The organism is Nocardioides nitrophenolicus (assembly GCF_016907515.1).
Lineage (GTDB): Bacteria > Actinomycetota > Actinomycetes > Propionibacteriales > Nocardioidaceae > Nocardioides > Nocardioides nitrophenolicus.
This window is the reverse complement of sequence record NZ_JAFBBY010000001.1, coordinates 3088187-3200239: the sequence shown is the minus strand read 5'-3', so window position 1 is coordinate 3200239 and position 112053 is coordinate 3088187. Positions and strand designations below refer to the sequence as shown.

Here is a 112053-nt window from a genome sequence, read left to right as displayed (position 1 = left end):
CGGTGGCCGCCCTGCAGCAGCCAGAGCTTGACCCGGGCCTCGGCGTTCAGTCGCGCCCAGACCTGCTCGTCGGCGGCGTCGAGCAGCATCGCGACGTGGTCGCGCAGGGTCTGCCACTGCTGCTCGTCGGCCCGCTCGACGTCGGCGATCAGCGGCTGCACCGCCGTGTCGAGCACGCCCCACAGGAACCAGTCGCGCACCTCGGGCAGCCCGAGCGACTCGACGCGGTGCCAGGTGTGGTCGTTGCGCTCGATCCAGTCGGGCAGGCCGCTGAGCACGTCGGGGACGGTGCCGACCTGGACGCCGTCGCGGCGGTCGGTGGGGATGTAGGTGAAGTCGGCCAGCAGGTCGAAGGCCGGCGCCCGCTCCAGCATCCCGAGCGCGACGTCGGCGCCGTCGGGGAACTCGTCGGTGAAGCGCAGCCCGAGCTCGCGCCAGGTCTCCTTCGTGAAGAGCCGGTTGCCGAGGCCGAGGTCGGTGACCGCGACCGGGGTGGCGGCGAGCGTCGTCGCGCGGACGGGAGTGTGGTGGGCGGCGTCGTAGGCCGAGTCGGGGATCCAGCCGGCGATGTCGGGCTCGCGCATCGCGCCGACCACGACCGGCGAGCCGGACCGGGTCTGGGCCTCGACCAGCCGCTCGAGGCCGGTGTGGACGAAGTCGTCGCCCGCGTGGGTCACCACGACCACCAGCTCGCCGGAGGCGGCGGCGACTCCCGCGTTGCGGGCCGCCGCGAGCGACCGCTCGACCTTGATCCGGGTCTTGATCCGCCAGTCCTGGGCGGCGTGCTCGCGCACCGTCGCGGTGACCCGGTCGTGGCGCCCGAAGCGCACCACGAGCACCTCGAGGTTGCGGTGGGTCTGGACCTTCAGCGAGTCGAGGCAGGTGCCGATCCGGGTGGTGTCGTCGTCGCTGACCGGGAGCACCACGGTGACCAGCGGCCCGGAGAACTCACCCCGGAACCGGCGGGTGGCGCGGCCGAGGGGTCCTCGCAGCCGGCCGGGTCCGGCCTTGGCGAGCCGGATCAGGCCTTGCTGGGCGCGGGCGCGGTCGAAGGCCACGGCGGCAGCGTCCTCTCGGGTCGACGACGGATGGGTCGCCCGATGCTACCGAGGGGGTACGACGGATCAGGCGGGGCGGCGGGCCTGGGTGCGGGCCTGGGCCTCGAGGGCGTGGATCTGGGCGGTGAGCACGTCGAGCTCGGCCTCGAGCTCGGCGACTCGGACGACGGCCTGGCCGGCGCGCTCCTCGGCGTCGGCGAGACTCTTCGCGAGCCGGTCGGCGGTGCGCTGGGCCTCCTCCGCACGCTCGCCGGCCTCGACCAGCTCGCGGCGGGCGTCGGCCAGCTCGGCGGCGGCGTCGCCGAGGCGCTTCTCGAGGCGGGCGATGGTGGCGTCGCGCTTGGCGACCTTGCCGGTCATGTCGGCGGCGAACTCGACGTTCTCCGCGGTGCGGGCCTCGGTGAGGTCGGCGTACGCCCGCGCCTGGACGGCCCGGTCGCGCGCCGCCTCCTGGCGGGAGTCCAGGAGCTCGGTGTGGGTGATCTTGGTGGCGGCCGCGCCGAGCACGAGGGCGGCGACGGCGGCGATGGTGACCAGGATCCAGGAGCCGGTCACGGCGGTGCCGGCGACGGCGAGCGTCGCGAGCACGAGGAGGAGGACAGCGACCAGGACCCGAGTGGAGCGCTGTCGACGGCGGTTGCCGGACATGACAGGGGAAGTCATGTCTTGCACGGTAAGCCTCCGGACCCCGGAGACGCGGCAGACACGCTTGTCACACTCGTCCCAACCGTCACAGTGCGTCAGCCGCGCATCTGACGAATGGGTCGCCCATCGGTCCCGGACGCGACCCGTTCGTCAGATGCGCGGGGGAGGATCGGGGTCGTCGCGGACCCGACACGCCCGCTCGAGGAGCAGCCCCGCCACCACGGCACCCAGGGCGCACCCGGCCGCGAGGAACGAGCGCACCATCCGGTCGTCGGCCAGCTCGGCGGAGTCGCCGATCCACGAGAGCGCATAGCCGACGTACCCACCGGTGACCAGCGCCGCGACCAGGGCGCTCGCGCGGGCCAGGACCAGCCGATTGACGGCCTGGTGGGCCTCCAGCCGCTCGCGGCGCACGTGGACGGCGCGGTGGGTCACCCAGGCGACGTACCCGAGGATCGCGGCGAGCAGCAGCAGCGCGAGCGGCTGCGCGGCGGACACCAGCGGGGGTACGACGCCGAGCCGGTCGCACACCGGATGCACCGCCCAGCCGACGACGGTGCCGGCCACCGCCCAGCCCAGCACGGTGGGCAGGCCGGTGGGCCGCAGCCCGTCGGGAGACGGACCCGCGGGCTCCTGCTCGGGCTCGGGCTCCTGGACCGGGTCTCGCGTCACACCGTCTCGAGCACCAGGTCGTCACGCAGCTTGAGGCCGCTGGCGTCGACCCTGTCGAGCAGGTCGGCGATCGGCCCGTGGTCGAGCAGCACGGCGTCGGCCTCGAGGTCGTGCCACGGCTTCAGCACGAAGGCGCGCTCGTGGGCGCGCGGGTGGGGCAGGCGCAGCTCGTCGGTGTCGCTGCGGCGGTCGCCGACGACGATGAGGTCGACGTCCAGGGTCCGCGGGGCGTTCTTGACGTCGCTGCGCTCGCGCTCGAAGGCGTCCTCGATGGCGAGGGCGCGGTCGATCAGGCGGTGGGCCGGCAGGGTGGTGTCGGCGAGCACGACGGCGTTGAGGAAGTCCTTGGCCTCCGGTGGGCAGTCGACGGGGGCGCTCTCGTAGACCGGGGACACGCCGGTGATCCAGACCTCCGGGGTGTCGGCGAGGGCGCCGAGGGCGCCCTGCAGGGTCGCGAACCGCTCGCCGAGGTTGGATCCGAGTGCGATCACCACCCGACGGATCGGTCGCATCTCGCCGGTCAGCGTGTCCGCGTCGACGATGTTCGGATTGGGGGTCTCGGTCATGCTGGGCCCTCTGCCTTCCCGGTTCGGTCTCCCGTCCCCGCGACCTCACGGCGGCGGGTGATGGTGAGCTGTACGTCGGCGAACGTCGCCTCGATCGGCGCATCCGGCTTGTGGACGGTCACACGCACCCATTCAACACGAGGGTCCAACAGGCACGTGTCGGCGATCCGCTGCGCGAGGGTCTCGATCAGGTCGACCGGGTCCCTCGTCACGGCGGCCACGACCTGGTCCACGAGGCTTCCGTAGTCCACGGTGTCGCGCAAGTCGTCCGACGCCGCCGCGGGGGCGGTGTCGACGGCGAGGGTCAGGTCGATCCGGAAGACCTGACCGTCGCGTCGCTCGTGGTCGAAGACGCCGTGATGGGCGAAGCACTCGATGCCGAGGATGCTCAGCTCGTCAGTCATCTCGATCCCTCTTCCGGCGCCCCGGCCCGATCCGCGGCTGGGGTCCACTGTGCCGCAACCGCCAGCGCGTCGCGATGGGCACGCACATCGTGGACCCGCAGGCACCACACCGGAGCACCCCCCAGCCCCGCCGCCAGCAGCGCGCTCAGGGCGACCCCGGCCGCCTCCCGCTCCCCCACCGGGCGCGGCTCGCCCGCGGGATCCTCGAGCAGACGCCCGAGGAAGGTCTTGCGGCTGCCGCCGACCAGCAGCGGGAAGCCCAGCTCCGCCAGCGCGTCCAGGTTGCGGACCAGCTCCCAGTTGTGCTCCGCCAGCTTGGCGAAGCCGAGGCCGGGATCGAGCACGATCCGGTCGTCGGGTACGCCGGCCGCCCGGATCGCCGCGACCCGCTCCCCCAGCTCGGCGCGGACGGCGGCGACCACCCCGCCGTCGTACCTGGCGAACTGCTGCATCCGGTCGCTGTGGGCGCGCCAGTGCATGGCGACGTAGGTGGCGCCGGTGCGGGCGACCACGTCGAGGATGGCGGGGTCGGCGAGCCCGCCGGACACGTCGTTGACGATCCGGGCGCCGGCCGCGACCGCCCGCTCGGCCACCTCCGCACGCATCGTGTCGACCGAGACCGTCGCGCCGGCGGCCGCGAGCGCCTCGATGACGGGGACGACGCGGTCCAGCTCCTCGGCGAGCAGCGGCCGGGTCGCGCCAGGCCGGGTGGACTCCCCACCCACGTCGAGGATGTCGGCGCCCTGCGCGAGCAGCTCGCGGCCGTGGGCGATCGCCCGCGCGGGGTCGGCGTACCGCCCGCCGTCGGAGAACGAGTCGGGCGTGACGTTGACGACACCCATCACCAGGGGCGTCGACGGTCCGGTCATGCCGGAAACCCTAGATGCTGACGGTGGCTGGGGCGATGTGCGTACGATGTACAGACGACAAGGGGAGGAGGAGACTTGGCCGAGCCGCCGCGCCCCGACCACCGGTGGACCGACGCCCCGCGAACCGAGCGGCTCAACATCCGCGTGAGCGCGGACTTCAAGAGCCTGCTCGAGCAGGCGGCGCGGGAGGACGGCGTCAGCGGCACCGATCTGATCATCGGCGCCACCGGAGCCCGGATCGACGAGATCCTGATGAGGCGGACGGTCGTCAGCGACCGGTTCTTCGACGACCTGCTGGCCGCGCTCGACGAGCCGCCCGCCCCCGACCCCGCCCTCGCGAAGGCGTTCCGACGCCTCGAGGAGCTGCGCGCCGATGCTGCTCACCCGGCTGACGCCTGACCACGACGTCACCTCGTTCCGCTGCGGCAACGCCGGCCTCGACGGCTGGCTCGGGTCGGCGGCGCGGACCGCGGAGGCGAAGGGAACGGCTCGGGTGTACGTGTGGCCGAGCCCCGGCGGGGCGGTCCAGGCGTACGTCGCGGTCACGCCCCACTCCGTCGACGCCGCCTCGCTGACCTCACGCCTCAGGCGCGGCGAGCCGGCGCAGATCCCCAGCTACCTGATCGCGAAGCTCGCCCTCGACGTCGGCTTGCACGGTCACGGGCTCGGTGCCGCGCTGCTCGCCGACGCCCTCGACGTGATCGTCCAGGCCAGCGACCGGGGCGGCGGGCGCTCTGTCGTCGTGGACGCCGTCGACGACCCGGCGGCCGGCTTCTACCGGCATCACGGCTTCATCGACACGACCCTGCCGCGCCGGCTCGTCCTGACGGTGAGCGCCGCTCGTCGGGAGCGCGATCAGGCGACCCGCACGACCGACTCCTAGACTCCCCCACATGGCCGAGGCTCCCGCGGTGTCCGTCGTGATCCCGACCTACCGCTCCGGTCCGGGGCTGGACCGGGCGATCGCGTCCCTCGACGCGCAGACCCTCCCCCAGGCCGAGCTCGAGGTGCTGCTGCTCGACGACGGCTCCCCCGACGACACCGCCGCCCGGATCGAGCGGATCGCGGCCGGCCGGGCCAACTACCGCTCGTTCGCCCTGGAGCCGTCCGGGTGGCCGAGCCGGCCGCGCAACATCGGCGTCCGCGAGGCGCGGGGGCGCTATGTGCTCTTCCTCGACCATGACGACGAGCTGTACCCCGACGCGCTGCGGGCCGGGGTCGCGCTCGGTGACGTCGCGGGCGCCGACGTGGTCAACGGCAAGGAGGTGCGCACCCAGATCGCGCGTTGGGGGCTGACCCAGTACACCCACGACACACCCGACGCCAGCGCCGAGCCACTGCGCGGACTGCTGCCGATGACGCCCCACAAGCTGTACCGGCGCGCTTTCCTGGTCGACCACGACGTCCGGTTCCCCGAGGCTCCGCGACACCTGTGGGAGGACCTGTTCTTCCACGTCGACGTGATCCGGCACCTGCCACGGGTCGCGCTGCTCAGCTCGACGCCCTTCTACCACTGGCGCAAGACCGCGGAGAACAACTCGACGTCGACCGACGGGACCCGGCTCGACTACAGCGGCGACCCGGAGTACTGGCCCTATCTCGACCGCCTGTTCCGGCTGATCTCGGGTGTCGAGCACCCCGCGATCCGCGACGAGCTGCTCGCCCAGAACGTCCACGTGCGGCTGGTCTCCCAGCTCGGGCAGCGCGCGAGCGACGACGACGCCGACCGGGTCGCCGAGGCGCGGGCCGAGGTCGCCCGGATGCTCGCGGCGTACGTCCCGCCCGAGCTCGACGCGCTGCTCCCCGAGCGCAGCCGGGTCGCGATCACCCTGTTCCGCGCCGGCCACGCCGATGCCGCCGCCGACTTCCTGCGCGACGGCATCGACCGTCGTCCCGAGTTCGTCATGACCGCCGTCGAGGAGGCGCCCGAGGGTGGGGTCACGGTCGCCGGCACCGTCACCTGGAGCCCGGTGCCGGGACAGCCCTTCGCCCGGCGTACGACGGACGGCGCCGTGGTCCGCGCCCTCCCCGAACCGCTCGCCGGCCTGCTCGCCGAGCACGGCCTGACCCCGTCGGCGGACGTGTCGGACGCGTTCGTCGACGTGGCGGTCCGGCACGCCCCGACCCGGGTCAACTGGCTGCTGCCGTCGACCTCCCGGATCGAGCTGGTCGAGCAGGACGACGGCACCCTCGAGCCGGCCGGCACCTTCACCGCCCGGTTCGACCCCGCCACCGCCGCCATGGGCGGCGCGCTGCCGCCGGGCGCGCACCTGGTGCTCGGCATGTGCGAGCTGGACGGGCGCACCGGGATCAAGCGCGCGTTCAGCGAGCTGCCGGCCGGCACCCAGGTCGGCTCGGTCGTGCTCGACTACTCGGCCCAGGACGGGCTGCTGCTCCGGCTCGCCGCCGAGGAGCCACCCGCCCGGAAGGGGCTGCTCAGGCGGCTGCGACGAGGCTGAGCGCCCCGGTCACAGCAGATGGTTCGGACCCGCGTCCGCGGCCTCGGCGAGCAGGTCGAGGAGGTAGCGCCCGTACCCGCTCTTGAGCAGCGGCCGGGCCAGCTCCTCGAGGCGGGCGTCGTCGATGATCCCGAGCCGCCAGGCGATCTCCTCGGGCGCGCCGACCTTGGTGCCCTGCCGGACCTCGAGCGCGCGGACGAAGTTGCTGGCGTCGTTGAGGTCGTCGAAGGTGCCGGTGTCGAGCCACGCCGAGCCCCGCGGGAGCACCTCGACCTGCAGCCGGCCCTCGTCGAGGTAAATCCGGTTGAGGTCGGTGATCTCCAGCTCGCCGCGCGCCGACGGCCGGAGCGTCCTGGCCTTCTCGACGACGTCCGCGCCGTAGAAGTAGAGGCCGGGCACGGCGTAGCGGCTGCGCGGCTTCTCGGGCTTCTCCTCGAGCGACAGCGCGCGCCCCTCGGCGTCGAACTCCACGACGCCGTACGCCGTCGGGTCGGCCACGCGGTAGCCGAAGACCGCGGCGCCGTCGAGGCCCTCGAAGCGGCGCAGCCGGGTGCCGAGGCCGGCGCCGTAGAAGATGTTGTCGCCGAGCACCAGGCCCGCCCCACCTCCGGCGAGGTGCTCCTCGCCGATGAGGAAGGCCTGCGCGAGGCCGTCGGGAGAGGGCTGGACGGCGTAGCTGATCTCGATGCCGAACTGGCTGCCGTCGCCGAGGAGCCGGCGGAACTGCTCGGCCTCGTGGGGCGTGGTGATGACCAGCACCTCGCGGATGCCGGACAGCATCAGCGTGGAGAGCGGGTAATAGATCATCGGCTTGTCGTAGATCGGCATCAGCTGCTTGCTGACCGCATGGGTCACCGGGTGCAGACGACTGCCCGTACCTCCGGCAAGAATGATCCCGCGCATGTTCCTAGACTGGCATGCGTGCAGCGCGTTCTCGTCACCGGCGGAGCCGGGTTCATCGGCTCGAACTTCGTCCACCACCTCGTCCGCCACACCGACGCGAGCGTCACCGTCCTCGACAAGCTGACCTACGCCGCCAGCCGGGAGTCGCTGGCGGGCCTGCCCGAGGAGCGGGTCCAGCTGGTGGTCGGCGACATCGTGGACGCCGCCCTGGTCGAGCGGCTGGTCAACCAGCACGACGCGGTCGTCCACTACGCCGCGGAGTCCCACAACGACAACTCGCTCAACGACCCGTCGCCGTTCATCCAGACCAACCTGATCGGCACGTTCACGCTGCTCGAGGCGGTCCGCAAGGCCGGCGTCCGGTTCCACCACGTCTCCACCGACGAGGTCTACGGCGACCTGGAGCTGGACGACCCGAAGCGGTTCACCGAGGACACGCCCTACACCCCGTCCTCGCCGTACTCGGCTTCCAAGGCCGGGTCCGACCACCTCGTGCGCGCCTGGGTGCGCAGCTTCGGGGTGCAGGCGACCATCTCCAACTGCTCCAACAACTACGGCCCGTGGCAGCACATCGAGAAGTTCATCCCCCGCCAGATCACCGAGGTGGTCGACGGTCGCCGGCCCAAGCTCTACGGCTCCGGCGAGAACGTGCGCGACTGGATCCACACCGAGGACCACTCCTCGGCCGTGCTCCGGATCCTCGAGCGGGGCCGGATCGGCGAGACCTACCTGATCGGCGCCGACGGCGAGAAGTCGAACCTCGAGGTGGTCCGGCTGATCCTGACCCTGATGGGCCGCGACGCCGACGACTTCGAGCACGTCACCGACCGCGCCGGGCACGACCTGCGCTACGCGATCGACTCCGGCAAGCTGCGCACCGAGCTCGACTGGACGCCGCAGTACGCCGACTTCGAGGCCGGTCTGGCCCAGACCGTCGAGTGGTACCAGCGGAACGAGGCCTGGTGGCGCCCGAAGAAGGACGCGACCGAGGCGGCGTACGCCGCGAAGGGCCAGTGACCATGGGCGAGCTGCGCGTCGAGACGACGCCGATCCCGGGGCTGCTCGTCGTCCACCTGCCCGTCCACGGAGACGAGCGCGGCTGGTTCAAGGAGAACTGGCAGCGCGAGAAGATGGTGGCGCTCGGCCTGCCCGACTTCGGCCCGGTGCAGAACAACATGAGCTACAACGCCACGCGAGGCGCCACCCGCGGCATCCACACCGAGCCGTGGGACAAGTTCGTGTCCGTCGCCACCGGCAAGGTGTTCGCCGCGTGGGTCGACATGCGCGCGGGCGAGACCTTCGGGGCGACGTACTGGTGCGAGGTCGACGAGAGCGTCGCGGTGTTCGTGCCGCGCGGCGTCGGCAACGCCTACCAGGCGCTCGAGGACGGCACCGTCTACGCCTACCTGGTCAACGACCACTGGCGCCCCGGTACGACCTACCCCGCCCTGCACCTCGCCGACCCCGACGTCGCCATCCCGTGGCCGATCCCGCTCGACTCAGCCGACGTCGAGATCTCCGCCAAGGACCACGCCAATCCCCGGCTCGGCGAGGTCGAGCCGGTGGCCCCGAAGAAGACGCTCGTCACCGGCTGCCGCGGACAGCTCGGCCAGGCCCTGGCGCCGCTGTTCCCCGACGCGACCCTGGTCGACCTCGACGATCTCGACCTCACCGACGAGGCGGCGTTGGCCGCCTGGCCGTGGGAGGACTACGAGCTGATCCTCAACGCGGCCGCCTACACCGCTGTCGACAAGGCCGAGACCCCCGAGGGCCGGCCGGTCGCCTGGGCCGCCAACGCCGCCGCCCCCGCCGCCCTGGCCCGAGTCGCGGCCGCGCGCGGCATCACCCTGGTGCACTATTCGACCGACTACGTCTTCGACGGCTCCCCGGTCTCCGGTGGCCACACCGAGGACGAGCGCTTCGCCCCGCTCGGCGTGTACGGCCAGACCAAGGCCGCCGGCGACCTCGCCGTCGCCGGCGCCCCCCGCCACTACGTCCTGCGCACCTCGTGGGTGATCGGCGAGGGCCACAACTTCGTGCGCACCATGGCCCGCCTCGCGGCCGACGGCGTCGACCCGGCCGTCGTCTCCGACCAGGTCGGCCGGCTGACCTTCACCTCCGAGCTGGCGCGGGCCACGGCCCACCTGGTCGCCACCCGGGCGCCGTACGGCACCTACAACGTCACCAACGGCGGCACCGAGCGGTCGTGGGCCGACTACGCCCGCAAGGTCTTCGAGCTGACCGGCCACGACCCGGCCCGGGTCAGCACGGTGACCACCGAGGAGTACGCCGCCGGTAAGGTCGTCTCGCCTCGGCCGCTGTACAGCACGCTCGCGCTCGACAAGCTCGCGGCCACCGGGTTCGTCAGCGTCGATGCGGACGAGGCGCTGGCGGCGTACCTGGGGTGAGGCCGGTGCAGGAATACCCGGTTCAGCGGGTATCCCTGCGCCTCCTGACTGTTGCACACGTCAGGAAGTGCCAGTTTCCGTCAGGAAGCCCGCAGGATTACCCACTTCAGCGGGTATTCCTGCAGATATTCAGCCCCGCGGGCTGTGGATGAGCGCCATCGCCTCGGCCCGCGTGGTCGCATTCGACAACATCGTCCCCCGCACCGCGGAGGTGATGGTCCGGGCGCCGGCCTTGCGGACCCCGCGCATGGTCATGCACAGGTGCTCGGCCTCGATCACCACGATCACGCCGCGGGCGCCGAGGATCTCCATCAAGGAGTCGGCGACCTGGGTGGTGAGCCGCTCCTGGACCTGGGGCCGCTTGGCGTAGACGTCGACCAGGCGGGCCAGCTTGGAGAGGCCGGTGATCTTGCCGGACTCGGCCGGGATGTAGCCGACGTGGGCGACGCCGGTGAAGGGCACCAGGTGGTGCTCGCACATCGACCACAGCTCGATGTCGCGGACCAGCACCATCTCGTCGTGGCCGAGGTCGAAGGTGGTGGTCAGCACCTCCTCCGGCGACATCCGCAGCCCGGCGGTGAGCTCGGCGTACGCCCGGGCCACGCGGGCCGGGGTGTCGCGGAGCCCCTCGCGGTCGGGGTCCTCGCCGATGGCGGCCAGCAGCTCGCGGACGGCGGCCTCGGCGCGCTCGTGGTCGAACGCGCCGATCGCGCCCGGCGCGCCCAGGGGCTCGCTCATGCGGAGGGCGCCGGCGGCTGCGGGTCGGTCGGGGGCGCGGTGGGCGTGCCGCCGTAGACGTCGCCGCCGGGTCCGGGCGGGGTCAGGATCTGGCCGCTGTCGCCGGGCTCGGGGGCGGAGCCGTTCTGCTCGGCGCGGCGCCGGATCTCCTCGGGGATCTCCACCGGCGGGATGGTGGAGGGCACCCGGGTGGGCGAGCCGGTCCAGGCGGGCCGCTCGGGACGCAGGCGCAGCGCGGTGAAGATCTCCGCGACCTGCTCCTTGTCGAGCGTCTCCTTGTCGAGCAGCGCGAGCACGAGCGCGTCGAGCACGTCGCGGTTCTCGACCAGGATGTCGAACGCCTCCTGGTGGGCGGCGGCGAGGAAGTTCTTGGTCTCCTCGTCGACGATCGCGGCGACGTCCTCGGAGTAGTTGCGCGAGTGGCCGAGGTCGCGGCCCAGGAACGGCTCGGAGTTGGACTCGCCGAGCTTGATCGCGCCGAGACGCTCGGTCATGCCGTACTGGGTGACCATCGCGCGGGCCAGCGAGGTGGCCTTCTCGATGTCGTTGCCGGCACCCGTGGTCGGGTCGTGGAAGATCAGCTCCTCCGCGGCCCGGCCGCCCAGCATGTAGGCGAGCTTGTCGAGCATCTCCGAGCGGGTCTGGGAGTACTTGTCCTCGTCGGGCAGCACCATGGTGTAGCCCAGCGCCCGGCCGCGCGGCAGGATCGTGATCTTGTGGACCGGGTCGGTGCCGGGCAGCGCCGCCGCGACGAGGGCGTGGCCGCCCTCGTGGTAGGCGGTGATCAGCTTCTCCTTCTCGGTCATCAGCCGGGTACGACGCTGCGGGCCCGCGATCACGCGGTCGATCGCCTCGTCGAGGAGCGGGGCGGTGATCACCTTCTGGTTGCTGCGCGCGGTGAGCAGCGCGGCCTCGTTGAGCACGTTGGCCAGGTCGGCGCCGGAGAAGCCGGGCGTACGACGCGCGACCGACATCAGGTCGACGTCGGGACCCAGCGGCTTGCCCCGCGAGTGGACCTCGAGGATCCGCTTGCGGCCGGCCAGGTCGGGCGCGTCGACCTGGATCTGGCGGTCGAAGCGGCCCGGGCGCAGCAGCGCCGGGTCGAGGACGTCGGGCCGGTTGGTCGCGGCGATGAGGATGACGCCGCCGCGCACGTCGAAGCCGTCCATCTCGACGAGCAGCTGGTTGAGGGTCTGCTCGCGCTCGTCGTGACCGCCGCCCATGCCGGCACCGCGGTGGCGGCCGACGGCGTCGATCTCGTCGATGAAGACGATCGCGGGCGCGTTCTCCTTGGCCTGCTCGAACAGGTCGCGGACGCGGGAGGCGCCGACGCCGACGAACATCTCGACGAAGTCGGAGCCGGAGATGGAGTAGAACGGGACGCCCGCCTCGCCGGCGACGGCGCGCGCGAGCAGGGTCTTGCCGGTTCCGGGCGGGCCGTAGAGCAGCACGCCCTTGGGGATCTTGGCGCCGACGGCCTGGAACTTCGCCGGCTCCTGGAGGAACTCCTTGATCTCGCCGAGCTCCTCGATCGCCTCGTCGCACCCGGCGACGTCGGCGAAGGTGGTCTTCGGCATGTCCTTGCTGATCATCTTGGCCTTGGACTTGCCGAACTGCATGACGCCCCGGCCACCGCCCTGGACGTTGTTCATCAAGAAGATGAACAGCAGGATGATCAGCGCGAACGGCAGCAGCGTCGCGAGGATCGAGCCCAGCAGGCTGGGCTGCGGGTTCTTGGAGTTGGCCTTGTCGATGGTGCCCTTGGCGACCTGTTCGTCGACCAGCGCGAGCAGGGTCTCCTGCTGGCCCTGGATGTACGACGACATCACCTTGTCACCCTGCTTGCGGGTGCCCTTGTCGAGGGTGGCCTCGATCGTCTGGTCCCCGTCGATGAACGTGATGTCCTCGACCTGGCCCTTCTCGATGTACTTCGACATCTGCGAGGTGGGGACCTCGTCGTACCCGCCTCCGGGCGCGAGGAACTCGAGAGCGAGGACGACGGCGAGGACCGCCACCACGATCCAGAGCCAGGGCCCCCTGAAAACGCGCTTCACAGACTTACTCGCTCCCCAACTCCGTCGACAAGGATCAGACGACGGTACACGCCGCCGACGGGTCCCATTCTGTCTGGTCCCTGGTTGGGCGGGGTAGCGAAGCCGGGATCAGGAGTAGACCGAGGGCGCGAGAGTGCCGATGTCGCGCAGGTTGCGGTACCGCTCGCGGTAGTCGAGGCCGTAGCCGACGACGAACTCGTTGGGGATGTCCCAGCCGACGTACTTGGGCTTCACCGGCATCTGCAGCGCCTCCGGCTTGCGCAGCAGGGTGGCGATCTCGACGCTCGCGGGGCCCCGCGAGCCCAGGTTCGACGTCAGCCAGGACAGGGTCAGGCCGGTGTCGATGATCTCGTCGACGATGAGCACGTGGCGCCCGGCGATGTCGGCGTCGAGGTCCTTGAGGATCCGCACCACGCCGGACGACTTCGTGCCGGAGCCGTACGACGACACCGCCATCCAGTCCATCTCGACGTGCTTGCCGAGCGCCCGGGCGAGGTCGGCCATGATCATCACCGCGCCGCGCAGCACGCCGACCAGGACCAGGTCCTTGCCGTCGTAGTCGCGGTCGATCTCGGCGGCCAGCTCGACCACCCGGGCCTGGATCTGCTCCTCGGTGAAGAGCACCTCGACCAGGTCGTCCGCGACGTCGCTCGCATGCATGGCGTCAGCCTGCCACAGGCCCGCCCGTCGGCCGGAACCGGAGGTGGCCGCCGTCGCGGAAGCCCGTCACGAGCCCGGGGAGCTGCACCTCCCCGCCGCTCTCCCCCTGGGCCAGCCGGTGCAGCGCGGTGACGTGGACGTGGAACAGCTCGGCGTCCAGCGCGCCGGCGTCGAGCGCGGCCAGCCGGAGCACCCGGGTCGCGAGCGCGGGGAGCAGCTCGCCGAGGCCCGCGAGGGGGAGGCCGTCGGGTCCACCCAGCCCGGCGTACGCCGAGGCGGCGAGGGCGTCGAGCGCCTCGACGTCGGCACGGACCTGGTCGGCGGTCCGGGCCAGGGTCGCGGCGATGCCGGGACCGAGCTCGTCCTCGAGGACGGGCAGCACCCGTTGGCGGACCCGGACCCGCGCGAAGCCGGGGTCGCTGTTGTGGGGGTCCTCCCAGAACTCGATCCCGTCGGCCAGGCAGGCGGCCACGGTGTCGGCGCGGGCCACGTCGAGGAGCGGACGGCGGTAGTGGTCGAACCCGCGCCGCATCCCGGCGAGGCTGCGTCCCCCGGAGCCGCGGGCCAGCCCGAGCAGCACCGTCTCCGCCTGGTCGTCGCGGGTGTGACCGAGCAGCACCAGCTCGGCGTGGAGGTGGGCGCGGAGCTGGTCGAGGACGGCGTACCGCGCCCGGCGGGCCGCGGCCTCGACCCCGAGGCCGGCCGGGTCGACCTGGACCCGTGCGGTCGCGGTTTCGTCGGCGCCGAGGCCGGTCATCTGGGCGACGACCCGGGCGGCGTGCTCGGCCGAGCCGGGCTGCAGGCCGTGGTCGACGGTCGCGCCGACGACGCGGAGGCCCGCCTTGCGGCCCTCGAACACGCTCGCGGCGAGCAGGGCGAGCGAGTCGGCGCCGCCCGAGCACGCGACCACCACGGTGGCGCCGGGCTCGCGGTCGGCGAGCGCGCGTCGTACGCCGTGGCGCACGGCGGCGATCGCGGGATGGAGGCCCATGTCAGCGAGCCGTCAGGCGAGGACCCGCTTGACCCAGCTCTCGGGGTCGCTCAGCTCGGCCTTGCCAGGAAGGTTCTCGGGGCCCGCCCAGACGGCGTTGAACTCCTCCATGCCGACCTTGTCGACGACGGCGCGCACGAACTGGGCGCCGTCGCGGTACTGCGCCATCTTGGCCTCCAGCCCGAGCAGCCGCCGCAGCACCCGGTCGAGCGCGCCGACGCCCTGCCGGCGCCGGGTGAACTTCTTGCGGATCTTGGCGACGCTGGGGATGACCGTCGGGCCGACGTCGTCCATCACGACGTCGGCGTGCCCCTCGAGCAGCGACATCATGCCGGTCACCCGGTCGATCACCTGCTGCTGCTCGGGGGAGCTGAACATCTCGACGATGCTGCCGCCGTTGCGGCCGGCCTTGATCGCCTCGGTGATCCGCTCCAGGCCGCCGTCGAGGAAGCCGCTCGGCTCGACGGTGTCGCTGATCGCCCGGATCTCCGAGAACAGGTGCTCTCGCATCCACGGGACGGCGGTGAACTGCACCCGGTGGGTCTCCTCGTGGAGGCAGACCCAGAGCCGGAAGTCATGGGGGTCGACGTCGAGCTCGCGCTCGACGTGGACGATGTTGGGGGCGACCAGCAGCAGCCGGCCGTGGGGCTCGTGGAAGGGATCGAACTGCCCCAGCACCTTGCCGGCCAGGAAGCCGAGCAGCCCGCCGACCTCGGCGCCGGTCACCTTCGCGCCGACCTTGAGCCCGATCCCGCTCGGCGGCTTGCTGGCGGCCAGCTTCTCGATCATCGGCCGGGTCGCGATCTCGAAGCCCTCGGCGTTGGCCTGCACCCAGCCCGGCCGGTCCACGACCAGGATCGGCGCCGTGCCCTCCGGCGCGTCCAGGCCGGTGAAGTCGCGGACCAGCCCGGTCGAGCGGTGCGCGCCCGCCCGGAGCTCGGCGACCGCGTCGTCGGCCTCGGCCCGGCTCACCACCGGCCCGTCCCCCGCCAGCCGGGAGCCGAGCGCCACGGCGAGGCCCCAGTCGATCATCGGGGGCAGCGGGACGGCGGGTGCGGTCATGACGGAAGCCTAGGCCGTGTCTCCGAATCGGAGGGTGGTCAGCACAGGCAGGCGCCGAGGCCGGCCGCGGCGGAGTCCATCGTGGTCCGGGCGAGCAGCGACTTGTCCTTCTTTACCTTGTCGGCCATCAGCGCGAACGCCAGCAGGTGGCCCTGGGCGTCGATGGCGATCCCGGCGAGCGAGGTGACGCCGGTGAGGGTGCCGGTCTTGGCGCGGACCCGGCCGCGGCCGGCGGCGGGACCGAGGTCCATCCGGTCGGTCAGCGAGCCGGTGTAGCCGGCGACGGGCAGGGCGGCGAGCAGCGGGCGGAGCTGGGGGTGGTCGGCGGAGGCGGCCAGGCGGAGCACGTCGACGAGGACGCCGGGCGCCAGCCGGTTGGCGCGGGACAGCCCGCTGCCGTCGTACAGGACCGAGCCGCGCAGGTCGATGCCGTTGGCGGTGAGCACCCGCTCGACGGCCCGCTGGCCGCCGGCGAACGAGCCCTCGCCGGAGTCGGCGACCCCGGCCTGGCGCAGCAGCACCTCGGCGGCGGCGTTGTCGCTGACCTCGACCAGCCGCTGCACGATCTGCGCGACGGTCGGGCTGGTCACCCGCGCGACCTCGGTGGCGGTCGCGGGAGCGGTGGTGCGGGCGGGACCGCCGGTGACGGCGATCCCACGGCGGGCGAGCGCCTGCGCGAAGGTGGTGGCCGCCTCCAGGGCGGGATCGGCGACCGGACCCCGGCCCGGGAGCGCCCGGCCCTCGTCGACCCACAGCGCGCTGATCGGGTTGACCTCCTCGGGGATGTAGTCCGGCTTCCACCGCGGGTGCACCGCCGGACCGGTGAACAGCGAGTCGTCGAAGCCGAGCTCGACGCTCGTCACCCCCGACGCCTTCAGCGCGCGGGCGGTCCGCTTGGCGAGGGTGCGGACGTCGGCCCGCTTCGGGTCGTACGTCGCGCCCGTCGGCGCCGGGTTGGGCTCGCGCGCCAGCAGCGGGTCGCCGCCGCCGACGAGGACCAGGCGGGGCGTCGTACCGCTGGTGTCGAGCACGGTCGTGGTCGCGAAGGTGTGCTCGGGCCCGAGCAGGAAGAGCGCCGCCGTCGAGGTGACCAGCTTGGTCGTCGACGCCGGGATGGCGACGCCGGCACCCTCCGCCGCCTCGTAGGCGTAGCCGGTGCCCTCGAGCGGTCCGACCGCCGCGATCACGTGCCGACCCAGGGCGGCCGAGTCCAGCGGGGCGAGCGCCTGCTGCACCGCGGCGGCGTCGAGCGGGGCGGTGCCGTCGGCGGTCGGCGCCCACGCGTCGGGGACGACGACCGGCGGCACGTCGACCTCCGGCGGGGGCGCGACCGCCGCCGGGTCGGCCGGCGTACCCGCGTCGGCGCGCAGCTCGTCCCACCACCGCTCGGCCCACCCGGTCCGCCAGGCGACACCGGCTCCGGCGAGCAGGGCCACCACCAGCACCCCGGACACCACCCGCCGGGCGCGCCCGGCCCCGGGCTCGCGGTCCTTCTTGGCCACCGTTCTCCTCCCGAGGGTGCTCCCCGACTGCGCGTTCGGGGACATTGTGCGGGACAATGCTGCGAACATCGGCCCCGGGCGCGCTCGAGCGTGGTCACGAGCCGATCCGGGTCGAGAGTGTGTGGAGGAAGCCAGTGCTGGAGTTCGACGTCCTCGTGGAGATCCCCAAGGGGAGCCGCAACAAGTACGAGGTCGACCACGAGACCGGGCGGATGCGCCTCGACCGGTTCCTCTTCACCTCGACGATGTACCCCGCCGACTACGGCTACATCGAGGACACCCTCGGCCAGGACGGCGACCCGCTCGACGCGCTGGTCCTGCTCCAGGAGCCGACCTTCCCGGGCTGCCTCATCAAGTGCCGCGCGATCGGCATGTTCCGGATGACCGACGAGGCCGGCGGCGACGACAAGGTCCTCTGCGTCCCCGCGGGCGACCCGCGCATGGAGCACCTGCGCGACATCAACCACGTCCCGAACTTCGACCGCCTCGAGATCCAGCACTTCTTCGAGGTCTACAAGGACCTCGAGCCCGGCAAGTCCGTCGAGGGCGCCGACTGGGTCGGCCGCACCGAGGCAGAGGCCGAGATCGCCGCGTCCTTCGAGCGCTTCAAGACTCATTGATCCTGGCGCTCGCTGCGCTCGCGCATGTCGAGCGCGCTTTCGCGCGTCGCCTTCCTCCGCTCCGCTCGTTCCTCGCTCCGCTACGTCCAGGCAACGCGGCGCGCTCGACGAGACTAGGGCTCAACGCCCTGGCGGCCAGCGGCTCCAGGCGTCAACAGCACCGACAGCCCTGCGGCGATCGCCGCGGGGCTGTCGTCGTACTCCGGCGGCATGGTGACGTAGCTGAGCGCGATCCGGGCCAGCGTCCGCGCGAGCACCCGTACGACGTCCGGGTCGGCTCCCGGCCAGGCGGCCAGCGCGCCGGCCTCGAGTCGCTCGGCGACCCGGACGAGCAGCGGACCGGCGTCGGTGGTGACGATCCGGACCAGGTCGTGGTGGGCGTCGCCGGCACGCACCCGCCCGATCAGCGGGTCGTCGGCGGCGGTCTCGAGGAACAGCCGCAGCCCGTGCTCCAGGCCGTCCCGCGGCGAGGCGTGCTCGGCGAGGGTCGCGGCGATGAGCGCGCACAGCGCGTCGGCGAGGTCGACCGTGTAGGCCTGGGCGAGCCCGTGGCGCGACCCGAAGGAGTTGTAGAGCGTCTGGCGGCTCACGCCGGCGTCCCGGGCGACCGCCTCCAGCGTGACATCGCCCCAGGGCCGCTCGAGGAGCAGGGCGCGCAGCGCCGCGAAGACAGCGGTACGACGCTCCGCGGCCGCGCTCACCCGCGCTTGACCCCGCGGAAGTAGGCGATCGCGCCGCTGCGCTCGACCACCAGGTCGGCGACGCCCTCCCGGGCGAGCCAGTCCTCCAGCTCGGCGCTCGTGCAGCCGGGCCCGAGGAGGCCGGCGACCCGGCCGACCTGGCGCAGCGGCTCGAAGCGGAGGCCGGTGTCGTTGAGCAGCGCGCTCCCAGTGAGCACGCCGCCGGGCCGCAGCACCCGCGCCATCTCGACCACCGCCCGCTCGGGCTCGGGGAAGCAGTGCAGACCGGTGAAGGTGACCACGAGGTCGAAGGACGCGTCGTCGAACGGCAGGTCGCCGACGTCGGCGATGCGCGGCGTCACCTGGTCGACGACGCCGCGCCGCTCGGCGACCCGCAGGGTGCGGTCCAGCATGGTCTGCGCGATGTCGCCGGCGACGTACTCCACGCCCTGTCCGGGCCGCAGGCCGCGCAGCGCGACCCCACCGCCGCAGGGGATGTCGAGGATCCGGCTGCCGGCGGGCTGGCGGCCGATCTCGTCGGCCGCGCGGTAGAGCCGGCGCAGGTCGCTGTTGATGCCGAGACGCCAGAGCGCGCCGCCGGCGGTCGGGTGCTCGACCGTCCAGTCGTAGAAGGACGCCCACAGCGGGTCGTCGGACCAGCCGCCCAGTCCGGGGACGTGGGACAGGGTGGCCCGGATCATGACCCTCCTCCGAGGAGCGCGTCGGCGCGGAGCAGGCTCTCGGGTACGGCGAACGCGTCGACCAGCTCGCGCGCGATCGGCCGCAGCCGGCGGCACAGCTCGGCCACCTCGCGGGTGATCGCCTTCGAGCGCTGGGTGGTGAGCCGGCCGTGCTCGATGAACCAGGCGCGGTCGGCCTCGATGCCGGACAGTGCGTGCAGGTCGCAGAGCAGGTTGAGGGTGAGCTTGAGGTCGCCGTCCTCGAGCCCGGCGACCTTGTCCGTGAACGCCTCCAGCACCAGCCGCTCGACGTGGGCGCGCGCGGCGGCGATGACGTGGTCCTGGACCCGCGAGAACACCTCCCCCGGGTTCATCCCCGAGTCGACGCCCCGCTTGAGGCGCCGGGCGACGCCGCCGATCAGGTGCTCCTCCCGGAACCGGTACATCGCCAGGTGGTAGTTGGGGTCGCGCAGCCCGCTGTCGGTGTGCCAGTCGTCGGAGCCGCCCGGCAGGGCATCGCGGAGCTGCTCGAAGAGGCGGTGCACCCGGGTCCGCTCCAGCACGGTCTCGACGGCCAGCCCCGCCACGAACCGGACCATCCCGAGCTGGTCGAGGTCGGAGAAGTCGCTCGCGTAGTCGGTGAGCAGGCCCTTGCCGACCAGCTGCAGCAGGACGTGGTTGTCGCCCTCGAAGGTGGTGAAGACGTCGGTGTCGGCCTTGAGCGCGGCGAACCGGTTGACCGCGAGATAGCCGGCGCCACCGCACGCCTCGCGGCACTCCTGGATCGTGTCGGTGGCGTGCCAGGTCGCCAGCGCCTTCGTCCCGGCCGCCCGCGACTCCAGCAGCCGGCGGGTCTCCTCGTCGTCGCGGATGCCGGAGAAGACGTCGTGCAGCTCGCCGGCCAGCACCTCCTGGGCGAAGTGCAGCGCATAGGTGCGCGCCAGCCGTGGGAACAGCCGCCGCTGGTGCAGGCCGTAGTCGAGCAGCAGCTGCTCGGTGCCCTCGTCCTCGGTGCCGGTCTCGAACTGCCGGCGCAGCAGGCCGTAGCGCACGGCGATGGTCAGCGCCGCCTTCGACGCGCTCAGCCCGGCCCCGCCCACGGACACCCGGCCCTGGACCAGGGTGCCGAGCATGGTGAAGAAGCGGCGGCCCGGGCTCTCGATCTCGCTGACGTAGCGGCCGTCGTCGGTGACGTCGGCGAACCGGTTGAGCAAGTTCTCTCGTGGCACCCGCACGGTGCCATCGGGGTCGAACCAGATCCGGCCGTTGTCGACGCCGTTGAGGCCCATCTTGTGGCCGTCGTCCTCGATCCGGACGCCCGGCAGCGTCGCACCGGCCTCGTCGCGCAGCGGTACGACGAGCGCGTGCACGCCGTGCCCCTCGCCGGCCACCTCGAGCTGGGCGAACACCACCGCGACCCGGGCGTGCTTCGCGGCGTTGCCGATGTAGTCCTTGCCGGCCTGCTCACTCGTGGTGGTGACGACGAACTCGGACGTCGCCGGGTCGTAGCTCGCGACCGTGCCGAGCGCCTGGACGTTGCTGCCGTGTCCGGTCTCGGTCATCGCGAAGCAGCCGAGCAGCCGGCCGCTCACCACGTCGGCGAGGTAGGCGTCGTGATGACGCTGGGTGCCGAGCTGCAGGATCGCGCCGCCGAACAGGCCGAACTGCACGCCCACCTTGACCAGGACCGACAGGTCGCCGTACGCCAGGGACTCGAAGGCCGCGATCGAGGCGCCGATGTCGCCTCCGCCGCCGTACTCCTTCGGGAAGCCCATCCCCGCGGCGCCGGTGCCGGCGATCTCGAGCACCACGTCCTTGACCCGCTCGCGGAACTCCTCGCGCGGCATGGTCTCGGCGTCCTCGAGCACCGAGGCGTACGCCGGCAGCAGCTCACGCACGGTGCGGCGGACGTCGGCGTACCTCCCGTCGAGCAGGGCGGTCAGCGCAGCGACGTCGACCGTCAGCTCCGGGGGCGTGGTGGACTCCTCGGCCATGGGGCGAACCTAGCGGCCCTACGGGCGCGCGTAGAAGTCAGGCGTGCGCCAGTAGTCGATCGACTCCTGGCTGACCGGCCGGCCGGTGCGCGGGGCGTGGATGATCTGCCCGTCGCCGGCGTACAGCGCGACATGGAAGATCGCGCTCGGACCACCGTCGGACCAGAACACCAGGTCGCCGGGCCGGAGCTGGTCGCGGGTGATCGGCGTGGACTGGGCGTACTGCGCCACGGAGTAGTGCGGCAGCGACTTGCCGCCCGCGGCCCAGGCCTTCGCGACCAGCCCGGAGCAGTCCCAGGCCGACGGACCGGCCGCGCCCCAGCGGTAGGGCTCGCCGAGCTGCGCCCGGGCGAACGCGATCGCCGCCTGGGCGCCGTCGCCGGGAGCGGGCGTGGACGTGGGCGTGGCCGAGGGCGCCGGATCGGCGTCGGGCTGGCCCTTCGTGGCCTTGGTCGCGTCGGCCGCCTTGGCATCCTCGGCCGCCTTCGCCGCCGCCGCGGCGTTCGCCGCCGCCTCCGCGTCGACCGCGGCCTGGTGGGCGCGGGCGACCGCGACACTGACCCCCTGGAGCCGGGCGAGCCGCTTCACCAGTCGGGTACGCCGGCCCTCGATCCGCGCGGTGACCGCCTCCGCGTCCTGGGCGGCCGCCCGGGCCGCGTCGCGCGCGGCGCGGGCGTCGGCGAGGGCACGGTCCGCCTCCGCCGAGGCCGCGGTGGCCGCGTCGGCGGCCTCGGTCGCGGCCGCGGACGCGGCGACGTACTCGTCGCGGCGCTGGTCGAAGAGCGCCTGCAGGTGCTCGCTCGCCGAGGTCTGCTCGAGCAGCGCGTCGATGCCCTTGGCGTCGACGATCGCCTCGACGACGGTCAGCTCCAGGCCCAGGCCCTGGACGGTGATCACGGCGTCGCGGAAGGAGGCCTCGTGCTCGGCCAGCACCTGGTCGGCACTCGCCGCGTCGGCGATCGCCTGCACCTCAGCCGCCCGGGCCGTGCGGGCCGCCCACCGGGCACCGTTCCAGGTCTCGGTGGCGCGCGCCGCCTGGATCGTCGCCCTGTCGAGCTCCGCGGCCGCGCCCGCCAGCCGCTGCTGGATCGCCGCCACCTCGCCCTCGGCCGCGCCGGCCCGCTCCCGCGCGGCCTGGACGTCCGCGGCACTGGGCCCGGCCGGCGTACTCGGCACCGCCGGATCGGCGGGCGGGTCCGCCTGCGCGCCGGGGACGCAGACCACCGCCGTCAGGACGAGGGCGGCCAGACCGGTACCGAAGCTGGGAGAACGCACTCGCGTCACCGTAGTGCTCTTTTGTCACATGCGAAACAAAAATCTCAGAAATCTCACGAGATGTCGGCGTGTCGGGTTGACGAACTACATCGTTGTAATTCTTGCGGCGCGTCGGAGGCGGGGCTCCGGGCCGCCCCAGCGGCTGTAACACGCTGTTCGCCGCCCTTCACGACCCGCACCGCCTCTACCGGACCCGCACGACCTCGTTCCCGCGACGCCGCAAGTCCGGAAGAGCCGCGGACAGCGTGTTACAGCGATCGGGTACGCGGCCCCACAGGCACGCGAGGAGCCCACGGCTGCAACACGAAGTTCGCCGCCCTCCACGACCCCCGCCAGCTGTACCGGACCCCCACGGCCCCGTTCCCGCGACGCCGCAAGTCCGGAAGAGCCGCGGACAACGTGTTACAGCGCCCAGGTACGCCGCCCCACAGGCACGCGAGGAACGAGCGACCCGCTCGCGCCATCGACTCAGTCGACGTTCACCGGCACCTTGGAGGTCGTGGTCGTGGGGTGGGAGTGCCCGCGTCTGTCGAACTTCTGCCCACTCGCGATGCCGCCGACGTAGAAGGACACGATCGCGATCGCGATGCCGGCGATGTCGTCGGCGACGTAGTGCCAGCCGAAGTAGAGGGTGGCGACGACGGTGAGGCCGAAGTTGACCCAGAAGATCCACTTCAGGACCTTCGAGCGCAGCGTGTACTGCACCATCAGCGCGAACAGCAGGGTGATCGCGCAGTGCAGGCTGGCGAAGCCGGCGATCGAGTTCACCGACTCGGTGGCGCCGCCGTACAGCACGTTCCCGCGCGCCCGCACGATCGAGTTCATCAGGTCGGTCGTGCCGGTGTGGGCGAGGCCGCCGGCGCCGTAGTACTCCGAGGTGTAGGCGATGCCGGGGCCGAGGGTCGGGAGCAGGTAGTACGACAGCGTGCCGAGGGACCAGGCCAGACACTGCGAGGTCACGAACCAGTAGCCGAAGGAGTGGTTGCGCGACCACACCAGCCACGCCGTGACGGCGAGCGGCACCAGCGGCAGGAACATGAGGTAGATCGGGGAGAGGATCTCGGCGGTGACGGTCTTGCCGAGCAGGCCGTGCAGCACGTCGCTCGGGTCGTGGCCGAAGAAGATCACCCGGTCGAGGATGTGCAGCTCGCGGTCGTACGACAGCGCGCGGACCTCGCCGGGCGCGGCGTTCGGGTCGGAGCGGACGAACGGCAGGAACGACTTGAGGTTCCGGTAGCTGACGTAGGTCAGGTAGAAGCTGATGACGCCGATGGCGACCAGGGTCGCGCGCTCCTTGGTCCAGTGCGTGCGCAGCCGCTCCCGGACCACCGGCACCACGCGGCTCGGCCGGCCGTGGGCCTTCCACAGCGCCAACGGCAGCAGGTCGAGGAGCAGCGCCCCGAACAGGAGCAGCGGAAGCCGGATGTACGACGGCCCGAGGAAGCTCCCCTCGGGGTCGAGGAGCCGGCGATCGAGCTTCCACGCGGTGAAGACCGCGAGACCCAGCATGAGCGCGGCCGTGCCGATGAGGAGGGTGTAGGCGCGGCGATACACCCGAGGGATCCTACGGTGCGGGCCCAGGTCAGCGAGCCGGGCCGCCCGGCAGGTCGGCGATTCCGTGCTGTTCGACACGTACGACGACCCGCCGGCCGGGCTCGGTGACCCAACCCGGCACCCCGACGGCGTCCAGCTCGCCGACCCCGTCGACGGCCACCACGAGCCGGCCTCCGTCGGAGGTCGGGCGGAACCCCACGACGGTGGCCGGGTGGCCGGTGTCGAGGTCCGGGGCGGCCAGCAGGGCGGTCGGCCGGAGCGCGACCCGGCCCGTGGGGCGGCCGAGCAGGGCGGTGGCCGCGGACGGCTCGAGGACCCGGGCGTAGCCGAGGAAGAGGGCCGTGTCGGGATCGGCGGGATGCGTCCAGACCGCACCGGTCTCGCCCTCCTGGACGATGCGGCCCGCGCGCATGACGGCCAGCCGGTCGGCGATCGCGAAGGCCTCGTCCTGGTCGTGGGTGACCAGCAGGGCCGTCGTACCGGACTCGGTGAGGATGCGGCGCAGGTCGGTCGCGAGCCGCCCGCGCAGCCCGGCGTCCAGGGCGCTGAGCGGCTCGTCGAGCAGCAGCAGCCGAGGTCGCGCGGCCAGCGAGCGGGCGAGCGCGACGCGTTGCCGCTCGCCGCCGGACAGGGTGCGGGGCAGGCGGTCGGCGTACCCGGCCAGGCCGACCAGCTCGAGCAGGTCGTCGACCTCGGCGCGGACGACGGCGCGAGACGCGCCCTGAAGGCGGCGGGCGTAGCCGACGTTGCGGGCCACGGTGAGGTGGTCGAAGAGCTGGCCGTCCTGGAACATCAGCGCGAAGCACCGCCGGTGCGTGGGGACGCCGGCCAGGTCGGCGCCGTCCCAGGCGATCCTCCCGGCGGCGAGCGGCTCGAGGCCGGCGACCGCGCGCAGCAGCGTGGACTTCCCGCATCCGGACGGCCCGAGCACGGCCAGCACGTGCCCGTCCGCGACAGCGAGGTCGACCGCGTCGACCGCCACGCTCCCGTCGAAGGCGACGGTCACTCCCTGCAGCTCCAGACTCACCACGACCCCACTCCCGGCACACGCAGCCGCTCGACGACGAGGATGACACCCGCGGTCACGGCGGCGAGCACCACCGACGCGGCCATGGCGGTGCCGTAGTTCAGTGCCCCTGGGTGACCGAGCAAGCGATAGATCACGACCGGCAGGGTCGGCTCGGCCGGTCGCACGATGAACGACGTGGCGCCGAACTCCCCCAGCGACACCGCGAACGCGAAGCCGGCCGCGGCCAGCAACGGCCGCCACACGACGGCGAGATCGACGGTCAGCAGGGCCCGGAGCGGACCCGCGCCCAACGACGCGGCGGCCTGGCGCTGACGGTCGTCGATGCCCGCCAGGACCGGGACCAGGGTGCGTACGACGAGTGGCAGCGCAACAAGCGCTTGGGCGATCGGCACCAGCAGCGGACTCGCCCGCAGGTCGAGCGGCGGGGAGTCGAGGGCGATCAGGAAGCCGAAGCCGAGGGTCACCGCCGAGACCCCGAGGGGAAGCATGAAGAAGCCGTCGAGCACCGCCCGCGCCCGCTTCCCCGCCCGCGAGCGGACCTTGCGGGTCAACACGAAGGCGACGATCAGGCCGAGGGTGAGCGACATCCAGGTGGCGTCGGCCGCGATCCGCAGGCTGGCGGCCAGGGCGTGGGTGACCGACACCTGCAGCAGGCCCTCGGCCGAGCCGCCGAGCGCGCGGTAGTAGGCGAGGGTCCACGCGCCGTCGCGTCGTACCGAGCCGAGCAGCAGGGCCACCACCGGCGCGGCCACCAGCACCAGAGCCAGCCCGGTCACGGCGAGGGCGGGGAGGTCGCGCGGCCGGGGGCGGACCGGAGCGGCGGCGACCCGGCGGACCGTCGGGTCGGGCACGGCGCGCAGCCGGCCGACAACGACCAGCAGCGCGACGACCGCCAGCATCTGCACGAGCGAGAGCGCGGCCGCGGCGGGCAGGTCGAGCAGGTCGGCGGTGAGCAGGTAGATCTCGGTCTCGACCGACGAGTAGCGCACCCCTCCGAGCACCAGGACCACCCCGAAGGCCGTCGCGCAGAACAGGAAGACCACGCTCGCCGCCGACACGATCGCCGGTCGCAGCGCGGGCAGGGTGACCGTGCGGAACACCTGGGCGGGCGTCGCGCCCAGCGCCGCCGCGGCCTCCGCGGGGCGGCGGTCCAGCCCCTCCCAGGCCACGCCGACGGTGCGGATCACGACGGCGACATTGAAGAAGACCAGGCCGATCAGGATCGCGGCCGGCGTGCCGTCGAGGTCGAGGAAGCCCAGCGGCCCCGACGACGAGATCAGCTCCCGCACCGCGAGGCCGACGACCACCGTCGGCAGCACGAACGGCACGAGCAGCGCCGTCCGGACCAGGGTGCGCCCGGGGAAGCGCAGCCGGTGCAGCACGTACGCCGTCGGCAGGCCGAGCAGCACCGCGAGCGTGGTCGCGACGGTGCTCGTCCACACGGTGAACCACAGCACCCGCCCCGTCCGCGGCCGGCGCAGCACGTCGAGCACCGCTCCCGGGTCGAACGAGCCCGCCGGCCAGACCCCGCGATGCAGCATCGCTCCGACGGGCAGCACGAAGAACACGGCGACGACGGCGACCGGGACCGCGGCGAGCAGTCCCAGTGCCAGTCGTCGGGCCATTCTCGAACTGCCTAGCGCGACACGATCTCCGTCCATTGCTCCAGCCATGCCTTGCGCTGCTCGGTGATCTCGGCCGGCGCGACCTGCTCGGTGGACTCGGGCCGCTTCGCGAAGCGCGCCCAGTCGGCGGGCAGCTCGACGGAGGAGTCGACCGGGAAGACGTACATCGACTCGGGCAGCGCGGCCTGGACCTCGGGCGACAGCAGCCAGTCGATCACGGCGTGCGCGCCGGCGGTGTTGGTGTCCTCGCCACTCAGCACGCCGGCGTACTCGACCTGCTGGAAGCAGCCGTCGAGCAGCGCGCTGGTCGTCGTCGCGTCGCCGGCCTCGTCGAGCGTGAACGCCGGCGAGGAGTCGTAGGACACCACGATCGGCCGGTCGCCGCCGGAGAAGGTGAAGTCGGTGTAGTAGGCGTCCGACCAGCCCTTGACGACCTTGGCGCCGTTGTCGACCAGCCGGGTCCAGTACGACGGCCAGTCGGCGCCGTACGTCGCGATCGTCGCCAGCAGGAAGGCCAGGCCGGGCGAGCTGGTGCTCGCGCCCGGGATCACGAAGAGGTCGCGGTACGCGGGCTTGGTGAGGTCGTCGAGGCTCTTGGGCGCCGTGATGCCCTTGGCCGCGAACCAGGCGTCGTCGACGTTGACGCAGACGTTGCCGGTGTCGACGGGCGTCAGCGCGTCGTCCTCGTCGCCGGCGAGCTCGAAGGCCGCGGCGCCGTCGGGCAGCGTGGGCGCGTAGCCGGCGAACACGCCCTCGTCGAGCGCGCGGGTGGCGAAGGTGTTGTCGACGCCGAAGACCACGTCGCCGACCGGGTTCGCCTTGGTGAGCACCAGCTCGTTGGTGAGCGCGCCGGCGTCCTCGAGCTTGCTGATCTTCAGGTGGTAGCCGGTGTCCTTCTCGAATGCCCTCACCAGCTCCTCGGGCACCGCGAACGACTCGTGGGTCACCAGGGTGACCGTCTTGTCGGCGTCCTGCTCTCCCTCGCTCTCGGTGCCGATCAGCGAGCAGCCGCTGGCGAGGACGGTGGTGGCGAGGGCCACCAGGGTGAGGCGGCCGGTGAGCATGCGCGTACGCATCGGTTGACTCCCTTCGCCGGTGCTAACCGGATCAGGTTCGGAGGGTCTGCGGCCCGCGCCGCACTCTCAGCACCCCGTGGTGCTCCCCTGTCTGACCCGGTCAGTCTAGTGACTGCCCGCGGACCGGTCGCGGGTGGCCACCATGCGCGCCTCACGCCCCGCGCCCACGGCCGGGAGCTCGGGGCGGCGGACCGCGGTCAGGTCGACCTGCTCGCCGGCCGCGAGCCGGGCGCCGTACCAGGGCGCGTCGACGTGCTCACGGACGAACTCGGCGAAGCCCTGGATGGTGAAGCGCAGCAGGCCCGTGCCGGCAGACTCGATGATGCCCTTGTCGATGAGAGACTTGCGGGCGGTGCTGAGCTGCGGCGTCGTCCGGTCGAGCAGCGCGGTGACATGCCGGGAGGTGGCGACGCCGTCGGGAGCCATGACCTGGGCCAGAGCGATCAGCAGGAGTCGTTCGGCCGGCGTGGCCTTGTTCCAACGGCCGCGGAACATGCCAGTGGCGAGGCTGCGCCGGACGTCGTCGATCCCAGCACGGGCGTGGGCTGGCTCGACCCGAGAGCCGGCGCCGGGCTGCGCATGGAGCCAGGTCTCGTCGCCGAGGTACTGGATCAAGTAGGGCGAGCCACCGGCCTCGCGGATGACAGCCACCGCCGCGGACTCAGCCCAGGTCACGCCGAGACCCAGCGACGGCTCGAGGAGGGCGCGCGCGGCAGCTCCATCGTCGAGGCGGCCGAGATCGCGATAGTCGAAGCGCTCGGTGAAGGAGGCGGCCGCCATCACGACGTCAGGGGTCGTCGTGCGCCGAGCGACGGGGTCGGCGGTAGCGGACACCTTCACGACACCAGCGTTGACCTCGATCGCAAGAGTGCCCAGCCGGTCGCGGAAGCGCTTCCACATCTCGCCCACACCGCGCTGGGCGTCGACCTCGAGCGGCGCGATCGCCTCAGCAAGCCCGCCCGCGAGAAGTTGGACGTTGTCGGAGACCCGATCGAGAGTCACCGCCACCGTGACGAACCGGCGGGCGAGGGCATCGTCACCGATGACCCCGAGGGTGACCGTCTTGCCGAGGCCGCGAGCTCCGGTGAGCACCATCGCGGACGGCGCTGACGTGCCGGAGTTGGCAACCCTGGTGAGGGTCGCCGCGGCGCGCCCCAGTTGTTGGTCACGGCCGACCAGCACCACGGGACGCGCGCCGAACCCCGGCTGATAAGGGCTGTCGAGCGAGTCTCGCGCTGAGGCGGACATGGCACTCCTTCTCCAAGAGATTCCGCGGGTGGCGCCGCCTGCCGCGCGCCGCCCACCCGCGGAATCTCTAAGTCCCTATAAGTGGCGCGACTTATAGGGGCTTAGAGGAGCCGAGCGGCACCCGCGGGCTGTCAGCGTCTCCAGCAGGACGATCTGAGCAGACGATGACACGACCCCCCGACAGATCCTCCGCTCCGGGTCAGGACGCGCGGTAGACGACCCCGTCAGCCAGGTCCTCGGCGCTCGCCTGGCCCCGCGCGACCAACAGGTCGAGGTGCGCCTTGGTCTCCATCGCGGCCATCCCCTGGCTGAAGACGTCGAGCTCGGCGAAGGCCCGCTCGTGCCGGGTCCAGCCCAGGTCCTTGGCCACGACGAGGGAGGTGGCGGTGCCGCGCTCCTTCAGCGAGGTCAGGCACAGGTCGAGCCGGTGCTCGTGGTGCTCGAGCAGCTCGTCGACGCGCTGGTACGACGACGGTGCGACCGGCCCGTGCGCGGGCAGGATGCGCAGGTCGGGCAGCTCGCGGACCCGGGCCAGCGAGGCCATGAAATGTCCGAGGGGCTGGTCCGAGGGCGGCACCGTGAAGCCGATCGACGGGGTGATCGTGGGCAGCACGTGGTCGCCGGAGAACAGCACGCCCTCGGCCTGGTCGGCGAAGACGTAGTGACCGGGGGTGTGGCCGGGGGTGTGCACGGCGTCGAGGCGGCGCCGGCCGATGTCGAGGGTGAGGTCGCCGTCGAGCCAGGTGTCGGGGTAGGCCCAGTCCACGGCCTGCGGCAGGTCGCGCGGGCCGGCCGCCCACTCGTCCGCGATCTCCGCGGCGCCGGCGGTGCGCAGGACGTCGAGGAAGGGGCTCTCGTCGAGTCCGTCGGCGCTGGCGCGGTTGAGCAGGTCCAAGGCCGGTCGCTCGCCCTCGCCCAGGGCGACGTCGGCGCCGTACTCGTGGCCGAGGACGGTCGCCAGCGTGAAGTGGTCGCGATGCACGTGGGTGACCAGGAAGCGCTTGATGTCGCCGAAGCCCGAGCCGATCGAGCGCAGCGACCGGTCGAGCAGCTGCCGCGCAACGGGGATCGACCAGCCGCCGTCGATCAGGGTGAGCCCATCGTCGCCCTGGACGACGTAGACGTTGATCGCCTTGAGCGCGTCCATCGGGAGCGGCAGCGGGACCCGGTAGACGCCCTCGGCGACCTCCCACGCGCCCTCGTCGGCCCAGTGCCGGCCCGAGTCCGGCGAGACGGCGTGTCCGGTGGGGATCCCTCCAGTGCTCATGAACGCACTCTAGGAGTCGTTCACATCCGGTCGCAGATCGGGTAGCCGGAGGTCGAGGTTCGGCTCCTGGATGCCGCCGTCGACCTCGAGCAGCTTGCCGGTGACGTACTTGCCCGCGGGCGAGGCGAGATAGACGACCGCGGCGGCGATGTCCTCGGCCTCCCCGATCCGGCCGAGCGGCGTCGCCTCCTCCAGCTGGCTCTTCATCTCCGGTACGCCGGCGACGAACTCCAGCGCGCTGGTCATCACCGAGCCGACGAAGACGCCGTTGACCCGGATCTCCGGGTTGAGGTCGGTGGCGGCCAGCCGCGACCAGTGCGCGAGCGCGGCCTTGGCGGTGCCGTAGGCGAGATAGCCGCGACCGGCCAGCCGCCCCATCGCGGAGGAGATGGACGTGATCGACTTCTGCCGCCCCTCCCCCGCCGACCTCAGCATCAGCGGCACGGCGGCCCGGCTCAGTGCGTGCGCGGTGGCGACGTTGAAGTGGAAGGCCTCCTCGAGATAGGCCACGTCGGTGTCGAGGAAGGCATTCGGGATGGTGCCGCCGACGTTGTTGACGACGACGTCGAGCCGGCCGAACTCGTCGTACGCGTGCTGGGCGAGGGCGGCGACCTCGTCGGTGTGCGCGAGGTTGGCGGGTACGACGAGAGCCCGGCGTCCGGCGTCCTCGATCCGCGCCGCGACCTCCTCGAGCTGGGCCTCGGTGCGTGAGGAGATGACGACGTCGGCGCCGGCCTCGGCCAGGGCGAGCGCGGTGGCCGCGCCGATGCCCCGGCCGGCGCCGGTGACGACGGCGACGTGGTCGGTCAGCCGGAACCGGTCCAGGATGCTCATCGCCGCTCCCGCGCGCTCGTGCCCGCGACCAGGCCGCGACCGGTGACCAGCGGCAGGTCGAGAGCGGTGACCAGGCCCGGCTGCGCGGCGACGACGGCCGGGATGGCGTTGATCAGCCGCTGCGCGGTGACGATCATCCCGGAGACGTTGTGGTCGCCGTGCTCGCCGTGGTGGGTGAACTCGAGCTTCATGCACGGCTCCCCGGTGATCTCGATCCGGTAGCAGCCGTCGCCCTCGGCCGGCGTGGGCCACTCCGGGACCTGGTCGGCCGCCGTCCGCGTGACGTGCTCGAGGGTGATCCGCGGCACCCCGTCGACGGTGCCGATGACGCGGAAGCGGACGGCCCCCATGGTGCCTTCCGCCACGTCCAACGACACCGTCCTCACGGCCCGCTCGGCCGGCCGCCGGTCGACCTCCTCGACCAGCGGCTCGTCGAGGGTCACCCCGAGCCCGGAGGCGATCACCCGGACCACCGGTCCCCACGCGGTGGTCAGGATGCCGGGCTCCCACAGCAGCGGAGTGGCCCCGTCGAGCGGCTGCCCGAAGCCGAAGAGGTCGCGCATCACGACCGGCTGGTAGTACGTCGAGTAGTCGGCGATCTCGCTGACGGTGACGTGGTCGATGCGCTGGGACAGCGAGCTCAGCACGAGCGGCAGCACGTCGTTCGCGAAGCCCGGGTCGATGCCGTTGACGTGCAGGCTGGCGTTGCCCTGCCGACCCGCCTCGTCGATCGCCTCGATCATCTCGTCGGGCAGGGTGCCGGCACGGTGGAGCAGGATGACGGGCCCCGACGACACCACGTTGACGCCGTCGCGGATCAGCTCGGTGAGGTCGGCGATCGACTCGAAGACCCGGTCGTCGGTCATCGCACCGTGCACGACGCAGTCCGGACGCAGCGCGACCAGCTCGTCGCGGTCGGTCGTCGCCTTCACCCCGAGCTCGCGGTCCAGGCCGGCGAGCAGGCCCGCGTCCTGGCCGTGCTTCTCCGGCGTCGAGGTCCACACCCCGACCAGCTCGAGGTCGGGGTGGGCGTCGACGCCCACGATCGCGTGCCGACCGATCGTGCCGGTGGACCAGACGACGACCCGCAGCGGCTTCTCGGGGATGACCTGTGACATGCGGGCCAATGTAGAACGAGTTCTAGTTTCTGGGAAGGGGTTGGATCACCCGACAACGGGGCATGCGGGCGTACCGGAGGGCGCGCACACCCGCGCGCCCGCACGCATCGACCCAGGAGAAACTCCGCATGAAGATCAAGCTCGCGACCACCGCCGCCCTCCTCGCCGTCGCCCTGTCGGCCTGCGGTGGCGGCGGCCGGCCCTCGCAGTCCGAGGTCGCCGACGCGATCAAGGACCAGCTCCCGGGCGGCTCGTCGGCCGTGACCGACGACGTCATCGACTGCATCGCGAAGGCCGTCGTCGACTCCGACCTGTCCGACGACACGCTCAACAAGATGGTCGACGACGACAAGGGCTCCAGCGAGGAGGTCTCCAAGGCCACCGAGGTGATCACCAAGGCCAGCACGGACTGCGCCACCAAGTGAGCCTCAGGGCGCCGGGATCGCCTCTCCCGGCGCCCACTCGGGGCACCGGGTCCCGGAGTAGATGGTCGGCATGCACCGGTTGCAGTGGATGCAGATCCCGCCCGCGGCCGCGCCGGCGCGCAGCCGGTCGACCAGGTCCGGCTCGCGCAGCAGCGCCCGGCCCATGACCACGAAGTCGAAGCCGTCGGCCATCGCCTGCCGCATCGTCTCGACCCGGTTGATGCCGCCGAGCAGCATCAGCGGCATCGCCACCGCGGCCCGGACCTCCAGCGCCTTCGGCCGGAAGTAGGCCTCCTCGAAGGCGTAGCGCTTCAAGAAGGCCCGACCCGCCGGGGTCCTCATCCCCCACTTCACCAGGGGCGGCATCGTGGCGGCGAACTCCGCGACCGGGGCATCCCCGCGGAACAGGTACATCGGGTTCATCAGCGACGAGCCACCCGAGAGCTGCAGCGCGTCGAGATGCCCGTCCGCCTCCAGCAGCCGGGCGAGCTCGACGCTCATCGCGGTGGTCACCCCGCCGGCGAAGCCGTCGGAGACCGACACCTTCGCGGTCACCGCGACGGCGTCCCCGACCTCCTCCCGTACGACGCGGGCGACCTGGCGCGCGAGCCGGGCCCGCCGCTCCAGCGGGCCACCCCACCGGTCCCGGCGCCGGTTGAGGCCGGGCGCGAGGAAGGACGAGATCAGGTACGAGTGCGCCATGTGCAGCTCGAGCACGTCGAACCCGGCCCGCACCAGGGTGCGGGCCGCGTCGACGTACGCACGGGTGACGCGGGTCAGGTCCCGCTCGGACGCCGTGCGGATCATCTGCATCGACAGCGGGCTCGGCATCCGGCTGGCCGCGATCGCGGGCACGCCGTTGGAGCGGCCGTTGGCGACCGGCCCGGCGTGCCCGACCTGACCGGCGATCGCGGCGCCGGTCGCGTGGATCTCGTCGGCGAGCCGGCTCAGCCCCGGCAGGGTGCGCTCCCCCACGACGATCTGCTCCCGGTGGGTGCGCCCCTCGGGGGCCACGGCGAGATAGGCGACCGTGGTCAGCCCGACGCCGCCGGCGGCCGGGGCCCGGTGGTAGGCGATCAGCTCGTCGGTGACGACGCCGTCCGGCGTACGCCCCTCGAAGGTGGCGGCCTTGACCGTGCGGTTGCGCAGCCGGACCGGGCCGAGGTCGGCCGGGGCGAAGACGTCGGGGATGCTCACCCGGCGCACTCTAGTGACGACATGGAACACGTTCTAGAAATTCCCCGGCCAGAAAAGCGAGAAGAAAGTGAGAACTCGTCATCTATTGCCGCTCTCCGGACCGCTCTAGGCTCCGGAGCATGGCCAAGACGCTCTGGCGGGACCGCAACGAATCGCTCGACCCGGAGACGGACTACGTCGAGATCTACCAGAACCTGGCGCTCTACGAGTTCACCTGGGATCTCACCCAGGCGCTGAGCTTCGCGCTGTTCCGCACCTACGCCGTCCCGAGCATCGGCCGCCTCCTCGACCAGACCGGCGCCTTCACCGGCGCCGTCCAGAAGCGGTACGACGACACCGCCCTCCTCCTCGAGGCCCCGTTCGTGCACGGCTTCGACTCCGAGGCCGGCAGGACCGCGATGCGCCGGATCAACCAGATGCACCGGATGTACGACATCTCCAACGACGACTTCCGCTACGTGCTCTCGACCTTCGTCGTCGTGCCCAAGCGCTGGCTCGACGACTACGGCTGGCGCTCGCTCACCGACACCGAGCTGCGTGCGAGCGTCAACTACTACCGCGCCCTCGGCCGTCACATGGGGATCAAGGACATCCCCGAGACCTACGACGAGTTCATGCACCTGATGGACGACTACGAGCGCGCGCACTTCGACTTCGACGCCGGGGGCCGTCGGGTCGCCGACTCCACGCTGCGCCTGCTCACCACCTTCTACCCCCGCCCGCTGCGCAAGCCGGTCGAGCTGTTCAGCCGCGGCCTGATGGACCAGCCGCTGCTCGACGCCTTCGCGTACGCCGACCCGGGCCCCCTGGTCCGCCGGCTCAGCGTGGGTGCGATGCGGGTCCGGGCCCGGCTGCTGCGGCACACCCCGTCGAACCGGGTGCCGACGTACACCGCCGACCTGCCGCGGATCAAGAGCTATCCCGACGGCTTCGACCTCGCCGACCTCGGCACCTTCCCCGTCCCGGGGCGGGGCGGGTGCCCGGTCCGGCACGACGCGACCGCCTGATCCCGGGGTCGGGTCCCTCCGTCGCATCTGACGAATGGGCTGGAAGACCGGCGAAAGACCAGCCCGTTCGTCAGATACGACGGCGACCGGGCGACCACCGCACCGTCAGGCGTTGAACTCCGGCGCCCGCTTCCCGACGAACGCCGCCACGCCCTCGCGCCCGTCGGGGCTCACGGCGAGGGTGCGGATCGAGAGCGTCTCCTTGCGCAGCGCGGCCTCCGGCGCGGGCGCGGCGACCTCGCGCAGCAGCCGCTTGGCGGCGGCGTTCGCGGTGGCCGACCCGGCCGCGAGCCCCTCGACCACCTGGTCGACGGTGGCGGCCAGCTCGTCGGTGGGTACGACGCGCGCGACCAGCCCGGCGTCGTACGCGTCCTGGGCGGTCAGCAGGTCGCCGAGCAGGGCCAGCCGCAGCGCGCGGTGCAGGCCGAGGGTGTTGACCAGCAGCGAGCTGCCGCCGTCGGGCGAGAGGCCGACCTTGGTGTAGGCGAGGCTGAACTTGACGTTGTCGGCGGCGATGACCACGTCGGCGGCCGCGGCGAGCGGGAAGCCCGCGCCGGCGGCGGTGCCCTGGACCGCGCTGACCACGATCGCGTCGGAGCGGACCAGCTCGCTGACGACCCGGTGCAGCGCCTCGGCGAGGTCGTCGATGAACCCGGCCACGTCGTCGGCGCCGGCGAAGGCGCCGAGGTCGCCACCGACCGAGAAGAACCGGCCCTCGGCGGCCAGGACGACGACCCGCGCGCCGTCACGGTGGGCGGCCCGGACGGCGTCGTGGAGCTGCGCGACCGAGCCCGGGTGGATCGGGTTGCCGCGCTCGCCGTCGGCGAGGGTGATCCGGGCGACGCCGGCGGCGTACTCGTAGCGCACGAAGGTGTCGGTCATGGCGCCAACTATGGCGGAGGCGGGTGAGGGGTGGATGCGGGGGTCGGGGGTGCGGGAATCGCCGGTCGACCGGTGAAACTGTCACTGGACGGGCGTTGCAACGCCCGACAAGTGCAGGAAGAACCCGACAAGTGCAGGAACCACCGGTCGACCGGCGATTCCTGCACCCCACCCCCGCGACTCAGGACGCGCACTCCCCCGTGTCGACCTCGGCGTCGTCGGACCCCGGGCCGCTGCCGGCACGGGCGCTGGCCTGCACCTGCTCGGCGGTGAGCGCGTACCCGGTCTCGGGGTCGGTCACCGACGCGGCGAACACCACGCCCGCGACCTTGCCCCGCGGCGTGACGATCGGGCCACCGGAGTTGCCGGGGCGGACCAGGCCGCGCAGGGAGTAGACCTCGCGCACGACCGTGCCGTTGCCGTAGATGTCGGGCGAGCGCAGGTTCTGCATCGCGCGGACCCGGCCGGTCTGGACGTCGAACGGCCCGTCCTGGGGGTAGCCCACGATGGCCACCGGGTCCTCCGCGCCGACGGCGGTGTCGAACTTCAGCACCGGGGCGTCGTCGGTCTCGAGGGCGAGGACGGCGATGTCGAGCTTGCGGTCGTAGAGCACGACCCGGGCCAGCTCGGTGCCGCCGCCGATGCTGACCTCGGGGTCGTCGACGCCGGCCACGACGTGGGCGTTGGTCATCACCCGGTCGGGGGCGAACACGAAGCCGGTGCCCTCGACCCCGCGGCCGCAGTCGTTGGCACCGCGGATCTTGACCACGCTGCTCCGGGTCGCCTTGACCGCGTCGGTGCCGGGCAGGTCCGCCGGCCCCGGCGCGACCTCGACGATCCGCTCGGGCGCGAACGGCTCGAGGTAGCGCGGGAAGAAGCCGGTGCCGACCACGTTGTTGAACGCCTGCAGGGCGTTGGGCGCCGTCTCCGGCAGCACCGTGTTGACCTTCGAGAGCACCACGGAGCTGCGCACCATCGAGGTGACGGGACCGATCCGGGTGCCGGAGATCGCCACGCCGAGAGCCCACGCGACGAGCAGGACGGCGAGTCCGCTGAGCAGGGCGCCCCCCACCGCGTCGAGCGCCCGCGCGGGCTGCCAGGTGATCCGCTCGCGGACCCGGGCGCCGGCGTACTGGAGCAGGGCCTGGCCCAGCGACGCGCACAGGATCACGATGAACAGCGCGCCCAGCGAGACCGCCAGCGACGGCTCGAAGCTGCTCAGCGCCACCGGGGCGAGCAGGATGCCGCCGAGACCACCCGACAGCAGGCCGATCGTCGCGAACGCCCCGGTGATGAAGCCCTGCCAGTAGCCGGACAGCGCGTACGCCGCGACGAGGACGACGAGCAGCCAGTCGAGGAGGTTCACTCGTTGGGCTCCAGGATGTCCATGCCGTCCCCCGGCTCCTCGTCGGCAGCTGCCGCGGCGGCCGTCCGGCGGACGTGCTCGGCGAGCATGTAGTCGGGGAGATCATGCACCGGGGGGTCGCTCACCGGTGGTAGCCACCCGAGGAAGTCGAAGAAACGGGTCAGGATCCCGCCCGTGAAGCCCCACAGGATCACGTCCTTGTCGGGCCCGATCAGGAAGCCCGGCCCGGTCCAGCCACCGGGGTGACGGACCTGGATCCGGTGCTCCGGCGCGAACAGGTCGGCCAGGGTCACCCGGTGGATGGCGTGCACCTCCTGCGGCGAGGCCACCCGGATCGGCGCCGGCTCGCGCCACCAGCCGAGCACCGGCGTCACCGCGAAGTTGGACGGCGGCAGCCACAGCTCGGGCAGCGTCGCGAAGACCTCGACCCCGGCCGGGTCGACCCCGATCTCCTCGTCGGCCTCGCGCAGCGCCGCCTCGACCACGCTCTCGCCCGGGTCGATGCTGCCGCCCGGGAAGGAGACCTGGCCGGGGTGGGAGCGCATGTCGTGGGCCCGCTCGGTCAGCAGTACGTCGCGGTCGCCGAAGAGCATCAGCACCGCGCCGCGGCGTACCGGCTTGTCCTTGGGCGGCAGGAAGGCGCTCAGGTCGCTACCGCTGATCGCGCGGGCGCCCTCGGCGACCGGACGCAGCCAGTCGGGCAGGTCGGACGGCAGGTCGGTCACGGCGTCGCCTTCGCGGCGAGGTCGATGCCGAGGTTCTGCTTCACCATCGCGACGACCTCGTCGAGCGAGTCGATGCCGCCCGCCACCTGCTCGAAGGAGCCGTCCGCACGCACGAAGAAGAACTGGGGCAGCACCTTGAGGATGAGGTCGCTCTCCTGCAGGTCGCCGCAGGTGTCGGCCGCCGAGGGGTAGGTGACGCCCTTGAGCCGGGCGAAGTCGATCGCCGCGCCGGGGTAGGTGTCGAGGTAGTTGACGCCGAGCAGCGGCACCTGGCTTCCGTACGCCTCGTGGAACTGCTGCAGGACCGGCATCTCCTCCCGGCACGGCACGCAGGTCGTCGACCAGAAGTTGACGATCGCCGGGCCCTTCACGTCGGCGAGCGAGATCGAGGAGGTGCTGCCGAGGCAGTCGAGCGTGATGTCGGGCAGGTCGGTGGCGCCGGCCTCGGTCGGCAGCGCGCTGCAGTCGGCGATGCCGGCCGCCTCGCGGTCCTTGACCAGGTCGGGCGTGGTCGGGTCGACCTTGCACGCGAAGGCCGCCGGAGCGACGCTGTCGCAGCCGGTCAGCAGGACGCCGGCCGCCACCAGCGCCACCAGCACGGCGGGCAGGCGACGCATCAGTTGGGACCCTCGGTGCGGACCAGCTTCTCCGCCTCGACCGGGTCCGTCGGACCGGTGCCGTACGACGGGCACCAGCGCGCGACCGGGCAGGCACCGCAGGCGGGCTTCTTGGCGTGGCAGCGGCGGCGGCCGTGCCAGATCAGGTGGTGGGACAGCATGGTCCAGTCGCGCTTGGGGAACAGCGCGCCGACGGCGTGCTCGACCTTGACCGGGTCGGTCTCCTCGGTGAACCCGAGCCGCCGGGCCAGCCGGCCGAAGTGGGTGTCGACGGTGATCCCGGGAAGGTCGAAGGCGTTGCCGAGCACGACGTTGGCGGTCTTGCGTCCGACGCCGGGCAGGGTCACCAGGTCCTCGAGCCGGGCGGGCACCTGGCCGTCGTAGCGCTCGACGAGGGCGGCGCTCAGCTTCAGCAGCGACTCGGTCTTGGCCCGGAAGAAGCCGAGCGGACCGACGATCTGCTCGAGGTGAGCGCGGTCGGCCGCCGCCATCGACGCCGGGTCGGGGTAGGCCGCGAACAGCGTCGGCCGCACCGCGTTGACCCGCTTGTCGGTGGTCTGCGCCGAGAGCACGGTGACGACCAGGCACTCGAAGGGGTTGTCGAAGTCGAGCTCGGCCTTGGCGTCGGGATAGGTCTCCCCCAGCACCCGGTCGATCTTCCGCGCCCGCCGCACGAGCTGGGTCGACGTGTCGTCGCTGGTGTCGATCGGCCGCACGCACGCCACCCTACGGTGTGGGTGGGACAGTCCAGACTCGCGAGTCCTGTTACGTGTGAGATCGAGCACTGGCTAGGATGCCGCCGACCGGGTTTTACGTTCTTTGGAGGAAGCGTGGACAACGACGTACTCCGTCAGGCGCCACTGTTCAGTGCCCTCGACGACGAGGCGATGGCAGGGCTGCGCACATCTTTGGCCACGACCCGGCTGCGCCGCGGGGAGGTGCTGTTCCACGAGGGCGACAGCGGCGACAAGCTGTACGTCGTCCTCGAGGGCAAGGTGAAGCTCGGCCGCACCTCCTCCGACGGGCGCGAGAACCTGCTGGCGATCATGGGCCCCGGCCAGATGTTCGGCGAGCTGTCGCTGTTCGACCCGGGCCCGCGCTCGGCGACGGTGACCTGCGTGACCGACGCCGAGTTCGCGTCGCTGTCCCACGAGGACCTGCTGCGCTGGCTCGAGGGCCGCCCGACGGTCGCCCGCGGCCTGCTGGCCCAGCTGGCCGCCCGGCTGCGCAAGGCCAACGACGTCGTCGCGGACCTGGTGTTCTCCGACGTCCCGGGCCGCGTCGCCAAGGCGCTGCTCGACCTCGCCGACCGCTTCGGCCGCACCGCCGACGACGGCGTCCACGTCCACCACGACCTGACCCAGGAGGAGCTCGCCCAGCTGGTCGGCGCCTCCCGCGAGACGGTCAACAAGGCGCTCGCCGACTTCGCCTCGCGCGGCTGGCTGCGCCTCGAGCCGCGCTCGGTCGTGATCCTCGACATGGAGCGGATGTCGCGCCGCGCGCGCTGACGCCCGACTCGACGACGCCCCTCCGCGCCCGGCGCGGAGGGGCGTCGTCGTTCAGCGCGCCGCGAGATAGGCCAGCTGGGCCCGCACCGACCACTCCGCCGCGCCCCACAGCGACTCGTCGACGTCGGCGTACACGACCTCGACGACCTCGCGGGGCAGGGTGGGATGCTCTGCGACGTCGGCCGGCAGCCCGTTGGGCGACAGGCCGAGGCGGCCGAGCGCGGACTCGACCTGGGCCAGGCGCTCGCGGCGGTGCACGACGTAGTGGTCGAGCACGCCGGCGGCGTCGGGCAGGACCGGTCCGTGGGCCGGCCACAGCGAGCTCACCCGGCCCTCGGTGACGAGGGCGCGCATCCGGGCGATCGAGTCGAAGTACGAGCCCAGGTCGCCGTCGGGGTGGACGATGACCGTCGTACCGCGGCCGAGGACCATGTCGCCGGTCAGCAGCGCGCCGTCGGCCTCGACGAGCAGCGAGATCGAGTCGGTGGTGTGGCCGGGGGTGGTGAGCACCTCGACGTCGAGCCCGCCGACGGAGAGCACCTCGCCGTCGGTGAGGGGGTCGGCCCGCCAGCACTGTTCGGGGTCGAGCCCGCGCACGCCGCAGCCCATCCGCTCGGCGAAGGAACGGGCGGCCTCGGTGTGGTCGAGGTGGTGGTGGGTGACCACGACGGCCGCCACCTCCCCCGCGACCTCGGCGACAGCGGCGAGGTGGTCGTCATGGAGCGGGCCCGGGTCGACCACGATCGAGCGGCCGGAGCCGGGCTCGCGCAGCACCCAGGTGTTGGTGCCGTCGAGCGTCATGATCCCGGGGTTGGGCGCCAGGACGCAGCGCCCGCGGCCGCCGTACTCCCCTCCGGCCCAGGCCTCGCTCATCGCTCAGCTCCGCCGCGCCGCCACGAGCGGGCGCAGCTGCTCGGGCATCGACAGCGTGAACCCGTCGCCGAGCGGCTCGACCTCCGGCATGAACATGGTGACCGTGCGGTCCTGGCTGGCGGCCAGCACGGCGTCGACGTCGCCGAGGGTGCCGACCTCCAGGCAGGTGAGGTACGTCGGTGGGAGCATCGCGAGCTCGCCGCGGTCGGCCTGGTCGGCGGCCTCGGCGGCCGGGAGCCAGACCACCTCCGAGGACTCCGAGGAGACGTCGCGGGTCACCTGCCCCTCGGGCAGCCGGGCCACGAAGAACCAGGTCCGGTAGCGCTTCGGCTCGAAGACCGGCGTCAGCCAGCCGCTCCAGATGCCGAGCAGGTCGGTGCGCAGCACCAGGCCCCGGCGGTCGAGGAAGTCGGTCATCGACAGCTCGCGCGACTCCAGCGCGACCCGGTCGGCCTCCCAGTCGTCGCCGGTGGTGTCGGCGACCACGGAGTCGGCGGAGGTGCCGGCGAGCAGCACCCCGGACTCCTCGAAGGTCTCGCGGACCGCGGCGCACACCAGCGCGCGGGCCACGTCCTCGGTGGTGCCGAGCCGCGCCGCCCACTCGGCCGGCTGCGGACCGGCCCAGGCGACGGTGTGGTCGTAGTCGCGTGGGTCGACCCCGCCACCGGGGAAGACGCACATGCCACCGGCGAAGTCCATCGTGGTCTGGCGGCGCAGCAGGTAGACCTCCGGGCGCCCCTGCGCGTCGGGGCGCTGCAGCACCACCGTCGCGGCGTCGCGCGGCTCGGCGGCCTGGCGCCGGCCGTCGCCGTACTCGGCGGCGAGGTCGGCCACGTGACCCGGCAGCGGCACCGGCGGCAGTGGAATCCTCATGACCCGGCCAGGATCTCGGCGACGACCTCCACCTCGACCGGCGCGTCCAGCGGCAGCACCGCGACGCCGACCGCCGAGCGGGCATGGACGCCGGCGTCGCCGAACACGTCGCCGAACAGCTCCGAGGCTCCGTTGGCGACCGCCGGCTGGCCGGTGAAGTCGACCGTCGACGCGACGAAGACGACGACCTTGACGATCCGCACCTGCGCGAGGTCGCCGGCGACCGAGCTGATCGCGGCGATGGCGTTGAGCGCGCACTGGCGGGCGCAGGCGTAGGCGTCCTCGGCGCTCACCGTGTCACCGACCTTGCCGGTCGTGATCAGCGCGCCGTCGCGCATGGGCAGCTGGCCGGCGGTGTAGACGTAGCCGCCGCTGCGCGTCGCGGGGACATAGGCCGCGACGGGCGGCACCACGTCGGGGACGGTCAGCCCGAGCTCGGCCAGACGCTCCTGCGGGGTCGCCACGACTCAGCCCTCGGCCGGGCGCTTGAAGTAGGCGATGTCGTTGCCGCCCTGGCCCGGGACGAGGGTGACGAGCTCCCAGCCGTCCTGGCCGAAGTTGTTGAGGATCTGCGCCGCGACGTGGTTGAGGACGGGCGCCACCTGGTACTCCCACTTGGTCATGCCTGGCACCCTACTCACGCGCGCGGGCCGGTGGCGGGGTCCCCCGGTGTGCGGCGCTCAGCCGTAGCGGTTCACGACCCAGAGCATCTCGCGGTACTCGTCGTCGTCCTCGCGCGGCGCCGGGTCGACGTCCTGGGAGGACCGCAGCTTGTCGGGCTCGATGGGCGGGGGCAGGTGCTTGTAGCGCTCCAGCCGGGACTGCTCGACCATGGCGACTCCTTCCGACGTCTTCGATGGTACGCCGCGGATCCACCCGTGGTCTGACGTCCGGGCGCTCCTGTCCGTCTACCGTGGCCCGGTGCACCGGCAACCCTGGCGTCTCGGACCACGCGGCGAGCGGTGGTTCGACGTCACCCTGACCGTCGTCCTGCTGCTGCCGGTGCTGCCCTACCTGTTCTTCGTCGACGCCGTCGACGGGGTGCTGATGCTGCTCCAGATCAGCCCGCTCGTCGCCCGCCGCCGGCACCCGGTCGCGGTGTTCGCCGCGGTCGCGGCGGCCACCGCGGTCCAGCCACTGCTCAACGACCACCCGCTGTGGAGCCAGTTCGCGTTCCCGGTCGCCGTCTACTCCGTCGCCCGGTACGCCGGCCCGCGCTGGGCCGTCGCGGCGCTCGGCACCGGCCTGCTCGGCGCCGGGATCGCCGCCGTCGACTGGCTGCACGGCTTCGGGGCGAACCTGCTCACGGTCGAGAACATCACCGCCTACTCCGTCACGATCGGGCTGTTCGTCGTCGTCGCCTGGACCCTCGGCACGCTCGGCCGCACCCGTCAGGCGTACGTCGACGCCCTGGTCGAGCGTGGCGAGCGGCTGGAGCGGGAGTCGGTCCAGCAGGCCGCGCTGGCCGCGATCGAGGAGCGGCACCGGATCGCCCGCGAGATGCACGACGTGGTGGCCCACGGGCTGACCACGATCGTGGTGCAGGCCGAGGGCGCCCGGGCCGCGGCGGTGCACGACCCGGCGGTGACCGGGCCGGCCCTCGGCACCATCGCGAGCACCGGGCGGGAGGCGATCGCCGAGCTGCGCCGGATGCTGGGCCTGCTGCGCGCCGAGGAGGCGCCGACGGTGCCGCAGCCCCGGCTCGCCGACCTGCCCGCGCTGCTCGACGAGGCGCGTGCGGCCGGGATGCCGGTCGAGGCTCGGCTGGCGCCCGTGCCCGCCGTGTCGGACGGGGTGGCGCTGACGACGTACCGGATCGTGCAGGAGGCGCTCAGCAACGTCCGCAAGCACGCCGGCCCGGGCGCCCGGGCCGCGGTCGCGGTGGGGGTCGACGGCGACGCGATCGTGGTGGAGGTGAGCGACGACGGCCGCGGCGCGGCCGCCCACGACGACGGCCGCGGGCTCGGGCTCGCCGGCATGCGCGAGCGGGTCGCCGCCCACGACGGCACGCTCGTCACCGGGCCGGCGCCGGGCGGCGGCTTCACGGTGTGCGCGAGGATCCCCCTGTGACCGAGCCGATCCGGGTGTTCCTCGTCGACGACCAGGACCTGGTCCGGGCCGGGTTCCGGATGCTCATCGACAGCCAGCCCGGCCTCACCGTGGTCGGCGAGGCCGGCGACGGCGGCGAGGCGCTGGAGCGGCTCGCGGTCACCCGCTGCGACGTCGTCCTGATGGACGTGCGGATGCCCCGCCTCGACGGCGTCGAGGCCACCCGTCGACTCGCCGCCCGGCCCGACCCGCCGCGGGTGATCGTGCTGACCACCTTCGACCTCGACGAGTACGCCTTCGCCGCGATCCGCGCCGGCGCCGCTGCCTTCCTGCTGAAGGACGCCACCCCCGAGACCCTGCTCGACGCGATCCGCACCGTCCACGCCGGCGACTCGGTGGTCGCCCCCAGCACCACCCGCCGCCTGCTCGAGCACTTCGCGGGCGTCCTCCCCGATCCCGCCGCGGCCTCCGTCGTACCGGACCGCCGGCTCGACGCGCTCACCGAGCGCGAGCGGGAGACCCTGGTCCTGGTCGGCCGGGGGCTCTCGAACGCCGAGATCGCCGCGGACTTCGTGGTCTCCGAGGCCACCGTGAAGACCCACATCGGGCGGCTGCTCGCCAAGACCGGCTCGCGCGACCGGGTGCAGCTGGTCGTGCTGGCGTACGAGACGGGGCTGGTCGGGTCCTGAGCGTCCGGGGCCTCGCCGCGCATCTGACGAATGGGCTGTGATCTCGCCGTTCTCAGAGCCCGTTCGTCAGATGCGCGAGGCACACCAGGTCCACCCGTCGTCGTACGCCGGATCAACCCGTGGCCTGACGATCCGCCCGCCGATCCCGGCGAGGCTCGGTGTCATGACCTCCCTGCTCGCCGCCAGCGCTCGCGGCCTCACCAAGTCCTTCGGCCGCGGCGACACGCTGGTCCACGCCCTGCGCGGCGTCGACCTCGACCTCCCCGCCGGCCGGTTCACCGCGATCATGGGCCCCTCCGGCTCCGGCAAGTCCACGCTGATGCACTGCCTGGCCGGGCTCGACCAGCCCACCACCGGCACCGTCTCGGTCGCCGGCCAGCCCCTCGAGACCCTCGGTGACGACGCGCTGACCCGGTTCCGGCGCGACCACGTGGGCTTCGTGTTCCAGGCGTTCAACCTGCTGCCGATGCTCACCGCCGAGCAGAACATCTGGCTCCCCACCGAGCTCACCGGCCGCAACCGGACCGCCGCCGCCCAGCAGCGGTTCGCCGCCATCGTGGAGACCCTCGGGCTGAACCAGCGCCTCGGTCACCGGCCCGCCGAGCTCTCCGGCGGCCAGCAGCAGCGGGTGGCGATCGCGCGGGCGCTGCTGGCCGGGCCGGCGATCGTGTTCGCCGACGAGCCCACCGGCAACCTCGACAGCACCAGCTCGGCCGAGGTCCTCTCGCTGCTGCGCCAGTCGGTGCGCGAGCTGGGCCAGACCGTCGTCATGGTCACCCACGAGATCGAGGCGGCCCGGTACGCCGACGAGATCGTCGTCCTCGCCGACGGCCGGATCACCGAGCGCCACGAGGTCGCGGCCTGATGCGCACCGTCATCCTGGCCTCCCTGCGCACCCACACCCGCAGGTACGGCGCCGCCCTGCTCGCCGTCGTGATCGGCTCGGCGTTCATCGTGGTGACCGCGGCCCTGTCCTCGGCGATGCGCGAGGGGCTCACCGCCGGCATCGCGGAGCCGTACGCCGGCGCCGACGCGGTCGTCGACAGCCCCTCCGCGGCCGAGGCGGGCGACCTCCTCGACGCCGCCGGCGCGAGCGGGGCCGACGCCTGGCTGATCGGCTGGACCATGCAGCAGGTCGCGACCAGTGGCCCGGCGGGCGGCACGACGGGCGGCACGGCCGGCGGCACGGTGATCGACACCGACACCGACATCGGTCAGCTGCCCGACCGCCCGAGCCGGCGCTGGCAGGAGCTGGTCCAGGGCCGCTTCCCCGGCGGTCCGGGCGAGGCGGTGGTCGACACCAACACCGCCAAGGTCGAGCGGATCGCGGTCGGCGACCGGCTCCGGATCGGCACCGGCGGCGACGCGCTCGACGTCACCGTGGTCGGCCTGGTCGACTCGCCGTCGACCTACGCGTACGCCTCGGTCTACGTGCTGTGGGCCGACCTGGCCCGCTGGCAGGACCAGCTGTTCGTGACCAGCCTCGCCTGGGCCGGACCGGATCCGACGGCGGCGATCCACGAGGTCGCGCCGGACGCGGAGGTCGAGGGGGTCGACGCCTACGTCCAGGAGCTGCACCAGCAGGTCAACAGCGGCGTCGACCTGGTGCGGATCATCGTGCTGATGTTCGGCGCGATCGCCCTCGTCGTGGGCGTGCTGGTCATCAACAACACCTTCACCATCCTGTTCGCGCAGCGCACCCGCGACTTCGCGCTGCTGCGCTGCGTCGGCGCGACCCGGAGCCAGGTGCTGCGCTCGGTGCGCCTGGAGTCGCTCGCCCTCGGCGTGCTCGCCGCGGTGATCGGCGTCCTGACCGGACTCGGCGCCGGTCACGGGCTGGTCGCGCTGGTCCGCGCCCAGTGGCCGCAGACCCGGCTCGGCGAGGCGCACGTGACGCCCGCCTGGCTCGCCGGCGCCGCCGTCGTGGCGATCGCGGTCACCCTGGTCGCGGCCTGGCTGCCGACGCGGCGGGCCGTCCGGGTCAGTCCGCTCGCCGCGCTGCGGCCCGACGACAGCACCCAGGTCCGCACCCGCACCGGCCGGATCCGGCTCGCCCTCGGCGTCCTCGCCCTCGGTACGGGCGCGCTCGGGCTGGTCGCGGCGATCGCGACCGCCAACGTCGGCGCCCTCGCCGCAGGCGGGACCGCCGTCTTCCTCGGCGTGCTGCTCTTCGGCCCGGTCCTGGTCCCGGCCCTGATCCGGGCCGCCGGGCCGCTCACGCAGCGCCTGCTCGGCCCGGCCGGGCGGCTGGCCGCCGGCAACGCGGTGCGCAACCCCCGACGGACCGCCGCCACCGCGGCCTCGCTGCTCGTCGGCGTCACCCTCACGACCGCCGTGCTCACCGGCATGGCCAGCTCCCGCAGCGCCCTCAGCGCGGACATGGACGAGCAACACCCGATCGACCTGGCCGTGACCGGTACGGCGCCCCTGCCCGCGGACCTGGAGGCCAGGCTGCGCGCGGTCGACGGGATCGCCGCCGCCGTGCCCGTGCCGGGCGCGGTGGCCCGGATCGGCGACCTCGACCCGCTCCCCCTGCTCCCGGCCACGGCCGACGGCACGGCACAGGTGCTCCACGGCGACCTGCCGACGCCCGGCCCGCGCCAGGTGATCGTGCCGTGGGACCTGATCGGCGACGGCGTCGAGGTCGGCGACCTGGTCCCGGTCACCGTCGGCGACACCACGCGTGAGCTGCGGGTCGCCGGCGGCGAGGGCTGGGGCGAGGCGGCCCTGGTCCGGCGTACGACGCTCGACCGGCTGGCACCCGGCGCGACCACCCGGGCGGTGTGGCTGCGCGCCGCCGCGGACGCCGACCCCGAGGACCTGGCCGGCTCGGTCGAGGCGGTCGCCTCGCCGGTCGACGCGGGCGTCGAGAACGGCCTGGCCAAGCGTGCGTACGTCGACACCCAGCTCGACGTGCTCACCGGCGGCGTCGTCGGCCTGCTCGCGATCGCCGTCCTGATCGCCCTGGTCGGCATCGGCAACACGCTCGGCCTGTCCGTGCTGGAGCGCGGCCGCGAGCACGCCCTGCTGCGGGCGCTCGGCCTCACCCGCCGGCAGGTACGACGGATGCTGGCCGCGGAGGCGGTGCTGCTGTCCGTCGTGGCGACCGTGCTCGGCACCGCCCTGGGCGTGCTGTTCGCCTGGACCGCCGTGCGCGCCCTGGTCCAGCCCGCGGTGGACGGCGCGTCCCTGGTGCTGCCCTGGGGCCAGCTCGCCCTGGTCGTGACCGCGTCCGCGCTGGCCGGCCTGGTCGCGGCGGTGCTGCCCTCGCGCAAGGCGTCGCGGATCACTCCGGCGGCGGGACTCTCGCTCGACTGACCCCCTCGCGTGGGGACGCACCACTAGGCTCCGTCGGGTGAGCGATTGGCCGAAGGTGCGTCTCCACGTCGTCACGGGCAAGGGCGGCACGGGGAAGTCGACGGTGGCGTCGGCCCTCGCCCTCGCCCTCGCGACCCGGGGCAGGAACGTGCTGCTGTGCGAGGTCGAGGGCCGCCAGGGCATCGCCCGGATGTTCGACGTCGACCCGCTGCCCTACCAGGAGCGGCGGCTCACCACCGGGCTGCCGGGCGACGACGGCGGTCGCGGCGTGGTCCACGCGCTGCACATCGACGCGGAGTCCGCGCTGCTGGAGTACCTCTCGATGTACTACCGCCTGGGCCGCGCCGGCAAGGCGCTCGACCGGTTCGGGGTCATCGAGTTCGCCACCACGATCGCGCCGGGCGTGCGCGACGTGCTGCTGACCGGCAAGGTCTACGAGGCGGTGCAGCGCAACAGCCGCAACAAGAACGCGATCGAGTACGACGCCGTGGTGCTCGACGCGCCGCCGACCGGCCGGATCACCCAGTTCCTCAACGTCAGCAACGAGCTGGCCGGGCTGGCGAAGGTCGGGCCGATCAAGGCCCAGTCCGACACCATGATGACCCTGTTCCGCTCCCCGCGGACCGCGGTGCACCTGGTCACGGTGCTGGAGGAGATGCCCGTCCAGGAGACGGCCGACGGCATCGCCGAGCTGCGCACGGCCCGGCTGCCGGTGGGCGGCGTCATCGTCAACCAGGTCCGGCCCCGCGACCTGGACGCCGCCGACCTCGCCGCCGCCCGGGCCGGCACCCTGGACCGCGCCCGGATCGAGGCCGACCTCGCCGCGGGCGGTCTCACGGTCGGTGCCGGGCTGGTCGACGGGCTGCTCGCCGAGGCGGCCGACCACGCCGAGCGCCGGGCGCTGGAGGACTCCCAGCGGGCCCTGGTCGCCGAACTGGACGTGCCGTCGTACGAGCTGCCGCGGATGGCCGGCGGCATCGACCTCGGCGGGCTCTACGAGCTCGCCGGCCTCCTCCGAGAGCAGGGAATGGCGTGATGGCCCGCAGCAGCGCGCACCGACCCTCCCGTGTCGGCCCCACCACCGGCCGGCCGGCCGACCCGCTCGACGTCGACGCACTCCTCGACGACCCCGGCACCGGGATCATCGTGTGCTGCGGCTCCGGCGGCGTCGGGAAGACCACGACCAGCGCCGCGCTCGCGCTCCGGGCCGCGGAGCGGGGGCGCAAGGTCGTCGTCCTCACCATCGACCCGGCGCGCCGGCTGGCGCAGTCGATGGGCATCGAGGAGCTCGACAACACCCCGCGCCCCGTCACCGGCGTGGGGGGCGACGGCCGCCTCGACGCGATGATGCTCGACATGAAGCGCACCTTCGACGAGGTCGTGCTCTCCCAGGCCAGCCCCGAGAAGGCCAAGCAGATCCTGGCCAACCCGTTCTACATCGCGCTGTCGAGCTCGTTCGCGGGCACGCAGGAGTACATGGCGATGGAGAAGCTCGGCCAGATCTACCGCGATGCCCAGGCCGACGGCAGCTACGACCTGATCGTCGTCGACACCCCGCCGTCGCGCTCCGCGCTCGACTTCCTCGACGCCCCGGAGCGCCTGTCCAGCTTCCTCGACGGCCGGTTCGTGCGGCTGCTGCTCGCGCCCGCGAAGGGGCCGGCGAAGCTGATGACCGCCGGGTTCAGCCTGATCACGAATGCGCTCACCCGGATCCTGGGCGCGCAGTTCCTCAAGGACCTGCAGACCTTCGTCACCGCGCTCGACACCGTCTTCGGCGGGTTCCGGCAGCGGGCGCAGCAGACCTACTCGCTGCTCAAGGCCGACGGCACGGCCTTCCTCGTGGTCGCCGCACCCGAGGCGGACGCGCTGCGCGAGGCCGAGTACTTCGTCGAGCGGCTCAGCGAGGACGACATGCCGCTCGCGGGACTGGTCGTCAACCGCGCCAGCCCCGACCCCGGCGGCGAGCTGACGGCCGACGAGGCGATGGCGGCGGCCGAGCGGCTCCGGCGCACCGGCGCGGGCGCGCTGACAGCCGGACTGCTCCGGCTGCACGCCGACCGGGTGCGCATGGTCGAGCGCGAGCGCACGCTGCGCGAGCGGTTCGCGACCGCACACCCGCAGGTGGCGACGGCCGTCGTGCCGGCGCTCGCGGGCGACGTCCACGACCTCGACGGCCTCCGCCGGGTCGGCGATCTCCTCGCCCGGCGCCACTGACCGGGTCAGCGGCGACCGGGCGGGCCGTCGTACGTCAGACGATGGCGATGGTCTCGTCGCGCGCGTCCTCCAGGACCTTGCGCCACGAGGCCGCGGGCCGGCGACGGAGCAGGGCACGACGCTCCCGCTCGGTCATGCCGCCCCAGACTCCCCACTCGATCTGGTTGTCGAGCGCCTCGGCGAGGCACTCGGTGCGAACGGCGCAGCTGGTGCACACCTGCTTCGCCTTGTTCTGCTCGGCTCCCCGGACGAAGAGCTGGTCCGGCTGCTCGTCCCTGCAGGCGGCGCGCGGCGCCCAATCCTCAACCCACATGTCTGTCCCCTGATGCTTCCCACATCCGAAGAGCCGTCGCCCCCACAGCGCTCGGTCTCTCCGACCGAACCAAAGTAAAGGAGTATCGCCAAACCTGATATCGCTCTTTGGGCCCAACCTGTCTAGTCACATCGGACTAGACAGGACGCGGGTGGGGCGGCGGCGACGAGTCGGACCCGTGGGGTGGGGTCCCGTACCCTGACCGCATGGCTCGCACCCGCTTCGACGGCCTTCCCCCCGGCAAGGTGGCCTCCCACCTCGGCGTGATGCTGCTGGTCGCAGCGGTGCTCGGCGTGGTCGTCTCGGGCCTGGCGATCCCGTTCGCCGGCGTCATCGGCTTCTCCGCACGCAATGTGTCCGAGTCGGTCGACGACCTCCCCCAGGAGCTCGAGACCGAGCAGCTGCCCCAGCGCACCGAGGTCCAGGACGCCGAGGGCAAGACCATCGCGACGCTCTACGACCAGAACCGGGTCAACGTCCCGCTGCGCCAGATCTCGCGCACCATGGTCGAGGCGATCGTCGCGATCGAGGACTACCGCTTCTACCAGCACGGTGCGCTCGACCTGAAGGGCACCCTGCGCGCCCTGCTCACCAACCAGGCGGCCGGCAGCGTCGCCCAGGGTGGCTCGTCGATCACCCAGCAGCTCGTCAAGCTGACCCTGATCACCCAGGCCAACGGCGACGAGGAGGCCATCAAGGCCGCCAAGGAGGACAGCTACGGGCGCAAGCTCAAGGAGCTGCGCTACGCCATCGCCCTGGAGAAGCGACACAGCAAGGACTGGATCCTCGAGCGCTACCTCAACACGGCGTACTTCGGCGACGGCGCCTACGGCGTCCAGGCCGCCGCGCAGCACTACTTCAGCACCAACGCCAAGGACCTCAACCTGCGCCAGTCGGCGCTGCTGGCCGGCCTGGTGCAGAGCCCCGAGGCCTACAACCCCACCAAGAACGCCGCTCAGGCCAAGGTCCGCCGCAATGTCGTGCTCGAGCGGATGGCCCAGCTCAACGTGATCCCGCAGGCCGACGCCGACAAGGCCAAGGACCGCAAGCTGGGCCTGAAGGTGCAGGACCAGCCCAACGGCTGCGTGAACTCCGAGGCGCAGTTCTTCTGCGACTACGTCGTGCGCTGGCTGATGACCGACCCCGCCCTCGGCGCCGACCAGGAGGAGCGCCGCCGGCTGATCTTCAACGGCGGGCTGACCATCAAGACCACCGTCGACCTGCGCTACCAGAAGTCCGCCAACGACGCCGTCGCCGCCCACGTCTACAAGGACGACCTCGCCATCGGCGGGCTCGCGCTGATCGAGCCCGGCACGGGCAACGTCCGAGGCCTGGCCCAGTCCCGCCCGATGGGCAAGAAGAAGGGCGAGACCTTCCTCAACTACACCGTGCCCACCAAGTACGGCGACGCGGCGGGAGTCCAGCCCGGCTCCACGTTCAAGGCCTTCGTGCTGGCCGCGGCGATCAACCAGGACATCCCGCTCACCCAGCGGTTCCCGGCCCCCAACCCCGGCCGGTTCCCGCTCAACGACTTCCAGACGTGCGACGGGCCCTACCAGAGCACCGAGATCTGGACGCCCAAGAACTCCACCAGCTCCTCGGCGGCGCCCAACCTCTACGAGGGCACCCGCAACTCGGTCAACACCTTCTTCGTCAACCTCGAGCTGGCCACCGGCCTGTGCGAGCCGTGGAAGCTGGCCCGCGAGATGGGCATCTCCGAGCTGACCGAGGCCAACATCGTGCCGTCGTTCACGCTCGGCGTCGCCGGCGTCAGCCCGCTCGAGATGGCCGAGGCGTACGCCACCTTCGCGGCCCAGGGCCTGCACTGCGACGCGCGCCCCGTCACCGAGATCACCGACGTCCAGGGCAACGTGCTCAAGAAGTACCAGAAGAACTGCACCCAGGTGCTCGCCAGCCCGGTCGCCAACGCCGTCAACGACGTCCTGCGCGGCGTCATCGACGGCGGCTTCGCCGACGCCCAGGACCCGGGCCAGCCGGCGGCCGGCAAGACCGGCACCACCAACGACAACAAGTCCGTCTGGTTCGTCGGCTACACCCCCAACCTGGCCGGCGCGGCCATGGTCGCGGGCGTCAACCGCGAAGGACACCCCGAGTCGCTCGACGGCAAGGCCGTCGGCGGCCGCACCCTGTACTCCTCCTCGGGCTCCACGACCGCCGGCCCGATCTGGGGTGACGCCTTCAAGGCCATCGCCCCGTTCCTCGACGACGTCGACTTCACCCGGCCGTCCTCGAGCGACATCCGCGGCCTGCTGATCACCGTCCCCGCCGTCTCCGGCAAGACCTACGACAGCGCCAAGGCGACCCTCGAGGGACTCGGCTTCAACGTCGTCAACGGCGGCACCGTCGACTCGGCCGTCGGCCAGGGCCTGGTCGCCTGGTCCGCCCCCGGCACCGGCGCCCGGCTGGCCTCCGGCGACACCGTCACGCTCTACATCTCCGACGGCACGCCCAAGGTGAAGAAGGGCAAGGGAAAGAAGGGCAAGGGCGGGCGCGGCAACAACGGCAACGGCCAGGGCTGACGCCCGGCCGCTTCGCCGTACGCCGTCAGCCGAGCTGTCGGCGTACCTCCGCGGCGACGGCGGCGCCGTCGGCCCGGCCCTTGACCTGCGGCTGGACGATGCCCATCACCTGGCCCATCGCCTTCGGCCCGGCCCCCGCCGCGCCGGCCTGCTCGACCGCGGCCGTGACGATCGCGGCGATCTCCTCCGGACCGAGCTGCTCGGGCAGGTAGTCCTGGATCACCGCTGCCTCGGCGCGCTCCTTGGCCGCGCTCTCCGGCCGGTCGCCCTCCTCGAACGCGACCGCGGCCTCGCGGCGCTTCTTGGCCTCGGCCGCGAGGACGGTGAGGACCTCGTCGTCGGTGAGCTCCTTGGCGACCTTGCCGGCGACCTCGGCGTTGGTCACCGCGGTCAGGATCATCCGCAAGGTCGACGAGCGGACGTCGTCGCGGGCCTTGATGGCGGTGGTGAGGTCGGCGCGCAGCTGCTCCTTGAGGGTGCTCATGCGTCGATTCTGCCTGGCGTGGGCGAGACTGGACGAATGGGATTGGGGAGGCGGCTGCTGGCGGCGGCCGGAGCCGGGGGGACGCTCGGGGCCGCGGTGACGACGTACGCACTGTGGGAGGCCCGCCAGTACACCCTGCGCCGGCTCGACCTGCGGGTGCTTCCCGCCGGGATGCGGCCGCTGCGGGTGCTCCATCTCAGCGACATCCACATGACCCCGGGACAGGCGCGCAAGCAGTCCTGGCTGCGCGAGCTCGCCGCGCTGGAGCCGGACCTGGTCATCGACACCGGCGACAACCTGGCCCACCGCGACTCCGTGCCCGTCGTACTCGACAGCCTCGGGGCGCTGCTCGACCGGCCCGGCGTCTTCGTGCACGGCTCCAACGACTACTTCGAGCCCGGCTTCCGCAACCCGATCGGCTACCTGCTCCCCGACGACGACACCCGCCACACCCACGTCCCCCAGCTGCCCTGGCGCGAGCTGAGCGCCGGCCTCACCGGCGCCGGCTGGCTCGACCTCACCAACCGGCGCGAGCGGCTCACCGTCGGCGAGACGGTGCTGGCCCTCGCCGGCGTCGACGACCCCCACCTGGAGTACGACGACCTGGCCGCCGTCGCCGGACCCGCCGACCCCACGGCCGACCTGCGCCTCGGGCTCGCCCACGCGCCGTACCTGAGGGTGCTGGACCAGTACGCCGCCGACGGGTACGACGCCATCATCGCCGGCCACACCCACGGCGGCCAGATCCGGCTGCCGTGGCCCGGCGGCTCCCGCGCGTATGCCACCAACTGCGACCTCGAGCCCGCCCGCGCCCGCGGCCTGCACCGCCACCCCGCCGACTCGCGGCCCGGCGACCCCGGCTCGGCGTGGCTGCACGTGTCGGCCGGGCTCGGCACCAACCCCTACACCCGGGTCCGGATCGCCTGCCGGCCCGAGGCGACGCTGCTGACCCTGCAGCCGCGGTGATCACGCCGCCGGACGCTCGGGAGGCGTATCCCGATTGCGGGTCCGGCACCCGGCTCCGCTATGCTCTCGTGCTTGTGAGTGGGCTTCATCGAAGCTCACGATCGGCGGGCTGTGGCGCAGTTTGGTAGCGCGCCTCGTTCGGGACGAGGAGGCCGCAGGTTCAAATCCTGTCAGCCCGACCGTGTGATGTCTCAAGACATCAGCGAGGCCCGGACCCACGATGGTGGGTCCGGGCCTTCGCGTTCTCGCCCCTGCCCTGTCGGTGGACCCGGCCGGTGTGATGACGCCTGACCCCGCGCGGTGGCCACCTGGCGGCAGCCGCCGTGTCGCCCAGCGGCCAACCCTCGCTCACCCGTGCGTTCGTGACACACTGCATGCCATGTCTGACGAGCAGGACAAGCTGAAGCTCAGCTTGGAGCCGCCCAAGCTGTTCGGGCGGAAGAAGAAGCCCGCCCAGCCGGCCCCCGCGCCCGCCCCGGCGGCGGCCACCCCTGCCCGTCCCGCTGCCCGTCCTGCCGCTCGCCCGGAGCCTGAGGTGGAGCCTGAGGTGGAGCCCGCTCCGACCCCCGCCACCGCCGAGCCCGAGCCGACCCCCGCGCCCGCCCCGACCCCCGAGCCCGAACCGGCCCCCGAGCCCGAACCGGCCCCCGAGCCCGAACCGGCCCCCGAGCCCGAACCAGAGCCCGAGCCCGAACCAGAGCCCGAGCCCGAACCAGAGCCCGAACCAGAGCCCGAGCCGGAGCCGACCCCCGAGCCCGAACCAGAGCCCGAGCCCGAGCCGACCCCCGAGCCCGCGCCGGAGCCCGAGCCCGAGCCGGAGCCCGCGCCGGTCGTGGCGGCGCCAGCCCCCAAGCCGGCCCCCAAGCCGGCCCCCAAGCCGGCCCCCAAGCCGGCCGCCAAGCCAGCCCCCAAACCCGCACCCCAGCCCGTCGAGGTCGACGTCGAGCCCGAGCCGGTGACCTCGGCCGCCCTCGAGGACGCCGAGATCGCCGCACTGAGCGACGGCGGTCCGCTGCTGACCATCTACCGGGCGGCGGCGCTCACCGGACTCGTGGTGGGTGCGGCGATGGTGGTGCTGACCTGGCTGTCGCTGCGCGGCTGCGAGGCGGTGCGCGGTACGTCGTCGTGCGGCGGCGGGCCCGGCTTCCTGCTCCTGGTGGCGACCTTCGCGCTGTGCGTCCTGCTGGGCGCCCAGCTGCTCAAGGCGTTCGCGATCCCCGACCCGGGCAGCAGCAGCTTCCTGGCGGTCGGGCTGGTCGCCGTGGTGGCACTGCTGTTCCTCATCGACCTGCTCGACCACTGGTCGACCCTGATCATCGTGCCGATCCTCAGCGTCGGCGGCTACCTCGCCTCGGTGTGGGTCACCAAGACCTTCGTCGACCCGGCCAACGAGTAGCCGACCCGGCGCGAAGTAGCGCGAAAAACCCGCCGACCCGGCAGAAAGTTCGCAACTTTCTGCCGGGTCGGGCCGATTCTGGGGCCAGTTTGTGCCGGGTCAGCGCAATACAAGAGCCAGTTCGGGCCGGGTCAGCGGGCCGCGGCGACCAGCTCGGCGATCTGGACCGTGTTGAGCGCGGCGCCCTTGCGCAGGTTGTCGTTCGACACGAACAGCGCCAGGCCGCGGTCGTCGTCGACGCCGGGGTCCTGCCGGATCCGGCCGACGTACGACGGGTCCTTGCCGGCCGCGGCGAGCGGGTTCGGGATGTCGGCGAGCTCGACGCCCGGGGCCGTGGCGAGCAGCTCGCGCGCGCGCTCGGGGGTGATCGAGCGCGCGAACTCCGCGTTGATCGCCAGCGAGTGCCCGGTGAAGACCGGGACCCGGACGCACAGGCCGGAGACCCGCAGCTCGGGGATCCCGAGGATCTTGCGGGACTCGTTGCGGAGCTTCTGCTCCTCGTCGGTCTCGTTGAGGCCGTCGTCGACCAGGTTGCCGGCGAACGGCAGCACGTTGTAGGCGATCGTCCGCTTGTAGACGCCCGGCTCGGGGAAGGCGACGGCCTCGCCGTCGTAGGCCAGTTCCCGGGCCTTGTCGCCGGCCGCGGCGACGCCGGTGGCGAGCTCCTCGACGCCGGCGATGCCGGAGCCCGAGACCGCCTGGTACGTCGACGCGATCAGCCGCACCAGGCCGGCCTCCTCGTGCAGCGGCTTGAGCACGGGCATCGCGGCCATGGTGGTGCAGTTCGGGTTCGCGATGATCCCGCGCCCGGCCTCGATGACCGACGCCGCCGCCTCGGGGTTGACCTCGGACACGACGAGCGGGATGGCCGGGTCCTTGCGGAAGGCCGAGGAGTTGTCGATGACGATCACGCCGGCGTCGACGAACCGGGGCACCAGCGCCCGCGAGGCGGTGGCGCCGGCCGAGAACAGCGCGACGTCGAGCCCGGTGGGGTCGGCGGTCTCGGCGTCCTCGACGGTGACCTCGCGGTCACCGAACTGGAGCACCTTGCCGGCCGAGCGCGCCGAGGAGAAGAAGCGGACCTCGCCGGCCGGGAAGTCCCGCTCGAGCAGGATCTGGCGCATGGCGACGCCGACCTGGCCGGTCGCGCCGACGACTCCGATGTTGATGCTCATCGCCCGGTACCTCCGTAGACCACGGCCTCGATCTCGTCCGACCCGAGGTCGAACGCGGCGTGGGCGGCGTTGACCGCCGCCTCCACCTGGGTCTCGGCCACCACGACCGAGACCCGGATCTCCGAGGTGGAGATCATCTCGATGTTGACGCCGGCCTCCGAGAGCGCCTCGAAGAAGCGCGCGGAGATGCCCGGCGAGGAGCTCATGCCGGCCCCGACGATGGAGACCTTGCCGACGCCGTCGTCGTAGAGCAGCGACTCGAAGCCGACCGAGTCCTGCAGCCGTGAGAGCGCCGTCATCGCGGTCTGGCCCTCGCCGGCGGGCAGCGTGAAGGAGATGTCGGTGAGGCTGGTCGCCGCGGCCGACACATTCTGCACGATCATGTCGATGTTGATCTGCGCCTCGGCGACGGCACGGAAGATCGCGGCCGCCTCGCCCGGCTTGTCGGGTACGCCGACCACCGTGATCTTGGCCTGGCTGCGGTCGTGGGCGACACCGGTGATGATCGCGGCTTCCATGGTGCTCTCCTGAGAAACATCCTCGGCCTTGACGACCCAGGTGCCCTCCTTCTCGGAGAAGGAGGAGCGGACGTGGATGGGCATGTCGTAGCGGCGGGCGTACTCGACGCACCGCAGGTGCAGGATCTTGGCGCCCTGCGCGGCCATCTCGAGCGTCTCCTCGTAGGAGATCCGCGGCACCTTGCGGGCGTGCGGCTCGATGCGCGGGTCGGCGGTGAAGATCCCGTCGACGTCGGAGTAGATCTCGCACACGTCGGCCTTGAGCGCGACGGCGAGCGCCACCGCGGTGGTGTCGGAGCCGCCGCGGCCGAGCGTGGTGATGTCCTTGGTGGTCTGCGAGACGCCCTGGAAGCCGGCGACGATGGCGATCGCGCCCTCGCCGATGGCGGCCTCGATCCGGCCCGGCGTGACGTCGATGATCTTCGCCTTGCCGTGGGCCGCGTCGGTGATCACGCCGGCCTGGGAGCCGGTGAACGAGCGCGCCTCGTGGCCGAGGTCGTGGATCGCCATGGCCAGCACCGCCATCGAGATCCGCTCGCCCGCGGTCAGCAGCATGTCGAGCTCGCGCGCCGGCGGCAGCGGGGAGACCTCGTTGGCGAGGTCGATCAGGTCGTCCGTCGTGTCCCCCATCGCCGAGACGACGACGACGACCTGGTGGCCGGCCTTCTTCGTGTTGACGATGCGTTGTGCGACGCGCTTGATCCCGGCGGCATCGGCGACCGACGAGCCGCCGTACTTCTGCACGACAATGCCCACGGGGGCTCACTCCTGGCGGTGGTCTCGGGGGAAGGGCAAGGCCACCTCGACGACGGCCACCCCCGATTCTACGAGAGCGGGCTAGCCGTTTTCCGCGCTGTCCAGTACGGCGGACGCCGCCTCGACCAGCGCCAGCTCCTGGGTGGTGTCGAGGTCGACGTCGAGCCGGTCATGGGCCACGACCGAGAGCAGCGCCTTCATCGCCGAACCGGCCAGCGCCCCCCAGGACGAGACGTAGGAGAACTGCCACCACCACAGCGCCTCCTCGACGTCGCCGGCCTCGTAGTGGCGTACGCCCACGGCGAGGTCGGCCGCGATGCTGGTGAGGTCGTCGGAGAGCAGGCCCTCGACGAGCTCGGGGACGTAGGGGTCGAAGACGTAGCTGTAGGTGTCGAGCTGGCCGAGCAGTCCGGCCAGCTGGAGGCGCAGCTCGTCGATGTCGTCGGGGTCCGGCCCGTCGTCGGGCTGGTACTCGTCGCGCGGCGCGAAGTCGCGGTGCACGCCCAGCCGGGCGCCGGTCAGCGCGATCTGGCCGATCTGGAGCAGCAGGAGGGACACGGCCTGCCCGCCCGTGGCCTGCGCCGCGACGACCCGAAGCCCGTCGAGGAAGGAGCGCACCGACGCCGCGATGTCGTCGGCGAAGCGCACCGTCTCGGTCTCGACCGCGATCAGCGCCTCGAGCGCGGCGAGGCCCGGAAGCTGGTCGGTGGTGGTGTCGTCGTCGCTCATGTTCCCGCTCATGTCGCTGTCTGCCTTCCCACGAATGCCCGGCCGAGGGTGACCTCGTCGGCGTACTCGAGGTCTCCTCCCACCGGAAGTCCACTGGCCAAACGTGTCACGCGCAACCCCAGGGGGCCCAGCATCCGCGTGAGGTAGGTCGCCGTCGCCTCACCTTCGAGGTTCGGGTCGGTGGCCAAGATCACCTCGGTGACGGTCCCGTCGCCGAGGCGGGTGAGCAGCTCGCGGATGTGGAGCTGCTCGGGTCCGATGCCGTCGATGGGCGAGATCGCGCCCCCGAGGACGTGGTAGCGGCCGCGGAACTCGCGGGTCCGCTCGATCGCCACGACGTCCTTGTACTCCTCGACCACGCACAGCACGCTCGGGTCCCGCCGCGGGTCACGGCAGATCCGGCACTGGTCGTCCTCGGCGACGTTGAAGCAGATCGAGCAGAACTTCACCTTGTCCTTCACCTCGATCAGCACCTCGGCGAGTCGGCGTACGTCGGCCGGCTCGGCCTGCAGCAGGTGGAACGCGATCCGCTGGGCACTCTTCGGACCGACCCCGGGCAGCCGCCCGAGCTCGTCGATGAGGTCCTGGACGACGCCTTCGTACAAGGGTGCCGCCCTCGCTCAGAAGCCGAGCTGGCCGGGCGACGGCAGCCCGCCGCCCGCACCACCCAGATCGGGCATCCCGCCCGCCAGCGGACCCAACGTCTGCTCGGCGAGCTCGTCGATCTGGGCCCGGGCGTCGCGGAAGGCCGCCACGATCAGGTCGCCGAGGTCGGCGAGCGCCTCGGCATCAGTGCCGTCGAGGGCCTCGGGCTTGATCTGGACGGCGGTCAGCTCGCCGGCGCCGGTGACCGTCACGGTCACCGCCCCGCCCGCGACGGTGCCGTCGACGGTGGACTCCGCCAGGCGCTGCTGGGCATCCTGGAGCTGGTCCTGCATCTGCTGGGCCTGCTGCAGCAGCGCGCCCAGGTCGAGGCCGCCGAGGCCGCCGCCACCGGCGAGGGCGTCGAAGGGGTTCTGGGTCATGGGTGGGTCTCTTCTCCGTGTCGGTGCGGGAGGTCTCGGTACGCCGGACCGCGGGTGAGGGGAACGCGCGTCGGCGGCTGCGGGTAGGGCTGGGGGTCGGGGGTCAGGACGCGGGTCAGCTGCCGCGCGGGATCTCCTCGATCATCTGGGCGCCGAGCTCACGGGCCAGCAGCTCGGCGCTGGACTCGGCGTCGACCTCCTGGTCGTTGAAGTCGACGGCGGCGTCGGGGTCCTCCGGCGGCGCCTCCGCGGCGGCGTCGGCCCGGGCCTGGATGTCGGCGATCATCTGCCGTCGCGCACCCGGCTCGAAGTCGGGCTCCGGCTCGGGTGGGCCGTCGAGCGGCGGGGGCTCGGTGGCCCACGGCGGTGGGTCGTCGGCCGGCGCGGCGACCGGCGCGGCGACCGGGGCGGCGACCGGGGCGGCGACCGGGGCGGCGGGCGCCGCGGGGGCTGCGGGGGCCGGGGTGGCAGCCTGCGGGGGCGCGGTGACCGCGGGCCAGCCGCCGGCCTCGGGCGCGGGGGCGGCGGCCGGAGCGGCGGGAGCGGGAGGCTCGGGGGTGCGGGCGTTGGGGTCGGCGGCCGGGTCGACGATCGCCTCGATCCGCACGTCGGCGCCGATCTCGTCGATCACCGCCTGCTGGACGATCTCGGCGTGCCCGCCCGACTCGAACGAGCGGCGCGGGCCGTCGGACTGGAAGCCCAGGCTGAGCACCTTGCCGTTGAACCCGACCACCTGGGAGTTCTGGGTGAGGTGGATCCAGGTGACCCGCTTGACGCTCTTGACCCGGTCGATGACCGAGGGCCACAGCCGGCGGACGTCGACCAGGGTCAGCCCGGTGCCGCCGGCCGGCTCGGCGGCGGGCGCCGGCTGGGCAACCGGCTGGGCAACCGGCTGGGCAACCGGGGCAGCGGTCGGAGCCGGCTCCGCAGCCGCCGGAGCGGGCGCGGGCGTCGCCGCGGCCGGCTCGGGGCTGCCCATCACCGGCGCGGGCTCGGGCGTCGGGGCGACAGCCGCGGCGGGCGCGGGCGCCGGGGCTGGGGCGGCCGGCTCCTCCACCCGCTCGGGCGCGGCCCGGTCGTGGCGGGACGGCGCCGGGCGGTCCTGGGCGGGGATGGCGGCGGTGGCGGGGGCGGGCGCGGACTCGGCGGACGTCGTACCGCTGATCGCCGCGCGGCGCTCGAGCCGGTCGAGGCGGGCGAGCACCCCCTCGGTGGTGTGGTCGGCGGCGGGGAGCAGGATCCGGGCGCAGATCAGCTCGAGCAGCAGGCGGGGGGCGGTGGCGCCGCGCATGTCGGTGAGGCCGGCGGCCACCAGGTCGGCGGCGCGGGTCAGCTCGGCGCGCCCGAAGGCCGCCGCCTGGGCGACGAGGCGGTCGGCCTGGTCGCCGGAGAGGTCGAGCAGGCCGGAGGCGGCGGCGTCGGGGACGGCGGAGATGATGACCAGGTCGCGCAGCCGGCGCAGCAGGTCCTCGGTGAACCGGCGCGGGTCCTGCCCGGTCTCGATCACCTTGTCGACCACGCCGAAGACGGCCGAGCCGTCACCGGCCGCGAACGCCGAGACGACGTCGTCGAGGAGGGTGTCGGGGGTGTAGCCGAGCAGTCCGCTGGCCAGGTCGTAGGTCACGCCCTGGGGACCGGCGCCACCGAGCAGCTGGTCGAGCACCGACAGCGTGTCGCGCGCCGACCCGGCGCCGGCGCGGACCACCAGCGGCAGCGCGGCGGGCTCGATCGAGACGCCCTCGCGCTCGCACAGCTCGGTGAGGTACGACGTGAGCAGGCGCGGCGGGATCAGCCGGAACGGGTAGTGGTGGGTGCGCGAGCGGATGGTCGGGATGACCTTCTCGGGCTCGGTCGTGGCGAAGATGAACCGCAGGTGGGGCGGCGGCTCCTCGACCAGCTTGAGCAGGGCGTTGAAGCCCTGCGTGGTGACCATGTGGGCCTCGTCGATGATGTAGACCTTGTAGCGGCTCTTGACCGGCGCGAAGAAGGCCTTCTCGCGCAGGTCGCGCGCGTCGTCGACGCCACCGTGGGAGGCGGCGTCGATCTCGATCACGTCGATCGAGCCCGGGCCGTTGCGGGCCAGGTCGCGGCAGCTCTCGCACTCGCCGCACGGGTCGGAGATCGGCGCCTTCTCGCAGTTGAGCGCCCGCGCCAGGATCCGCGCGCTGGTCGTCTTGCCGCAGCCGCGGGGACCGGAGAAGAGGTAGGCGTGGTTGACCCGGTTGGCGGCCAGGGCGGCCCGCAGCGGCTCGGTGACGTGCTCCTGCCCGATGACCTCGGCGAAGGTCTCGGGCCGGTAGCGGCGGTAGAGCGCGAGCGGGGAGTCCACGGGTGCCACCCTAGTCGCTGGGCCCGACAGTTCCGGGCGCCCCCGAAGGAGAGGACGAGCACGATGACGACGGTGGACCGGGAGCGGGACCGGGAGCTGGACCGGGACGAGGCGAGGGCATTCCAGAAGCGCATGGTCCGGGTGCGTGAGGACGCCGCCCTGGGCCTGCTCCTCGGCATCGGCGACGAGCTCGGCCTGCTCGACGTCCTGGCCCGCACCGGACCCGCCGATCCCGCCACCCTCGCCGCCGCCGCGGGGGTCGACGAGCGCTACCTGCGCGAATGGCTGGACGGGATCGTCGCCGGCGACGTGGCGACGTACGACGCCGCCACCGGCCACTATGCCCTCCCCCGGGAGCGCGCGGCCTGCCTGACCCCCGCCGACGGGCCGGTGAACCTCGCGCGCAGCCTGAAGATGCTGACCATGCTGGCCGGGGTGGAGCCGGAGCTGCGGGAGCGCTTCCGCGAGGGCGGCGGGCTGGGCTACGACCGCTTCCCGCGGTTCCACGAGCTGATGGCCGCCGACGCCGCGGCCGTCCACGACGCCGGCCTGCTCGACGTCGTGGTGCCGACCGTCCCCGGCCTCCACGAGCGGCTCACCGCCGGCGCCGCGCTCGCCGACATCGGCTGCGGCTCCGGGCACGCCGTCAACCTGCTGGCGCGCGCGTACCCGGCCAGTCGTTTCGTCGGCTACGACCTCGGCGCCGAGGCGATCGACGCCGCGCGGGCGGAGGCCGCCGCCTGGGGGCTGACCAACGCGAGCTTCGAGGTCCGCGACGTCGCGGCGCTCGGCGAGGAGTCGGCGTACGACGTCGTGACGGCGTTCGACGCGATCCACGACCAGGCCTTCCCCGACCGGGTGCTGGCCGGCATCGCCGCCGCGCTGCGCCCCGGCGGCACCTTCTTGATGGTCGACGTGAAGGCGCAGTCGGGCATCGAGAACAACCTCGGCCTGCCGTGGCTGACCTACCTCTACACGCTCAGCCTGATGCACTGCATGACGGTGTCGCTGGCCCACGGCGGCGCCGGGCTCGGCACCGTGTGGGGCCGCCAGCGGGCCGTCCGGATGCTCGAGGAGGCGGGCCTGGTCGACGTCGACGTCCGCGAGGTGCGCAGCGACCCGTTCAACTACTTCTACGTCTCGCGCAAGCCGTAGCGAGAAAGCGAAGGCCCCCCACGCACCCGATAGAGCTCACTTACCCTTGCTGCCTTCCGGCCCTGGGGGAGTTGGGTGAGATACCGCCACGTGGGGGGTTGCGGACCACTTTAGAGGATGGGTCCCGGGAGCCTCACATCAGCGTCGTCACCTCGGGGTCGTGGGCGGGTTCGGGCGTCGTACCGGACGAAATGGTCGTGGTCCGGGCCGGATCGCGACCATTTCGTCCGGTACGACGCGGGACTCAGCGCAGGATGGTGGCCACGGTCAGCAGCACCGGCGCGACCATCACGACCAGGAGCACCCAGGCCACCACCCGGTGGGAGCGCTTGGAGCCGTCGAGCGAGCCGGCCAGCTCGAGCAGGGCGCCGTCGGGCACCAGCCGGTTGAGGCCCATCCGACGGGCGTCGGCGGGCAGGTGCTCCGCGGGAGCCCAGGGCTCCGGTTCGTCGCCGCGCCCGGTCATGGGGCGATGGTACGTCGGCGGCGCGGTCCCGAGGAGAGTCCCGATTCCACCCCGCCGTCCATCTGCCGGTAATCTCTCCCACGGAGCTGTCGCCTAGTGGCCTATGGCGCTCGCTTGGAAAGCGGGTTGGGTTAACAGCCCTCGGGGGTTCGAATCCCCCCAGCTCCGCCAGCACCACCGGACGGCGCCGCGCCCTGCGCGGCGCCGTCGGCCATTTCGAGCCGGGTCACGCGGCAGGCGGAGGCCCCAGCACCTCGGCAGCGCCGTCGAGGTCGTCGGTCATCACGGCGTACGGTCCGGCGGCGGCGAGGGCGGCCCAGGCCGCGGGGTCGTTGGCGGAGCGGGCGACGATGCCGAGGCCGGCGGCGCGGGCGCGGGCGACGAGGGCACCGTCGACGTACGGCGCGAGCACGTGGACCGCGTCGACCCGGCCGGCGAGAGCGGCGAGGTCGGCGGGTGGGTCGGCGCGGATCAGGGCGAGCCGGGCGGCGGGGAGGGCGGTGCGGAGGCGGTCGAGGCCGGTGAGGTCGACGCTGTTGAACCGGATCCGGCCGGCGGCGACCAGCGGCAGGTAGGGCTGGAGGGCGGCGACGAGCCTGTCGACGAACTCGGGGGTCGAGCTCTTCAGCTCGATGTGGGCGCTCAGGGTGGTGGTGGCGACGAGGTGGAGCAGGTCGTCGAGGTCGGGGATCCGGGTGCCGGCCCAGGCCGGGCCGAACCAGCGTCCGGCGTCGAGCTGGCGCAGCTCGGCGCGGGTGAACGTCTCGACCGGCTGGTCGGCACGGGTGGGGAAGACCTGCCGCACGTCGGTGGTACGCCGAAGGGTCGGGTCGTGCATCAGCACCAGGCGTCCGTCGGAGGTCATCCGCAGGTCGGTCTCGACGCCCGACGCATGGCCGAGCGCGGCGCTGAACGCCGGCATCGTGTTCTCGGGCGCCACCGCGTTGCGGCCGCGGTGGGCGAGCAGCTGCGGGGTCGCCGCGGGCCAGACCCGCAGCAGGCGCACCCGCGAGCGGACGGCGGGCCGGTGGCCGTGCTTCGCCACCCGCGCCCGCAGCCGGACCACACCCGGCGCGGTGAGCGGTACGTCGAAGCGGGCGGTGCGCGCCCGGCCCGAGCGAGCGCGCAGCACCGTCACGCCGTTCGCCGTCATCACCCGCAGCCGGACCGTGCGCTTGCGCGGACCGGAGGCGGGCACCCGGACCCGCACCCGGACGGTCGTGCCGCTGCGGGCGTGGTCGGGGGCGCGGAGGACGACCTGTCGCCCCGGGGCGGCCGCGGAGGCACCGGCCTCGGTCGGCGCGGAGCGGGCCGGGGGCGCGCCCAGGAGACCGACCAGCAGCGCGACCAGGACCACGACCCGCGACATCAGCGACATCAGCGCCGCCGGGAGAGCAGGGGGCGCAGGATCAGCAGCACGATCAAGGCGGCGCCGCCGCCGAGTCCCCACCAGATCGCGTCGTGCCGGGCGCCGGCGAGCACGTCGGCCTGGACCCGCGGGGGTCGCGCCGGCTCGACCCGGTCCTGGCGCTCGGCGCCCATCTCCGCGATCTCGCGCTGGATCGCCTCGACCGGCTGGACCACGCCGTACCCGGTGATCGGGCTGGACGGGCCGCCGTTGCCGCTGGCGGTCTGCTCGAGGCGGGTGCGCAGCTGGGCGGCGCTCTCGTCGGGGTGCATCGACCAGACCAGGGCCGCCACGCCGGCGACCTGGGCGGCGGCCCACGCGGTCGAGGCGGGCCCGACGACGCACCAGCCCCCGTCGCGGCCGCGGGAGACCGCCTCGGCGCCGGGCGCGGCGAGGTCGATGTCGGAGCTGCGGAGCACGGTGCCGGAGCTGCCGGGCGTGGAGACGCCGACCGCGATCACGCCCGGGTCGGCGGCCGGCCAGACCAGGTCGGCGGCGTCCTCGCCCTTCTTGGGCTCGCCCTGGTAGCCGTCGGGGAAGCCGCCGTCGCTCGCGGGACGGTCGCCGGACGCGGCGACGACCAGGGCGCCGGAGTCGACGAGCCGGGCGACCTGGGTGGCGAGCTCGGGCGAGCGCGGCACCTGGGTGGGTACGACGACCACCACCCGGCCGCCGAGGCCGCCGCCCGCCCGCTGGTCGGCGACGCGGCCCAGTGCGGCGGCCAGCGCCGCGGAGGTGGGGACCTGCTGGCCCTCCTGGGCCCGCTCGGAGCTGTCGTAGAACCTCTCGTCGCGCACCGTCGCGCCGGGCGCGATCCCGACCCCGATCGCCGGGTCGGGCTGGTCGGGCCCGGCGATGATGCCCGCCACCGCGACGCCGTGGCCACTCGGCAGGTCCACCGGGCCCGGGCCCCGGAAGGCGCCGATGCCGCTGTCGACCACGACGACCGTGACGCCCTCCCCCGGCGCGCGCCCCGCCTTGCCGGCCAGGGCCTGGGCCTCGGCGACGTGGAGGGAGAGGTTGGCCGTGTTGTCGCCCTTGACCGGTCGGACGTCGGTGGTCGTCGCCGTCACCTCCAGGCACGGCGCCCCGACGGGTGGCTGGCCGGGGGCGGTCGAGAAGGCGGGTGACACCGCCGGCGGCGCGGCCAGCGCCCCGAACGCACCGACCAGCGTCACCGCCGTGCCGCGCGCCAGGACCCGTCCTAGGGCGTGTCCTAGCCGCACGACTGGTCCTTCGACGGCGGACACAGCGCCGCGTCCTGGGAGAGCTCGGGACCGATCTCGAACAGCTTGTTCCACACGTCGGGCACCACGACCACGGGCACCTTGGCGTACCCGAGCTGCTCGAGGTCGAAGGTGCTGGCGACCGGGTAGCTGTAGCCGCGGTCGTCGATGAGGTGGATGCTGCCGTCGTCGCCGGCGATCCAGTCGGCCGAGCGGATCACCGCGCCCCGACCGGACGCGACCGTCACCTCCCGGTCGCCGGGCGCGACGTCCTCGGCGCTGGCGTCCCCACTGGGGGCGGTCACCAGCCGGGCGGCCGCGGGCTCGCCCTCCGCGGTGACCAGCTGGGCGCAGGCCTGCCCGGTGGGGTCGAGCGAGTCGGTCAGCACCTGCTCGGGCCAGAACTCCCCGGCGCCCGCGACCGGGTCCGCGATGTTGAACGGCGCGCCCGCGTTGTCGGGGATCTCCACCGGCTTCCCGCGCTTGCCGAAGGAGGTGTTGCGCAGCACCGCGACCTCGAACGGGCTCAGCTCCACGAAGCCGTCGCGCGTGAAGGCGTACGTCGTCTGGCCCCGGGTCAGCAGGTCACCGACCCGGGCGGTGTCGTAGCCCGGGAGCCCGGCGGGCCGGCCGCCTCCGTCGAGGCCGAGGCCCTCGGCGTCGAGCGGGTCGCCGGGCGGGAACAGCCCGAGCCAGGCGTCGGGGACGGTGATCTCGTCGTTGGGCGAGATGCCGAGGTCGGTGTAGAGCCCGTCGTTGTCGGCGGGCAGCGCGTAGCGGTAGGCGCGGCGCGGCAGTCCCGGCACCTCGGCCTCGGCGATCAGGAACACCCGCCCGTCGGCCTCGGACCGGACCACGAAGCCGACGTCGGGAACCGGCGTCACCCGGGGCGTCGCGGTGACGGTGGTCTGCATGCCGAGGCCGGTGCCGGTGCAGGAGGTCCAGCCGCTCTCGTCGAGGCTGCTCGCGGCGGGCACCGTCGCCGGCGCGTCGAGGATGCCGATCGACGGACCCTTGCGGACGCCGTCGATCTCCTCGTCGGGCACCTTGCGGGCCTGGACGTCGGCGCCCAGGATCAGCTGGGCCGAGGTCACGTTGATGACCGGGCGCACCCGCGGCAGCCCGGGCACGGCGTCCTCGTCGAGGATGACATAGAGCGCTCCCCGGTCGTTGGCGACCAGCCCCGGCTTCTTCCAGTCGACCTCGGCCCGGTCGGACAGCGCGCCCGCGATCGCCGCGCCGGCCACGAGGAGCACGGCGAGCGCGATCCCGCCGACGATCATCCGGCCCGGGCGGGCCGGCTCGACCTCGCGGCCGCCCGGCGCGCCGGACACGAACGCCGTGACCAGCCGACGGCGGCTGAAGGAGTAGGCCTCGACGAGGTCCTTCTTGGTGGCCACCGAGAATCAGCCGATCCAGTCGCGGACCTGGTCGAACAGGCCGGTCGCGACGACGAGGAGCGGGAGCAGGGTGAGCAGCGCGACGGACTCGAGCACGTCGCCGAGCCGGCCCCGGCGTACGGACGGCGCGGCGGGGCTGAGCGTCGCGACGAGGAGCACGGCGCCGACCACGGCCAGCACGACGGCCAGAGTCGGGCGCCAGTCGGCGTGGAACGCCAGGACGGCGACCGCGGTGGCGGTGATGCCGGCGACGCCGGAGGAGAGCCCGAGCAGGACCTCGCTGCCGGTGCGGTACTGGCGGGTGCGGAGCACGACGATCAGGCAGGCGTCGACCGCGAGCAGGGTGCCGGTGACGCCGAGGCTGACCGCCAGCGGCGCGACCAGGACGAGCAGCAGACCGACCGTGCCGCTGATCGCGAGCAGGATCTCGTGGGCGACCCGGGCGTCGGCGGCGACCCGCTCCCGCTCGATGTCGTCGGGGTCGGCCGTGATGTCGGCGGCGGAGTAGAGCTGGTCGACGCGGGTGGTCGTCGCGCCGAGCGCGAGCCACGGGAAGACGCTGCCGGCGAGCACCACGAGCGCCAGCACCGTCGTCAGCAGCGGCGCGGGGGCGAGGCCGTCGGGCGTCGAGCGGACGTAGATGCCGACGCCCAGCGCCAGCGCGCCGACGACCAGAGGCGGGAAGGCGAGGGTGCGGCCCGGGCCGAGGCCGATCAGGCACACGATGCCCGCGAGCAGCGCTCCCGCGCCGGCCGCGGCGAGCGGCTCGGCGAACCACGCCTCGCTGTCGGGGGTGAACATGATGCCGGCGACGGCGGCGTACCCGGCTCCCAGCCAGGCCACGCCGACCCCGGCCTCGTGCTCGCCCTGCGCACGGGACAGCACGATCGCGCCGGCGCAGAGCGCGGCGGCGACCAGCGCGGTCGCGGCGGCGGCGATGTCGGAGCCGCGCTGCACCAGCAGGGCGCCCGCACCGAGGGCGAGGAACAGCCCCGCCGCGACCAGTGCCGTACGACGACCCGCGGCCGGGTGCCACGGCTCGAGATCGTGCTCGACCACGTCGGTCATCGCCTCGACCACGTCGTCGTAGACCCGCGGTGCCGGGTCGTCGACGCCGGCGGTGACGGTGAGCAGGCCGCCGTCCTCGATGCCCTGCAGGGTGAGCCCGGTGTCGAGGGCCAGACGCCGACCCTCGGAGGTGCCGACGCGGTAGCCGCCGTGGACCGTGGCGGGATCGAGGAGCCCGACGCTGCGGGCCAGCTCGGGCAGCAGCTCGGCGACCGGGATGGCGCCCGGGAGCACCAGGTCGACGCGCCGGGTGCCGGACGTGACGGTGACCCGGACCAGTCCGGACGCGACGGCCGTGCTCGTGCGCGGCGTCGGTGCCTGTGTCATCTGCTCAACCCTTCCCCGAGAGCCTGGGGCTCGATCCTAGATACCGCAGACAGCAACGGAGGGACCGACCACCGGGGTCGGTCCCTCCGTGCGGGCGGGCAACCGGCTCGCGATCAGAACCGGCCCGCGCCGCGCTTGTCGGCCTGGATGTAGTCGGCGTTGGACTGGTAGGTCGTCTTCGAGACGCCGTCGAGCAGGTCCAGCAGCTCCTTCATCGCCCAGTCCCAGGCCAGCTTGGCCTGGTCGTAGCTCTGTCGCTGGGCGCTGTCGGGCGCCCAGGTCGCGACGTACTGCGCCGCGTCGCTCTCGAGCTGGTCGAGGCGGGCGTTCATCGCCTTGGCCGTCTCGTACATGTTGTGGGCCGCGGCCTCGAGCTTGGGGTGGTTGACGCGCAGTCCGTCGAGGGCGCCGTAGTCAGGTCCGGTCATGGTTCTCGTCTCCTGGAGTTCGTGGGTGTCGGGGGGTCAGGACTGGGCGTCGAGCTTGCTCAGGAAGCCGGCGAGGTCGCCGCTGATCGTGCCGTCGGTGTTCATGTTGTCCGACTCGGTCTCGATGAGGGACGCCTCGAACTTGTCGAGGGCCGCCGTGACGACCTTGTGCTTCTCGATCCAGGCGTTCTTGACGTTCTCGAAGGCGAGGCCACCGCCGCCGACCCATGCCTGCTTCATCGCCGCGAGCTCGCTCTCCATCTCGCCCGACTTCTTCACCAGGTCCTGCTTGGTGGTGGCCACGAGCTCGGCGACCTTCTTGAGGGCGCCTTCTCCGTGACCGAACTCAGTGCCTGCCATGTCTGCTCCTTGGTTGCTGGTTGGCGGGCGGCATCAACCCGCCCCTGCATTGCGGTTCCATCGATCTGGCTCCCCGAGCACTGCCAAAGAGCCGACGGGTCAGGTGCTACCCCCGCCTCGCGAGGGGCTAAACCTCAGCCCGTCACTTCCCACAGGTAGCGGAAGAAGCCGACCGCCACGACCAGGGAGCCGACGGCGAACGCACCGCACACCGCCTCGGCGATCTCGGCCCGCCGCGACCACCAGGCCGAGCGCCAGCCGCGGCCCACGAACACCGCCGCGAGGACGAGCACCGCGCCCAGCGCCACGGCGACGGCGGCCACCGCGGCGGGCGGCGTCACCGGCTCGCGGCCGTCGGGCGCGAGCCCGAGCAGGACCACGGCGAGCGCGGCCAGCGCCGCCACGCCGGCCAGGCGCAGGAGGCGGCCGGCGGCGGCATGGCGGTAGCTGCGGGCGGCGAAGAGCAGGGTGGCGCCGCCGAAGCCGACCAGGCAGCGCGCGCCGGTGCGGTCGAGGGGCAGGTCGGCGCTGGCGAGCAGGAGCGGAACGGTGACGACCACGACCACCAGCACGGCGCTCGCCGCGGCGGTGACTGCCCGGGCACCCCGGTCGGCGACGGCCCGCACCGCCTGCTCCGGGACGACGATCCGCCCGCGCCGCCCGGTCGGTCGCTCCCGCGCCGACCACGCGGTCACGGCGAGGCGCTCGAGATCGAGCAGGTACTGGTCGGGGACGTCGACCACCAGCTCGGGCACGAAGCGGGCGGCGAGCACCGCCGCGAGGAAGAGCACCGCCCACACGACCTGCGGCGCAACGCCGGTGAGCACCCCGAGACCGGCGACGACGAACCAGCCCGCTCCCACGGCGATCCAGACCCGCAGGCCGTCGACCGCGGGGCTGTCGTGCTCGGCCAGGGCCCGCGCGACGCCGGCGGTCACGGCCGCACAGAGAGCCGCGACGGCCCCGACGATCGGGAGCCGCTCGGGCACCGGGTCCCAGGCCAGTGCGAAACCCGCCGCCGCGGCGTACGCAGGGGCGGCCAGCGCCCGCTGGGTGCGCAGGACGCCGATCGGCAGGCAGCCCACGACGGCGGCGGCGAGGAGCACGGCGACGACCGGCCAGCGGTCGTCGGACGGCAGCCGGGACGCGCTCCAGCCGGCGAGCGCGGCGAAGCCGACGGCGAGCGCGCACCAGGCGGCCGAGGCCGGGCCCGCGACCAGGGCGGACTCCCCGCCCTCCCCGGACCGGAACCGGCTGCGAGGCGGCGCGGGCCGGGCCGACGGGTCGACCGCGACCACGACCGAGCCGGCGACCAGGCCGACGTCACCGACGACGGCGGCCAGCTGCAGCGGCTCACCGGAGCGGGACACGAGCGGCAGCACGACGGACAGGCCCGCCTCGGCGGAGTAGGCGCGCGACACGTCCTCGAGCGTGGCGTCGACCGGCACCGTCAGGTCGAGCACGCCACGGGGCCCGTGCACGCTCACCGCGGTGACCGTGCCGGGGGCCGGCGTACGGGACGTGCCGTTCACCAGTGCTCGCCTCCCGAGTGAGTCGTGGTGCCGGACCGGGGTTCAGGTCCGGCTCGCAGGGTAGTCCTTCTCCCCGTGCGCTCCGACTCTCCTTACCCTGACGGACCCGGGTCCTATCATCATCGGCGTCGCATGACCGGGCATCGACGACAGGGGACGGCAGCGTGACGGTGGGCATCACTCCAGGCGGCGGACCGGGCGCGCACCGCGCTCCCGCCGGACCCGGCCCCGGCCTGCCCGGCGGTCCTCCGGGGCGGCGCATGGCCCCGCCGGCGCCCGCTCCCGGCAGCCTGACCCAGCGCGGCAGCCGTGGCGAGCGGCCCGAGCTGCCGGGCGGCCAGCTCCAGCTCCAGCCGCCGCCTCAGCTCCAGCCGAGCGAGGGCGCGGCGGGCGTGGCGATGAACGCCATCCCGATGCTCGGCAGCCTCGGCTCGATCGTCTTGGTCGCGGGCCTCGGCGGCTCCGGCAGCAACTCCGCGCTGCGGTTCATCGCGGCCGGCATGTTCCTGTTCGCGACCCTCGGCTTCATCGTGGTCCAGATCGACCGGCAGCGGAAGCAGCGCCAGCAGCAGGTCACCGGCTCGCGCACCGAGTACCTCCGCTATCTCGCGACCGTCCGCAAGGTCGCCCGCGACGCCGCCGACCAGCAGCGCCGGGCGCTGACCTGGATGCACCCCGCGCCGACCGCGCTGCCCTCCCTGGCCGAGGACCGCACCCGGGTGTGGGAGCGCTCGTCGGCCGATCCCGCCTTCCTGCAGGTGCGCTACGGCGTGTGCGCGCAGCCGCTCGCCCTCGAGCTGCTGCCGCCGGAGGCCGCGCCGATCGACGAGGTCGACCCGGCGTCCGCGTCCGCGCTGCACCGCCTGCTCGTCGTCCACCGCCTGCAGCCCGACCTGCCGGCGTCGATCGACCTGCGGGCCTTCGACCGGATCGAGGTCTGCGGCGACGAGGAGGAGGCGCGCGCGCTCGCCCGGGCCCTGCTGTGCTCCTCGGCCGCCTTCCAGTCGCCCGAGAACCTCCAGGTCGCGGTCCTCGCCACCGAGGCCACCCTGGCCCACTGGGACTGGGTGAAGTGGCTGCCCCACGCCCACAGCCAGCACCACAACGACGCGGTCGGCCCGGCCCGGATGGTGACCACCTCGCTCAGCGACCTGGCCACCATGCTGCCGCCCGACCTGACCGAGCGCCCCCGGTTCGGCGCCGACGAGCGGCCCGCGATCCCCCACATCATCGTGGTCACCGACGGCGCCGAGCTGCCGCCCGGCAACCACCTGATCCCCTCCGACGGCCTCCACGGCGTGACCGTCATCGACCTCCCCGCCCGCTGGGGCGAGCTCGACAGCCCGACGGCGCTGCGCCTCGAGATCGAGCCGCACGCCGGGGCGGACGCCGACACGGTGCCGATCGTCGCCGTACGCCTGCGCACCGAGCCGGTGCGGGCCAAGGGCGACCAGTGCGGCGCCGCGACCGCCGAGGCGCTGGCCCGGCGGCTCACGCCGCTGTTCACGCCGAGCGCCGGCGCGGCCGTCGGCGAGGAGGCGGCCGACCTGACCGCCCCGACCGACTTCATGGACCTGCTCGGCCTCGGCGACGTGCACCGCTTCGACCCCGGCACCGCCTGGCGGCCGAGGCCGGCGCGCGACCGACTGCGGGTCCCGATCGGCGTCGGCGACGGCGCCGGGCCGGTCCACCTCGACATCAAGGAGTCCGCCCAGCAGGGCATGGGCCCCCACGGCCTGGTGATCGGCGCGACCGGCTCCGGCAAGTCGGAGTTCCTGCGCACCCTCGTGCTCGGTCTCGCGATGACCCACTCCCCCGAGCAGCTCAACATGGTGCTGGTCGACTTCAAGGGTGGCGCGACCTTCGCCGGCATGGCCGAGATGCCCCACGTGTCGGCGGTGATCACCAACCTGGCCCAGGAGCTCACCCTCGTCGACCGCATGCAGGACGCCCTGTCGGGCGAGATGGTGCGCCGTCAGGAGCTGCTCCGCGAGGCCGGCAACTTCGCGTCAATCCGCGACTACGAGAAGGCCCGTACGTCGGGCGACCCCGCCACCGCCCACCTCGCGCCCCTCCCGTCGCTGTTCCTCGTCGTCGACGAGTTCTCCGAGATGCTGTCGGCCAAGCCGGAGTTCATCGACCTCTTCGTCGCGATCGGCCGCCTCGGCCGCTCGCTCGGGCTGCACCTGCTGCTCGCCTCCCAGCGCCTCGAGGAGGGCCGGCTGCGCGGCCTCGAGTCGCACCTGTCGTACCGGATCGGCCTGCGCACCTTCAGCGCCCAGGAGTCCCGCGCGGTGCTCGGTGTCCCTGACGCCTACGAGCTGCCGGCGGTCCCCGGGCTCGGCTACCTCAAGCCGGACCCGACCACGATGACCCGGTTCAAGGCCGCCTACGTGTCGGGGCCGCCGGAGACCAGCCGGCGCCGGGTGGTGCGCGACAGCGGCGGCAAGGTGCGCGGCATCCTGCCGTTCACCATCTCGGAGGTGCAGACCTTCGACGAGCCGGAGCGCGAGGAGGCCGCCGACGCGGCACCGGCCGTCGTACCGGAGGGCAGTGCGTCGCTGCTCGACGTCGCCGTCTCGCGGATGGACGGTCGCGGGCCGGCGGCGCACCAGGTGTGGCTGCCGCCGCTCGACCGGCCCGACACGCTCGACCAGCTGATGCCCGACCTGGCGCCCCACCCCGAGCTCGGCCTGGTGTCGCCGCACTGGCGCGGCATCGGCAACCTGACCGTGCCCCTCGGCACCGTCGACCGCCCGCGCGAGCAGCGCCGCGACACCCTCACGATCAGCCTGAGCGGCGCGGCCGGGCACGTCGCGGTGGTCGGTGGACCGCGCAGCGGCAAGAGCACGGTGCTGCGCACCATCGTGACCAGCCTGTCGCTGACCACGACCCCGCTGGAGTCGCAGTTCTACGTGCTCGACTTCGGCGGCGGCACCTTCGCCCCGATGACCGCGCTCCCCCACGTCGCGGGCGTCGGCACCCGCTCCGAGCCCGAGGTCGTACGCCGGATCGTCGCCGAGGTCAAGGGCATCGTCGACCGCCGGGAGCGCTACTTCCGCAGCCAGGGCATCGACTCGATCGAGACCTACCGCAGCCGCCGCGGCCAGGGCCGGGCCGACGACGGGTACGGCGACGTCTTCCTGGTCATCGACGGCTGGGGCACGCTGCGCTCCGACTTCGACGACCTCGAGCTGGAGATCCAGCAGCTCGCCGGGCGCGGCCTCACCTTCGGCCTCCACATCGTCACCGGCGCGACCCGCTGGCCCGACTTCCGGGCCGCGATGCGCGACCTGATCGGCACCCGCCTCGAGCTGCGCCTCGGCGACCCGATCGACTCCGAGATCGACCGCAAGGTGGCGGCCCTGGTCCCCGGCAACCGCCCCGGACGCGGCCTGGTGCCGGGCAAGCTGCACTTCCTCGGCGCGCTGCCCCGCATCGACGCCGACGACGCCGTCGAGACCCTCGGCGACGGCGTGGAAGCGATGATCAACGCCGTCGCGACCGCGTGGCGCGGACCGGCCGGGCCGAAGCTGCGGCTGCTGCCCGACAAGATCACCCTCGACGAGGTCCGGGCCCAGGCCGGCACCCCGCCCCAGCGCCAGGTGCTGCTCGCCATCAACGAGAAGGAGCTGGCCCCCGTGGGGTTGGATGTCGACGCCGAGCCCCACCTGCTGCTGTTCGGCGACGGCAAGTCCGGCAAGACCAACCTGCTGCGCACGTACTGCCAGGAGATCATGCGCACCCGCACCCCTGCCGAGGCGCAGATCCTGCTCGTCGACTACCGCCGCTCGCTGCTCGGCGAGGTGCCCGAGGAGTACCTGCTCAACTACCTCACCTCCGCGACCCAGGCCCAGCCGGCGCTCAACGACCTGGCGACGTACCTGCAGAACCGGATCCCGGGACCCGACGTGACCCCCGAGCAGCTGCGCAACCGCTCCTGGTGGAAGGGCGCCGAGGTGTTCGTCGTGGTCGACGACTACGACCTGGTCGCCACCCAGCAGAGCTCGCCCGTCGCCCTGCTCCAGCCGCTGATGGCCCAGGCCCGCGACGTAGGCCTCCACATCGCCGTCGCCCGGCGCTCGGGTGGCGCGTCGCGGGCGCTCTACGAGCCGGTGATCCAGTCCATGCGCGACCTGGCGATGCCCGGCATCCTGCTCGCCGGCAGCCGCGACGAGGGTGCGCTCATCGGCAACCTGCGGCCCGGGCCGGCGCAGGCGGGTCGCGGCAAGATGCTCACGCGGGATCGTGGGGCCGAGGTGGTTCAGCTGGCGTGGACGGATCCGTCGTTGTGACGGTCGGGGTGTGCAGGAATCGCCGGTCGACCGGCGAAACTGTCACTTGTCGGGCGTTGCAACGCCCGACAAGTGCAGGAAGAACCCGACAAGTGCAGGAATAACCGGTCAACCGGCGATTCCTGCACCCGCAGCCCCCGACTCATCCGCAACCCCCCGCACCGGAGCCGCGATCACCGCCGCGACAGCAGTGGTGACGGGTACGGCGAGGACCAGGCCGATCGAGGTGACCAGGGTCCGGATGACCTCCTCCGCGAGCTGCTCGGTGGAGATCAGCTCGAGCAGCGGGCGGTCGTAGACGCGCAGCAGCATGAGCAGGATCAGCGCGGTGCCGACGTAGGCGAAGACGATGGTGTAGATCGTCGAGGCGATGTGGTCGCGGCCGATCCGCATGGCGCTGGTGAAGACCTCGGTCCGGGAGGCGCCGGGGGTGGCGGCGCGCAGCTCCCAGACGGCGGAGGCCTGGGTGATGGTGACGTCGTTGAGGACGCCGAGGCCGGCGATGACGAGGGCGCAGCCGAGCAGGGCCTGGAAGTCGAGGGCGCCGAAGCTGGCGAGGATGGCGCCGCCCTCGTCGCTGATGCCGGTCAGCCGGGCGTCGCCGATCGCGAGCACGCCGATCCCCGCGGTGAGCATGATGCCGAGCAGGGTGCCGGCGAGCGCGGTGCTGGTGCGCAGCGAGAAGCCGTGGGTGGTGTAGAGGACGACGAACATGATCGCCGAGGCGCTGGTCAGTGCGACGCCGACGCCGGGGGCGCCGTCGAGCAGCGCGGGCAGCATCCACCACCACACGACCGCGCCGCCGAAGGCCAGCCCGACCAGGCCGAACAGGCCGCGCAGCCGCGCGACGGCGAGCACCACGGCGACGAAGAGGACGGTGAGCCAGATCAGGGTGCCGTAGCGCTCGGTGGCGAAGTAGGAGTACGACACGTCCTGACCGGTCTCCTGGGCGGGGTTGCGCAGCAGCTCGACGTGGTCGCCCTTGGCGATGCCGGAGTCGATCACCTCGGGCGGTACGTCGACCCGGACCTTGTCGCCGGCGCCCTCCTCGCCCTCGACGACCCGGACGCTCAGCGAGCTGCACCCGGAGCCGTCGGGCAGCCCGTTGCCGGGGCAGCGTGGGGACACCGAGAGCACCTCGGCCGAGGGGAAGGTGACGCCGGGGGCGGCGAACTGTGCGGCGGCACCGCCCTCCTCGGCGCTGCGTGCGGCGGCGTCCGAGGGCGGCCACCAGACGAGGAGGCCGGCGAGGGTGCCGATCAGCGCGAGGGCGAGGACGGCGAGCAGGACGGTGCGGGCCGTCGTACCGATCCGGACGGGGGCGAGGTCGTCGCCATGACCATGACCGCCATGACCGTGCCCATGTCCGTGCCCGTGGCCGCGCGGGGCCTTCTCTCGGCGGTGGCTGCTCACCCGCTCACCCTGCCACGACCACCCCGGATATGAGAATCGTTGTCAACTAGACTGGCGGGGTGAGCACCGCCGTTCCCGTGACCGCCCTGACCGGTCATCTCGGCGCCGGGAAGACCACGCTCCTCAACCGCCTGCTGCGCCGGCCGGGCGCGCGGATCGGCGTGATCGTCAACGACTTCGGGGAGATCAACGTCGACGCCGGACTGGTGACCGGGCAGGTCGACGAGCCGGTGTCGATCGCGGGCGGCTGCCTGTGCTGCATCGAGGACGTGTCCGGCCTCGACGACGCCCTCGAGAGGCTCACCCATCCGCGGCTGGGGCTCGACGCCGTCGTGGTCGAGGCGAGCGGACTGGCCGAGCCGGGTGCGCTGGCGCAGCTGATCCGCCACAGTCGGGCGCCGCGGGTGCGCCCGGGCGGGGTGGTCGACGTCGTGGACGCCGTGGAGTACTTCGCCACCCTCGACGACGGCGGGATGCCGCCGGCGCGCTTCTCGGTGGCGACCCTGGTCGTGCTCAACAAGGCCGACCTGCTGCCGGACGACGAGCGCGAGCGGACGCTGGCGGCGATCGAGGCGCGGGTGCGCGAGGTGAACCCCGACGCGCACGTCGTGCGCACCTCCCGCGGCCGGATCGACCCCGCGCTGATCCACGACGTCGCGCTGGCCGAGGACCCGCCCGACCAGCTCCCGATCGCCTCGCTGCTGCGCGCCGAGCGGGCCGCCGCCGACGCCCACGGACCCGACCACGGACCGCACGCCGCGTCGGCCTCCGTCCGGGTCGACGGCACCGTCGCGCCCGGCGCGGTCGCCGAGCTGCTGCTCGACCCGCCCGCCGGGGCCTACCGGATCAAGGGCACGGTCGCGGTCGAGACCGCCCGCGGTCGCCGCGGGTACGTCGTGCACGTGGTCGGCGGCCAGGTCCACGTCGCCGCGCTCCGTCCCGCCCCCGAGCGCGGCGAGCTGGTCGCGATCGGGCTGGACCTGGACGCCGCTGCCGCCCGGGCCCGGCTGGAGGCGGCGCTGACGCCGTCGACCGGCCCGGACCCGGCGGGACTGCGCCACCTGGAGCGGCTGCGCCGGCTCACCAGCTCGACTTCGTGACCCCCGGCAGCTCTCCTCGGTGGGCCAGCTCGCGGAACCGGATCCGGGACAGACCGGCCTTGCGCAGGTAGCCACGCGGCCGGCCGTCGACCTGGTCGCGATTGCGCAGCCGCACCGGCGACGCGTCACGCGGCAGCCGGGCCAGCTCGCGCACCGCCGCGGCCAGCTCGACCGAGCCCGGCTCGGCGCGCCGGACCCGCTCCTTGAGCGCGGCCCGCCGCCCGGCGTACCTCGCCACGGTCACGCGGCGCCGCGCGTCGGCGGCGATCTTGGCCCGCGACGCCATCAGCGCTCCTCGCGGAACTCGACGTGGCGGCGCAGCACGGGGTCGTACTTGCGCAGCCGGATCCGGTCGGGGTCGTTGCGGCGGTTCTTGCGGGTGACATAGGTGTAACCGGTGCCGCCCGTCGAGCGCAGCTTCACGATCGGTCGCACGTCGGATGCCCTCTTCGCCATGTCAGTACCTCTCTCCTCGGGCGCGGAGGTCGGCCACGACGGCCTCGATCCCCCGCTGGTCGATGGTCTTGATGCCGCGGGCGGAGACCCGCAGCGTGACGTGCCGCCCCAGCGACGGCACCCAGTACCGCTTGCGCTGGATGTTGACGTCGAAGCGCCGCCGGGTGCGGCGGTGCGAGTGCGACACGTGGTTGCCGAAGCCCGGCCGGGCGCCGGTGACCTGACACACCTGTGACATCGCTTCCCTCCTGTCGTATGATTGAGAACGATTCTCATTCTAACTCAAGGAGCAAGCGATGAAGCAGGGCATCCACCCGGCCTACGGACCCGTCGTCTTCCGCGACCGCGCGACCGGCGACCTGGTGCTCACCCGGTCGACGCTCGCCGGCGGCGCGACAGGACCGGACGGCCGGACGGTCGAGGTCGACGGGAGGTCCTACCCGGTCGTCGACGTCGACGTGAGCGTGCACAGTCACCCGTTCTGGACCGGCCAGGGCCGGGTGCTCGACGCCGAGGGACGGGTCGAGGCCTTCGAGCGGCGCTACGGCCGGCGGGACCGGCGGGACGGCGCGCGATGAGGGTGCCGCTCGTCCTGCTCGCCGGCGTCGACCCCGAGGCGATGGCGACGGCGATGGTGGGCCTGCAGTTCAGCCTGCCCGAGGCCGTCGCGGTGCGCCACGAGATCGACCCGGAGCGAGGCCTGCTGACCCGCACGGTGAGCGACCTGAGCGGGATCGTGGAGACCCACGAGACCCTGCTGGAGCACGCCTGCGTCACCTGCGCGATCCGCGAGGACATCCTGCCGACCCTGGAGCGGCTCGCCCGCGACGGCCGGTGGCACAGCATCGTGGCCCACCTTCCCGTCGGAGCCGAGGCCGGCCACCTGTGCGCCGCGCTCACCTGGGACACCCGGCTGGCCCGCTTCCTGCGGGTCGCCACGGTCGTCACCGCGCTCAGCGGCCGCCACCCGGTGCGTGACCTGGTCGGCGACGACCTGCTCGCCGACCGCGGCCTGCACTGCGCGCCCGACGACCGCCGAGGCGTCGGCGAGGTGCTCGCGGCGATGGTGGAGTACGCCGACGCCCTGGTCCTCGACGGCGACGCCGACCCGGTCGCGCGGAGTCTGGTCGCCGCCCTCGCCCGGCCCGGCGTGGCGCTGCTCGACGGTGCCCACGGCCTGGACGGCGGACAGCTGCTGGGCGGCCTGCACCAGCGGGCACACCGCGACGGCTGGACCAGCCCCACCCGATCCGACCCGCTGCCCGAGCTTCGCGCGGAGGGCGTGTGGCGGGTGGACCTGCGCTCGCCGCGCCCGTTCCACCCCGAGCGGCTGCTGGAGTCGCTGGAGCTCCTCGGCGGCGGCGCGCACCGCTCGCGCGGCTGCTTCTGGCTGCCGACCCGGCCCGGGCGGGCCGTGGAGTGGGACGGCGCGGGCGGCCAGCTCAGCATCGGCGACCACGCCGGCTGGGGTCGTCGTACGCCGTTCACCCGGATCGTGCTGACCGGTGTCGGCGTCGCGCCCGCCCACCTGCGCGACGCGTTCGCCGACCTGCTGGTCGCGGACGGCGAGCGCGGCTCCTGGTCGGCGAGCGAGGACGGCTTCGAGCCGTGGCTGGGCCCGATCCGGGAGGTGGCGTGATGGCCGTGCCGAAGCGGCGCACCTCCCGCAGCCGCACCCGGCACCGCCGGGCGCAGTGGCGGGCGAGCACACCGGACCTGGTGCCGGTGACCATCGACGGGCGCACCCACCGGGTGCCGCGACGACTGATCGGCGCCGTCCTGGACGGGCTGGTCGATCCGGAGACGGGACGGGGGACGAGGCGATGAAGGTGCGGAACTCGATCCGGTCGCTCAAGCGCCAGCCGGGCGCCCAGGTGGTGCGCCGGCGCGGGCGGATCTACGTGATCAACAAGCAGAACCCGCGGATGAAGGGCCGCCAGGGCTGATCGGTCCTCGGGTACCGGCGATCGGCACCCGAGACCGATGGGTGGGCCGCGGGGCGTGCCTAGCGTCGGGAGCATGATCCGCCGTCCCGTCGCCGCCGTCCTGCTGGCCTGCTACTCCGTCCTCGTCGCCCGGCTCACCCTCGCCGACCCGTCGGCCGGGCGCTGGGCCTTCGACCTGGGCTGGCACGCGGCCGACGTCGCCAGCGACGGCCGGCTGAGCTGGGACCAGACCGAGGCCTTGGCGAACGTCGCCCTGTTCGTGCCGGCCGGCTTCCTGCTCGCCGTCGTCCTCGGACGGCCACTGCTCGCCGCCGCACTGACCGTGCTCGCGTCGGCCTGCATCGAGCTGGCGCAGCAGCAGTTCCTCCCCAGCCGGGTGCCGACGCTCACCGACGTGGCGCACAACGGGCTCGGCGGGCTGGTCGGCGCGGTGCTCGCGGCGCCACTGAGCCGGGTCGGGACGAGCGCCGCCCGGGCAAACTAGAACGCGTTATCGTTTCGCCATGAGCGCGATCAGCCCCGTCCAGCAGGAGTACGACGTCGTCGTGGTCGGGTCGGGCGGTGGCGCCCTGACCGGGGCCGCCCTCGCCGCCGCGGCCGGGCTGAGCACGCTGGTGCTCGAGCGGACCCCGCTGATCGGAGGCACGTCGGCGTACTCCGGCGGCGCGTGCTGGCTGCCCGGCTCCGAGGTGCAGCAGCGCGCCGGGCTCCCGGACTCGACCGAGGGCGCCCGCGCGTACCTCGGCGCGATCCTCGAGTCGCCCGACCAGGAGCGGGTCGAGGCGCTGCTCACCCAGGCTCCGCGCCTGGTCGCCCAGCTCGAGGCGGACCCGCTCATGGAGTTCGAGTGGATCCCGTTCGCGGAGTACTACGACGCGCCCGGCCGGGTGCCGATGGGCCGCTCGATCCAGCCGACGAGCATCCGGCGCGACGAGCTCGACCCCGCCGTGGCGGCGCTGGTGCGGCCGCCGGTCGAGCGGGACCGCGCGGGCCGGCCGGGCCGCGCCACGCTGTCCGGCGGGCAGGCGCTGATCGCGCGGCTGGCCGCGATGACGGTGCGCGACGGCGGCACCATCGCGACCGGGCACCAGGTCACCGGCTTCGGGCGGGACGCGGCCGGCCGCGCCACGACGGTGCGCTTCACCGGGCCGGACGGCGCCGGCGAGGTGCGCGCCCGGCGCGGCATCCTGATCGCGGCCGGCGGCTTCGAGGGCAGCCCGGAGCGGCGTACCGCCCACGGCACGCCGGGCGACGCCGCCTGGACGATGGCGCCGCGCGGCACCAACACCGGAGAGGTGATCGACGCGGCCGCCGAGATCGGCGCCGCCACCGACTGGTCGGGCGAGGGCTGGTTCTGCCCGGGCCTGCAGCAGCCCGACGGCAGCGGCGCCTTCACGCTCGGCTTCCGCGGCGGCGTGATGGTCGACGCGACGGCACGGCGCTACGCCAACGAGTGCCTGCCCTACGACAGGTTCGGCCGGGCGATGGCGGCCGCCGCCGACCGGACGCCGTCCTGGCTGGTCTTCGACTCCCGCGAGGACGGCCGGCTGCCCGCGATCGCGATGCCCGAGGGCGAGCGCGCGGAGCACCTCGCCGCCGGCACCTGGGTGGAGGCAGACACCATCGAGGAGCTCGCCGTCGCGGTGGGCCTCGACCCCGTCGCGCTGGTCGCGACCGTCGAGCGCTACAACGCCTTCGCGGCCGCGGGCAGGGACGAGGACTTCGGCCGCGGCGAGGACGAGTACGACACCTTCTTCGCCGGCGGCGGCGGCCCCTCCGCCGCGCTCGCCCCCGTCGACAAGGCGCCGTTCACCGCCGCCCGGTTCGTGCTGTCCGACCTCGGCACCAAGGGCGGCCTGGTCACCGACGCGAGCGCGCGGGTGCTCGACGTCGAGGGCCGCCCGATCCCCGGCCTCTACGCCGCGAGCAACTCCACCGCCTCGGTGTTCGGCTCGGCGTACCCGGGTCCGGGGGCGCCGCTCGGCGCCGCGATGACCTTCGCCTCGCTCGCCGTGGCGGATCTGCGCGGCCGGCCGCTGTAGCCGACGGCGGCCTCAGCCGTCGGCGAGCCGGCCGAGGACCGTGGTCGCGAACCGGCCGAGGCTGCGGACCTGGTCGCCGTCGAGCCCGTCGAAGAACAGCTCGCGCACGAGCGCGACATGGCCCGGCGCGGCGGCGGAGATCGCGGCCAGGCCCGCCTCGGTGAGGTCGACGAAGGCGCCGCGCCGGTCGTCGGCGCAGTGCCGGCGCTCGACCAGGCCGCGGGCCTCCATCCGCGACACCTGCTTGGAGACCCGGCTCTTCTCCCACTGGAGGCGCTCGCCGAGCTCGTACATCCGCAGCGAGTGCTCGGGGACGTCGTCGTCGGTGAGCGCGACGAGGATCTCGTAGTCGGAGATCGAGAGCCCGCTCGCAGCCTGCAGCTCGCGGTTGAGGCGCGCGAACAGCCGGTTGTTGAGGTCGAGCCAGGCCCGCCAGGCCTGGGTCTCCTCGTCGTCGAGCCATCGTGTCGTCGTACTCATCGGTGTCATTCTAGCCAAGAATGTTGACATATCCACGACCTTGGAGGAGAGTAGTTGACATGGCAACCATCGACCTCGACGCGATCACCAAGGACCGCGAGCGGATCAAGCGGGAGTACCTCGCCCCCGAGGGCGAGCGCCCCGAGAGCAGCGCCCGCGGCATCCACCACGCCGCCCTGCTGTCCTCCGACGTCCGGCGCACCATCGACTTCTACCAGGGACTGCTGGAGTTCCCCCTGACCGAGATCTTCGAGAACCGCGACTACGCCGGCTCCGACCACTTCTTCTTCGACGTCGGCGCCCGCAACCTGCTGGCGTTCTTCACCCTCCCGGGCCTCGACCTCGGGCCGTACGCCGAGGTGCTGGGCGGGCACCACCACCTCGCCATCTCGGTGACCCGGGAGAAGTGGGACTACCTGCGCGCCAAGCTCGACGACGCGGGCGTGGCCTACCACCTGGAGTCGAAGGTCTCGCTCTACTTCCCCGGCCCCGACGGCGAGCGGCTCGAGCTGCTGGCCGACCCGCTCGGGGAGATGTACGGCACCAAGGTGCTGTGACGGAGTCCACACGTCCCACCGCTCGGCCCGATTGCCCCTCCCCCGTTCCGGGGGCCTAGCATCAAGCGGCTTTTGTCGACAGTTCATAGGGGAAGCGTTGAGCACCACCGAAGACAAGTTCACTCGCTGGAAGCACCACGAAGAGCTCGCCGAGGCGATGATCCCGATCGTCGGCAAGCTGCACCGCGAGAAGGACGTCACGATCCTGCTCCACAGCCGCTCGCTGGTGAACAAGTCGGTCATCGACATCCTCAAGACCCACCGCTACGCCCGCCAGATCGACGGCGTCGAGCTGTCGGTGCGCGACACCTTCCCCTTCCTCGAGGCGATCGCCGGGCTCGACCTGGGCGCCGCGAAGGTCGACCTCGCGCTGCTCATCCGCGCCTACCGGGCCGCCGACGGCAGCCAGTCGGTCGCCGACTTCACCGCCGCCGCGCTGGCCGAGGCCACCGGTGACAACAAGCTCCCCGCGCCGTCGCCGCAGGACGTGGTCCTCTACGGCTTCGGCCGGATCGGCCGCCTCGTCGCGCGCCTGCTGGTCGAGAAGTCCGGCTCCGGCAACGGCCTGCGGCTGCGCGCCGTCGTGGTCCGCAAGGGCAAGGGCGACGACCTGAAGAAGCGCGCCTCGCTGCTGCGCCGCGACTCGATCCACGGCGCCTTCAACGGCTCGATCACGGTCGACGAGGAGAAGCACCAGATCATCGCCAACGGCAACGTGATCCAGGTGATCTACTCGAACTCCCCCGAGGAGATCGACTACACCGAGTACGGCATCGAGGACGCCATCCTCATCGACAACACCGGCATCTGGCGCGACCGCGAGGGCCTCTCGGGCCACCTGCGCCCCGGCATCGCCAAGGTGCTGCTCACCGCGCCGGGCAAGGGCGACGTGCCCAACATCGTCCACGGCGTCAACCACCTCGACGTCGACCTCGACGAGAAGGTGCTCTCCTGCGCGTCGTGCACGACGAACGCGATCGTCCCGCCGCTCAAGGCGATGGAGGACGAGTTCGGCATCGTCCGTGGCCACGTCGAGACGGTGCACTCGTTCACCAACGACCAGAACCTGCTCGACAACTACCACAAGGCCGACCGTCGCGGCCGCTCCGCGCCGCTCAACCTGGTCATCACCGAGACCGGCGCGGCGTCGGCCGTCGCCAAGGTGCTCCCCGACCTCAAGGCCCGGATCACCGGCAACTCGATCCGGGTCCCCACCCCGGACGTGTCGATCGCGATCCTCAGCCTGCAGCTCGAGCGCGAGACCACCCGCGAGGAGGTCAACGAGCACCTCCGCAACGCCTCCCTGGTCGGCCCGCTGGCCCGCAACCTCGACTACACGACCGCCTCCGACGCCGTGTCCACCGACTTCATCGGCGCCCGCGCGGCCTCGATCGTCGACGGCGGTGCCTCGATCGTCGACGGCGACTCGGCGATCCTCTACGTCTGGTACGACAACGAGTTCGGCTACTCCTGCCAGGTGCTGCGCACCGTGCAGTACATCTGCGGCGTGGAGTACACCACGCTGCCGCGCGTCTGACCGACGCCCGACGCACGCCCGTGTGCGCCGGTTCCGGCCCCTTGAACGGGGCGCGGGACCGGCGCACACTGCAATTGAGGGGGTTCCCCCAACGGAGGTGCGACCATGTCCGAGAGCCCGACCCTCGGCGCCGACGTCCTCGCCGACACCGTGACCCAGACCCACGCCGTGCTCCACGCCCGGATGCGCAGCGCCGAGGCCTCCCGCCCCACCCGCGAGCGACCACGTGCCGCGCTCAGCGCGGCCGACCCCTTCCTCGCCAGCACCAGCCGGCACGTCGCCGCCGCGAACGCGGTGCTCGCCCCGGCCGCACGGCGCCGGCTCGACCGGGGCCAGCACCGCGCCCGTGAGCTCGCCCTGCAGAGCAGGCGCCTGGAGGTCGCGCTGGCGCAGGTGAAGGCCAAGCTCTACGGCTCCACGTTCGTCGTACGACGGCCCTGGGCCGGCATCTGGGAGGAGGTCGAGCGCGAGCTGGCCGCCACCCGCGCCCTCGAGCTCCGGCTGGTCGACGACCTGGCCGCCGCCAGCTCGCCCGAGGAGTGCGGCCGGCTGGCCGAGCGGCTCTACCGCACCGAGCGCCGGGTCCCCACCCGCCCGCACCCCTATCTGCCCCACCACGGCCTGTCCGGCCGCCTGGCGCGCCGGGTCGCGCTCCAGGTCGACCGGTTCTGGGACACCGCCGAGGGCCGGATGGTGCCCGAGCCGGTGCGTCCCCGTCGCGGCCGCGACGGGCGGATCGCGCAGTACCTGCTGGCCGACCCGCACATCACCGGCTGACCGGCCGGACCGACCGATCGGGCTGATCGGTCCCGCCGATCAGCGTCGGCGTTACATCGAACCGGGTGAGGATCGCCACGCGCCAAAGGTGACGTCGGCCACAGCGCTTGCTCCTGCAAGCAGGGTGCACTGGACCACGCCCTCCCCGACCCGGGGAGGCCGCCACGTCGCGCCGAGGCCCGCGCTCGACGGTGGGCGACATCGAGAACGATGAGGTAAGCGCGGGCACGGGAGACCCAAGCAGTACGCCGGACACTCTCCGGCTCGGGGCGAAGGGACAGCTGTCCCGGGGCACCAGCAGCCCAAGCCCGACAGGTCATCTCTCGCAGGCGCCGCTGCGGAGTTCCCCCTGATGTCCACCATCGCCTCGCGCGCTGCCGCGCGCCTGCTCGTCGTACCCGTCCTCGCGTCGGCGAGCCTGCTCTCCCCGTCCCCGGCCGCGCACGCCGACGACGACACCGGCTCGTCGCTCGTGCTCCCCGCCGAGATCGCCAAGGACGAGGCCGCCGAGCACCCCCACCACGCCACCGACGGTGACAAGACCAAGGAGCAGGCCGAGGAGAAGGCCCAGAAGCGCGTCGACAAGGTGATGAGCACCGTCCGCTCCCGGGCCGGCAAGCCGTACTCCTACGGCGCCGCCGGGCCGAACGCCTTCGACTGCTCCGGGCTCGTGCAGTGGGTCTACCGGCACGTCGGCAAGAACCTGCCCCGCACCTCCGGCGCCCAGGCCGGCGCCACCCAGCGGGTGCGCAACCCGCGGGTCGGCGACCTGGTGTTCTTCACCAGCGGCGGCCGGGTCTACCACGTCGGCATCTACGCCGGGAACCACACGCTGTGGCACGCCTCGCGGCCCGGCGTACCGGTCCGCAGGGACCGGATCTGGACCAGCTCGGTCTTCTACGGCCACGTGCGCTGACCCCACGCCACGACCGCCGGTGCTCCGTATGAGGGAGCACCGGCGGTCGAGCGCGTGGGAGGCTGGGCCCGTGACCGTGTACGTCGACGACATGCAGCTCTCCGCCGTGGTCGGCCCGGTCGACGGGGTCTGGTCCCACCTGCTCTCCGACCTGCCCGGCGAGGCCGGCAGTCGCGAGCTGCTGGCGTTCGCCGACCGGCTCGGCATCGAGGCGCGCTGGATCCAGAGCCCGGGCACCGCGCGGGAGCACTTCGACGTCACCGAGCCGACCCGGCAGCGGGCGCTGGCGCTGGGCGCGGTGCCGATCCGGTACGGCCGCGCGGTCGCGGCGATCACCCGGGCCAAGCGCGACGCCGGTTAGACCCTTTACCGAGCGCGCGTCGCCGGAGTAGCGTGCGAGTGCCCGGCCGAGAGGGGGCGGATCGGCCCGGCTGACCGCTGCTCCCGGAAGGCCCCCTCGTGACGCTCTCGCTCCCCCGTCCCCTTGCCCGCGCGCTCGGCGGCGCGCTCCTCGCCGCCGGCGCCCTCGTCCTCCCGGCGGCCGGCCCGCCGCCCGCGGCCGGCATCGGCGCCTGCGCCCGTCCCGCCCCCGTCGGGTTCGGTCCGACCGGCGCCGTCCAGTCCTGGGTGGTGCCGGCCGGCGTGCATCAGGTGAGCCTGTACGTCGTGGGCGCGCCGGGCGGCGGCTCCTCCACGCCCGGCGGCCGGGGCGGCTTCCTCGCCGTGCCCGGCGTCCCGGTGACGCCGGGCAGCACCCTGCAGGTGCTGGTCGGCGGCGCCGGCGGGAACGGCGTCCCGGGCCAGACCGGTGGCGGCGGAGGCGGCGGGTCGTTCGTGGTGACCGGCCCGACGGCGGCCGGCGTGCTCGCCGTGGCCGGTGGTGGCGGCGGGTCCGGGACCTCGACCGGTGGCCTCGACGCCAGCCTGACCGGCACCGGCGGCAACGGCGCCCCGGCGGGCGTCGGCGGCTCCGGCGCCGGCATCGACACCCCGTCCGGCGGCGGGACCGTCGGCGGCTCCAGCCTGGTCAGCCACGTCGCCCGCGGCGCGGGCGACGGCACCGAGGGCGGCGGCGGGGGCGGCGGCGTGGTCCTCGACGGCGGGAACGCCGGCCAGGGCGGCGCGGGCGGCTGGGCCCTCGGCAACGGGGGCACCGGCGGCACCGGCCAGGTCGTGACCGGCACCGGTGGCACCGGCGGCACCGGTGGCAACGGCGGCTTCGGCGGCGGCGGAGGTGGCGGGGTCGCCGGTGGCGGAGGGGGCGGCTACGGCGGCGGAGGCGGTGGCGGCGTGCTCGACGGCACCGCCGGCGGGGGCGGCGGAGGCGGCAGCTACAGCAGCGTGCCTCCCGCCCAGGCCGGGGTCGCTCCAGCCGCGGCCGGCGCCCAGGTGGTGATCACCCCGGAGGGCGGCTGCGGCCAGCCGCCGGCTCCCACCTGCCGCGGGAAGGCGGCCACCATCGTCGGCACGCCCGGCGACGACGTGCTCCGCGGTACGCCGGGCCCCGACGTCATCGTCGGCCTCGGCGGCGACGACCGGATCCGCGGCCGCGGTGGCCGGGACCTGATCTGCGGTGGTCCCGGGCGCGACGTGCTCCGCGGCGGACCGGGCAAGGACCGGCTCTACGGCGGTCCCGGCCGCGACCGGGTGGTGCAGTGAGGCTCAGCCTGGAATCACCGAGATCGGTGACTCCAGGCTCAGCGACCGGTGAAGTCCGGCGGCCGGCGCTCGAGGAAGGCCAGCATCGCCTCGTCGAGGTCGTCACTGAGCAGGAACGCCGCATTCCACACCGCGGTGTAGCGCAGCCCGGCCTCGACCCGGGGACCGCGCTCGGCGTCGAGGACGTCCTTGACGCCGCGCAGGACCAGCGGCGAGTTGGCCGCCATCCGGGCCGCGAGCCCGGCGGCCGCCGTACGCGCCTCGTCGGGAGTGGCGTGCACGTGGTTGACCAGACCGATCTCGGCGGCCCGGGCGGCCGGGACGTCGTCGCCGGTGAGGGCGAGCTCGCGCAGGTGGCCGTCGCCGATCACGCCGACCAGGCGCTGGAGGCTGCCGAGGTCGGCGACGATCCCGACCTTCGCCTCGCGCACGCTGAACACCGCGTCGGCCGAGGCGACCCGGACGTCGCAGGCGACGGCGAGGTCGACGCCGCCGCCGATGCACCACCCGGTCACGGCCGCGACGGTCGGCTTGCGGAGGTCGGCGACGGTGTCGAGCGCCGCCTGCCACCGGCGGATCAGCGCCATCAGCTCCTGGCGGGCGCCGGCGTGGGTGGCCTGCCGCAGCGGCGCGAAGGTGCTGGCGGCCGCGGCCAGGTCGAGCCCGTAGGAGAAGTGCTCGCCCGCGCCCGCCAGCACCGCCGCGCGGACCGCGTCGTCGGCGTCCAGCTCGGCGAAGGTCGTGGCGAGCTCGGCGAAGAACGCCTCGTCCATCACGGCCTTGCCGCCCGGACCGGCCAGTCCGACGGTCGCGACCGCGCCGTCGCGGGTGACGGTGAACCGGCGCTCGGTCACGGCGCGACCTCCGTGACGATCTCGGACAGCCGGCGCACCTGGGCGACCTTCTCCTCGTCGGTGGCGGCGAGCGGGTTGAGCAGGAAGGTGCGCACGCCCGCGGCGTGGAACTCGCCGACCTGCCGGCGGATCGCCTCCTCGTCGCCCATCAGGGTGACTGCCTCGACCAGGTCGGCGGGCACGGCGGCCGCGGCCTCCGCCTTCCGTCCCGACAGGTACAGGTCCTGGATCTCCTTGGCCTCCGCCTCGTAGCCGTAGCGGCACGCCAGCTGGTTGTAGAAGTTCTTGTCGCGCGCCCCCATGCCTCCGACGTACAGCGCGAGCTGGTCGCGGATCGCCTGCACCGCCTCCGGGGACGGCTCGCCGAGGTGGAAGGCGATCTGGAGCTGGATGTCGAGCTCGCCGAGGGAGGCGTCGCGCTTCGCGAAGCCCTCCTTCAGCGGCTCGCCCCACGCCAGGTCCACCTTGCCGGGGTGGAAGAACAACGGCTGCCAGCCGTTCGCGAGCTCGGCGACGAGAGCGACGTTCTTGGGGCCGAGGGCGGCGACCGAGATCGGGATCTCGCTGCGCACCGGGTGGTTGATGAGCTTCAGCGGCTTGCCGAGGCCCGAGCCGCCGTTCTCCCTGGTGAGCGGCACGTCGTAGTAGCGGCCGTCGTACTCGACCGGCTCGCGCTTCCAGACCTGGCGGCAGATCTCGATCACCTCGCGGGTGCGGCCCAGCGGGGCGTCGTACTTCACGCCGTGGAAGCCCTCGATCACCTGCGGGCCGCTCGCGCCGAGCCCGAGCGTGAACCGGCCGTCGGAGACGAAGTCCAGGCCCGCGGCGGTCATCGCGGTCAACGACGGGGTGCGGGTGTAGATCTGGAAGATCGCCGACATCAGCTCGAGCCGCTCGGTCTTGGCGGCGATGTAGCCGAGCTGGCTGACCGCGTCGAAGGAGTAGGCCTCCGGCATCGCGACCAGGTCGAGGCCGTTGCGCTCGTACTCCTGGAGCAGCTCCACGGTCTCGGCGAAGCCGCCGGAGTAGTCGATGATCATGCCGAGCCGCATGGGATTCTCCTCAGTACGTGTTCCGGAACATCCGCGTCCGCGCCACCCTACTCACGCCCCGCCCGCGCGCCGCGGCGTGCGGCGCAGGCCGTCAGCCCGCCACGAGCACGATCTTCATCGCCTCGCCCGACGACATGAGCTCGAACGCCCGGTCGTAGTCCCGGAAGGGGATCCGGTGGCTGATCACCGGGTCCAGGCGCAGCCGCCCGCCGACCAGGAAGTTCTCGACCTGGTACCAGGTCTCGAACATGCGGCGGCCGAACACACCGTGGATGGTCGCGCCCTTGAAGACGACATCGTTGAGCAGGTCGAGCTCGACGGGCTGGGTGGGCACGCCGAGCAGCGCCGCGGTCCCTCCGCTGCCCAGCGACCGCAGGCCCTGCCGGATCGCCGTCGGGCTGCCGCTCATCTCCAGCAGTACGTCGGGGCCCGATCCGCGGGTCAGGCGACGTGCCTGCTCGGGCCAGTCGGGGTCGTCGGCTGGCAGGGCGTGGTCGGCTCCCATCTCGAGCGCGAGCTCGAGCCGGCGGGGGCTGAGGTCGGTGGCGATGATGGTCCCCGCGCCGGCGGCCCGGGCGATCGCGATCGAGATCGCGCCGATCACCCCCGCCCCGGTGACCAGCACGCTGCGGCCGGCGACGTCCGCGGTCATCACCGTGTGCATCGCGTTGCCGATCGGGTCGAGGATGGCGGCGACGTCGTCGGACACGGCGTCGTGCACCGGCCAGAGGTTCGCCTCGGGGAGCAGGACGTAGTCGGCGAAGCAGCCGTCGACGCCGGCCCCGAGCACCCGGACGCTCTCGCACACGTGCGCCCGGCCGGTGCGGCAGGGCGGGCAGGAGCCGCAGGCGAGGTGGCCCTCGCCGCTGACCCGCTGCCCCTCGCGCACCCGGGTGACGGCGGGGCCCACCGCGGCGACCCTTCCGACGAACTCGTGCCCGACCGTCGTGCCCAGCGTGACGTGCTCGGCGGTCCAGGGCGCCCACTCGTAGATGCCCTTGTCGGTGCCGCAGACTCCGGCCCGGCTCACCGCGACGAGCACCTCGCCCGCGCCGGGCTCCGGGACGGGTACGTCGTGGGCCACGGTGAAGCCGTGGGTGGGCGTGGTCTTCCTCAAGGCGAACATCGCTCGCGTCAGCTCCTGTCGGTGGGTTCGAGCCGAGCGGCCTCGGCGAAGATGTCGATCGCCGCGTCGAGGTCGTCGGCGGTGTGCGCCGCCGAGATCTGGACGCGGATCCTGGCCGTCCCGCGCGGGACGACTGGGTAGCTGAACGGGGCGACGAACGCCCCGAGGTCCCTGATGACGCGGGCCACCCGTGCGGCGCGCTCGTCGTCGCCGAGCATGACCGGGACGATCGGACCGGGGCTGTCGAGCAGCTCCCACCCCGTCTCCCCCATGCCACGGCGGAAGCGGGCGACGTTCGCCCGCAGCAGCTCCAGGCGGGTCGGGTCGTCGCGCAGCACGCGGATCGCGGCGAGCGCCGCGCCCGCGGACGCGGGCGGCATCGGACTGGTGAAGATGAAGAAGCGGCCGCGGCCGCGCACCTCGTCCACGATCTCGCTCGGTCCCGCGAGGAAGCCCCCGAGTCCGGCGCCGAGCGCCTTGGAGAAGGTGCCGGTGCGGATCGTCGACGGCGCGCCGCCGTGGTGCTCGACCGAGCCGCGTCCGGTGCGGCCGACGACGCCCACGGCGTGCGACTCGTCGACGACCAGGTCGGCGCCGAGGTCCGCGACGAGGGGCTCCAGCTCGTCGAGCCGGGCCACGGAGCCCTCCATGCTGAACACGCCGTCGGTGACGACGAGCGTCCGCGCGCCCGGCTCCAGCTCCGCGCCGACCCGGGCCAGGTCCGCGAGGTCGTCATGGCGGTACACCCGGGTCCGGCCACGCGCCAGCCGAGCGCCGTCGACGATGCTCGCGTGGTTGTACTCGTCGCTGAGGATCGCCGTCTCCGGCGTGTCCGCGAGGGTCTGCAGGGTGGCGCAGTTCGCGGCCGCGCACGAGTTGAACAGCAGCACCGACTCGGCGCCGAGGTAGTCGGCCAGCTCGTCGGCGAGCCCGCGATGCACCCGGGTGAGCGCGATGCTGGGGTTCAGGCCGATGCCGGTGCCGTGGGTGTCGAGAGCGCGGCGGGCGCCGGCCACCACGCGCTCGTCGCCGGCCAGGCCGAGGTAGTCGTTCGACGAGAGCATGATCAGCTCGCGTCCGTCCAGCCCGATCCGGCCCGAGAGGCGGCCGTCGGCGGTCGGCCAGGAGTGCGTCATCCCATCACCCCGCGGCTGCCGTCCCGGTCGACCGGACGCCGCCTGCTGTAGTGCGCCAGGTCGACGGTGTGACCGGTGCGCGGCAGGGTCAGCCGGACCGGGTCGGTGTCGTGGTCCCGGCCGCTCTCGCCGGCGCCGATGATCGCGGCGAGCAGGTCGCCCACGATCGGGGCGTTCTTGAACTGGTTCCCGCTCGTGCCGATGGCGACGTAGTAGCCACCCAGCGAGGTCTTGTCGTAGATCGGGATCCAGTCGTCGGCGACGTCGTAGACCCCGGCGATGCCGCGCGGCGCGTTCGGCACCGCCAGCGTGGGGACCCGGCGGGCCGTGCGGAGCACCTGCGCGTCGAACACGCCCTTGGTCGCGCCGGTCCGATAGTCGTCCGGGTCGTCGAGCCACTGCATCGGATCGCACGCCGGCTCGGTGCCGCCGATGAGCAGCTCGCCGTTCGGGGTGCCCCGGAAGTAGGTGCCGAGGTCGAGGTCGCCGACGAGAGGAACCAGCCGGTCACCGCCGAAGCCCGCGGGGGCGGGCACCTGGTGCACCTCCTGGCGCATCGGCCGGGTGCCGACGGTGAAGTCGTCCAGCGCCCCGGCGAGCGCGTTGACCACCGCGGAGTGCGGGCCGGCCGCGTTGACCACGATCCGGGCCGGGATCGTCACGCCACCCGCGACCTCGACCCCCGTGACGGCTCCGCCGTCGCGCCGGATCGCGGTGACGGACGTGTTGAGCCGCAAGTCCGCGCCGTGGGCGCGCGCGGCGGCCATCAGGTTGTGCGCCGCCAGCGCCGGGTCGTCGACGAACCCGCTGTCGGGCACCCAGTAGCCGCCCAGCTCGCCCTCCGGGTCCTCCCAGAAGCCCGGGTCGCCGACCTGCTTGGGCGGATAGTGGCGGCCGGGGTCGAGCACCGGCAGTCGGGAGCGCAGCGTGGCCGCGTCCCACCGCTCGTACGGCACCCCCACCCGGTCGAACAGGTCGAGGACCCGTCCCGTGTCCTGGTCGGGCGAGTCCAGCACCACCCCGCCCGTCCTGACGAACCGGGCCAGGCCCGCCTCGTCGACCACCCCGAGATGGCGCTCCCAGTCCTCCCACATCGCGAGCGACTCCCACGCGATGGCGACGCCCTCCCAGGTGGAGTAGTTGAACCGGATGTTGGCCGAGGAGGCGCTGGTGGATCCGCTGCCCACGGCACCGGCGCGGTCGAGGACGCAGACGCGGTAGCCGGCGCGAGCGAGCGCATGGGCGATCGAGCAGCCGACGACGCCGGCCCCGATGATGGCAGCGTCGTACGAGGGGTGTTCCATGGGAGAGCCTCCGCTGGTGGAAGAGGGTGCGGCCCGAGCCGCCGAACGATGGGCGCAGAGCCCCGGAAGACCGAGGGCGTGTCCTAGGAGGCGGGGCCCGCCAGGGCCGGGTCCATCCCGTTGTCCTTCAGGACCGTCGCGACGGTGCCGTCGCCGACGAGCGTCTCGATGTCGTCGTCGACCACGCCGATCAGCTCGGTCTCGTCCTTCGGCAGGGCCATCACGACCTCGTTCTGGCTCGTCGAGGCGGCGATGTCGGGGGTGGCCTGGAAGGCCGTCACCGTGAGAGCGGAGTCCTGCGCCGCCCGGTAGCCGGCCTCGGCGCTGGTGAGCACGGCGGCGTCGACCCGGCCGTTCTTGACGTCCGTGAGCAGGCTCGCGGAGTCCTGGTAGAGCTTGACCCGGTCGGCGCCCAGCGCCTTCTGGAAGTCCTCGTTCCACAGGTAGCCCTGGATGACGCCCACGGTCTTGCCCCGGAGCCCGTCGAGCGTGCCGTCGAGCTCGTCCTTCGACAGCAGCGCCATCCCGTCGCGGTACATCGGCGCGCTCAGGCCGAGGGTCTGCGCCCGCTCCTCGGTGTAGTAGATGCCACCCACGACGATGTCGGCCCGGCCGGCCTCGATGCTCGCCAGGCCGGCCGCCGCGGAGACGGACTCGGCCTTGAGCTCGAGGCACTCCAGCTCGGCGATCTTCGCCACGATCGAGCCCTCCACGCCGGCGTAGGTGTCGCCGTCCTTGACCGTGTACGGCGGCGTGACGTAGACGAGCACGCTCAGCTCGCCCTTCGACAGGGTCTTCACCTCCGGGTGGGCGGGCTCGCAGTCCGCCGGCGGGGCCGACGCTCCGGGCTCGTCGGACGAGCCGCAGCCACTGACGGCCGCCGTCGCGAGGACGCCGAGCACGGCCGCGAGGAGGGGGGATCGAACCTTCATTGCACTCTCCGATCTGAGGGGGTGTCCTTCGAGGTGCCGGCCGAGGCCGGCCGTCCCGCCGGCAACGCACCCGAGGCGATGGACGGAGCACGTCGTGGCCATCGGGCCCGCATCAGCGCGACGGCGGCGAGCGAGATGGCGGCGTAGACCAGTCCGGCCAGCAGGAGCGTGGCCGTGAACCGGTAGGTGATCGACGCCTGGCTGTAGGCGCGGCTGAGCAGCTCCGGGACGGAGACGGCGAAGGCGAGCGACGTCCCCTGGTAGAGCAGGATGCAGAAGCCGACCAGCGGCGGGATGACGACCCGGATCGCCTGCGGCAGCACCACCAGGCGCAGCTCCTTGCCGCGACTGAGCCCGAGCGCCTGACACGCCTCGCGATGGCCGACGGGGATCGAGTTGATCCCGGCCCGGAAGATGTCGGCGGTGTAGGCCGCCGTCGTGAACGCGAGCGCGATCGCCGCGCACGCGAAGCTGCTCCAGGTCAGGCTCAGCTGCGGCAGTCCGTAGTAGACGAAGTACAGGACGACGAGCGCCGGCGCGCCGCGCCCGATCTCGACGAGCATGGTCGCGGGCCAGCGGGCCGCCCGCTGGGGGGCCGTCATCGCCAGCGCCAGGCCCAGCCCCACCGGCAGTCCGATGAGCAGGCTGACGCCCGTCAGCTCCAGGGTGACCCCGAGCCCGTCGAGGTAGTCCGGCAGGTAGTCCCGCCACTCACTCAGCATCGACATGGTCAGCTCCCCACCAGCCGGCGCGACAGCACCCGGTCGGCACTCCTGGCCACGATGGCGAAGGGCACGCCGAGCGCGATGTACAGCAGGCCCGCGACGGTGAAGTTGCCGAGCCCGTTCAGGTCCTGCTGGGTCAGCTGCACCGCGTGGAAGGTGATGTCGGTCGCGCCGATCACCGACGCGATGGCGCTGTCCTTGAGCAGCGCGATCGCGAAGGTCGCCATCGGCGGCACGACCACGATCAGGGCCTGCGGCAGGATCACCCGGGCGTAGGCCTGGCCCCGTGGCAGGGCCAGCGCGCGGGTCGCCTCCCACTGTCCGGCGGGGACCGCGTTCAGCCCGGCCCGATAGGCCTCCGACAGGTGCGCGGCGTAGATCAGGCCCAGGCCGATCACCGCGGCCTGGAAGGTCGTCAGCCGGAGCCAGTCGCCGCTGCCGAGGGAGTAGTAGATGAGGAAGAGCCACACGATCGGCGGGACGGCGCGCAGGATCTCCACGACCACGACGGCGGGCAGGCGCAGCCACCAGGCCCCGGACCGGCGCAGCACCGCGAGAGGCAGGCCGAGCACGGCGGCCATGACGAAGGAGGCGAGCGTGATCGCGATCGTCTGGGGAATGCCCGCGGCGAGCTCGCTGAGGAGGGTGTCCACGGCTCAGCGGTTCCTGACCGCGGTGAGGAAGCGCTGGGTGCGCGGGTGCTGGGGATCGCGCATCAGCTTGCCGGCGGCGTTCTCCTCCACGACGCGGCCGTCGGCCATGAACACCACGCGGTCGGCGACGTCCTCGGCGAAGTGCATCTCGTGGGTGACGACGACCATCGTCATCCCCTCCGCGGCGAGCGCGCGCATGGTCGTCAGCACCTCGGCCCCGAGCTCGGGGTCGAGCGCCGAGGTGGGCTCGTCGAAGAGCATCACCTTGGGCTCCATCGCCAGCGCCCGGGCGATCGCGATCCGCTGCTGCTGCCCGCCGGAGCACTTGCCGGGCTTGACGTCGGCGTGGCCCGCGAGACCGACATGCGTCAGCTGCCGCAGGGCCCGCTCCCGCGCCTCCTCCCGCGACAGCCCGAGGGTGTGGACCGGCGCGAGCATGACGTTCTGCAGCGCCGTCAGGTGGGGGAAGAGGTTGAACGACTGGAAGACCATGCCGACCTCACGCCGCAGCGCGTCGAGGGTCCGGCGCGAGCCGCCCACCTCCACGCCCTCGAGCAGGATCCGGCCCCTGCTCGGCGGCTCCAGGAAGTTGATCGCGCGCAGCAGGCTGCTCTTGCCGGCGCCGCTCGGCCCGATCAGCGCGACGACCTCACCGGCCGCCACCTCCAGCGAGACGTCGTGGACGACCTCGTGGTTCCGGTAGGCGACGCACACGCCGTCGAGCGCCAGCAGCGGCTGGGTCGGCGCGCTCATCGCCGACCGCCCTGGTCGTCGTACCACTGCTTCATCTGCCCCTACCTCCACGGCCTGATCGGTCACCAAGTATGGAGACGGGCCCTGCGGCAGAACCATGGACGAACGCCAACTGGTTCGAGCAGTTCTATCGACGAATGTTCACCGGTTGCGCCGACCCGGCAGAAAGTGGTCGCGTGACGAAGCCACTTTCTGCCGGGTCGGCGTGATTGCGGGACTAGCTTCTGCCGGGTCGGCGGGATCGGGGGACGCCGCCGGCGAGCCGCGCCAGCTTCAGGCCCAGGTGGAGGGTGAGCCGGTCGCCACCGTCGTCGAGGTCGAGCCCGGTCACCTCCTCGATCCGGGCCAGCCGCTGGTAGAGCGTGGCCCGATGGATGTGCAGCGCCTCGGCCGAGCGCTGGATGCTGCCGGCGAGGTCCAGGAAGGTCTCGGCCGTGGCCAGCAGCACCTCGCCGTTCCTGCTGGCGGCCAGCCCGGTGAGCGGGGCGAGATGGGCCCCGAGGGCCAGGTCGTGCGGGTCGAGCTTGGCCAAGAGGCCGTACACGCCCAGCGAGTCCCAGGGCACCACGTCGTCCAGGCCGGGCAGGAAGCGCGCGGCGCGCACCGCGATCAGCGCCTGCTGGTAGGACTCGTGTGCGCTCACCAGGCTGGGCTGCCAGGCCCCGACGCCCGCGATCGCGCGCCCGCCCAGCCGCTCGACGATGCTGCCGACGAGCAGGCGCAGTGCCGACGCGGACGGAGCCCGCTCGCGTGCGTGCGCGACGAGGACGACGAGATCGTGCGGTCGCGGCAGGCACAGGATCGCCGGGTCCACGCCCATGCTCGTCACCTGCTGCGCGACCTGCCCGAGATCGGGGGCGGTGCCGTCCTCCCCCGGCTCGTCCACCGGCCGGATGACGCTGACGCTCACCGCGGCGGCGGGCAGCAGCAGCTCCTCGTCGATCCCCTCGGCCTCGGCGGCGACCCGGGTCGGCTCGTCGGCCGAGATCAGGTCGCGCACCAGAGCACCGCTGCGCGCCTGACGGCGCTGCATGAACAGCTCGCGCCGGTACAGGATCACGCCGGCCTTGTCGGCGACGAGCGCGGCGTCGCGCAGGTCGTCGTCGGACACCTGGCCGTCGTCGATGAGCCAGAGGTAGCCCAGCAGCAGGCCCGCACAGCGCACCGGGGCGCAGATCCGGTCCTTGGCCCCGATGTGTTCGGGGACGTCGATGCGGTGCGGACCGTCGAGCTCGGCGATGCCCAGCGACAGCACCCACTCCTGGAGCTCGGGGTCGACCCCTCGGCCGAGGACGGACTGCACCCGCACCGCGTCCTCGTCGCCGAAGTGGCGGCTCGCCGCGATCAGGTGCAGCGCCGGGTCGTCGAGGGCGACCGATCGCCGGAGGCGCTCGGCGAGGGCGTCCACGAGCTCCTGCAGGCTCTCGGACATCAGGAGCGAGTCGACACCCGGTGGCACCCGCCGAGCGTACGGCGTGCGCGGCCCGGGGGCGCGACGGAGGCACCGGGAGCGCCGGTCGCCACGCCCGATAGATTGCAGCCGTGTCCGGCATCGCTCTCCAGCTCCAGCGCCACGGAGCGGGCGACGTCAGCGACGACGCCGCGGTCCTGGGCGCCTACTCCTCCGACGCCTCGCTGTACCGCGTCCCGCCCGTCGCCGTCGCCTTCCCGCGCTCGGTCGACGAGGTGGCGGCGATCCTGGCGGCGGCCCGCGCCGAGGGGCTCACCGTCACGGCGCGGGGAGCCGGTACGTCGGTCGCCGGCAACGCGATCGGGCCGGGCGTGATCGTCGACTTCAGCCGCCATCTCAACCAGGTCCTCGCCGTCGACCCCGAGGCCGGGACGGCGGTGGTGCAGCCCGGCGTCGTCCAGGCCGTGCTGCAGCAGGCCGCGGCGCCCCACGGGCTGAGGTTCGGCCCGGACCCGTCGACCAGCACCCGATGCACCATCGGCGGGATGATCGGCAACGACGCCTGCGGGGCGCGCTCGCTCGCGTTCGGGCGGACCTCCCACAACGTGCGCGGCGTGCGCGGGCTGCTCGCCGACGGGTCGAGCCTGAGCACGGGCTACGACGCCGACGGCAGGCCGGTCGCCACCGCCGAGGGCTCCGACGTGCTGGACCGGCTGCGGTCCGTCGTCGCGGGTGACCTGGCGACCGTGCGGACCGAGTTCGGCACCTTCGGTCGCCACGTGTCCGGCATCGCGCTCGACCATCTCGCGCCCGAGCGCGGCTTCGACCTGACCCGCACCCTGGTCGGCTCCGAGGGCACCCTCGCCGTGGTGACCGAGGCGACCGTCCGCCTGGTCCGGGCCCCGAAGGCCGCGGTCATGGTGGTGCTGGGCTTCCCCGACTTCCCGACCGCCGGCTTCGCGACCCCCGAGGTGCTCGCGTTCGAGCCGTCCGCGTGCGAGGGCCTGGACCGCCGCATCGTCGACGTGATCCGTGAGCGGCGCGGGCCGAACGCCGTCCCCGACCTGCCGCCCGGCGACGCGTGGGTGTTCGTCGAGCTGTCGGGCGAGGACCCCGACGACGTCCGCCGCCGGGCGGACCTGCTGGCCGCCGCGGGGCTCGGCGTGTCGGCGCAGGTGATCGACGACCCGCGGACCGCCGACCGGCTGTGGAAGATCCGCGCCGACGGCGCCGGGCTCGCGGGCCGCGCGCCCTCGGGCAAGCCCGCGTGGGCCGGGTGGGAGGACGCCGCCGTGCCGCCGGAGCGGCTCGGCACCTACCTGACCTCGTTCGAGGAGCTGCTCGCCCGGCACGAGCTGAGCGCGATGCCCTTCGGGCACTTCGGCGAGGGCTGCCTGCACGTGCGGATGGACTTCCCGTTCGAGCGGCCCGACGGGGCCGACCGGTTCCGCGCCTTCCTCGAGGACGCCGCCGACCTGGTCACCTCGCTCGGCGGCTCGCTGTCCGGCGAGCACGGCGACGGGCGGGCGCGCAGCGACCTGCTGCCGCGGATGTACTCCCCCGCCGCGCTGTCCCTGATGGCCGCCGTGAAGGACGTCTTCGACCCGACCCGGATGCTCAACCCGGGCATCCTGGTCGAGCCCGCGTCCAGCACCGCCGACCTGCGCTACACCTCGACCGCCCGGCTGACCAAGGGCCTCGCGCTGGCCTACTCCGCCGACCGCGGCGACTTCGGCCAGGCCGTGCACCGCTGCACCGGCGTCGGCAAGTGCCGCGCCGACAACAGCGGCTCCGGCGGCGTGATGTGCCCGTCGTACCAGGCCACCAAGGAGGAGATCCACTCCACCCGCGGCCGCGCGCGGCTGCTCCAGGAGATCGTCAACGGGTCGAGTACGACGACCTGGAGCTCGCCCGAGGTCCACGAGGCGCTCGACCTGTGCCTGTCCTGCAAGGGCTGCGCGTCGGACTGCCCCACCGGCACCGACATGGCGTCCTACAAGGCCGAGGTGCTGCACCAGACCTACAAGCGCAGGCTGCGTCCGCGCTCCCACTACTCCGTGGGCTGGCTGCCCCGCTGGGCCAAGCTCGGCTCCGCGATGCCGCGCTTCGCCAACCGGTCGATGGACGTGACGCCGCTGCGCAAGGTGGCGCTCAAGGCCGCCGGCGTCGACACCCGGCGGCGGATGCCGGCGTTCGCCCGGCGGACCTTCCGCCGTACTTTCGGGGGTTCCGTCGGCACGGGCACGCCGGTCGTGCTCTTCGTCGACTCCTTCACCAACCACTTCGCCCCGCGCGTCGCCGAGGCCGCGGTCGCGGTGCTCCGCGACGCGGGCTACGACCCGCGGATCACCCGGCAGCAGGAGTGCTGCGGGCTGCCGTGGATCAGCACCGGCCAGCTCGACGGCGCCGCCCGGCGCCTCGGCGGCATGGTCGACGCGCTGAAGGCCGACGCTCTGGCCGGCGTACCGATCGTCGGGCTGGAGCCGTCGTGCACCGCCGTGCTGCGCCACGAGCTGCGCGAGCTGGTGCCCGGACCGGACGCGGCGGCCGTCGCCGGCGCGACCACCACCCTGGCCGAGCTGCTCTCCCGCACTCCCGGCTGGACGCCTCCGTCCCTGGCCGGGGTGCGGATCGTCGCGCAGCCGCACTGCCACCACCACGCCGTGATGGGCTGGTCGACCGACCAGGCGCTGCTCGAGCGGGCGGGCGCCACGGTCGAGGCGGTGCCCGGATGCTGCGGCATGGCCGGCAACTTCGGCGTCGAGCAGGGTCACTACGAGGTGTCCGTCGCCGTGGCCGAGGCGAACCTGCTGCCGGCGCTGCGCTCGTCGGCGGACGTCGCGGGTCGGGTCGTCCTGGCCGACGGCTTCTCGTGCCGGACCCAGCTCGACGAGCTGGCGCCCGACGCGGAGCCGGTGCACCTGGCGGAGCTGCTCGCCGCAAGACTCAGCCGCGACTAAGGGTTCCCTCAGTTTGACCACCTACGGTGGTTGCCATGTCATCCAAGAAGCTCGGGACTCGGAAGAACAAGCTCCTCGCGATCGGCGGCGTCCTCGTCGCCCTCCTGGTGGTGGGGGTGGCGGTGGGGCCGTGGGCCTACGCCAAGCTGGTCGTCGGCGACCAGCCCGACGAGCTCGCCCTCCCGGCGAGCGACGCCACCGCGAAGGCGGACCCGTCCGCACCCCAGGACGCCCTCGACGGCACCTGGTCCGTGGGCGGGGACTCCACCGCCGGCTACCGCGTGGCCGAGGTGCTCTTCGGCCGCGATGTGACCGTGGTGGGCCGGACGTCGCAGGTCGACGGCGGCGCCGAGGTGGCGGCCGGCGTCCTCGACAAGACCGAGGTCACCGTGGACCTGGCGTCGGTCGCGACCGACGAGGCGAGGCGCGACGCCCAGTATCGCGACCGGATCATGGACACCGACACCTATCCCACCGCGACCTTCACCCAGACCGCACCGGTCGACCTGCCCGCCACGTCCGGGCGGTTCACCGTCACGGTGCCCGGTCAGCTCAGCGTCCGCGGCGTGACCCGCGACGTGAGCGTCGACCTCGACGTCCAGGCCGCCGCCGACCGGATCGACGTCGCCGGCTCGATCGAGGTGACCTTCGCCGACTACGACATCCCGGAGCCCGGGTTCGCCGGCATCTCCGTCGACGACCACGGCACGATCGAGTTCCTGCTCCAGCTCGACCGGTGACCCCGGATCACCAGTCCTGCCAGGGGATGATGGTGCGCAAGGGCGTGCGGAGCAGCACCTCCTCCGACGCGGCCGCCTCCTCGCTCAGCCGCCCGCCCAGCGACGCCGTGGTCTCGTCGATCGCCGCGGCCGTCGGCAGCGGGTCGCGGTCGAGGTAGACCAGCCGGATCCGCAGCGACTCCGGCGCGTCCGGCGCGTCGGTCGCGAGCGGGAGCGACGGATGCGCCTGGTGGCGGACGAAGGAGAACGTCCACGCACCGGCCACGCCGTCGAGGTCGAGCAGGGCGGGGATCAGGCTCCGGTCCTGCCAGGCGTAGTGCTCGTGGGTGGCGCCGCTGTGCGGCTCGGCGTGCCGGGAGAGGGTGAGATGCAGGCCGCGGTTGGGACGGTACGGCAGCACCTCGGGCGAGACCAGAGCCGACGCGGCGGCGTACCCCTTCATCGGGCGGAAGAACGACAGCAGCCGGCGCCGCACGCCCGGGATCAGCGGACCCCGGCCCCACTGGAACGAGTCGGAGCCGAGGTCGGACCACTCCTGGAGGGCGCGGTCGACGGGGTCGTTGAACCAGTACATCGCGACGTAGTCGGTCGCCTCGTGCTCGGGTACGGCGATGCCGCCCCGGTAGTCGGCCGGCCGCGCCCAGCGGTCGCCCCACGCGACACCCGGGAGCGCGAGGTTCTCCGGACGGTGGTCGAGCTGGTGCCACTCGTTGTAGGCGCGATGCTCCTCGGGCCCGGCCCCCTCGAGGGTCACGAAGGAGAAGAAGGCGAGCGGGCTGTCGTCGAGCGGGCTGGTCACGGAGGGCTCCTGCGGGCGTGAGGGTAGGGTGCGGAAAACCAAGCAAGCACTTGGTCTACCAGACCCGAACGGACGACGAAAGAGGCGCCACGTGAAGATCGGCATCAACAGCCCGGTGGTGGTCCAGCTGCCCGGCGCCTGCTCCCCCTGGGAGGCCGACGCCGGCATCGCCGAGCTCGGCCTGATCGCCGAGGCGGCCGACGCCCTCGGCTTCGACTTCCTCACCTGCAGCGAGCACGTCCTGGTCCCGGCCGACGTCGCCGCCCAGCGCGGCGGCACCTACTGGGACCCCCTCGCCACCTTCGGCCATCTCGCCGCCCGCACCTCCCGGATCCGGCTGGCCACCCAGGTGCTCGTCCTCGGCTACCACCACCCGCTGGCCATCGCCAAGCGCTACGGCACCCTCGACCTGGTGAGTGGCGGGCGGCTCGTCCTCGGCCTCGGGGTCGGGTCGCTCGAGGAGGAGTTCCGGCTGCTGGGCGCCCGCTTCGAGGGACGCGGCGCGGTCGCCGACGACGCCCTGCGCGCCCTGCGCGCCGCGCTCTCGGGTCCCACGCCGACGTACGACGGACCGCACTTCTCCTTCTCCGACGTGGTCGTGTCACCCCACGCGGTGCAGCCGCACGTCCCGTTCTGGATCGGCGGTCGCACGTCCTGCTCGCTGCGCCGGGCCGTCGAGCTCGCGGAAGGCTGGGTGCCCTTCGGGCTGGCCCCCGCCGAGCTCGCCGCGATGCTGGGCCGGGTCGACGTACCCGAGGGCTTCGAGGTGGTGCTCACGCCCGACGTCCCGCTGGACCCGTCGGGCGCGGCGGGGGCGGCGACGGACGCGCTCGGGCGGCTGGCGGAGGTCGGCGCGACCGCGGCGTCGGTGCGGATCGCAGCCGACTCGGCGGAGCACTACGTCGAGCAGCTGCATGCGCTGGCGGCGTTGCGGGGTCCGCGCATCTGACGGATGGGCTGTGAGATCGCGCGATCCGCAGCCCGTTCGTCAGATGCGCGGTGCCGACACTAGCCCCGGAGCCACGCCTCCGTAGCGAGCGCCAGCTCGGTCCGCGCCTCGACGTCGCACGCCGCCGGAGCCGGGTCGAGCCGCCGGCTCTTGCGGTAGTAGCCCGACTCCGCCGCCGGGTCGGTCGCGATCCGGATCAGGTGGGCGGCGGACTCCTCGGGCGACATCAGGGTGCGTCGCTCCAGCGGCAGCGCCAGGTTGCGCAGCCGGCGCAGCAGCGGCCGGGTCTCCAGGCCGCGGTCGGCGATATTGGTCGACACCGCGCCGGGGTGGACGGCGAGCGCCCGGAGCCCGTGGTCGGCGTACCTGTCGGCGAGGAGGGCGGCGTGGTGGACCAGGCCCAGCTTGGAGGTGCCGTACGACGCCCACGAGTCGTAGGCGACCGGCTGTCCGAGCAGCTGGGCGGTGGTGCCGCGCTCATGGAGCTGCGACACGACGTGCAGCACGGTCGGCGCCGGGGCGGCGAGGAGGAGCGGCAGCAGCGCGGTGGTGAGGTCGACGGTGCCGAGGTAGTTGGTGCGCCAGTGGATCTCGAGACCGTCGACCAGCCGCGGCTCGGTCCACCGCGAGCCGAGGTCGAGGTGGATGCCGGCACTGTTGACCAGCAGGTCGAGGTGGTCGGCCCGCTCGGCGTACGACGCGGCGAAGGCGGCGACCGAGCCCCGGTCGGTGAGGTCCAGGTCGGCGCGGCGGGTGACGGCGACGTCCCACCCCTCGGCGACCAGTGCGTCCGCGACCGCGCGGCCGATCGAGCGCGGCCCGGCGCCGGTGACGACGGCACGCCGGGCGGTCACCAGACGACACCCCGGTCGACGACCAGGTTGGCGCCGGTGACCGACGCCGCGGCGTCGGAGGCGAGGTAGAGCAGCGCCTCGGCGACATCGGCGGGCGGCATGAAGCCGGGGATCACGGAGGTGCTGCGGGCGACCAGGTCCCAGTTGGCGTCGGCGGGCAGTCCGGCGGCCGCGGCCTCGACCATCGGGGTCGCGATGCCACCCGGGGACACGCAGTTGACCCGCACCCCCTTGGTGCCGAGCTCGACGGCGAGGGCGCGCATCCCGAGCAGGAGCGCGGCCTTCGAGGAGCAGTACGGCGCGTTGTACGGCTGACCCATCACGGCCGAGATGGAGGCCACGGAGACGACGTTGCCCTTGCTCTCGGCCAGCGCGTCGGCGCACGCCTGGGCGAGCATGATCGGCGCCAGCGCGTTGACGTCGAAGTGCCGGCGCAGCAGGTCGGCGGTGATCGTGCCGACCTCGGCGAACTTCTGGATCCCGGCGACATTGCACAGCACGTCGAGCCCGCCGAGCTCGGCGAGCGCCGCGGCCACGAAGGCGTCACGGGCGGCGTCGTCGGACAGGTCGCAGGCGACCACGCCGTCGGCGGCGACCACGTCGGTCGCGACCACGCGCGCCCCCTCGGCCCGGAACAGCTCGGCCACGACCTGGCCGAGACCGCCGGCGGCGCCGGTGACGAGGACCCGGCGTCCGGTGAAGCGCTGGGCGCGGGGAGCGGACTGGTCCGTCATGGGTCCTCCAGGTCGACGTCGGGGCGAGCTGCCGGGATCACCATAGAACCTGTTCTACTTTTGCACGAGCCCGGAACCGGGCGCGACTGTCACCCCGGAAGTCACCCGGGCGAGCCGAGCCGCTGCTCCTCCCGGTCCAAGATCGCCTCGACGTGCTTGTAGGTCTCGGTGCTGAACGCGCCGACCGAGCGCTCCCGCAGCAGTCCCTCGCGCAGCGCGTCGAGGTAGCGGCGCTGGATGATGAAGGCCTGCTCGCGCTGGCCGGGCTTGGCGGCGACGCCACTGCGGACGCCGGAGAGGAGCATCGGCAGGAAGCGGTCCTTGAGCACGGTCACGACCGCTGGGTCGAGCGGCTCGCCGTCGATGGTCTGCGCGTCGAGGGGGCCGAGGGCGTCGGTGGCGTCCTCGCCGATCTGGCGCATGAGGGTGAGCACCTCGTCGCGGCGCCGGGCGGGGCCGACGCTGGGGAGGTCCAGGCGGCGGATGAGGGCGGGCAGGGTCAGGCCGAACAGGGCCAGCGAGACCATGGCGACCAGGCAGGCGACGAGGACCACGGTGTCGCGGTGGGCGGTCTCGGTGGGGATGGTCTGGGCGGCGGCGAGGGTGACGACGCCGCGCATGCCGGCCCAGGCGAGGATCAGGTGGCCGCGCGCGGTGATCGGCTCGCGCTCCTCGAACGCGATGTCGGCGCTGGCCCGGTCGATCCGGCGGCGGGCCCAGTGCAGCCGGGTCTCCTCGCGGTCGTCCTTCGGCTCCCAGCCCTCGACCCGCTGCTCGATCAGGTCGAGGCGCTCGCGGACCCGCGCATTGCGGTCTCCTCGGCCGAAGCGGCCGGTGAGGGCCGGCCAGGCCAGGCCGGCGGCACGCAGCACCACCAGGGTGACCAGGACCAGGCTGACCATGCCGACGACCTGGCCGACGCTGGTCTCGGCGCGGGCGTCGTCGACCAGCACCGGCAGCTCGTAGCCGAGGGCCAGGAAGACACCGCTCTCGAGGATGAAGTTGATCGTCGCCCAGGTCGTGGTCTGGGTCTGCCGGTCGCGCGCGCTGAACCGCCGCGCACCCATGGCACCGGTGACCAGCCCGGCGACGACCACGGCGAGGACGCCGGAGGCGTGGATCTCCTCGGCCGGCACGTAGGCGAGGAACGGGGTGATGAAGGAGATGGTGGTGTTGAGCACCGGGTCGTCGAGGCGCTGGCGCACCAGCGCGGTCACCCAGGCCACCAGCCAGCCGACCAGGCCGGCGCCGACGACGGCCCAGGCGAAGTCGCCGATGGTGCCACCGAGGCTGAACGCCGACCCGGTGCCGATCGCGGCGAGCGCCGTGCGGAGCACGACGAGCGCCGAGGCGTCGTTGACCAGGCTCTCGCCCTCGAGGATCGTCATCAGCCGCGGCGGCAGGCCGACCCGGCGGCCGACGGCCGTGGCCGCCACCGCGTCGGTCGGGCTGACCACGGCACCGAGGGCGATGCCGAGGCCGAGCGGGATGGCGGGGAAGACCAGATGCACGAGCAGGCCGACGACCAGCGCCGAGACGATCACCATGACGACCGAGAGCCAGGTGATCAGCGAGAGGTTGCGCCGCAGGTCGATCACCGGGAGCTGCACGGCCGAGGCGTACAGCAGCGGCGGGAGGACGCCGGCGAGGATCAGCTCCGGCTCGATGCCGAGGGTCGGCGTACCGGGGAGCAGGCTCGCCCCGATGCCGAAGGCGACCAGGAGCAGCGGCGCCGCGACACCGGTACGACGCGCGAACACCGCGGCCGCGATGCTGATCGCCAGGCCGGCGGCCGCGATGAGGACCAGCTCGTGACTCACCCGTGCACGATCCGGTGCAGCTCGGCCATCCGGGTGTCGAGCTCGTGGGCGACCCGCGCGGCCGCGGAGAGCTCGTCGACGAGGTCCCCGGGCACGTCCTTGGCGTACTTGTAGTAGATCTTGTGCTCCACGCTGGCCCAGAAGTCCATGGCGACGGTGCGCAGCTGGACCTCGATCGGCACCGCCCGGGTGGTGTCGGACAGGAAGATCGGGATCTCCACGATGGCGTGCAGGCTGCGGTAGCCGTTGGGCTTGGGGGCGGCGATGTAGTCCTCGACCTCGCACACGGTGACGTCGGGCTGCGAGGTGAGCATCTCGAGCACCCGGTAGACGTCGGAGATGAAGCTGCACACGATCCGCACCCCGGCGATGTCGCGGATCTGCTCGCCGATCGCGTCGAGCTCGAACGGGCAGCCGATCCGCTCGGCCTTCAGCCGCAGGCTGTCGATGCTCTTGATCCGCGAGCTGACGTGCTCGATCGGGTTGGCCCCGTCGCGGAAGGTCATCTCCTCGCGCAGGATGTTGATCTTGGTCAGGATCTCGTCGAGCCCGAACTTGTAGTTCAGGTGGAACAGCCGCAGGTCGCGCAGGAAGGCCGACTGCTCCTCGGGGACGATGGCGCTCACGCCACGAGTCTGCCTGGTGGCCGGTACCCGGGCGAGTCCCGGTCCGGGCCTTCACACTTCGCTCGCGGCGAGTGAAGCCCGGCTCCCTAGCGTGCTCCCCGGAGCGGAGGACACACCGAGAGGGAGCCGCCATGTCAGCCACGCGCATCGCCACCCAGGGCCGGGACCGCGAGATCCTGGCCAACCTGCACCGGCTGCTGACGCGCCCCGACACCGGGGCGCGGCTGACCCTGCGCGAGCTCCAGGCCACCGTCGGCGAGGAGCAGGTGGGCCGGGTCCACCAGCAGGTCGGTACGACGGCCGCCGGGGTGCGGGACTGGGCCGCGCTGGTCGCCACCGCCGGGGCGCTGGCGCACCTGGGCGAGGCCTGCCAGCCCGCCGGCTGGCTGCTCCTGGGCGCGATCGAGACCATCGCGCCCGGTGGCGAGCTCGATGCACACGGCTGGCGCCAGGCGCTGGGCCGGGTCGCCGACAACCCGTGGTGCCACGACGCCGACCACGCCCTCGACGCCGCACTGCGCACCGCCGACGCCCGCACGCGGCAGGCGGCCGAGGAGTTCCGGCAGGCCTGCCGGCAGCGCGAGTCGGAGCGGGAGCGGGCGGCGGTGGCGACCGAGGTGCGCCGGATCGTGGCGATGAGCGGGCTCAGCCAGCGCGCCTTCGCCGGCCGGATCGGCACCTCCGCATCGCGCCTGTCGAGCTACGTGCACGGGCACGTCGTGCCGTCGGCCACGATGATGCTGCGGATCAAGCGGGTCGAGCAGCAGGTGCGTCCGGTCCGAGAGGTGGTCCCCCACGCCTCCTGATCGGTCGTTGGTTAGGGTCCACTCATGCGGAGGGGCCCGTTCTCTTTGGCCTTCGACCAGGCGCTCTCGGACCGGGCGATGAGCTTGAGCGCGCTGCACCGCGCGCTGAGCGCGCGTGGTGCCGGCGTGAGCCTGGCGACCCTCAGCTACTGGCGCTCCGGTCAGCGCGAGCCCGAGCAGGAGCGCTCGCTGCACGCGCTCACCCAGGTCGAGGAGGTCCTCGGCCTCGAGCCGGGCGCGCTGGAGTCGCTGATCGAGGGCCGCCGGCGCCAGGTCGCGCCGGACCTGCTGTCCGACCTCAGCGACGACGCCGACCGGATCCAGGTGCTCCTCGACCAGCTCGACTTCCGCTCGCCGTCCGACCGGCTGATCGACCAGGAGGTCACCCTCAAGTACGAGATCGGGCCCGACCGCTCCCCGGTCCGGATGACCTACATCGTCGTCGTCGAGTCGGTCCGGGTGAACGCCGACCGGCGGGCCTTCATCCTGCGCGTGCGCCCCGGCGCGCTCACACCCGCCGTCACCTCGCTGGGCGGCTTCCGACTCGGCGAGTTCAGCCACGACGAGGAGCGCGGGATCGTGGTCGGCGAGATGATCCTGGACCGGCCCCTCGGCCCCGGGGAGACCACCCTGCTCGAGCAGGAGGTCGTCTACCGCACGCCCGACCCCGAGGACAACAGCTACTTCTACTGGGCCGTGCGCAAGATGCGCTCGATCAGCCTGTGGATCCGCTTCGACCCGGCTGACATGCCGACCCGCTGCGAGTACTACACCATCGTCGACGGCCGCGAGGAGGTCGTCGAGCTGGAGACCTTCGGGACCAGCGTCAGCCGCACGGTCACCTCCTTCGGCCCCGGCACCCTCGGCATCCGCTGGCACTGGGACTGAGCCTCGGCCCGGTCCCAGCGCCAGCGCAGCTGCGTCAGCTGACCGCGTCCAGGGCGTCGAGCACGCCCTCTCCGTAGTAGCTGTTGTCGGTGGCAGTGCCGACGCACGGGTCGCCGGCGGTCGACGTACCGCAGGCGTGGTCGTCGGCCTGCGCGCGCAGCTTGGCGACCATCTGGGCCGGCGTCCAGTCCGGGTGCACCGACTTCATCAGGGCGAGCACGCCGGCGACGTGCGGGGACGCCATCGAGGTGCCGGACTTCAGGCCGTAGCCGTTGCCGTTGACGATGGTCGACAGGATCCGCGACCCCGGGGCGGCGACGTCGATGACGCCGAGGCCGCGGTTGCTGAAGCCGGACAGCCGGCTCTCCAGGGTGCCCGCCGGGAACCGCTCGAGCGAGGACACCGTCACCACGCCCGGGAGCTCGGTCGGGATGTCCTGGCAGCCGCTGTTGAGCGTGCGGGTGACGGGGGTGCCGTCGTCGGGGCTGCCCTCGTCGAGGAAGGAGGACTTGTCGGCCAGGTCGTGCGAGGAGTTGCCGGCCGCCGCGGCGTGGACCACGCCCTGGTCGGTGGACCAGGCGACCGCGCGCCGCACGGCCTCCTTGGCGGCGTACTGGTCGGGCTGGTCCTCGCAGTAGAACTCGAACGGGTCGACGTAGTAGCTGTTGTTGGTCACGTCCATGCCGTGCGCACCGGCCCACACGAACCCGCAGACGGCGTACTCGGGGTAGATGAACCCGTCGTCGTTCACCACCTTGACCGACGCCATCCGGACGTTGGGCGCGACGCCGACGATGCCGACGCCGTTGCGCGCGGCGCCGATGGTGCCGGCGACGTGGGTGCCGTGGTCGCTCGTGGTCGGGTACCAGCCGGTCGGGGAGGTGTCGGGACGCCCCGCGTTGCTGCAGTTGACCGAGTCGGCGACGTCGATGTTGGCCGCCAGGTCCGGGTGGTCGGGGTCGATCCCGGAGTCGAGCACGCCCACGACGACGTCACGGGAGCCGTCGGTGATCTGGTGCGCCTGGTCGGCCTTGATCATCTGCATGTCCCACTGCTCGGCCTCGCGCGGGTCGGCCGCGGCGAGCGTGGTCTCGGTGTCGTCGTGCTGCGGCGAGGACTGGCTCTTGCGGACCTGTCCCTTGCCCGGGCCCCACGGCGCCTGGACGCCGGCCGGCGTGCCCTCGGTGACCGGCACCGTGCGGGTCGCGCCGACGGACTCGAGCGCGTTGCCGGCGTACGCCTGGACGTCGGCACGGAAGGCGGCCCGGTCGCTGTGGGCGACCACGACCCCGATCTGCGGCCAGGTCTGCACGACCACGCCGCCCGCCTTGGCGACCGCCCGCTCCACCAGGCGGGTCTGGCCGGGGTTGGCGTGCTTGGCGTTGAGCAGGTACGCCGACACGACCCCGTCGGGCGTGCTGATCGGCACCGGCGTGGAGACCGGCTCGCCGCCGGCGGCGGGTGCGGCGGTGGCGCCGGATCCGGTCACGGACAGGCCGGCCAAGGTGAGGCCGGTCGCGACCGTGAGGGCGGCGGCACGGAACCGCCGGTTGAGCTGAGGCATGGATCAACCCTTTCCGAGAGAGGGCGCGGATGTGCGCCGGGCCACATCCTGTCCTGTCCGGGGCCGTCTTGGCGAGAGGATCAGCGGCCGAACTTCACCACGGCCGGACCTGGTCCGGGACGCCCCCACGGTGTCGGGGCCCGGGCTCGGGCTCGGGTCCGGGGCGGGGCTCCGGGGCGGGGCTCCGGGGGTCGGCGTGGTGCCGCTGTAACACGCTGATCGCCGCTCTTGCCGACCCGTGTCGTGGGTACCAGACCCGCACAGACTGCGTGTCGCGACGACGCGGGTCGGCCAGGCCGGCGGACTGCGTGTTACAGCGCCGGAGCCGCCCGCAACCGCACCCGAGCCACCCGCAGCCGCTAGAGCAGCAGCAGCCGCTCCTCGAGGCTGGCGGCGACCTTGGTGGCAAGCAGCTCGAGCCCGCCCTTGACCAGGGGCGCAGCGAGCTTGCCCGCGCCGCGGGGCGTGATCTCGGAGCGGTACGTCACCGAGGTCTCGCCGGCCTCCTCCGCGAAGCGGATCGTGTCGCGCAGGTCGACGCCCGAGGCTGAGCCGGTGAGCTCGAACAGCTCATGGGGCACGAAGGCGACCACCTCGTACTCGACCTCGGTCTCGTGACCGAGGAAGGAAGAGACGTTGCGGTAGGTCGTCCCGACGCCACCGTCGCCGGAGGTCCGCACCGTCGTGACGGTGGGCGGGTCCCACTCCTCGGTGGTGGCGAAGTCGGTCAGGTAGGACCAGACGCTCGCGAGAGGGCGGGGGACGCGGACAGTGCGCTCGACGCTCGGCATGGCGGGGCGGTACCCCCGCCGGGCGGTCACAGCCCGGCGGTCCGCGTGCGGGTGGCCCGCGT

General features: G+C 73.2%; 111 protein-coding genes, 2 tRNA genes, 1 other RNA gene, 1 pseudogene and 1 riboswitch (1 of these 116 running past the window's edge). Of the genes and pseudogenes, 40 read left to right on the top strand and 75 right to left on the bottom strand.

Going from position 1 to position 112053, the window contains the following annotated elements; genetic code table 11:
• The 6 genes from JOD66_RS15600 to folP form a co-directional block, all read right to left on the bottom strand.
• A protein-coding gene (locus JOD66_RS15600; protein WP_204837774.1) for a bifunctional glycosyltransferase/CDP-glycerol:glycerophosphate glycerophosphotransferase crosses the window boundary here: on the bottom strand, positions 1–1058 show its beginning. Its footprint begins 2512 nt before the window's first position; only the first 1058 of its 3570 coding nucleotides appear in the window; its start codon is at positions 1056–1058; its stop codon lies off the left edge, out of view.
• Positions 1059–1124: 66 nt separating this feature from the next.
• On the bottom strand, positions 1125–1721 hold the full coding sequence (locus JOD66_RS15595; RefSeq protein WP_204837773.1) for a hypothetical protein: 597 nt from the start codon (positions 1719–1721) through the stop codon (positions 1125–1127).
• A 132-nt stretch (positions 1722–1853) separates the two neighbouring features.
• A complete protein-coding gene (locus tag JOD66_RS15590) occupies positions 1854–2375 on the bottom strand; it encodes a DUF3180 domain-containing protein (protein ID WP_307823553.1) in 522 nt (173 codons plus the stop codon).
• A complete protein-coding gene (gene folK, locus JOD66_RS15585; protein WP_204837772.1) occupies positions 2372–2941 on the bottom strand; it encodes a 2-amino-4-hydroxy-6-hydroxymethyldihydropteridine diphosphokinase in 570 nt (189 codons plus the stop codon). The genes JOD66_RS15590 and folK overlap by 4 nt, the downstream gene beginning before the upstream one ends.
• Entirely contained in the window at positions 2938–3345 is a 408-nt protein-coding gene (folB, locus tag JOD66_RS15580) for a dihydroneopterin aldolase (RefSeq protein ID WP_204837771.1), read from the bottom strand. Before folB ends, folK begins: the two co-directional genes overlap by 4 nt.
• Positions 3342–4214: a dihydropteroate synthase gene (folP, locus tag JOD66_RS15575; RefSeq protein WP_239545250.1), complete on the bottom strand. Its 873-nt coding sequence runs from the start codon at positions 4212–4214 to the stop codon at positions 3342–3344. The genes folB and folP overlap by 4 nt, the downstream gene beginning before the upstream one ends.
• A gap of 75 nt (positions 4215–4289) precedes the next feature.
• On the opposite strand from folP, the gene JOD66_RS15570 reads away from it, so the two are divergent.
• From JOD66_RS15570 to JOD66_RS15560, 3 genes are read left to right on the top strand one after another with little or no spacing between them, the layout of a single operon-like run.
• Positions 4290–4613 (top strand): type II toxin-antitoxin system TacA family antitoxin, encoded by a 324-nt coding sequence (locus JOD66_RS15570; protein ID WP_204837770.1) that lies wholly within the window; start codon positions 4290–4292, stop codon positions 4611–4613.
• The gene (locus JOD66_RS15565) at positions 4588–5097 is read left to right on the top strand and encodes a GNAT family N-acetyltransferase (RefSeq protein ID WP_204837769.1); all 510 of its coding nucleotides are present in this window, start codon (positions 4588–4590) and stop codon (positions 5095–5097) included. Before JOD66_RS15570 ends, JOD66_RS15565 begins: the two co-directional genes overlap by 26 nt.
• 10 nt (positions 5098–5107) lie before the next feature.
• Entirely contained in the window at positions 5108–6673 is a 1566-nt protein-coding gene (locus JOD66_RS15560) for a glycosyltransferase family 2 protein (RefSeq protein WP_204837768.1), read from the top strand.
• 9 nt (positions 6674–6682) lie between these two features.
• Here the strand turns inward: JOD66_RS15560 and rfbA are convergent, their stop codons facing one another.
• The gene (gene rfbA / locus JOD66_RS15555; RefSeq protein ID WP_204837767.1) at positions 6683–7576 is read right to left on the bottom strand and encodes a glucose-1-phosphate thymidylyltransferase RfbA; all 894 of its coding nucleotides are present in this window, start codon (positions 7574–7576) and stop codon (positions 6683–6685) included.
• An 18-nt stretch (positions 7577–7594) separates the two neighbouring features.
• On the opposite strand from rfbA, the gene rfbB reads away from it, so the two are divergent.
• Entirely contained in the window at positions 7595–8593 is a 999-nt protein-coding gene (rfbB, locus tag JOD66_RS15550; protein ID WP_307823552.1) for a dTDP-glucose 4,6-dehydratase, read from the top strand.
• A 2-nt stretch (positions 8594–8595) separates the two neighbouring features.
• Positions 8596–9984 carry a sugar nucleotide-binding protein gene (locus tag JOD66_RS15545; RefSeq protein WP_204837765.1) on the top strand — a complete coding sequence of 463 codons (1389 nt, stop codon included), beginning with the start codon at positions 8596–8598 and terminating at the stop codon, positions 9982–9984.
• Positions 9985–10113: 129 nt separating this feature from the next.
• Here JOD66_RS15545 and folE read toward each other — a convergent pair whose 3' ends face one another.
• The 6 genes from folE to dacB all read right to left on the bottom strand — a co-directional run bounded on the left by folE (position 10114) and on the right by dacB (position 16991).
• Positions 10114–10722: a GTP cyclohydrolase I FolE gene (gene folE, locus JOD66_RS15540; RefSeq protein WP_204837764.1), complete on the bottom strand. Its 609-nt coding sequence runs from the start codon at positions 10720–10722 to the stop codon at positions 10114–10116.
• Positions 10719–12776 carry an ATP-dependent zinc metalloprotease FtsH gene (gene ftsH, locus JOD66_RS15535; protein WP_204837763.1) on the bottom strand — a complete coding sequence of 686 codons (2058 nt, stop codon included), beginning with the start codon at positions 12774–12776 and terminating at the stop codon, positions 10719–10721. The genes folE and ftsH overlap by 4 nt, the downstream gene beginning before the upstream one ends.
• A 108-nt stretch (positions 12777–12884) precedes the next feature.
• Positions 12885–13436, bottom strand: coding sequence for a hypoxanthine phosphoribosyltransferase (hpt, locus tag JOD66_RS15530; protein WP_204837762.1), 552 nt, complete (start codon positions 13434–13436; stop codon positions 12885–12887).
• Positions 13437–13440: 4 nt separating this feature from the next.
• On the bottom strand, positions 13441–14427 hold the full coding sequence (tilS, locus tag JOD66_RS15525) for a tRNA lysidine(34) synthetase TilS (protein ID WP_204837761.1): 987 nt from the start codon (positions 14425–14427) through the stop codon (positions 13441–13443).
• 12 nt (positions 14428–14439) lie between these two features.
• Entirely contained in the window at positions 14440–15489 is a 1050-nt protein-coding gene (locus JOD66_RS15520; protein ID WP_239545248.1) for an Rv3626c family coenzyme F420 biosynthesis-associated protein, read from the bottom strand.
• A 38-nt stretch (positions 15490–15527) separates the two neighbouring features.
• Entirely contained in the window at positions 15528–16991 is a 1464-nt protein-coding gene (gene dacB / locus JOD66_RS15515; protein ID WP_204837760.1) for a D-alanyl-D-alanine carboxypeptidase/D-alanyl-D-alanine endopeptidase, read from the bottom strand.
• A gap of 104 nt (positions 16992–17095) precedes the next feature.
• Here dacB and JOD66_RS15510 point away from each other — a divergent pair, with 104 nt between their 5' ends.
• Positions 17096–17611 (top strand): inorganic diphosphatase, encoded by a 516-nt coding sequence (locus JOD66_RS15510; protein WP_443678822.1) that lies wholly within the window; start codon positions 17096–17098, stop codon positions 17609–17611.
• 113 nt (positions 17612–17724) lie between these two features.
• On the opposite strand, the gene JOD66_RS15505 is transcribed toward JOD66_RS15510, so the two are convergent.
• The 12 genes from JOD66_RS15505 to JOD66_RS15450 form a co-directional block, all read right to left on the bottom strand.
• Positions 17725–18312, bottom strand: coding sequence for a TetR/AcrR family transcriptional regulator (locus JOD66_RS15505; RefSeq protein WP_204837757.1), 588 nt, complete (start codon positions 18310–18312; stop codon positions 17725–17727).
• Positions 18309–18992 (bottom strand): class I SAM-dependent methyltransferase, encoded by a 684-nt coding sequence (locus tag JOD66_RS15500; protein ID WP_204837755.1) that lies wholly within the window; start codon positions 18990–18992, stop codon positions 18309–18311. The genes JOD66_RS15505 and JOD66_RS15500 overlap by 4 nt, the downstream gene beginning before the upstream one ends.
• A complete protein-coding gene (locus tag JOD66_RS15495) occupies positions 18989–20965 on the bottom strand; it encodes an acyl-CoA dehydrogenase family protein (protein WP_204837746.1) in 1977 nt (658 codons plus the stop codon). The genes JOD66_RS15500 and JOD66_RS15495 overlap by 4 nt, the downstream gene beginning before the upstream one ends.
• A gap of 18 nt (positions 20966–20983) precedes the next feature.
• Entirely contained in the window at positions 20984–22240 is a 1257-nt protein-coding gene (locus tag JOD66_RS29535; protein WP_204837742.1) for a C40 family peptidase, read from the bottom strand.
• Positions 22241–22708: 468 nt separating this feature from the next.
• A complete protein-coding gene (locus JOD66_RS15485) occupies positions 22709–23794 on the bottom strand; it encodes a phosphatase PAP2 family protein (protein ID WP_307823550.1) in 1086 nt (361 codons plus the stop codon).
• Positions 23795–23822: 28 nt separating this feature from the next.
• Positions 23823–24821, bottom strand: a complete 999-nt coding sequence (locus JOD66_RS15480; RefSeq protein WP_204837740.1) for an ABC transporter ATP-binding protein — start codon at positions 24819–24821, stop codon at positions 23823–23825.
• Positions 24818–26449, bottom strand: coding sequence for an ABC transporter permease (locus JOD66_RS15475; RefSeq protein WP_204837738.1), 1632 nt, complete (start codon positions 26447–26449; stop codon positions 24818–24820). Before JOD66_RS15475 ends, JOD66_RS15480 begins: the two co-directional genes overlap by 4 nt.
• Before the next feature lie 11 nt (positions 26450–26460).
• Positions 26461–27525 (bottom strand): thiamine ABC transporter substrate-binding protein, encoded by a 1065-nt coding sequence (locus JOD66_RS15470; protein ID WP_204837736.1) that lies wholly within the window; start codon positions 27523–27525, stop codon positions 26461–26463.
• Positions 27517–27624: riboswitch (TPP riboswitch) on the bottom strand. (Overlaps the previous gene by 9 nt.)
• Positions 27625–27630: 6 nt before the next feature.
• A complete protein-coding gene (locus JOD66_RS15465; protein ID WP_204837735.1) occupies positions 27631–28773 on the bottom strand; it encodes a DUF8462 domain-containing protein in 1143 nt (380 codons plus the stop codon).
• A gap of 199 nt (positions 28774–28972) precedes the next feature.
• Positions 28973–30040 carry an MBL fold metallo-hydrolase gene (locus JOD66_RS15460; protein ID WP_204837734.1) on the bottom strand — a complete coding sequence of 356 codons (1068 nt, stop codon included), beginning with the start codon at positions 30038–30040 and terminating at the stop codon, positions 28973–28975.
• Between the two features lie 9 nt (positions 30041–30049).
• Positions 30050–30874 carry an SDR family oxidoreductase gene (locus JOD66_RS15455; RefSeq protein ID WP_204837732.1) on the bottom strand — a complete coding sequence of 275 codons (825 nt, stop codon included), beginning with the start codon at positions 30872–30874 and terminating at the stop codon, positions 30050–30052.
• Positions 30871–31992: an NAD(P)H-dependent amine dehydrogenase family protein gene (locus JOD66_RS15450; protein WP_204837730.1), complete on the bottom strand. Its 1122-nt coding sequence runs from the start codon at positions 31990–31992 to the stop codon at positions 30871–30873. Before JOD66_RS15450 ends, JOD66_RS15455 begins: the two co-directional genes overlap by 4 nt.
• A gap of 128 nt (positions 31993–32120) precedes the next feature.
• On the opposite strand from JOD66_RS15450, the gene JOD66_RS15445 reads away from it, so the two are divergent.
• Positions 32121–32417, top strand: coding sequence for a hypothetical protein (locus JOD66_RS15445; protein ID WP_204837728.1), 297 nt, complete (start codon positions 32121–32123; stop codon positions 32415–32417).
• A gap of 3 nt (positions 32418–32420) precedes the next feature.
• Here JOD66_RS15445 and JOD66_RS15440 read toward each other — a convergent pair whose 3' ends face one another.
• Positions 32421–33614, bottom strand: a complete 1194-nt coding sequence (locus tag JOD66_RS15440) for an oxidoreductase (protein WP_307823549.1) — start codon at positions 33612–33614, stop codon at positions 32421–32423.
• 119 nt (positions 33615–33733) lie between these two features.
• Here JOD66_RS15440 and JOD66_RS15435 point away from each other — a divergent pair, with 119 nt between their 5' ends.
• Complete coding sequence (locus JOD66_RS15435; protein ID WP_204837726.1) at positions 33734–34621, top strand: oxygenase MpaB family protein; 888 nt, start codon at positions 33734–33736, stop codon at positions 34619–34621.
• 105 nt (positions 34622–34726) lie between these two features.
• Here JOD66_RS15435 and JOD66_RS15430 read toward each other — a convergent pair whose 3' ends face one another.
• The 5 genes from JOD66_RS15430 to nth all read right to left on the bottom strand — a co-directional run bounded on the left by JOD66_RS15430 (position 34727) and on the right by nth (position 38927).
• The gene (locus JOD66_RS15430) at positions 34727–35503 is read right to left on the bottom strand and encodes an enoyl-CoA hydratase/isomerase family protein (protein ID WP_204837724.1); all 777 of its coding nucleotides are present in this window, start codon (positions 35501–35503) and stop codon (positions 34727–34729) included.
• 181 nt (positions 35504–35684) lie between these two features.
• The gene (locus JOD66_RS15425) at positions 35685–36869 is read right to left on the bottom strand and encodes a MarP family serine protease (protein ID WP_204837722.1); all 1185 of its coding nucleotides are present in this window, start codon (positions 36867–36869) and stop codon (positions 35685–35687) included.
• Entirely contained in the window at positions 36866–37594 is a 729-nt protein-coding gene (locus JOD66_RS15420; protein WP_307823548.1) for an NUDIX hydrolase, read from the bottom strand. Before JOD66_RS15420 ends, JOD66_RS15425 begins: the two co-directional genes overlap by 4 nt.
• Positions 37591–38211: a TlpA disulfide reductase family protein gene (locus JOD66_RS15415; RefSeq protein ID WP_204837721.1), complete on the bottom strand. Its 621-nt coding sequence runs from the start codon at positions 38209–38211 to the stop codon at positions 37591–37593. The genes JOD66_RS15420 and JOD66_RS15415 overlap by 4 nt, the downstream gene beginning before the upstream one ends.
• Positions 38211–38927, bottom strand: a complete 717-nt coding sequence (nth, locus tag JOD66_RS15410; RefSeq protein ID WP_204837719.1) for an endonuclease III — start codon at positions 38925–38927, stop codon at positions 38211–38213. The genes JOD66_RS15415 and nth overlap by 1 nt, the downstream gene beginning before the upstream one ends.
• A gap of 114 nt (positions 38928–39041) precedes the next feature.
• On the opposite strand from nth, the gene JOD66_RS15405 reads away from it, so the two are divergent.
• Positions 39042–39719, top strand: coding sequence for a Crp/Fnr family transcriptional regulator (locus tag JOD66_RS15405; RefSeq protein WP_141800618.1), 678 nt, complete (start codon positions 39042–39044; stop codon positions 39717–39719).
• A gap of 51 nt (positions 39720–39770) precedes the next feature.
• On the opposite strand, the gene JOD66_RS15400 is transcribed toward JOD66_RS15405, so the two are convergent.
• Genes JOD66_RS15400 through JOD66_RS15380 form a run of 5 tightly spaced genes read right to left on the bottom strand, consistent with a single transcriptional unit; the run spans position 39771 to position 42298 of the window.
• Positions 39771–40592, bottom strand: coding sequence for an MBL fold metallo-hydrolase (locus JOD66_RS15400; RefSeq protein WP_204837718.1), 822 nt, complete (start codon positions 40590–40592; stop codon positions 39771–39773).
• 3 nt (positions 40593–40595) lie between these two features.
• The gene (locus tag JOD66_RS15395; RefSeq protein WP_204837716.1) at positions 40596–41465 is read right to left on the bottom strand and encodes an NUDIX hydrolase; all 870 of its coding nucleotides are present in this window, start codon (positions 41463–41465) and stop codon (positions 40596–40598) included.
• Positions 41462–41929 (bottom strand): RidA family protein, encoded by a 468-nt coding sequence (locus JOD66_RS15390; RefSeq protein WP_204837714.1) that lies wholly within the window; start codon positions 41927–41929, stop codon positions 41462–41464. Before JOD66_RS15390 ends, JOD66_RS15395 begins: the two co-directional genes overlap by 4 nt.
• A 3-nt stretch (positions 41930–41932) precedes the next feature.
• Complete coding sequence (gene sp36, locus JOD66_RS15385) at positions 41933–42088, bottom strand: Sp36 family protein (protein ID WP_162851546.1); 156 nt, start codon at positions 42086–42088, stop codon at positions 41933–41935.
• A gap of 57 nt (positions 42089–42145) precedes the next feature.
• Complete coding sequence (locus JOD66_RS15380) at positions 42146–42298, bottom strand: hypothetical protein (RefSeq protein WP_204837712.1); 153 nt, start codon at positions 42296–42298, stop codon at positions 42146–42148.
• A gap of 88 nt (positions 42299–42386) precedes the next feature.
• Here JOD66_RS15380 and JOD66_RS29150 point away from each other — a divergent pair, with 88 nt between their 5' ends.
• The 6 genes and pseudogenes from JOD66_RS29150 to bagB all read left to right on the top strand — a co-directional run bounded on the left by JOD66_RS29150 (position 42387) and on the right by bagB (position 49735).
• A complete protein-coding gene (locus JOD66_RS29150; protein WP_204837711.1) occupies positions 42387–43535 on the top strand; it encodes a sensor histidine kinase in 1149 nt (382 codons plus the stop codon).
• Positions 43532–44203, top strand: a complete 672-nt coding sequence (locus JOD66_RS15370; RefSeq protein WP_204837710.1) for a response regulator — start codon at positions 43532–43534, stop codon at positions 44201–44203. Before JOD66_RS29150 ends, JOD66_RS15370 begins: the two co-directional genes overlap by 4 nt.
• Positions 44204–44366: 163 nt before the next feature.
• Positions 44367–45068: an ABC transporter ATP-binding protein gene (locus JOD66_RS15365; RefSeq protein WP_204837709.1), complete on the top strand. Its 702-nt coding sequence runs from the start codon at positions 44367–44369 to the stop codon at positions 45066–45068.
• Positions 45068–47521 (top strand): ABC transporter permease, encoded by a 2454-nt coding sequence (locus tag JOD66_RS15360; RefSeq protein WP_204837708.1) that lies wholly within the window; start codon positions 45068–45070, stop codon positions 47519–47521. Before JOD66_RS15365 ends, JOD66_RS15360 begins: the two co-directional genes overlap by 1 nt.
• A 16-nt stretch (positions 47522–47537) precedes the next feature.
• Positions 47538–48557: pseudogene (gene bagA / locus JOD66_RS15355) on the top strand (ATPase BagA); the annotation flags it as partial.
• Positions 48557–49735, top strand: a complete 1179-nt coding sequence (gene bagB, locus JOD66_RS15350) for an ArsA family ATPase (RefSeq protein ID WP_204837706.1) — start codon at positions 48557–48559, stop codon at positions 49733–49735. The pseudogene bagA and the gene bagB, both read left to right, overlap by 1 nt.
• 34 nt (positions 49736–49769) lie before the next feature.
• Here the strand turns inward: bagB and JOD66_RS15345 are convergent, their stop codons facing one another.
• The gene (locus JOD66_RS15345) at positions 49770–50048 is read right to left on the bottom strand and encodes a WhiB family transcriptional regulator (RefSeq protein WP_204837705.1); all 279 of its coding nucleotides are present in this window, start codon (positions 50046–50048) and stop codon (positions 49770–49772) included.
• Between the two features lie 206 nt (positions 50049–50254).
• Here JOD66_RS15345 and JOD66_RS15340 point away from each other — a divergent pair, with 206 nt between their 5' ends.
• Positions 50255–52588, top strand: a complete 2334-nt coding sequence (locus tag JOD66_RS15340; RefSeq protein WP_204837704.1) for a transglycosylase domain-containing protein — start codon at positions 50255–50257, stop codon at positions 52586–52588.
• A 25-nt stretch (positions 52589–52613) separates the two neighbouring features.
• Here the strand turns inward: JOD66_RS15340 and JOD66_RS15335 are convergent, their stop codons facing one another.
• On the bottom strand, positions 52614–53072 hold the full coding sequence (locus tag JOD66_RS15335; protein WP_204837703.1) for a GatB/YqeY domain-containing protein: 459 nt from the start codon (positions 53070–53072) through the stop codon (positions 52614–52616).
• A gap of 36 nt (positions 53073–53108) precedes the next feature.
• Between JOD66_RS15335 and JOD66_RS15330 the strand changes: the two genes are divergently transcribed.
• The 3 genes from JOD66_RS15330 (at position 53109) to JOD66_RS15320 (ending at position 55434) form a co-directional block, all read left to right on the top strand.
• Positions 53109–54038 carry a metallophosphoesterase gene (locus tag JOD66_RS15330; RefSeq protein ID WP_204837702.1) on the top strand — a complete coding sequence of 310 codons (930 nt, stop codon included), beginning with the start codon at positions 53109–53111 and terminating at the stop codon, positions 54036–54038.
• Positions 54039–54143: 105 nt separating this feature from the next.
• Positions 54144–54217 (top strand) — tRNA-Pro (locus tag JOD66_RS15325).
• Between the two features lie 200 nt (positions 54218–54417).
• Complete coding sequence (locus tag JOD66_RS15320; RefSeq protein WP_204837701.1) at positions 54418–55434, top strand: hypothetical protein; 1017 nt, start codon at positions 54418–54420, stop codon at positions 55432–55434.
• 131 nt (positions 55435–55565) lie between these two features.
• Here JOD66_RS15320 and JOD66_RS15315 read toward each other — a convergent pair whose 3' ends face one another.
• The 6 genes from JOD66_RS15315 to JOD66_RS15290 all read right to left on the bottom strand — a co-directional run bounded on the left by JOD66_RS15315 (position 55566) and on the right by JOD66_RS15290 (position 61966).
• Positions 55566–56609 (bottom strand): aspartate-semialdehyde dehydrogenase, encoded by a 1044-nt coding sequence (locus JOD66_RS15315; RefSeq protein WP_239545244.1) that lies wholly within the window; start codon positions 56607–56609, stop codon positions 55566–55568.
• Positions 56606–57883 carry an aspartate kinase gene (locus JOD66_RS15310; RefSeq protein WP_204837700.1) on the bottom strand — a complete coding sequence of 426 codons (1278 nt, stop codon included), beginning with the start codon at positions 57881–57883 and terminating at the stop codon, positions 56606–56608. Before JOD66_RS15310 ends, JOD66_RS15315 begins: the two co-directional genes overlap by 4 nt.
• An 81-nt stretch (positions 57884–57964) precedes the next feature.
• Positions 57965–58612, bottom strand: a complete 648-nt coding sequence (locus JOD66_RS15305) for a DUF5063 domain-containing protein (RefSeq protein WP_204837699.1) — start codon at positions 58610–58612, stop codon at positions 57965–57967.
• Between the two features lie 8 nt (positions 58613–58620).
• Positions 58621–59217, bottom strand: a complete 597-nt coding sequence (recR, locus tag JOD66_RS15300) for a recombination mediator RecR (protein WP_141005829.1) — start codon at positions 59215–59217, stop codon at positions 58621–58623.
• Positions 59218–59232: 15 nt separating this feature from the next.
• Positions 59233–59637 (bottom strand): YbaB/EbfC family nucleoid-associated protein, encoded by a 405-nt coding sequence (locus JOD66_RS15295; protein WP_204837698.1) that lies wholly within the window; start codon positions 59635–59637, stop codon positions 59233–59235.
• A 115-nt stretch (positions 59638–59752) separates the two neighbouring features.
• Complete coding sequence (locus JOD66_RS15290) at positions 59753–61966, bottom strand: DNA polymerase III subunit gamma and tau (protein WP_204837697.1); 2214 nt, start codon at positions 61964–61966, stop codon at positions 59753–59755.
• 63 nt (positions 61967–62029) lie between these two features.
• On the opposite strand from JOD66_RS15290, the gene JOD66_RS29145 reads away from it, so the two are divergent.
• On the top strand, positions 62030–63121 hold the full coding sequence (locus JOD66_RS29145; RefSeq protein WP_204837696.1) for a class I SAM-dependent methyltransferase: 1092 nt from the start codon (positions 62030–62032) through the stop codon (positions 63119–63121).
• A gap of 9 nt (positions 63122–63130) precedes the next feature.
• Here the strand turns inward: JOD66_RS29145 and ffs are convergent.
• Positions 63131–63221: signal recognition particle sRNA small type (gene ffs, locus JOD66_RS15280), an RNA gene on the bottom strand.
• Positions 63222–63365: 144 nt separating this feature from the next.
• Entirely contained in the window at positions 63366–63587 is a 222-nt protein-coding gene (locus tag JOD66_RS15275) for a hypothetical protein (protein ID WP_204837695.1), read from the bottom strand.
• Between the two features lie 82 nt (positions 63588–63669).
• Here JOD66_RS15275 and JOD66_RS15270 point away from each other — a divergent pair.
• Positions 63670–63758, top strand: a tRNA-Ser gene (locus JOD66_RS15270).
• Between the two features lie 55 nt (positions 63759–63813).
• Here JOD66_RS15270 and JOD66_RS15265 read toward each other — a convergent pair.
• The 7 genes from JOD66_RS15265 to JOD66_RS15235 form a co-directional block, all read right to left on the bottom strand.
• The gene (locus JOD66_RS15265) at positions 63814–64965 is read right to left on the bottom strand and encodes a glycerophosphodiester phosphodiesterase (RefSeq protein ID WP_204837694.1); all 1152 of its coding nucleotides are present in this window, start codon (positions 64963–64965) and stop codon (positions 63814–63816) included.
• Positions 64965–66221, bottom strand: a complete 1257-nt coding sequence (locus JOD66_RS15260; protein WP_204837693.1) for a S8 family serine peptidase — start codon at positions 66219–66221, stop codon at positions 64965–64967. Before JOD66_RS15260 ends, JOD66_RS15265 begins: the two co-directional genes overlap by 1 nt.
• On the bottom strand, positions 66212–67621 hold the full coding sequence (gene eccB / locus JOD66_RS15255) for a type VII secretion protein EccB (RefSeq protein WP_204837692.1): 1410 nt from the start codon (positions 67619–67621) through the stop codon (positions 66212–66214). The genes JOD66_RS15260 and eccB overlap by 10 nt, the downstream gene beginning before the upstream one ends.
• Positions 67622–67627: 6 nt before the next feature.
• Positions 67628–69016, bottom strand: a complete 1389-nt coding sequence (gene eccD / locus JOD66_RS15250; protein WP_204837691.1) for a type VII secretion integral membrane protein EccD — start codon at positions 69014–69016, stop codon at positions 67628–67630.
• Between the two features lie 113 nt (positions 69017–69129).
• The gene (locus JOD66_RS15245) at positions 69130–69444 is read right to left on the bottom strand and encodes a WXG100 family type VII secretion target (RefSeq protein WP_204837690.1); all 315 of its coding nucleotides are present in this window, start codon (positions 69442–69444) and stop codon (positions 69130–69132) included.
• A 36-nt stretch (positions 69445–69480) separates the two neighbouring features.
• Entirely contained in the window at positions 69481–69804 is a 324-nt protein-coding gene (locus tag JOD66_RS15240; RefSeq protein WP_204837689.1) for a WXG100 family type VII secretion target, read from the bottom strand.
• 134 nt (positions 69805–69938) lie between these two features.
• Positions 69939–71336 (bottom strand): hypothetical protein, encoded by a 1398-nt coding sequence (locus tag JOD66_RS15235; RefSeq protein ID WP_204837688.1) that lies wholly within the window; start codon positions 71334–71336, stop codon positions 69939–69941.
• Between the two features lie 260 nt (positions 71337–71596).
• Between JOD66_RS15235 and eccCa the strand changes: the two genes are divergently transcribed.
• Positions 71597–75631 carry a type VII secretion protein EccCa gene (gene eccCa, locus JOD66_RS15230; RefSeq protein WP_204837687.1) on the top strand — a complete coding sequence of 1345 codons (4035 nt, stop codon included), beginning with the start codon at positions 71597–71599 and terminating at the stop codon, positions 75629–75631.
• A gap of 108 nt (positions 75632–75739) precedes the next feature.
• Here the strand turns inward: eccCa and JOD66_RS15225 are convergent, their stop codons facing one another.
• Positions 75740–77044: a YibE/F family protein gene (locus tag JOD66_RS15225; RefSeq protein WP_307823547.1), complete on the bottom strand. Its 1305-nt coding sequence runs from the start codon at positions 77042–77044 to the stop codon at positions 75740–75742.
• Positions 77045–77103: 59 nt separating this feature from the next.
• Here JOD66_RS15225 and JOD66_RS15220 point away from each other — a divergent pair, with 59 nt between their 5' ends.
• On the top strand, positions 77104–78144 hold the full coding sequence (locus tag JOD66_RS15220; RefSeq protein ID WP_307823546.1) for a CobW family GTP-binding protein: 1041 nt from the start codon (positions 77104–77106) through the stop codon (positions 78142–78144).
• Here JOD66_RS15220 and rpsN read toward each other — a convergent pair.
• The 3 genes from rpsN to rpmB are packed head-to-tail and all read right to left on the bottom strand — an operon-like array spanning position 78125 to position 78838.
• On the bottom strand, positions 78125–78430 hold the full coding sequence (gene rpsN / locus JOD66_RS15215) for a 30S ribosomal protein S14 (protein WP_204837686.1): 306 nt from the start codon (positions 78428–78430) through the stop codon (positions 78125–78127). The two genes, JOD66_RS15220 and rpsN, sit on opposite strands and share 20 nt — an antisense overlap.
• Positions 78430–78600, bottom strand: a complete 171-nt coding sequence (gene rpmG / locus JOD66_RS15210; RefSeq protein ID WP_204837685.1) for a 50S ribosomal protein L33 — start codon at positions 78598–78600, stop codon at positions 78430–78432. The genes rpsN and rpmG overlap by 1 nt, the downstream gene beginning before the upstream one ends.
• A 1-nt stretch (position 78601) precedes the next feature.
• Positions 78602–78838 carry a 50S ribosomal protein L28 gene (rpmB, locus tag JOD66_RS15205; protein ID WP_204837684.1) on the bottom strand — a complete coding sequence of 79 codons (237 nt, stop codon included), beginning with the start codon at positions 78836–78838 and terminating at the stop codon, positions 78602–78604.
• Positions 78839–78896: 58 nt separating this feature from the next.
• On the opposite strand from rpmB, the gene JOD66_RS15200 reads away from it, so the two are divergent.
• The 6 genes from JOD66_RS15200 to JOD66_RS15175 all read left to right on the top strand — a co-directional run bounded on the left by JOD66_RS15200 (position 78897) and on the right by JOD66_RS15175 (position 82588).
• Positions 78897–79178 carry a type B 50S ribosomal protein L31 gene (locus JOD66_RS15200; protein WP_204837683.1) on the top strand — a complete coding sequence of 94 codons (282 nt, stop codon included), beginning with the start codon at positions 78897–78899 and terminating at the stop codon, positions 79176–79178.
• The gene (locus tag JOD66_RS15195; RefSeq protein WP_204837682.1) at positions 79175–80239 is read left to right on the top strand and encodes a GTP-binding protein; all 1065 of its coding nucleotides are present in this window, start codon (positions 79175–79177) and stop codon (positions 80237–80239) included. Before JOD66_RS15200 ends, JOD66_RS15195 begins: the two co-directional genes overlap by 4 nt.
• Positions 80239–80427 carry a 50S ribosomal protein L32 gene (gene rpmF / locus JOD66_RS15190; RefSeq protein ID WP_204837681.1) on the top strand — a complete coding sequence of 63 codons (189 nt, stop codon included), beginning with the start codon at positions 80239–80241 and terminating at the stop codon, positions 80425–80427. Before JOD66_RS15195 ends, rpmF begins: the two co-directional genes overlap by 1 nt.
• The gene (ykgO, locus tag JOD66_RS15185) at positions 80424–80546 is read left to right on the top strand and encodes a type B 50S ribosomal protein L36 (protein ID WP_204837680.1); all 123 of its coding nucleotides are present in this window, start codon (positions 80424–80426) and stop codon (positions 80544–80546) included. Before rpmF ends, ykgO begins: the two co-directional genes overlap by 4 nt.
• 73 nt (positions 80547–80619) lie before the next feature.
• Positions 80620–81030 (top strand): VanZ family protein, encoded by a 411-nt coding sequence (locus tag JOD66_RS15180; protein ID WP_204837679.1) that lies wholly within the window; start codon positions 80620–80622, stop codon positions 81028–81030.
• Positions 81031–81049: 19 nt separating this feature from the next.
• On the top strand, positions 81050–82588 hold the full coding sequence (locus JOD66_RS15175; RefSeq protein ID WP_204837678.1) for an FAD-dependent oxidoreductase: 1539 nt from the start codon (positions 81050–81052) through the stop codon (positions 82586–82588).
• Between the two features lie 12 nt (positions 82589–82600).
• Here JOD66_RS15175 and JOD66_RS15170 read toward each other — a convergent pair whose 3' ends face one another.
• Positions 82601–83068 (bottom strand): MarR family winged helix-turn-helix transcriptional regulator, encoded by a 468-nt coding sequence (locus tag JOD66_RS15170; RefSeq protein ID WP_204837677.1) that lies wholly within the window; start codon positions 83066–83068, stop codon positions 82601–82603.
• A gap of 59 nt (positions 83069–83127) precedes the next feature.
• Between JOD66_RS15170 and JOD66_RS15165 the strand changes: the two genes are divergently transcribed.
• From JOD66_RS15165 to JOD66_RS15140, 6 genes are all read left to right on the top strand, one after another.
• On the top strand, positions 83128–83625 hold the full coding sequence (locus JOD66_RS15165; RefSeq protein WP_204837676.1) for a VOC family protein: 498 nt from the start codon (positions 83128–83130) through the stop codon (positions 83623–83625).
• 97 nt (positions 83626–83722) lie between these two features.
• The gene (locus JOD66_RS15160; RefSeq protein WP_204837675.1) at positions 83723–85162 is read left to right on the top strand and encodes a glyceraldehyde-3-phosphate dehydrogenase; all 1440 of its coding nucleotides are present in this window, start codon (positions 83723–83725) and stop codon (positions 85160–85162) included.
• A 105-nt stretch (positions 85163–85267) separates the two neighbouring features.
• Positions 85268–85939: a hypothetical protein gene (locus JOD66_RS15155; protein ID WP_204837674.1), complete on the top strand. Its 672-nt coding sequence runs from the start codon at positions 85268–85270 to the stop codon at positions 85937–85939.
• A gap of 352 nt (positions 85940–86291) precedes the next feature.
• The gene (locus tag JOD66_RS15150) at positions 86292–86855 is read left to right on the top strand and encodes a C40 family peptidase (protein ID WP_204837673.1); all 564 of its coding nucleotides are present in this window, start codon (positions 86292–86294) and stop codon (positions 86853–86855) included.
• A gap of 70 nt (positions 86856–86925) precedes the next feature.
• Entirely contained in the window at positions 86926–87216 is a 291-nt protein-coding gene (locus JOD66_RS15145) for a DUF4031 domain-containing protein (RefSeq protein WP_204837672.1), read from the top strand.
• A 98-nt stretch (positions 87217–87314) separates the two neighbouring features.
• A complete protein-coding gene (locus JOD66_RS15140) occupies positions 87315–88514 on the top strand; it encodes a calcium-binding protein (RefSeq protein WP_204837671.1) in 1200 nt (399 codons plus the stop codon).
• A gap of 38 nt (positions 88515–88552) precedes the next feature.
• Here JOD66_RS15140 and JOD66_RS15135 read toward each other — a convergent pair whose 3' ends face one another.
• From JOD66_RS15135 to JOD66_RS15090, 10 genes are all read right to left on the bottom strand, one after another.
• A complete protein-coding gene (locus JOD66_RS15135) occupies positions 88553–89368 on the bottom strand; it encodes a crotonase/enoyl-CoA hydratase family protein (RefSeq protein ID WP_204837670.1) in 816 nt (271 codons plus the stop codon).
• Complete coding sequence (locus tag JOD66_RS15130) at positions 89365–90420, bottom strand: LLM class F420-dependent oxidoreductase (RefSeq protein ID WP_204837669.1); 1056 nt, start codon at positions 90418–90420, stop codon at positions 89365–89367. The genes JOD66_RS15135 and JOD66_RS15130 overlap by 4 nt, the downstream gene beginning before the upstream one ends.
• A 91-nt stretch (positions 90421–90511) precedes the next feature.
• Positions 90512–91546 (bottom strand): L-threonine 3-dehydrogenase, encoded by a 1035-nt coding sequence (gene tdh, locus JOD66_RS15125; protein ID WP_204837668.1) that lies wholly within the window; start codon positions 91544–91546, stop codon positions 90512–90514.
• A gap of 8 nt (positions 91547–91554) precedes the next feature.
• On the bottom strand, positions 91555–92682 hold the full coding sequence (locus JOD66_RS15120; protein WP_204837667.1) for an aminotransferase class I/II-fold pyridoxal phosphate-dependent enzyme: 1128 nt from the start codon (positions 92680–92682) through the stop codon (positions 91555–91557).
• Positions 92679–93986 (bottom strand): NAD(P)/FAD-dependent oxidoreductase, encoded by a 1308-nt coding sequence (locus tag JOD66_RS15115; protein ID WP_204837666.1) that lies wholly within the window; start codon positions 93984–93986, stop codon positions 92679–92681. The genes JOD66_RS15120 and JOD66_RS15115 overlap by 4 nt, the downstream gene beginning before the upstream one ends.
• A gap of 83 nt (positions 93987–94069) precedes the next feature.
• Positions 94070–94918, bottom strand: a complete 849-nt coding sequence (locus tag JOD66_RS15110; protein ID WP_204837665.1) for a substrate-binding periplasmic protein — start codon at positions 94916–94918, stop codon at positions 94070–94072.
• Positions 94915–95646, bottom strand: a complete 732-nt coding sequence (locus tag JOD66_RS15105; RefSeq protein WP_204837664.1) for an amino acid ABC transporter permease — start codon at positions 95644–95646, stop codon at positions 94915–94917. The genes JOD66_RS15110 and JOD66_RS15105 overlap by 4 nt, the downstream gene beginning before the upstream one ends.
• Positions 95647–95648: 2 nt before the next feature.
• On the bottom strand, positions 95649–96296 hold the full coding sequence (locus tag JOD66_RS15100) for an amino acid ABC transporter permease (protein WP_204837663.1): 648 nt from the start codon (positions 96294–96296) through the stop codon (positions 95649–95651).
• A gap of 3 nt (positions 96297–96299) precedes the next feature.
• Positions 96300–97049 carry an amino acid ABC transporter ATP-binding protein gene (locus JOD66_RS15095; protein ID WP_204837662.1) on the bottom strand — a complete coding sequence of 250 codons (750 nt, stop codon included), beginning with the start codon at positions 97047–97049 and terminating at the stop codon, positions 96300–96302.
• A 217-nt stretch (positions 97050–97266) separates the two neighbouring features.
• A complete protein-coding gene (locus JOD66_RS15090) occupies positions 97267–98481 on the bottom strand; it encodes a PucR family transcriptional regulator (protein ID WP_204837661.1) in 1215 nt (404 codons plus the stop codon).
• Between the two features lie 110 nt (positions 98482–98591).
• Here JOD66_RS15090 and JOD66_RS15085 point away from each other — a divergent pair, with 110 nt between their 5' ends.
• Both JOD66_RS15085 and JOD66_RS15080 read left to right on the top strand, forming a co-directional pair.
• The gene (locus JOD66_RS15085) at positions 98592–101420 is read left to right on the top strand and encodes an FAD-binding and (Fe-S)-binding domain-containing protein (protein WP_307823545.1); all 2829 of its coding nucleotides are present in this window, start codon (positions 98592–98594) and stop codon (positions 101418–101420) included.
• 35 nt (positions 101421–101455) lie between these two features.
• The gene (locus tag JOD66_RS15080) at positions 101456–102160 is read left to right on the top strand and encodes a YceI family protein (RefSeq protein WP_204837660.1); all 705 of its coding nucleotides are present in this window, start codon (positions 101456–101458) and stop codon (positions 102158–102160) included.
• 7 nt (positions 102161–102167) lie between these two features.
• Here the strand turns inward: JOD66_RS15080 and JOD66_RS15075 are convergent, their stop codons facing one another.
• Complete coding sequence (locus JOD66_RS15075) at positions 102168–102959, bottom strand: hypothetical protein (protein WP_204837659.1); 792 nt, start codon at positions 102957–102959, stop codon at positions 102168–102170.
• 91 nt (positions 102960–103050) lie between these two features.
• On the opposite strand from JOD66_RS15075, the gene JOD66_RS15070 reads away from it, so the two are divergent.
• Positions 103051–103908, top strand: a complete 858-nt coding sequence (locus JOD66_RS15070; RefSeq protein WP_204837658.1) for an LLM class F420-dependent oxidoreductase — start codon at positions 103051–103053, stop codon at positions 103906–103908.
• 59 nt (positions 103909–103967) lie between these two features.
• Here JOD66_RS15070 and JOD66_RS15065 read toward each other — a convergent pair whose 3' ends face one another.
• The 4 genes from JOD66_RS15065 to JOD66_RS15050 all read right to left on the bottom strand — a co-directional run bounded on the left by JOD66_RS15065 (position 103968) and on the right by JOD66_RS15050 (position 107942).
• Positions 103968–104762, bottom strand: a complete 795-nt coding sequence (locus JOD66_RS15065) for an SDR family NAD(P)-dependent oxidoreductase (RefSeq protein ID WP_204837657.1) — start codon at positions 104760–104762, stop codon at positions 103968–103970.
• On the bottom strand, positions 104759–105496 hold the full coding sequence (locus JOD66_RS15060) for an SDR family NAD(P)-dependent oxidoreductase (RefSeq protein ID WP_204837656.1): 738 nt from the start codon (positions 105494–105496) through the stop codon (positions 104759–104761). The genes JOD66_RS15065 and JOD66_RS15060 overlap by 4 nt, the downstream gene beginning before the upstream one ends.
• Before the next feature lie 101 nt (positions 105497–105597).
• Positions 105598–107316: a cation:proton antiporter gene (locus tag JOD66_RS15055; RefSeq protein ID WP_204837655.1), complete on the bottom strand. Its 1719-nt coding sequence runs from the start codon at positions 107314–107316 to the stop codon at positions 105598–105600.
• Entirely contained in the window at positions 107313–107942 is a 630-nt protein-coding gene (locus JOD66_RS15050; RefSeq protein ID WP_307823544.1) for a GTP pyrophosphokinase, read from the bottom strand. Before JOD66_RS15050 ends, JOD66_RS15055 begins: the two co-directional genes overlap by 4 nt.
• A 131-nt stretch (positions 107943–108073) precedes the next feature.
• Here JOD66_RS15050 and JOD66_RS15045 point away from each other — a divergent pair, with 131 nt between their 5' ends.
• Positions 108074–108748, top strand: coding sequence for a helix-turn-helix domain-containing protein (locus JOD66_RS15045; protein ID WP_204837654.1), 675 nt, complete (start codon positions 108074–108076; stop codon positions 108746–108748).
• Between the two features lie 24 nt (positions 108749–108772).
• Positions 108773–109636, top strand: coding sequence for a hypothetical protein (locus tag JOD66_RS15040; protein WP_204837653.1), 864 nt, complete (start codon positions 108773–108775; stop codon positions 109634–109636).
• Positions 109637–109670: 34 nt separating this feature from the next.
• Here JOD66_RS15040 and JOD66_RS15035 read toward each other — a convergent pair whose 3' ends face one another.
• Both JOD66_RS15035 and JOD66_RS15030 read right to left on the bottom strand, forming a co-directional pair.
• A complete protein-coding gene (locus JOD66_RS15035; RefSeq protein WP_204837652.1) occupies positions 109671–111200 on the bottom strand; it encodes a S8 family peptidase in 1530 nt (509 codons plus the stop codon).
• Between the two features lie 359 nt (positions 111201–111559).
• On the bottom strand, positions 111560–111991 hold the full coding sequence (locus JOD66_RS15030; protein WP_204837651.1) for an SRPBCC family protein: 432 nt from the start codon (positions 111989–111991) through the stop codon (positions 111560–111562).
• Positions 111992–112053 lie beyond the last annotated feature (62 nt).

Coding starts and splice junctions, on each gene's coding strand:
- JOD66_RS15545 (WP_204837765.1), top strand. CDS start 8,596: ATGGGCGAGCTGCGCGTCGAGACGACGCCGATCCCGGGGCTGCTCGTC.
- rpsN (WP_204837686.1), bottom strand. CDS start 78,430: ATGGCGTCGCGGGCCAAGATCGCCGCCGACGCGCGGCGCCGCGTGACC.
- JOD66_RS15305 (WP_204837699.1), bottom strand. CDS start 58,612: ATGAGCGACGACGACACCACCACCGACCAGCTTCCGGGCCTCGCCGCG.
- JOD66_RS15115 (WP_204837666.1), bottom strand. CDS start 93,986: ATGGAACACCCCTCGTACGACGCTGCCATCATCGGGGCCGGCGTCGTC.
- JOD66_RS15565 (WP_204837769.1), top strand. CDS start 4,588: ATGCTGCTCACCCGGCTGACGCCTGACCACGACGTCACCTCGTTCCGC.
- rpmB (WP_204837684.1), bottom strand. CDS start 78,838: ATGTCACAGGTGTGTCAGGTCACCGGCGCCCGGCCGGGCTTCGGCAAC.
- JOD66_RS15360 (WP_204837708.1), top strand. CDS start 45,068: ATGCGCACCGTCATCCTGGCCTCCCTGCGCACCCACACCCGCAGGTAC.
- JOD66_RS15500 (WP_204837755.1), bottom strand. CDS start 18,992: ATGATCCGGGCCACCCTGTCCCACGTCCCCGGACTGGGCGGCTGGTCC.
- JOD66_RS15200 (WP_204837683.1), top strand. CDS start 78,897: ATGAAGCAGGGCATCCACCCGGCCTACGGACCCGTCGTCTTCCGCGAC.
- tdh (WP_204837668.1), bottom strand. CDS start 91,546: ATGTTCGCCTTGAGGAAGACCACGCCCACCCACGGCTTCACCGTGGCC.
- folB (WP_204837771.1), bottom strand. CDS start 3,345: ATGACTGACGAGCTGAGCATCCTCGGCATCGAGTGCTTCGCCCATCAC.
- rpmF (WP_204837681.1), top strand. CDS start 80,239: ATGGCCGTGCCGAAGCGGCGCACCTCCCGCAGCCGCACCCGGCACCGC.
- JOD66_RS15470 (WP_204837736.1), bottom strand. CDS start 27,525: ATGCGTACGCGCATGCTCACCGGCCGCCTCACCCTGGTGGCCCTCGCC.
- bagB (WP_204837706.1), top strand. CDS start 48,557: ATGGCCCGCAGCAGCGCGCACCGACCCTCCCGTGTCGGCCCCACCACC.
- JOD66_RS15340 (WP_204837704.1), top strand. CDS start 50,255: ATGGCTCGCACCCGCTTCGACGGCCTTCCCCCCGGCAAGGTGGCCTCC.
- JOD66_RS15045 (WP_204837654.1), top strand. CDS start 108,074: ATGTCAGCCACGCGCATCGCCACCCAGGGCCGGGACCGCGAGATCCTG.
- JOD66_RS15365 (WP_204837709.1), top strand. CDS start 44,367: ATGACCTCCCTGCTCGCCGCCAGCGCTCGCGGCCTCACCAAGTCCTTC.
- JOD66_RS15335 (WP_204837703.1), bottom strand. CDS start 53,072: ATGAGCACCCTCAAGGAGCAGCTGCGCGCCGACCTCACCACCGCCATC.
- JOD66_RS15445 (WP_204837728.1), top strand. CDS start 32,121: ATGAAGATCAAGCTCGCGACCACCGCCGCCCTCCTCGCCGTCGCCCTG.
- JOD66_RS15415 (WP_204837721.1), bottom strand. CDS start 38,211: ATGCGTCGCCTGCCCGCCGTGCTGGTGGCGCTGGTGGCGGCCGGCGTC.
- JOD66_RS15105 (WP_204837664.1), bottom strand. CDS start 95,646: ATGTCGATGCTGAGTGAGTGGCGGGACTACCTGCCGGACTACCTCGAC.
- ykgO (WP_204837680.1), top strand. CDS start 80,424: ATGAAGGTGCGGAACTCGATCCGGTCGCTCAAGCGCCAGCCGGGCGCC.
- JOD66_RS15195 (WP_204837682.1), top strand. CDS start 79,175: ATGAGGGTGCCGCTCGTCCTGCTCGCCGGCGTCGACCCCGAGGCGATG.
- JOD66_RS15400 (WP_204837718.1), bottom strand. CDS start 40,592: ATGAGCGAGGCCTGGGCCGGAGGGGAGTACGGCGGCCGCGGGCGCTGC.
- JOD66_RS15495 (WP_204837746.1), bottom strand. CDS start 20,965: ATGGCCGAGGAGTCCACCACGCCCCCGGAGCTGACGGTCGACGTCGCT.
- JOD66_RS15475 (WP_204837738.1), bottom strand. CDS start 26,449: ATGGCCCGACGACTGGCACTGGGACTGCTCGCCGCGGTCCCGGTCGCC.
- JOD66_RS15455 (WP_204837732.1), bottom strand. CDS start 30,874: ATGAGCATCCTGGACCGGTTCCGGCTGACCGACCACGTCGCCGTCGTC.
- JOD66_RS15295 (WP_204837698.1), bottom strand. CDS start 59,637: ATGACCCAGAACCCCTTCGACGCCCTCGCCGGTGGCGGCGGCCTCGGC.
- JOD66_RS15345 (WP_204837705.1), bottom strand. CDS start 50,048: ATGTGGGTTGAGGATTGGGCGCCGCGCGCCGCCTGCAGGGACGAGCAG.
- JOD66_RS15395 (WP_204837716.1), bottom strand. CDS start 41,465: ATGAGGATTCCACTGCCGCCGGTGCCGCTGCCGGGTCACGTGGCCGAC.
- JOD66_RS29145 (WP_204837696.1), top strand. CDS start 62,030: ATGACGACGGTGGACCGGGAGCGGGACCGGGAGCTGGACCGGGACGAG.
- JOD66_RS15030 (WP_204837651.1), bottom strand. CDS start 111,991: ATGCCGAGCGTCGAGCGCACTGTCCGCGTCCCCCGCCCTCTCGCGAGC.
- JOD66_RS15435 (WP_204837726.1), top strand. CDS start 33,734: ATGGCCAAGACGCTCTGGCGGGACCGCAACGAATCGCTCGACCCGGAG.
- JOD66_RS15150 (WP_204837673.1), top strand. CDS start 86,292: ATGTCCACCATCGCCTCGCGCGCTGCCGCGCGCCTGCTCGTCGTACCC.
- rpmG (WP_204837685.1), bottom strand. CDS start 78,600: ATGGCGAAGAGGGCATCCGACGTGCGACCGATCGTGAAGCTGCGCTCG.
- JOD66_RS15450 (WP_204837730.1), bottom strand. CDS start 31,992: ATGTCACAGGTCATCCCCGAGAAGCCGCTGCGGGTCGTCGTCTGGTCC.
- JOD66_RS15460 (WP_204837734.1), bottom strand. CDS start 30,040: ATGAGCACTGGAGGGATCCCCACCGGACACGCCGTCTCGCCGGACTCG.
- JOD66_RS15430 (WP_204837724.1), bottom strand. CDS start 35,503: ATGACCGACACCTTCGTGCGCTACGAGTACGCCGCCGGCGTCGCCCGG.
- eccCa (WP_204837687.1), top strand. CDS start 71,597: ATGGCCCCGCCGGCGCCCGCTCCCGGCAGCCTGACCCAGCGCGGCAGC.
- JOD66_RS15090 (WP_204837661.1), bottom strand. CDS start 98,481: ATGTCCGAGAGCCTGCAGGAGCTCGTGGACGCCCTCGCCGAGCGCCTC.
- JOD66_RS15560 (WP_204837768.1), top strand. CDS start 5,108: ATGGCCGAGGCTCCCGCGGTGTCCGTCGTGATCCCGACCTACCGCTCC.
- JOD66_RS15465 (WP_204837735.1), bottom strand. CDS start 28,773: ATGTCCGCCTCAGCGCGAGACTCGCTCGACAGCCCTTATCAGCCGGGG.
- JOD66_RS15315 (WP_239545244.1), bottom strand. CDS start 56,609: ATGAGCATCAACATCGGAGTCGTCGGCGCGACCGGCCAGGTCGGCGTC.
- JOD66_RS15110 (WP_204837665.1), bottom strand. CDS start 94,918: ATGAAGGTTCGATCCCCCCTCCTCGCGGCCGTGCTCGGCGTCCTCGCG.
- JOD66_RS15595 (WP_204837773.1), bottom strand. CDS start 1,721: ATGACTTCCCCTGTCATGTCCGGCAACCGCCGTCGACAGCGCTCCACT.
- folK (WP_204837772.1), bottom strand. CDS start 2,941: ATGACCGAGACCCCCAATCCGAACATCGTCGACGCGGACACGCTGACC.
- sp36 (WP_162851546.1), bottom strand. CDS start 42,088: ATGACCAAGTGGGAGTACCAGGTGGCGCCCGTCCTCAACCACGTCGCG.
- JOD66_RS15095 (WP_204837662.1), bottom strand. CDS start 97,049: ATGAGCGCGCCGACCCAGCCGCTGCTGGCGCTCGACGGCGTGTGCGTC.
- JOD66_RS15520 (WP_239545248.1), bottom strand. CDS start 15,489: ATGACCGCACCCGCCGTCCCGCTGCCCCCGATGATCGACTGGGGCCTC.
- JOD66_RS15040 (WP_204837653.1), top strand. CDS start 108,773: ATGCGGAGGGGCCCGTTCTCTTTGGCCTTCGACCAGGCGCTCTCGGAC.
- JOD66_RS15120 (WP_204837667.1), bottom strand. CDS start 92,682: ATGACGCACTCCTGGCCGACCGCCGACGGCCGCCTCTCGGGCCGGATC.
- hpt (WP_204837762.1), bottom strand. CDS start 13,436: ATGCATGCGAGCGACGTCGCGGACGACCTGGTCGAGGTGCTCTTCACC.
- JOD66_RS15060 (WP_204837656.1), bottom strand. CDS start 105,496: ATGACGGACCAGTCCGCTCCCCGCGCCCAGCGCTTCACCGGACGCCGG.
- JOD66_RS15275 (WP_204837695.1), bottom strand. CDS start 63,587: ATGACCGGGCGCGGCGACGAACCGGAGCCCTGGGCTCCCGCGGAGCAC.
- JOD66_RS15165 (WP_204837676.1), top strand. CDS start 83,128: ATGGCAACCATCGACCTCGACGCGATCACCAAGGACCGCGAGCGGATC.
- JOD66_RS15080 (WP_204837660.1), top strand. CDS start 101,456: ATGTCATCCAAGAAGCTCGGGACTCGGAAGAACAAGCTCCTCGCGATC.
- JOD66_RS15155 (WP_204837674.1), top strand. CDS start 85,268: ATGTCCGAGAGCCCGACCCTCGGCGCCGACGTCCTCGCCGACACCGTG.
- JOD66_RS15180 (WP_204837679.1), top strand. CDS start 80,620: ATGATCCGCCGTCCCGTCGCCGCCGTCCTGCTGGCCTGCTACTCCGTC.
- eccD (WP_204837691.1), bottom strand. CDS start 69,016: ATGACACAGGCACCGACGCCGCGCACGAGCACGGCCGTCGCGTCCGGA.
- JOD66_RS15245 (WP_204837690.1), bottom strand. CDS start 69,444: ATGACCGGACCTGACTACGGCGCCCTCGACGGACTGCGCGTCAACCAC.
- JOD66_RS15320 (WP_204837701.1), top strand. CDS start 54,418: ATGTCTGACGAGCAGGACAAGCTGAAGCTCAGCTTGGAGCCGCCCAAG.
- rfbA (WP_204837767.1), bottom strand. CDS start 7,576: ATGCGCGGGATCATTCTTGCCGGAGGTACGGGCAGTCGTCTGCACCCG.
- folP (WP_239545250.1), bottom strand. CDS start 4,214: ATGACCGGACCGTCGACGCCCCTGGTGATGGGTGTCGTCAACGTCACG.
- JOD66_RS15265 (WP_204837694.1), bottom strand. CDS start 64,965: ATGTCGCTGATGTCGCGGGTCGTGGTCCTGGTCGCGCTGCTGGTCGGT.
- JOD66_RS15035 (WP_204837652.1), bottom strand. CDS start 111,200: ATGCCTCAGCTCAACCGGCGGTTCCGTGCCGCCGCCCTCACGGTCGCG.
- JOD66_RS15175 (WP_204837678.1), top strand. CDS start 81,050: ATGAGCGCGATCAGCCCCGTCCAGCAGGAGTACGACGTCGTCGTGGTC.
- JOD66_RS15380 (WP_204837712.1), bottom strand. CDS start 42,298: ATGGTCGAGCAGTCCCGGCTGGAGCGCTACAAGCACCTGCCCCCGCCC.
- JOD66_RS15240 (WP_204837689.1), bottom strand. CDS start 69,804: ATGGCAGGCACTGAGTTCGGTCACGGAGAAGGCGCCCTCAAGAAGGTC.
- JOD66_RS15330 (WP_204837702.1), top strand. CDS start 53,109: ATGGGATTGGGGAGGCGGCTGCTGGCGGCGGCCGGAGCCGGGGGGACG.
- JOD66_RS15170 (WP_204837677.1), bottom strand. CDS start 83,068: ATGAGTACGACGACACGATGGCTCGACGACGAGGAGACCCAGGCCTGG.
- tilS (WP_204837761.1), bottom strand. CDS start 14,427: ATGGGCCTCCATCCCGCGATCGCCGCCGTGCGCCACGGCGTACGACGC.
- JOD66_RS15130 (WP_204837669.1), bottom strand. CDS start 90,420: ATGCGGCTCGGCATGATCATCGACTACTCCGGCGGCTTCGCCGAGACC.
- folE (WP_204837764.1), bottom strand. CDS start 10,722: ATGAGCGAGCCCCTGGGCGCGCCGGGCGCGATCGGCGCGTTCGACCAC.